97 protein-coding genes and 1 riboswitch (1 of these 98 cut by a window edge) are annotated in these 114,587 nt (G+C 72.2%); of the genes, 50 read left to right on the top strand and 47 right to left on the bottom strand.

Annotated features, from left to right (window positions below):
• Positions 1–354 precede the first annotated feature (354 nt).
• The 3 genes from ABT053_RS19580 (at position 355) to ABT053_RS19570 (ending at position 2,713) form a co-directional block, all read left to right on the top strand.
• Positions 355–1,143: a DUF1707 SHOCT-like domain-containing protein gene (locus ABT053_RS19580; protein WP_350970503.1), complete on the top strand. Its 789-nt coding sequence runs from the start codon at positions 355–357 to the stop codon at positions 1,141–1,143.
• 275 nt (positions 1,144–1,418) lie between these two features.
• On the top strand, positions 1,419–1,922 hold the full coding sequence (locus tag ABT053_RS19575; RefSeq protein ID WP_350970502.1) for a SigE family RNA polymerase sigma factor: 504 nt from the start codon (positions 1,419–1,421) through the stop codon (positions 1,920–1,922).
• Positions 1,919–2,713, top strand: a complete 795-nt coding sequence (locus tag ABT053_RS19570; RefSeq protein WP_350970501.1) for a hypothetical protein — start codon at positions 1,919–1,921, stop codon at positions 2,711–2,713. Before ABT053_RS19575 ends, ABT053_RS19570 begins: the two co-directional genes overlap by 4 nt.
• 22 nt (positions 2,714–2,735) lie before the next feature.
• Here ABT053_RS19570 and ABT053_RS19565 read toward each other — a convergent pair whose 3' ends face one another.
• The 5 genes from ABT053_RS19565 to ABT053_RS19545 all read right to left on the bottom strand — a co-directional run bounded on the left by ABT053_RS19565 (position 2,736) and on the right by ABT053_RS19545 (position 6,499).
• Positions 2,736–3,497, bottom strand: a complete 762-nt coding sequence (locus tag ABT053_RS19565; RefSeq protein WP_350970500.1) for a sirohydrochlorin chelatase — start codon at positions 3,495–3,497, stop codon at positions 2,736–2,738.
• The gene (locus tag ABT053_RS19560; RefSeq protein WP_350970499.1) at positions 3,494–4,222 is read right to left on the bottom strand and encodes a phosphoadenylyl-sulfate reductase; all 729 of its coding nucleotides are present in this window, start codon (positions 4,220–4,222) and stop codon (positions 3,494–3,496) included. The genes ABT053_RS19565 and ABT053_RS19560 overlap by 4 nt, the downstream gene beginning before the upstream one ends.
• 169 nt (positions 4,223–4,391) lie before the next feature.
• Complete coding sequence (locus ABT053_RS19555; RefSeq protein ID WP_012893136.1) at positions 4,392–4,535, bottom strand: hypothetical protein; 144 nt, start codon at positions 4,533–4,535, stop codon at positions 4,392–4,394.
• Positions 4,536–4,584: 49 nt separating this feature from the next.
• A complete protein-coding gene (locus ABT053_RS19550; protein WP_350970498.1) occupies positions 4,585–6,267 on the bottom strand; it encodes a nitrite/sulfite reductase in 1,683 nt (560 codons plus the stop codon).
• 148 nt (positions 6,268–6,415) lie between these two features.
• On the bottom strand, positions 6,416–6,499 hold the full coding sequence (locus ABT053_RS19545; protein ID WP_350917820.1) for a putative leader peptide: 84 nt from the start codon (positions 6,497–6,499) through the stop codon (positions 6,416–6,418).
• Between the two features lie 243 nt (positions 6,500–6,742).
• Here ABT053_RS19545 and ABT053_RS19540 point away from each other — a divergent pair, with 243 nt between their 5' ends.
• The 8 genes from ABT053_RS19540 to rsgA all read left to right on the top strand — a co-directional run bounded on the left by ABT053_RS19540 (position 6,743) and on the right by rsgA (position 14,904).
• Positions 6,743–6,934 (top strand): hypothetical protein, encoded by a 192-nt coding sequence (locus ABT053_RS19540; protein ID WP_502991803.1) that lies wholly within the window; start codon positions 6,743–6,745, stop codon positions 6,932–6,934.
• A 180-nt stretch (positions 6,935–7,114) separates the two neighbouring features.
• Positions 7,115–7,618: a hypothetical protein gene (locus ABT053_RS19535; RefSeq protein WP_350970497.1), complete on the top strand. Its 504-nt coding sequence runs from the start codon at positions 7,115–7,117 to the stop codon at positions 7,616–7,618.
• Between the two features lie 249 nt (positions 7,619–7,867).
• Entirely contained in the window at positions 7,868–8,854 is a 987-nt protein-coding gene (locus tag ABT053_RS19530; protein ID WP_350970496.1) for a hypothetical protein, read from the top strand.
• A 440-nt stretch (positions 8,855–9,294) separates the two neighbouring features.
• Positions 9,295–10,086, top strand: a complete 792-nt coding sequence (locus tag ABT053_RS19525) for a TIGR03084 family metal-binding protein (RefSeq protein WP_350970495.1) — start codon at positions 9,295–9,297, stop codon at positions 10,084–10,086.
• A gap of 202 nt (positions 10,087–10,288) precedes the next feature.
• A complete protein-coding gene (locus ABT053_RS19520; RefSeq protein WP_350970494.1) occupies positions 10,289–10,684 on the top strand; it encodes a YccF domain-containing protein in 396 nt (131 codons plus the stop codon).
• 93 nt (positions 10,685–10,777) lie between these two features.
• Positions 10,778–11,806 (top strand): YihY/virulence factor BrkB family protein, encoded by a 1,029-nt coding sequence (locus ABT053_RS19515; protein ID WP_350970493.1) that lies wholly within the window; start codon positions 10,778–10,780, stop codon positions 11,804–11,806.
• A riboswitch (ZMP/ZTP riboswitch) is annotated at positions 11,800–11,883 on the top strand. It overlaps the preceding gene by 7 nt.
• A gap of 32 nt (positions 11,884–11,915) precedes the next feature.
• The gene (gene glyA, locus ABT053_RS19510) at positions 11,916–13,172 is read left to right on the top strand and encodes a serine hydroxymethyltransferase (protein WP_350970492.1); all 1,257 of its coding nucleotides are present in this window, start codon (positions 11,916–11,918) and stop codon (positions 13,170–13,172) included.
• A gap of 613 nt (positions 13,173–13,785) precedes the next feature.
• Positions 13,786–14,904 carry a ribosome small subunit-dependent GTPase A gene (gene rsgA, locus ABT053_RS19505; RefSeq protein WP_350970491.1) on the top strand — a complete coding sequence of 373 codons (1,119 nt, stop codon included), beginning with the start codon at positions 13,786–13,788 and terminating at the stop codon, positions 14,902–14,904.
• A 131-nt stretch (positions 14,905–15,035) separates the two neighbouring features.
• On the opposite strand, the gene ABT053_RS19500 is transcribed toward rsgA, so the two are convergent.
• From ABT053_RS19500 to ABT053_RS19485, 4 genes are all read right to left on the bottom strand, one after another.
• Positions 15,036–15,350 (bottom strand): WhiB family transcriptional regulator, encoded by a 315-nt coding sequence (locus ABT053_RS19500; protein ID WP_012893126.1) that lies wholly within the window; start codon positions 15,348–15,350, stop codon positions 15,036–15,038.
• 104 nt (positions 15,351–15,454) lie between these two features.
• A complete protein-coding gene (locus ABT053_RS19495) occupies positions 15,455–16,402 on the bottom strand; it encodes a sucrase ferredoxin (protein ID WP_350970490.1) in 948 nt (315 codons plus the stop codon).
• Positions 16,403–16,816: 414 nt separating this feature from the next.
• Positions 16,817–18,394 (bottom strand): glycerol-3-phosphate dehydrogenase/oxidase, encoded by a 1,578-nt coding sequence (locus ABT053_RS19490; protein ID WP_350970489.1) that lies wholly within the window; start codon positions 18,392–18,394, stop codon positions 16,817–16,819.
• On the bottom strand, positions 18,391–19,110 hold the full coding sequence (locus ABT053_RS19485) for a TetR/AcrR family transcriptional regulator (protein ID WP_350970488.1): 720 nt from the start codon (positions 19,108–19,110) through the stop codon (positions 18,391–18,393). Before ABT053_RS19485 ends, ABT053_RS19490 begins: the two co-directional genes overlap by 4 nt.
• 46 nt (positions 19,111–19,156) lie before the next feature.
• Here ABT053_RS19485 and ABT053_RS19480 point away from each other — a divergent pair, with 46 nt between their 5' ends.
• Positions 19,157–20,731, top strand: a complete 1,575-nt coding sequence (locus ABT053_RS19480; RefSeq protein WP_350970578.1) for an FAD-binding oxidoreductase — start codon at positions 19,157–19,159, stop codon at positions 20,729–20,731.
• 38 nt (positions 20,732–20,769) lie between these two features.
• On the opposite strand, the gene ABT053_RS19475 is transcribed toward ABT053_RS19480, so the two are convergent.
• The gene (locus ABT053_RS19475; RefSeq protein WP_350970487.1) at positions 20,770–21,180 is read right to left on the bottom strand and encodes an acyl-CoA thioesterase; all 411 of its coding nucleotides are present in this window, start codon (positions 21,178–21,180) and stop codon (positions 20,770–20,772) included.
• A gap of 105 nt (positions 21,181–21,285) precedes the next feature.
• Between ABT053_RS19475 and ABT053_RS19470 the strand changes: the two genes are divergently transcribed.
• Positions 21,286–22,794 carry a metallophosphoesterase family protein gene (locus tag ABT053_RS19470; RefSeq protein WP_350970486.1) on the top strand — a complete coding sequence of 503 codons (1,509 nt, stop codon included), beginning with the start codon at positions 21,286–21,288 and terminating at the stop codon, positions 22,792–22,794.
• Between the two features lie 35 nt (positions 22,795–22,829).
• Positions 22,830–24,431: a bifunctional 3'-5' exonuclease/DNA polymerase gene (locus ABT053_RS19465; RefSeq protein WP_350970485.1), complete on the top strand. Its 1,602-nt coding sequence runs from the start codon at positions 22,830–22,832 to the stop codon at positions 24,429–24,431.
• A gap of 184 nt (positions 24,432–24,615) precedes the next feature.
• Here the strand turns inward: ABT053_RS19465 and ABT053_RS19460 are convergent, their stop codons facing one another.
• The 5 genes from ABT053_RS19460 to ABT053_RS19440 all read right to left on the bottom strand — a co-directional run bounded on the left by ABT053_RS19460 (position 24,616) and on the right by ABT053_RS19440 (position 32,580).
• Positions 24,616–26,070, bottom strand: a complete 1,455-nt coding sequence (locus ABT053_RS19460) for an MFS transporter (RefSeq protein WP_350970484.1) — start codon at positions 26,068–26,070, stop codon at positions 24,616–24,618.
• A gap of 309 nt (positions 26,071–26,379) precedes the next feature.
• The gene (locus ABT053_RS19455) at positions 26,380–28,509 is read right to left on the bottom strand and encodes a serine/threonine-protein kinase (protein ID WP_350970483.1); all 2,130 of its coding nucleotides are present in this window, start codon (positions 28,507–28,509) and stop codon (positions 26,380–26,382) included.
• Between the two features lie 217 nt (positions 28,510–28,726).
• A complete protein-coding gene (locus tag ABT053_RS19450; RefSeq protein WP_350970482.1) occupies positions 28,727–30,136 on the bottom strand; it encodes a YlbE family protein in 1,410 nt (469 codons plus the stop codon).
• 106 nt (positions 30,137–30,242) lie between these two features.
• Positions 30,243–31,700 carry an AllF/FdrA family protein gene (locus tag ABT053_RS19445; RefSeq protein ID WP_350970481.1) on the bottom strand — a complete coding sequence of 486 codons (1,458 nt, stop codon included), beginning with the start codon at positions 31,698–31,700 and terminating at the stop codon, positions 30,243–30,245.
• A complete protein-coding gene (locus ABT053_RS19440) occupies positions 31,687–32,580 on the bottom strand; it encodes an oxamate carbamoyltransferase subunit AllH family protein (RefSeq protein WP_350970480.1) in 894 nt (297 codons plus the stop codon). Before ABT053_RS19440 ends, ABT053_RS19445 begins: the two co-directional genes overlap by 14 nt.
• 189 nt (positions 32,581–32,769) lie before the next feature.
• Between ABT053_RS19440 and ABT053_RS19435 the strand changes: the two genes are divergently transcribed.
• From ABT053_RS19435 to cutA, 6 genes are all read left to right on the top strand, one after another.
• Positions 32,770–34,332, top strand: a complete 1,563-nt coding sequence (locus ABT053_RS19435) for a PucR family transcriptional regulator (protein WP_350970479.1) — start codon at positions 32,770–32,772, stop codon at positions 34,330–34,332.
• A gap of 94 nt (positions 34,333–34,426) precedes the next feature.
• Entirely contained in the window at positions 34,427–34,642 is a 216-nt protein-coding gene (locus tag ABT053_RS19430) for an RNA-binding S4 domain-containing protein (RefSeq protein WP_350970478.1), read from the top strand.
• Positions 34,643–34,981: 339 nt separating this feature from the next.
• Positions 34,982–36,388: a uracil-xanthine permease family protein gene (locus tag ABT053_RS19425; protein WP_350970477.1), complete on the top strand. Its 1,407-nt coding sequence runs from the start codon at positions 34,982–34,984 to the stop codon at positions 36,386–36,388.
• Positions 36,385–37,254 carry an FAD binding domain-containing protein gene (locus ABT053_RS19420; protein ID WP_350970476.1) on the top strand — a complete coding sequence of 290 codons (870 nt, stop codon included), beginning with the start codon at positions 36,385–36,387 and terminating at the stop codon, positions 37,252–37,254. The genes ABT053_RS19425 and ABT053_RS19420 overlap by 4 nt, the downstream gene beginning before the upstream one ends.
• Positions 37,247–37,723 (top strand): (2Fe-2S)-binding protein, encoded by a 477-nt coding sequence (locus tag ABT053_RS19415; protein ID WP_350970475.1) that lies wholly within the window; start codon positions 37,247–37,249, stop codon positions 37,721–37,723. The genes ABT053_RS19420 and ABT053_RS19415 overlap by 8 nt, the downstream gene beginning before the upstream one ends.
• 67 nt (positions 37,724–37,790) lie before the next feature.
• The gene (gene cutA / locus ABT053_RS19410; RefSeq protein WP_350970474.1) at positions 37,791–40,181 is read left to right on the top strand and encodes an aerobic carbon-monoxide dehydrogenase large subunit; all 2,391 of its coding nucleotides are present in this window, start codon (positions 37,791–37,793) and stop codon (positions 40,179–40,181) included.
• A 27-nt stretch (positions 40,182–40,208) separates the two neighbouring features.
• Here the strand turns inward: cutA and ABT053_RS19405 are convergent, their stop codons facing one another.
• From ABT053_RS19405 to ABT053_RS19395, 3 genes are all read right to left on the bottom strand, one after another.
• Entirely contained in the window at positions 40,209–40,778 is a 570-nt protein-coding gene (locus tag ABT053_RS19405; RefSeq protein WP_350970473.1) for a PIN-like domain-containing protein, read from the bottom strand.
• Positions 40,711–41,376, bottom strand: a complete 666-nt coding sequence (locus tag ABT053_RS19400; RefSeq protein ID WP_350970472.1) for a DUF433 domain-containing protein — start codon at positions 41,374–41,376, stop codon at positions 40,711–40,713. The genes ABT053_RS19405 and ABT053_RS19400 overlap by 68 nt, the downstream gene beginning before the upstream one ends.
• Before the next feature lie 483 nt (positions 41,377–41,859).
• Positions 41,860–45,279: a PQQ-dependent sugar dehydrogenase gene (locus tag ABT053_RS19395; protein ID WP_350970471.1), complete on the bottom strand. Its 3,420-nt coding sequence runs from the start codon at positions 45,277–45,279 to the stop codon at positions 41,860–41,862.
• Positions 45,280–45,441: 162 nt separating this feature from the next.
• Here ABT053_RS19395 and ABT053_RS19390 point away from each other — a divergent pair, with 162 nt between their 5' ends.
• The 3 genes from ABT053_RS19390 to ABT053_RS19380 are packed head-to-tail and all read left to right on the top strand — an operon-like array spanning position 45,442 to position 47,361.
• Complete coding sequence (locus tag ABT053_RS19390; RefSeq protein ID WP_350970470.1) at positions 45,442–45,567, top strand: ABC transporter ATP-binding protein C-terminal domain-containing protein; 126 nt, start codon at positions 45,442–45,444, stop codon at positions 45,565–45,567.
• 28 nt (positions 45,568–45,595) lie between these two features.
• Positions 45,596–46,159 (top strand): hypothetical protein, encoded by a 564-nt coding sequence (locus ABT053_RS19385; RefSeq protein WP_350970469.1) that lies wholly within the window; start codon positions 45,596–45,598, stop codon positions 46,157–46,159.
• Positions 46,156–47,361: a purine-cytosine permease family protein gene (locus ABT053_RS19380; protein ID WP_350970468.1), complete on the top strand. Its 1,206-nt coding sequence runs from the start codon at positions 46,156–46,158 to the stop codon at positions 47,359–47,361. Before ABT053_RS19385 ends, ABT053_RS19380 begins: the two co-directional genes overlap by 4 nt.
• A 22-nt stretch (positions 47,362–47,383) precedes the next feature.
• Here ABT053_RS19380 and ABT053_RS19375 read toward each other — a convergent pair whose 3' ends face one another.
• The gene (locus tag ABT053_RS19375; RefSeq protein ID WP_350970467.1) at positions 47,384–48,172 is read right to left on the bottom strand and encodes a hypothetical protein; all 789 of its coding nucleotides are present in this window, start codon (positions 48,170–48,172) and stop codon (positions 47,384–47,386) included.
• Entirely contained in the window at positions 48,169–48,483 is a 315-nt protein-coding gene (locus ABT053_RS19370; protein WP_350970466.1) for a PadR family transcriptional regulator, read from the bottom strand. Before ABT053_RS19370 ends, ABT053_RS19375 begins: the two co-directional genes overlap by 4 nt.
• Before the next feature lie 343 nt (positions 48,484–48,826).
• Here ABT053_RS19370 and ABT053_RS19365 point away from each other — a divergent pair, with 343 nt between their 5' ends.
• Entirely contained in the window at positions 48,827–49,246 is a 420-nt protein-coding gene (locus tag ABT053_RS19365) for a PPOX class F420-dependent oxidoreductase (RefSeq protein WP_350970465.1), read from the top strand.
• Positions 49,247–49,422: 176 nt separating this feature from the next.
• On the opposite strand, the gene ABT053_RS19360 is transcribed toward ABT053_RS19365, so the two are convergent.
• The 3 genes from ABT053_RS19360 to ABT053_RS19350 all read right to left on the bottom strand — a co-directional run bounded on the left by ABT053_RS19360 (position 49,423) and on the right by ABT053_RS19350 (position 51,922).
• Positions 49,423–50,142: a spermidine synthase gene (locus ABT053_RS19360; protein ID WP_350970464.1), complete on the bottom strand. Its 720-nt coding sequence runs from the start codon at positions 50,140–50,142 to the stop codon at positions 49,423–49,425.
• A 101-nt stretch (positions 50,143–50,243) separates the two neighbouring features.
• On the bottom strand, positions 50,244–51,131 hold the full coding sequence (locus ABT053_RS19355) for an LLM class flavin-dependent oxidoreductase (RefSeq protein ID WP_350970463.1): 888 nt from the start codon (positions 51,129–51,131) through the stop codon (positions 50,244–50,246).
• A 71-nt stretch (positions 51,132–51,202) separates the two neighbouring features.
• On the bottom strand, positions 51,203–51,922 hold the full coding sequence (locus tag ABT053_RS19350) for an SDR family oxidoreductase (protein ID WP_350970462.1): 720 nt from the start codon (positions 51,920–51,922) through the stop codon (positions 51,203–51,205).
• 86 nt (positions 51,923–52,008) lie between these two features.
• Between ABT053_RS19350 and ABT053_RS19345 the strand changes: the two genes are divergently transcribed.
• The gene (locus ABT053_RS19345) at positions 52,009–52,587 is read left to right on the top strand and encodes a TetR/AcrR family transcriptional regulator (RefSeq protein WP_350970461.1); all 579 of its coding nucleotides are present in this window, start codon (positions 52,009–52,011) and stop codon (positions 52,585–52,587) included.
• Positions 52,588–52,846: 259 nt separating this feature from the next.
• On the opposite strand, the gene ABT053_RS19340 is transcribed toward ABT053_RS19345, so the two are convergent.
• Positions 52,847–53,392, bottom strand: coding sequence for a MarR family winged helix-turn-helix transcriptional regulator (locus ABT053_RS19340; protein ID WP_350970460.1), 546 nt, complete (start codon positions 53,390–53,392; stop codon positions 52,847–52,849).
• Between the two features lie 211 nt (positions 53,393–53,603).
• Between ABT053_RS19340 and ABT053_RS19335 the strand changes: the two genes are divergently transcribed.
• Positions 53,604–55,331: an LLM class flavin-dependent oxidoreductase gene (locus ABT053_RS19335; protein WP_350970459.1), complete on the top strand. Its 1,728-nt coding sequence runs from the start codon at positions 53,604–53,606 to the stop codon at positions 55,329–55,331.
• Between the two features lie 238 nt (positions 55,332–55,569).
• Here ABT053_RS19335 and cydB read toward each other — a convergent pair whose 3' ends face one another.
• Positions 55,570–56,511, bottom strand: a complete 942-nt coding sequence (gene cydB, locus ABT053_RS19330; protein WP_350970458.1) for a cytochrome d ubiquinol oxidase subunit II — start codon at positions 56,509–56,511, stop codon at positions 55,570–55,572.
• An 11-nt stretch (positions 56,512–56,522) separates the two neighbouring features.
• On the bottom strand, positions 56,523–57,983 hold the full coding sequence (locus tag ABT053_RS19325) for a cytochrome ubiquinol oxidase subunit I (RefSeq protein ID WP_350970457.1): 1,461 nt from the start codon (positions 57,981–57,983) through the stop codon (positions 56,523–56,525).
• 601 nt (positions 57,984–58,584) lie between these two features.
• Between ABT053_RS19325 and ABT053_RS19320 the strand changes: the two genes are divergently transcribed.
• Positions 58,585–59,115, top strand: a complete 531-nt coding sequence (locus ABT053_RS19320; protein ID WP_350970456.1) for a hypothetical protein — start codon at positions 58,585–58,587, stop codon at positions 59,113–59,115.
• A 187-nt stretch (positions 59,116–59,302) separates the two neighbouring features.
• Here ABT053_RS19320 and ABT053_RS19315 read toward each other — a convergent pair whose 3' ends face one another.
• Together ABT053_RS19315 and ABT053_RS19310 are read right to left on the bottom strand one after the other, a co-directional pair.
• A complete protein-coding gene (locus ABT053_RS19315; protein ID WP_350970455.1) occupies positions 59,303–61,582 on the bottom strand; it encodes a P-loop NTPase fold protein in 2,280 nt (759 codons plus the stop codon).
• A 109-nt stretch (positions 61,583–61,691) separates the two neighbouring features.
• Positions 61,692–62,570, bottom strand: coding sequence for a polysaccharide deacetylase family protein (locus tag ABT053_RS19310; protein WP_350970454.1), 879 nt, complete (start codon positions 62,568–62,570; stop codon positions 61,692–61,694).
• 271 nt (positions 62,571–62,841) lie between these two features.
• On the opposite strand from ABT053_RS19310, the gene ABT053_RS19305 reads away from it, so the two are divergent.
• The 9 genes from ABT053_RS19305 (at position 62,842) to ABT053_RS19265 (ending at position 73,373) form a co-directional block, all read left to right on the top strand.
• Positions 62,842–63,924 carry a fatty acid desaturase family protein gene (locus ABT053_RS19305; RefSeq protein WP_350970453.1) on the top strand — a complete coding sequence of 361 codons (1,083 nt, stop codon included), beginning with the start codon at positions 62,842–62,844 and terminating at the stop codon, positions 63,922–63,924.
• 212 nt (positions 63,925–64,136) lie between these two features.
• Positions 64,137–64,859, top strand: a complete 723-nt coding sequence (locus tag ABT053_RS19300; protein WP_350970452.1) for an SRPBCC family protein — start codon at positions 64,137–64,139, stop codon at positions 64,857–64,859.
• Positions 64,860–65,284: 425 nt separating this feature from the next.
• Complete coding sequence (locus ABT053_RS19295) at positions 65,285–68,146, top strand: Na+/H+ antiporter subunit A (RefSeq protein WP_350970451.1); 2,862 nt, start codon at positions 65,285–65,287, stop codon at positions 68,144–68,146.
• The gene (locus ABT053_RS19290) at positions 68,143–68,964 is read left to right on the top strand and encodes a Na(+)/H(+) antiporter subunit C (protein WP_350970450.1); all 822 of its coding nucleotides are present in this window, start codon (positions 68,143–68,145) and stop codon (positions 68,962–68,964) included. Before ABT053_RS19295 ends, ABT053_RS19290 begins: the two co-directional genes overlap by 4 nt.
• A gap of 364 nt (positions 68,965–69,328) precedes the next feature.
• Entirely contained in the window at positions 69,329–70,936 is a 1,608-nt protein-coding gene (locus ABT053_RS19285) for a Na+/H+ antiporter subunit D (RefSeq protein ID WP_350970449.1), read from the top strand.
• A 14-nt stretch (positions 70,937–70,950) separates the two neighbouring features.
• Positions 70,951–71,493, top strand: coding sequence for a Na+/H+ antiporter subunit E (locus ABT053_RS19280; RefSeq protein ID WP_350970448.1), 543 nt, complete (start codon positions 70,951–70,953; stop codon positions 71,491–71,493).
• Between the two features lie 231 nt (positions 71,494–71,724).
• Entirely contained in the window at positions 71,725–71,979 is a 255-nt protein-coding gene (locus ABT053_RS19275) for an MrpF/PhaF family protein (protein WP_350970447.1), read from the top strand.
• 139 nt (positions 71,980–72,118) lie between these two features.
• On the top strand, positions 72,119–72,448 hold the full coding sequence (gene mnhG / locus ABT053_RS19270) for a monovalent cation/H(+) antiporter subunit G (RefSeq protein WP_350970446.1): 330 nt from the start codon (positions 72,119–72,121) through the stop codon (positions 72,446–72,448).
• Between the two features lie 25 nt (positions 72,449–72,473).
• On the top strand, positions 72,474–73,373 hold the full coding sequence (locus tag ABT053_RS19265; protein WP_350970445.1) for a hypothetical protein: 900 nt from the start codon (positions 72,474–72,476) through the stop codon (positions 73,371–73,373).
• Between the two features lie 100 nt (positions 73,374–73,473).
• Here ABT053_RS19265 and ABT053_RS19260 read toward each other — a convergent pair whose 3' ends face one another.
• Both ABT053_RS19260 and ABT053_RS19255 read right to left on the bottom strand, forming a co-directional pair.
• The gene (locus ABT053_RS19260; RefSeq protein ID WP_350970444.1) at positions 73,474–74,454 is read right to left on the bottom strand and encodes an MBL fold metallo-hydrolase; all 981 of its coding nucleotides are present in this window, start codon (positions 74,452–74,454) and stop codon (positions 73,474–73,476) included.
• A gap of 348 nt (positions 74,455–74,802) precedes the next feature.
• Positions 74,803–75,684 carry a serine hydrolase gene (locus ABT053_RS19255; protein ID WP_350970443.1) on the bottom strand — a complete coding sequence of 294 codons (882 nt, stop codon included), beginning with the start codon at positions 75,682–75,684 and terminating at the stop codon, positions 74,803–74,805.
• A 341-nt stretch (positions 75,685–76,025) separates the two neighbouring features.
• On the opposite strand from ABT053_RS19255, the gene ABT053_RS19250 reads away from it, so the two are divergent.
• The 4 genes from ABT053_RS19250 (at position 76,026) to ABT053_RS19235 (ending at position 79,410) form a co-directional block, all read left to right on the top strand.
• Positions 76,026–77,072 (top strand): LysR family transcriptional regulator, encoded by a 1,047-nt coding sequence (locus ABT053_RS19250; RefSeq protein WP_350970442.1) that lies wholly within the window; start codon positions 76,026–76,028, stop codon positions 77,070–77,072.
• A 538-nt stretch (positions 77,073–77,610) separates the two neighbouring features.
• Positions 77,611–77,805, top strand: a complete 195-nt coding sequence (locus ABT053_RS19245; RefSeq protein WP_350970441.1) for a DUF5999 family protein — start codon at positions 77,611–77,613, stop codon at positions 77,803–77,805.
• Positions 77,802–78,254 carry an ATP-binding protein gene (locus ABT053_RS19240; RefSeq protein ID WP_350970440.1) on the top strand — a complete coding sequence of 151 codons (453 nt, stop codon included), beginning with the start codon at positions 77,802–77,804 and terminating at the stop codon, positions 78,252–78,254. Before ABT053_RS19245 ends, ABT053_RS19240 begins: the two co-directional genes overlap by 4 nt.
• A gap of 457 nt (positions 78,255–78,711) precedes the next feature.
• Positions 78,712–79,410 carry a DsbA family oxidoreductase gene (locus ABT053_RS19235; protein ID WP_350970439.1) on the top strand — a complete coding sequence of 233 codons (699 nt, stop codon included), beginning with the start codon at positions 78,712–78,714 and terminating at the stop codon, positions 79,408–79,410.
• Between the two features lie 235 nt (positions 79,411–79,645).
• On the opposite strand, the gene ABT053_RS19230 is transcribed toward ABT053_RS19235, so the two are convergent.
• Both ABT053_RS19230 and ABT053_RS19225 read right to left on the bottom strand, forming a co-directional pair.
• Positions 79,646–80,278 carry a thymidine kinase gene (locus ABT053_RS19230; protein ID WP_350970438.1) on the bottom strand — a complete coding sequence of 211 codons (633 nt, stop codon included), beginning with the start codon at positions 80,276–80,278 and terminating at the stop codon, positions 79,646–79,648.
• A gap of 347 nt (positions 80,279–80,625) precedes the next feature.
• Entirely contained in the window at positions 80,626–81,264 is a 639-nt protein-coding gene (locus ABT053_RS19225) for an SRPBCC family protein (protein ID WP_350970437.1), read from the bottom strand.
• Positions 81,265–81,577: 313 nt separating this feature from the next.
• Here ABT053_RS19225 and ABT053_RS19220 point away from each other — a divergent pair, with 313 nt between their 5' ends.
• The 3 genes from ABT053_RS19220 to ABT053_RS19210 all read left to right on the top strand — a co-directional run bounded on the left by ABT053_RS19220 (position 81,578) and on the right by ABT053_RS19210 (position 86,695).
• Entirely contained in the window at positions 81,578–82,042 is a 465-nt protein-coding gene (locus ABT053_RS19220; protein WP_350970436.1) for a hypothetical protein, read from the top strand.
• Positions 82,043–82,273: 231 nt separating this feature from the next.
• Entirely contained in the window at positions 82,274–84,544 is a 2,271-nt protein-coding gene (locus ABT053_RS19215; protein WP_350970435.1) for a hydantoinase/oxoprolinase family protein, read from the top strand.
• Positions 84,545–84,682: 138 nt separating this feature from the next.
• Positions 84,683–86,695: a hydantoinase B/oxoprolinase family protein gene (locus tag ABT053_RS19210; RefSeq protein ID WP_350970434.1), complete on the top strand. Its 2,013-nt coding sequence runs from the start codon at positions 84,683–84,685 to the stop codon at positions 86,693–86,695.
• A gap of 231 nt (positions 86,696–86,926) precedes the next feature.
• On the opposite strand, the gene ABT053_RS19205 is transcribed toward ABT053_RS19210, so the two are convergent.
• Positions 86,927–87,796 (bottom strand): TetR/AcrR family transcriptional regulator, encoded by an 870-nt coding sequence (locus tag ABT053_RS19205; RefSeq protein ID WP_350970433.1) that lies wholly within the window; start codon positions 87,794–87,796, stop codon positions 86,927–86,929.
• A 123-nt stretch (positions 87,797–87,919) separates the two neighbouring features.
• Between ABT053_RS19205 and ABT053_RS19200 the strand changes: the two genes are divergently transcribed.
• Together ABT053_RS19200 and ABT053_RS19195 are read left to right on the top strand one after the other, a co-directional pair.
• Positions 87,920–88,171, top strand: coding sequence for a hypothetical protein (locus ABT053_RS19200; RefSeq protein ID WP_350970432.1), 252 nt, complete (start codon positions 87,920–87,922; stop codon positions 88,169–88,171).
• Positions 88,172–88,402: 231 nt separating this feature from the next.
• Positions 88,403–88,606, top strand: coding sequence for a cold-shock protein (locus ABT053_RS19195; RefSeq protein WP_049562746.1), 204 nt, complete (start codon positions 88,403–88,405; stop codon positions 88,604–88,606).
• A 308-nt stretch (positions 88,607–88,914) separates the two neighbouring features.
• Here the strand turns inward: ABT053_RS19195 and ABT053_RS19190 are convergent, their stop codons facing one another.
• From ABT053_RS19190 to ABT053_RS19165, 6 genes are all read right to left on the bottom strand, one after another.
• Positions 88,915–89,475: a GNAT family N-acetyltransferase gene (locus tag ABT053_RS19190; RefSeq protein WP_350970431.1), complete on the bottom strand. Its 561-nt coding sequence runs from the start codon at positions 89,473–89,475 to the stop codon at positions 88,915–88,917.
• A 329-nt stretch (positions 89,476–89,804) separates the two neighbouring features.
• Positions 89,805–90,953, bottom strand: coding sequence for an RNA polymerase sigma factor (locus tag ABT053_RS19185; RefSeq protein ID WP_350970430.1), 1,149 nt, complete (start codon positions 90,951–90,953; stop codon positions 89,805–89,807).
• The gene (locus ABT053_RS19180; RefSeq protein WP_350970429.1) at positions 90,950–91,357 is read right to left on the bottom strand and encodes a YciI family protein; all 408 of its coding nucleotides are present in this window, start codon (positions 91,355–91,357) and stop codon (positions 90,950–90,952) included. The genes ABT053_RS19185 and ABT053_RS19180 overlap by 4 nt, the downstream gene beginning before the upstream one ends.
• Positions 91,358–91,539: 182 nt before the next feature.
• Positions 91,540–91,914: an STAS domain-containing protein gene (locus ABT053_RS19175; RefSeq protein ID WP_350970428.1), complete on the bottom strand. Its 375-nt coding sequence runs from the start codon at positions 91,912–91,914 to the stop codon at positions 91,540–91,542.
• Positions 91,915–92,272: 358 nt separating this feature from the next.
• Positions 92,273–92,626, bottom strand: a complete 354-nt coding sequence (locus ABT053_RS19170; protein ID WP_350970427.1) for a PRC-barrel domain-containing protein — start codon at positions 92,624–92,626, stop codon at positions 92,273–92,275.
• 168 nt (positions 92,627–92,794) lie between these two features.
• Positions 92,795–94,132, bottom strand: a complete 1,338-nt coding sequence (locus ABT053_RS19165) for an FUSC family protein (RefSeq protein ID WP_350970426.1) — start codon at positions 94,130–94,132, stop codon at positions 92,795–92,797.
• A gap of 513 nt (positions 94,133–94,645) precedes the next feature.
• Between ABT053_RS19165 and ABT053_RS19160 the strand changes: the two genes are divergently transcribed.
• From ABT053_RS19160 to ABT053_RS19150, 3 genes are all read left to right on the top strand, one after another.
• Positions 94,646–95,809 (top strand): CaiB/BaiF CoA transferase family protein, encoded by a 1,164-nt coding sequence (locus tag ABT053_RS19160; protein ID WP_350970425.1) that lies wholly within the window; start codon positions 94,646–94,648, stop codon positions 95,807–95,809.
• A gap of 49 nt (positions 95,810–95,858) precedes the next feature.
• A complete protein-coding gene (locus tag ABT053_RS19155; RefSeq protein ID WP_350970424.1) occupies positions 95,859–97,355 on the top strand; it encodes a carboxyl transferase domain-containing protein in 1,497 nt (498 codons plus the stop codon).
• A gap of 292 nt (positions 97,356–97,647) precedes the next feature.
• A complete protein-coding gene (locus tag ABT053_RS19150; RefSeq protein WP_502991799.1) occupies positions 97,648–99,153 on the top strand; it encodes an MFS transporter in 1,506 nt (501 codons plus the stop codon).
• A 208-nt stretch (positions 99,154–99,361) separates the two neighbouring features.
• Here ABT053_RS19150 and ABT053_RS19145 read toward each other — a convergent pair whose 3' ends face one another.
• The 4 genes from ABT053_RS19145 to ABT053_RS19130 are packed head-to-tail and all read right to left on the bottom strand — an operon-like array spanning position 99,362 to position 101,943.
• A complete protein-coding gene (locus ABT053_RS19145; RefSeq protein WP_344749111.1) occupies positions 99,362–99,793 on the bottom strand; it encodes a hypothetical protein in 432 nt (143 codons plus the stop codon).
• The gene (locus tag ABT053_RS19140) at positions 99,790–100,251 is read right to left on the bottom strand and encodes a hypothetical protein (protein ID WP_350970422.1); all 462 of its coding nucleotides are present in this window, start codon (positions 100,249–100,251) and stop codon (positions 99,790–99,792) included. Before ABT053_RS19140 ends, ABT053_RS19145 begins: the two co-directional genes overlap by 4 nt.
• Positions 100,252–100,261: 10 nt before the next feature.
• The gene (locus ABT053_RS19135) at positions 100,262–101,056 is read right to left on the bottom strand and encodes a carbon-nitrogen hydrolase family protein (RefSeq protein WP_350970421.1); all 795 of its coding nucleotides are present in this window, start codon (positions 101,054–101,056) and stop codon (positions 100,262–100,264) included.
• Positions 101,053–101,943 carry a DUF418 domain-containing protein gene (locus tag ABT053_RS19130; protein ID WP_350970420.1) on the bottom strand — a complete coding sequence of 297 codons (891 nt, stop codon included), beginning with the start codon at positions 101,941–101,943 and terminating at the stop codon, positions 101,053–101,055. The genes ABT053_RS19135 and ABT053_RS19130 overlap by 4 nt, the downstream gene beginning before the upstream one ends.
• 1,163 nt (positions 101,944–103,106) lie before the next feature.
• Between ABT053_RS19130 and ABT053_RS19125 the strand changes: the two genes are divergently transcribed.
• Positions 103,107–104,711: a GDSL-type esterase/lipase family protein gene (locus tag ABT053_RS19125; RefSeq protein WP_350970419.1), complete on the top strand. Its 1,605-nt coding sequence runs from the start codon at positions 103,107–103,109 to the stop codon at positions 104,709–104,711.
• A 113-nt stretch (positions 104,712–104,824) separates the two neighbouring features.
• Here the strand turns inward: ABT053_RS19125 and ABT053_RS19120 are convergent, their stop codons facing one another.
• The 4 genes from ABT053_RS19120 to ABT053_RS19105 all read right to left on the bottom strand — a co-directional run bounded on the left by ABT053_RS19120 (position 104,825) and on the right by ABT053_RS19105 (position 113,142).
• Complete coding sequence (locus ABT053_RS19120; RefSeq protein WP_350970418.1) at positions 104,825–105,793, bottom strand: SWIM zinc finger family protein; 969 nt, start codon at positions 105,791–105,793, stop codon at positions 104,825–104,827.
• Positions 105,794–105,911: 118 nt separating this feature from the next.
• Entirely contained in the window at positions 105,912–109,322 is a 3,411-nt protein-coding gene (locus ABT053_RS19115; RefSeq protein WP_350970417.1) for a DEAD/DEAH box helicase, read from the bottom strand.
• A 76-nt stretch (positions 109,323–109,398) separates the two neighbouring features.
• Positions 109,399–110,907, bottom strand: a complete 1,509-nt coding sequence (locus tag ABT053_RS19110; protein ID WP_350970416.1) for an extracellular solute-binding protein — start codon at positions 110,905–110,907, stop codon at positions 109,399–109,401.
• A 189-nt stretch (positions 110,908–111,096) separates the two neighbouring features.
• Complete coding sequence (locus ABT053_RS19105; protein WP_350970415.1) at positions 111,097–113,142, bottom strand: vWA domain-containing protein; 2,046 nt, start codon at positions 113,140–113,142, stop codon at positions 111,097–111,099.
• A gap of 679 nt (positions 113,143–113,821) precedes the next feature.
• Here ABT053_RS19105 and ABT053_RS19100 point away from each other — a divergent pair.
• Positions 113,822–114,587, top strand: the 5' portion of a protein-coding gene (locus tag ABT053_RS19100; RefSeq protein ID WP_350970414.1) for a pyridoxal phosphate-dependent aminotransferase. It continues 419 nt past the right edge of the window; only the first 766 of its 1,185 coding nucleotides appear in the window; the start codon lies at positions 113,822–113,824; the stop codon falls past the right edge of the window.

Genomic DNA, 114,587 nt, shown 5'->3' with positions numbered 1-114,587 from the left:
GCCCGGTCGGGGAGCCGTCCTCCGATCTCGGCCGCACGCCGCTCGCGTGCGGCGATGAGCCGTCATCCGCTCTCGGTCCTACGCTGTCCGCGCCCGGTCGGGGAGCCGTCGGCCGCACGCCGCCCGCGTGCGGCGGTGAGCCGTCGTCCGCTCTCGGTCCTACGCTGTCCGCGCCCGGTCGGGGAGCCGTCCTTCGATCTCGGCCGTACGCCGCCCGCGCCCGGCGGTGAGCCGTCGTCCGCCCTCGGTCCTACGCCGCCCGTGCCCGGCGGGAAGCCGTCATCCGAGGTGTTTGTCGGGTTTCCTTCTGCTGAGGGATCCTCTATCGGGGCAACTCGCGATATGTTGTGAGTCATGAATGATCCCGGGGAAATACGGGTCTCGGACGCGGAGCGGGAAGCCATCGTCGAGCGGTTGCGGGTCGCCTCCGTCGAAGGCCGCCTCACCCTCGGGGAGCTGACCGAGCGCACCGAGGCGGCCTACAACGCCCGCACCCAGGCGGAGCTGGCGGTGATCACCTCGGACCTGCCCGGCGGGCATCCGGCACCCGTGCCGGCCTACCGTCCGCCCCCGCCGGAGCGCGGCCAGGTGCGGCGCTGGTTCGTGGCGGTGATGAGCAGCTCCAAGCGGCGCGGCTCGTGGCGGATCGACAAGCCGCTCGGCGCCGTCGCCGTGATGGGCGACGTCCTGCTGGACCTGCGCCAGGCCGAGGTCCGCACCGGGGGAGTGGTCGACATCATGGCCACCGCGGTCATGGGCAACGTGAAGATCATCGTCCCGGACGGGGTGGACGTCGAGCTCGACGGCATCGCCGTCATGGGGGACAAGAAGGTCCAGGTCATCGAGGCGCCTCCGGGCACGAACGCGCCGCTCGTCCGCGTCACCGCCTACGTCCTCATGGGAGACGTCAAGGTGGTCGGGGACTCCAAGACCAAGCCCCTCAAGAAGGCCATAGCCGCCTGGCGCAAGCAGTGGGACGAGCTGCGGGAGCTCACCGGCGAGTACGGCCACCAGACCGGGCCGGGTTACCACCACCTCCACCCGCAGCACCCGCAGCACCCACAGCATTCGCACCCGCACACACCCCAGTGGCCCCCGGCGCCGCCCCAGCCTCCCCACCCCCCGCAGCCACCCCGCTACTGACGGCGGCCCCGCCCTCCCCTCCCGCCCTCCCGTGCGGAGAACTCGCAGGCCGAACCACGCGCGTGTCATCGCGCCCGGAGCGGTCTTCCCTCCCCGCGCGGGGAACTCGCGGGCTTGATCAGGGCCCGACCACCCTCCCTCCCGCGTGGAGGACTCCTGCCGCGCCTGCCGTGCCTGCCGTGCCTTCCACGACCGAAGCCCGGGACGCGTGCAACGTCCCGGGCTCTCCGGGGCGTAGTGATCGGTGACATACACCGAGCAGTGAGGATCCCCCGATGCGAGATCGGGCCGACTTCGAGCACTACGTGGAGCAACGCTCGGCCCGTCTGTTACGGGCCGCGTACCTGCTGTGCCGCGACTGGGGCACGGCGGAGGACCTGTTGCAGACGGCCCTGGCCAAGGCGTGGCTCGCCTGGCGGAGGGTGGGCGACGATCCGGACCCGTACGTCTACCGCATCCTGGTCAACACCCACGCCACCTGGTGGCGGCGCAGGTGGCGCGGAGAGACGCCGAGCGAGGTCCTCCCCGAGGTGCCGGACGGCGACGCGATGGACGCGCTGGCCACGCGGGAGGCGGTCCGCCAGGCCCTGGCCGGGCTTCCCGGCAGGCAGCGGGCCGTGATCGTCCTGCGCTACTTCGCCGACCTGCCCGACCAGCGGATCGCCGAGATCCTCGGCTGCTCGGTGGCGACCGTACGCAGCCAGGCCAGCCGGGCACTGCGCAAACTGCGCGTCGATCCCGCGGCCGTCGCCGCGATCACCACGGGGGAACCGAGATGACGATCACCGAGTCCGAGCTGCGCGAGATCCTGAACGGGGACGGGGACGGGGACGGGAGGGAGGGGCACAACAGGGGCGTGACCGTCGCCGACGTCCACCGGCGCGTCCGCGCGATCCGGCGCCGCCGCTGGACGACGGCCGGAGCGGTCGCGGCCGTCCTCGTCGCCGCGGTGGCCCTCAACACGTCCGCGGGCGGCGTCGCCGACGACCTGGACATCTGGACCGGCGTCATGGCCCGGCCGTCCCCCACCATCCCGACGACGTCACGGCCTCTGGGAGAGCCGCACCCCCTGCGTGAGATCGCGAGCGGCAACTACAGGACGGGCGGGACACGCGAGGAGCTGCAGATCGGATCCGGGAACAACTCGTTGGGGGTGAACGTCTACTGCTCCGGGCCACTGCGGCGGGTGATCGTCTGGGTCGGCGACGGTCCTCCCCGCAGGCAGCTCTGCGGAACCGGTCCCGACGGATACCCCATGGTCATCAGGGAGACCCAGGGCGCGGATCACCTGACCGGGGGGCGAACCGTGTCCGCGGCCGTACTGCCCGGCGAGATCGACGCTGCGGGCAGGACGGGCGGTGAGCTGGCCGAGGGAATGGCCGGTTTCTTCGAGGGCTGGGAAGAGCGACTCGCCGAAGCGGAGCCCTTCCCTCTCAAGTGGTCGGTCGTGGTGCGGGAAGTGATCTACCCGGTCTGCCGGGACAACATACGCCAGCTGGATCCGCGCACCGGGGAGATGGTCCGCCTGAGCTGCGGGGGCCAGGGCGCCACCCCTCCGGGCAACCCCTGAGCGGCTCCGTCCCCGCCGGGGCTCAGGCGGTGGCCAGGACCCTGTGCCGGGACGCGGCCCGCTCGTAGCGTTCGAGCAGCACCGCCGCCACCTCGGGGGCGGCGCCCAGCACGTCGGCGACGGCGTCGGCGCCCGCGGCCAGGGTCTCGCGGCGGATCTTGTCCGCGAAGTGGCCGGGGGCGAGCAGGTAGGGGGCGACCACGACCCGCGAGGCTCCCGAGCGGCGCAGGCGCAGCACGGCCTCCTCGGGGGTGGGGCCGGCGGCCGAGGCGTAGGCGGCGGTCACCGACCGCCAGCCGCGCAGCCTCGCCCAGTCCCCGGCGATCCCGGCGACCGTCGCGTTGGCCCGCCGGTCGCTGGAACCGGCCGAGACCAGCACCACGGCGGTGCCGGACTCGCCGGGCTCCACGCCCGCCTCGGCCAGGCGCCGCTCCAGCGCGCCGACCAGCAGCGGGTGCGGGCCCAGGGTGGCACCCGCGCGCACCCGCAGCAGGGGCCTGCGGGCCGTCGCCTCGGCCAGCGCGCCGGGGATGTCGACCCGGCTGTGGTAGGCCTCGGTGAGCAGCAGCGGCAGCACCGCCGCCTCGGCCAGCCCCGACAGCGCCATGGGGAGCGTCGGGGAGGCGTGGTCGAGGTAGGCGGTGCGGACGAGGAGCCCGGGCCGCGCGTCCCGTACCAGGTCGAGCAGGTCCTCCACCGTCGCGGCGGCGCGCGGGTCACGGGACCCGTGTGCCACCGCGACCAGCGGCATCGCGGGAGCCGTGCCGGTGGCACGCCACGTCATATGTGGAGCCCGCACTCGGTCTTGCCCATGCCGGCCCAGCGGCCGCTGCGCGGGTCCTCTCCCGGGGCGACCTGGCGGGTGCAGGGGGCGCAGCCGATCGAGGGGTAGTTGTCGTAGTGCAGCGGGTTGATCAGCACCCCGTTGTCGGCCATGTAGTTGTCGACGTCCTCCTGCGTCCACCTGGCGATCGGGTTGATCTTGACCATCTGGCGCTTGGCGTCCCACTCGACGACCTTGATCCCGGCGCGGGTGACGGCCTCGTCGCGGCGGATGCCGGAGACCCAGGCGAGGTACGGCTCCAGGGCGCGGTTGAGCGGCTCGACCTTGCGCAGGTAGCAGCACAGGTCGGGGTTGCGCCCGAACAGGCGCGGCCCCAGGTCGCGCTCCTGCTCGGCCACCGTGCGGGACGGCTTCACGTCGATCACGTTCACGTCGTAGACCTGCTGGACGGCGTCGCGGGTGCCCATCGTCTCGGCGAAGTGGTACCCGGTGTCGATGAACAGCACGTCCACGCCCGGCTTGACCCGGCTGACCAGGTCGATCAGCAGGGCGTCGCTCATCGAGGCGGTCAGGCAGAGCCGGTCGCCGAAGGTCGCCGCCGCCCAGCGGATGATCTCCAGGGCCGAGGCGTCCTCCAGGAACCGCGCGGCGGACTCGACGATCTCCTGCAGATCGAGCGTCCCCCGCTGCTGACGTAACCCGACTTCGATGTCCACCAGTGTCATCGCTCGTTCACCCAATCCTCATTCGCCGCGCGGGCAGGTCGTGCCGCGCGGACATCTGCGCTCGTCGTCGTGCCGGGACCCGCCGGGCGGGCCGTGCGGGCCGCGGTGACCTCTCCGGCCGGAGAGGTCATCGCGGCCGTCACGTTCGCCGCGCCGGGCTCGCCGCGCGTCACGAGCGCACCCCGATTCCGAGAAACTTCAGCTTGAAGGCGCGCACGCACGACCGGCAGTACCAGCCGCCGTCGCCCTCGTAGGGCTCCAGGTCTTCCTCACCGCAGTACGGGCAGTGGAAGGGAACGGCTCGCTCGCTCATCCGTTCCTCCCCGTCCCGCTCGTCCGCGGCCGACCGGCGGACCGGCCGTTCACTTCAGGTCCGCGTCGTCGGCGCGCTGCACCCAGTCGGAGAAGGTCTCGTTCTCGTCCTTCTGCTTCTCGAAGTTGCGGAGCACGCGCTCCACGTAGTCGGGAAGATCCTCCGAGGTGGTCTTCAGGCCGCGGACCTTGCGGCCGAAGCCGGGGTTGACGCCCAGCGAGCCGCCCAGGTGGATCTGGAACCCCTCGACCTGCTCACCCTCGTCGTTGACGACGAGCTGGCCCTTGAGGCCGATGTCGGCGACCTGGATGCGGGCACAGGAGTTGGGGCAGCCGTTGACGTTGATCGTGAGCGGCTCCTTGAAGTCGGGCAGCCGCTGCTCCAGCTCGTCGATCAGGCTGGCCGCGGTGACCTTGGTCTCGACGATGGCGAGCTTGCAGAACTCGATCCCGGTGCACGCCATGGTCTGGCGGCGGAAGGTGGAGGGGTTGACCCGCAGGTCGCCGGCCTCCAGCTCGGCGACGAGGCTGTCGACCCTGTCGGGCGCCACGTCGAGGATGACCATCTTCTGCTCGACCGTGGTGTGCACCCGGTCGGAGCCGTGCCGCTCGGCGATGTCGGCGATCAGGTGCAGCTTGTCGCCGTCGAGGCGGCCGACCTTCGGGGCGAAGCCGACGTAGAAGTTGCCGTCCTTCTGCGGGAAGACGCCCACGTGGTCCCGGCGCCCGCCGCGCGGCCGCTCGGGCGCGGGGCCGTCGGGCAGGGCGTACCCCAGGTACTCCTTCTCCAGGACGTCGCGGAACTTCTCGGGACCCCAGTCGTTGATCAGGAACTTGATCCTGGCCCGGTGGCGCAGGCGGCGGTAGCCGTAGTCGCGGAAGATGCCGATCACGCCGCCGTAGGCGGGGGCGACCTGGTCCGGGGTGAGGAAGACGCCCAGCCGCTTGCCCAGCATCGGGTTGGTCGACAGGCCGCCGCCCACCCACAGGTCGAAGCCGCGCTCGCCGCTCTCGTTCACGACGCCCACGAACGCCACGTCGTTGATCTCGTGCACGGTGCAGTGCGCCGGGCACCCGCTCACCGCGGACTTGAACTTGCGCGGCAGGTTGGAGAAGGCCGGGTCGCCGATGTAGGTGTCGTAGATCTCCCGGATCTGCTCGGAGCCGTCGATGACCTCGTCGGTGTCGATCCCGGCCAGCGGGCAGCCCAGGATGACGCGCGGGGTGTCGCCGCAGGCCTCGGTGGTGGACAGGCCCACCGACCCCAGGCGCTCCCAGATGTCGGGGACGGCCTCGATCTCGATCCAGTGCAGCTGGATGTTCTGCCGGTCGGTGACGTCGGCGGTGCCCCGGCCGTAGAGGTTGGAGATGTCGGCGATGACGCGCAGCTGGGCCAGGTTGAGCTTGCCGCCGTCGATCCTGACGCGGAGCATGAAGTAGCGGTCGTCGAGCTCCTCCGGCTCCAGGATCGCGGTCTTGCCGCCGTCGATCCCGGGCTTGCGCTGGGTGTAGAGCCCGAACCAGCGCATCCGGCCGCGCAGGTCGGCGGGGTCGATGGAGTCGAAGCCCCGCTTGGAGTAGACGTCGATGATCCGCTGACGGACGTTGAGGCCGTCGTCGTTCTTCTTGTTCTCCTCGTTCTTGTTCAGCGGCTCGCGGTAACCGAGAGCCCACTGACCTTCGCCGCGCGGGCGCTTGTGATGTCGATTCGCCGACCGGGCAGGGGTCGTCATGCGCGCGTCCTTATTGTGGCTCGATGGAATGATTTCCGGACGCGCACGGGCGGCACCTCCCGCCTCATCGTCGAGTGCGGGGGTCGATTACTCAGAAGAGGACGCCTGTTACGCGGCCGAGCTGGGTGAAATCAGCAGGGGGCGACGGTTAACGGACGTCACAACAGATGGCACTGCGGACACGCAGGAGGTCGACGTGGCGTCGCACGACGAGCAATGGGTCCGCTGGCATGTCTACGACGATACCCCGGCCCTCGTGGATGTCCAACGTCAGGTCCACTATCTGGGACTCAGACGTGGACCAGGGGGTGGATCGGGGGGTGCATCAGGGGGTGGATTAGGGGGTGGGCGGGGGAGGCGCGGGCGCGGGGAACCGGGCCCGCTCCGGGGCGCCGAAGGGGCAGGAGTGGCAGGAGTGGCAAGAGAGTCAGGAGCCGCAGTCCATCTCGGTCGGACCACAGGCACCAAGGCGTTCATGCGCACGGTGGGCCGCTGGGACGGCGGCTCGGTGCCCTTCGGCCACCTGTACATCAAGACGTACATACGCTGGCGCAACGCCGATCTCCGCCACCCCGACCTCCTGGCCGCCCAACGCCAAGAACACGCCCGCGTTCGCAGCGAAAAGGGCGTCTGCTTCGGCGGACGCCTCCTTCCACTCGCCGCGTGATCATTCGACCCGGCAAACGTTTCCGGTGACAGCACTGGCGGCAGCCTGCTCGGCTGACCGCTTGCTGTGGCAGGCCCGGCATCGGTGGGAAACCGTGGTCTTCTCCGGGGTGCCGCAGTCGATGCAGTCTGTTCGCATCGGGCACCCCTTCAGTGTTCAAGACGCTACGATCTGAAATTTGTGACGGAGGTATCGGTTCGTGGCTCCCTGACCGGGAAGCACCTTGAAGTTGTCATCAAGTTCGCGGTGGAAGGGCACAAGCCGACGCTGGGTGAAGTGGACGAACTGATCCAGGCCCTCATGGAAGCAATTGACCGCATCGGCAGAGCCGTGCAGCTTAAAAGCTTCAGGGACACCCTGCCGGACGCCCTGACGAGATCCCTGCTCGAGACCGCGCTGCGTACTTTTCTGCGAGCAGTCGGAACGTTCGTCGGCCCCAGCGTCCAAGTTCACAGGATCTCGATGAACTCGCCGCTCACGCTGGAGTTAATCTTGGGCGGTGCCGGGGGAGCCGGGACGGTCTCTGCTTTGGTTTACCTGTTCAAGCACCCCGACAAGCTGGGCGAGTGGTTCCCCAAGGTGCAAACCTCCTGGTACAACGGCCGAGCCGAAGCCGAGAAAGCCAGGAAGGCTTACGAGAAGCTGCACAGGGCCCGCACCGAGGTGCGCCAGATCGAGCGTTGACCAAACGCCACCGAGCTGCCGGTACAGCTCGAAGTCGGCGACGCTATGGCCGCCGGTGGCCGCCGGTGTAGGGCTCCCTTCGCGGCCGGTACTCCGCTGCCTTGCCCGAAACTCCGGGTTTTCTGCGGACCGTTTTCGTTCTCGCGCTCATGAGCGGGAACGGGAGGTCGCGCGGTCCGGCCGGCCGTCACGGCACGCTCGAAGACGCTTGCTGAGCGCTAGAGTCAATGCAGTAGAACGGAGGCCGAGATGCCTGACGAGGAAAACGCCACCAGGAAAGGCAAACTGCGTAGGGTGCTCCTCGATGTCCTTGGAGCGGTAGGGGGGCTTGTCGCCCTGTTCCAGTTCGTCGTCTCGGACAATGTGTCGTCGCAGTGGTTCAGGCCGGCAAGGAATTGGCTGGCTGAGGCTATGGACCTGTCCGAGGAGCTGGGGGCGTTCAGCGGTTGGTGGAGTGAATTCACGGCGCCCTTTGCTCCGGGCCGGCTTCAATTCCACGAGTGGCCGATAGTCTCACGTATCGTACTACTGTTGATCGCGCTTTTCTCTTTACTCCTCCTGGGGACGCTCTTCGTCACCTTCATTGAAGAGGTGGCAAAATTCAGGACGGGCTTCGGGTGGTCGACGGCTGCCCTTCTGTCGGTCTCCGTGGTTGTAAGTGTGTATACCCTCTGGGTATTGTCTGCGGCGACTGCGCCCCTATGGGTTTGGATCTTGCTGGCAATTCCATTCTTCGGGGGCGTCGGCTGGTTTGTTTGGGATAACACTCCGGCTTCGAGGCGAGTGACGCAATCGGCGCATTGGGCCCAAAAACCGTTATCTGGTGCCAAATATGGTGGTTCTTCTGATTCTGGCTATGGGCAGTCCAGCTATGGGCAAGCCCCCTACGGGCAGTCTGGCTACGGAGATTGGCTGAATTTAAACCAAAATCCGCTCCATGTAGAACAAAAATGGGGCAACTCGGCGCCGCCGCCTATGCAAAATCCCTACAGTTACGAGCCACCGCAAGAACGGGACATCTCGCCGCCGCTGAGTGGAATGCGTGACTCTGCGCCGCCGTCAAGACCAGTGCAGGCACAGGACGATTCACCAGTGCAGGCACAGGACGATTCTGCGTGGCCGTCAGGACTGGACCTCCCGCCGCCACCGTCGTCGGTACGGATTTTTCGGTCGTCGTCAGGGCTGGACTTTCCGCCGCCGCGGGGATGGGGTGAGAAGTCGCCGAGTGAAGAGTGACGTCCAGACCAAATATGAGGTGGTCACGCGCCCCCGGCAGGCCCTCGGCCGGTCATGCCGTCGCCTGCCGTCGCCTGCCGTTCCAAAGGAAGCGGAAAGAAGTGACGTGGCGCTCGGAACCCGCCCTCACGTGCGCCTTGCCGGCCGTCGCGGGCCTTGTGGGTACGGTGGCTGATCATCGTCGCGGAGGTGTCCGCAGGTCACCCCTCTCCCAGCCAGTTCACGCGTGGTTCGGAGGGCTTTCGCCCAGATTGCCCGGAACCACGGTGATCATTCTCTTGGCGGGTTTTTGTCTGGTGCTGGCAGTCGCACCACGAGCCTCCCCGGCACTTCTCGTGCCGTCGCTCCTTGCAGTCCTCGCAGATCATGGGTCCATTCTGCGCTGTTCCTTCTAGAACATCACTCGGTTACCCTGGTCTGGGCCGCGACAGGGAGGCGTCATGGGCTTGATGGACGAGCTGCTGGCGGACCTGCGCGCCGAGACGGCCGAGTTCGACGCCATGATCGAGGGGCTCGGTCCCGAGGAGTGGGAGCTGCCCACCCCGGCCGAGGGCTGGGCGGTCCGGGACCAGGTCGGCCACCTCGCCTGGTTCGACGACGCCGCCACCGTCTCCGCCGACGACCCCGGGGCCTTCCGCGCGGCCCTGCCCGCGTTCCTCGCCCGCGGGGACTCCGCGGTGGACGAGCTCGCCGCCGCCTCGCGCGGCCTGACCGCCGCCCAGCTCCACGAGTGGTTCCGCGAGGCGAGGGCCCGGGGCCTGGAGTCCTTCGCCCGGCTGGACGCCGGTGCCAGGCTGCCCTGGTACGGGCCCGAGATGTCGGCCGCGTCCTTCGTCACCGCGCGCCTGATGGAGACCTGGGCCCACGGGCAGGACGTGGCGGACGCGCTCGGCGTCACGCGTGTGCCGACCGCCAGGCTCAGGCACGTGGCGACGCTCGGGGTGCGCGCCCTGCCGTACGGCTTCGCGGTGCGCGGCCTGGAGCCGCCGTCGCGCCCGGTACGGGTGGAGCTGACCATGCCCGACGGCTCGCCCTGGGAGGCCGGTCCCCCGGGCGCCGCCGACGTGGTCCGCGGCTCCATGATTGACTTTTGCCTTCTGGTGGTCCGGCGCCGCCACCTCGCCGACACGTCCCTGCTGGTGCGCGGCGAGACCGCCCGTACATGGACCGCGATCGCCCAGGCCTTCGCCGGGCCCCCGGGCAAGGGCCGGGCCCCGCTCGGGCCGGGGTGAGAGAACGGGAGTAAGGGCCGGGCCACACGCGGGCCTGGGAGCAAGGGGACGGGCCCCACGTGGGCCGTGGGAGTAAGGGACGGGCCCCACGCGGGCCTGGGGGTAAGGGACCCGGCCCCACGTGGGCCGGGGGTTCGATAGGGGACGTCTCAAGGACACACCGGATGGAACCGGTCACGCCCCGCCTGACATGCTCGTATACATGCGGACGCTGTTGAACGTCATCTGGCTGGTCTTCGCGGGAATCTGGCTGGCGATCGGCTACGTCCTCGCGGGAATCGTGTGCTGTGTGCTGATCATCACGATCCCGTTCGGCATCGCGTCGTTCCGGATCGCCGCCTACGCGCTGTGGCCCTTCGGCCGGACCGTGGTGCGCGACCCCGAGGCGGGGGCGCTGTCGGCCATCGGCAACGTGATCTGGTTCGTCGTGGCCGGGATCTGGCTCGCGATCGGGCACCTGCTCACCTCGATCCCGCTCTTCCTGTCGATCATCGGCATCCCGCTGGGCCTGGCCAACCTCAAGCTGATCCCGGTCTCCCTGCTGCCGCTGGGCGCGCGCATCGTCGACGCCGACGAGGCCGGGGCGTTCCCCCGGTAGGTTTCGCCACCGGGGGCACGGGCAGGTGGGCGAGATTCGATCGTTGCCCGCCCGACTCGTGATCAAGCGCGGCTAGGAATACCGTTGTGTGGCATGACGTCCACTGATGCCCCGGCCCATCGGCCCGGGCCCGAGCGGCGCCCGCCGCGCGGGCCCCGGGTGCGGCTGCGCTCCGGTCTCGCGTGGATCCGCGGCACGGACGTCTGGGCCAGGCTGCGGGCGCTGCTCTCGTGGATCCGCGGCACCGACACGTGGACCCTGATCGTCGCCACCACGAACGCGGGCGTCACCTACCGCGTCACCGGCCTGGCGGGTGAGGCGGCCTTCTTCGCGCTGCTGTCGCTGCCGCCGTTCATGCTCGGCCTGATCGGCGTGCTCGGCCAGCTGACCCGGGTGTTCGGCCCGGAGACGGTCAAGAACGTCAGCGTCTGGATCGACCAGCAGGCCCACCTGCTGTTCACCGACAACGCCGTCGACACCGTCGTCACCCCTCTTCTCCAGGACGTCCTGAAACCCGAGAACCAGGTCTCGCTGATCTCCCTGGGCTTCCTGCTCGCGCTCTGGTCGGGCTCGCGGGCGCTGTTCGTCTACGTCGACCTGATCTCGGTCTCCTACGGCCTCGGCGAGGAGCGCGGCATCATCCGCACCCGCCTGATGTCCTTCGGGTTCTACCTCGCGGGCCTGCTGATCGGGCTGGTGGTGATGCCGGTGCTCGTCCTCGGGCCGGGCGCGCTGCGCGGGGCCCTGCCGGCCGACTACGCCGTGCTGGTCGAGATCCTCTACTGGCCGGTGGTCGTCATCGGCTCGGTGATCTTCCTCACCCTGCTCTACCACGTGAGCGTGCCCGTACGAACCCGCTGGTGGCGCGAGCTGCCGGGGGCGCTGCTCGCGCTCGTCATCTGGATCGTCTGCGCCGCCGTGCTGCGCGCGGTCCTCGCCGCCTGGTTCTCGCCGGTCTCCATCTACGGCTCGCTCGCCGCCCCCATCGCCGTGCTGCTGTGGCTCTACATCACCGCGCTGGCCGTGCTCATCGGGGCCACCCTCAACGCCGAGGTCGACCGGCTCTGGCCCGTCGCGGGCGCAGGTCGCGCCGGGCGCGGGGCCCAGTCCGCTATCGTCTAAGCCGTGACTGGCGCATAAGGTGGGAGAGACCACCGGGGAGCGGAAGGGCGAGGAGGCCGAGCGCCTGGGTCTTCGCGCGATGTCGACGATGACAGGGGAGTGAAGGCGCATGAGCGCTCTTTCCAGCGTGGATCCGCAGATCGCCGAGCTCATCAAGGCCGAGGAGCGGCGGCAGTCCGACACCGTCAAGCTGATCGCCTCGGAGAACTACGTCTCCAAGGCCGTCCTCGAGGCCACGGGCACCGTCCTCACCAACAAATACTCCGAGGGCTACGCCGGCAAGCGTTACTACGAGGGCCAGCAGGTCATCGACCAGGTCGAGACCCTCGCCATCGACAGGGCCAAGGCCCTGTTCGGAGTGAACCACGCCAACGTGCAGCCCTACTCGGGATCGCCCGCCAACCTCGCCGTCTACCTGGCCTTCCTGAAGCCGGGCGAGACCGTGATGGGCATGGGCCTGCCGTTCGGCGGCCACCTGACCCACGGCTGGTCGGTCTCGGCCACCGGCAAGTGGTTCAACCCGGTCCGTTACGGCGTACGGCAGGACACCGGCCGCGTCGACATGGACGAGGTGCGCGAGATCGCCCTCCGCGAGCGTCCCAAGCTGATCTTCTGCGGCGGCACCGCGGTCCCGCGCACGATCGACTTCCCGGCCTTCGCCGAGATCGCCCGCGAGGTCGGGGCCGTGCTCGCCGCCGACATCGCGCACATCGCCGGCCTGGTGGCCGGTGGCGCCCACCCGTCGCCGGTCGGCCACGCGGACGTCATCTCCACCACCACCCACAAGACCCTGCGCGGCCCCCGGGGCGCGATGCTCATGGCCACCTCCGACGAGCACGCCACCGCCCTCAACAAGGCCGTCTTCCCCGGCCTGCAGGGCGGGCCGCACAACCACACCACCGCGGCCATCGCGGTGGCGCTCAAGGAGGCGTCGACCGACGACTTCAAGGACTACGCCCGCCAGGTCGTCCTGAACGCGCAGGCGCTGGCCGAGGAGCTCCTGGGCCGGGGCTTCGACCTGGTCTCCGGCGGCACCGACAACCACCTCATCCTGTTCGACCTCACCCCCAAGGGCATCGGCGGCAAGCCCGCCGCCCAGGCCCTCGACAAGGCCGGGCTGGAGACCAACTACAACAGCGTGCCCTTCGACACCCGCAAGCCGTTCGACCCCTCGGGCATCCGCATCGGCACCGCGGGCGTGACCAGCAGGGGCATGGGCGTCGCGGAGATGCGGCAGATCGGCGCCTGGATCGACCAGGTCGTCACCGCCCTGGCCAAGGACGAGGAAGAGGCCAAGCACGTGATCACCCGGGTCCACGGCGAGGTCAGGGAGCTCACCTCCCACTTCCCGGCCCCCGGCCTGTGACCGTGCCCCTCGCGGCGGGGTCTCCGTCCGTACGGCCCGCGCGGGGCCGTGAGGTCCGTGGGGTGCGTGGGTTCCGAGGTCCGTGACCGTCGCGGTCCGTGGGGTCCGCGGGGCCTGTGGTTCGTGACGTCGCCGGGTCCGGGGGTCTGCGGGGCGCGGTGACGCGCTGACCGACAGCCGATCGGTCACATCGAGCGGGACGAGAACGCCCGGCCGGGATCTTCCCGGCCGGGCGTTCTCGCGTTAGCCGGGCGTCGCGGGGATCCGCCGTGGGGCCGGAACCCGCCGCGCGGGACGAGGGTCCGGGCGCGCCGGGCGACGGCGGTGTCCGGGCCGGACCCTTCGGTGGCTCGGGGGTGGCCGCGGACCTTTCGGAGGCGACCCCGGACCTTTCGGGGGCGGTCGCGGGAAACACCGTAAATGGGTTTGCGCCGGACGGGAGACGCTGCGCTAAAGTTCTCCCGGAGACGCCGTTCGAGAGACGCGCGGCCACGAGGCGACAGGAGGTGGGGAGCATGCGGGTTGTTCTGGTGAGCCTGCCGTCCATCAACCTTCGGGTGCCCGCCTAGCCGATTCGCGACAGGGCACCCGGCCTTCCACAAGGGTGCTTACGTTGTCTTCGTCAATCGTCTCTTCCTCATCCGTTCTCACCGCGCTCGGCTGGAACGACTCCTTCGCCGCCGAGCTTCCCGCGGGCCTGACCCCCGCCCGCGTGTCCCGCGTCGATCGCGGTGCCGCCGAGGTGCTCACCGCCTCCGGCCATCTCCGGGCCGACTACGGCGCCAGGGTGCGCCGCGAGGCCGCCGCCGACCCCGTGGCGCTGCCCTGCGTCGGCGACTGGGCCGGCCTCCGCCGCCTGGCCGAGGGCCGTTTCGAGCTGGAGGCGCTGCTGCCCCGGCGCACCGCGTTCGTGCGCGGCGGCGTCGCCAGGGTCTCCAGGGGCGGGCTCTCCGGAGACTCCAGGGGGCAGGTGCTCGCCGCCAACGTCGACGTCGTCTTCGTCGCCGAACCCGCCCTGCACGCCACCGACACCGCCGACCTGGGCAGGATCGAGCGGCTGCTCGCGCTCGCCTGGGAGAGCGGGGGCCGTCCCGTGGTGCTCGTCACCAAGTCCGACCTGATCGGCGACGGCCTCGGTTTCCTGATGGACGAGGTCGCCGCGGCGGCGCCGGGGGTGGACGTGCACCCGGTCTGCTCCGTCACGGGCGAGGGCGTCGACATCGTCCGCGGATACCTCGACGGCACGCGCACTGCGGTGGTGCTCGGCGCCTCGGGCGCGGGCAAGTCGACGCTCGTCAACGCCCTGGCGGGACAGGGGGTCATGGAGACCCAGCAGGTCAGGGCCGGAGACGGCCGGGGGCGTCACACCACCGTGCACCGCGAGCTCATCCCGCTGGCGGGAGGCGGCCTCGTCATCGACACGCCGGGCATCCGCCGTATCGGCCTGTACGACATGGGCGAGGGCGTGGACCTGGTCTTCTCGGACCTGGAGGAGCTCGCCGAGCGGTGCCGGTTCGGTGACTGCCGCCACGACAGCGAGCCCGGCTGCGCCGTGATCGCCGCGATCGAGGACGGCACGCTTCCCGAACGGCGGCTGGAAAGCTGGAACAAGCTCCAGAGGGAGGCCGCGTGGATGGCGTCCAGGAGTGACGCGCGGCTTCGCAAGGAGCTTCAGGGCAAGTGGAAGAGCATCACCAAGGAGATGCGGAAGCAGGGCCGCAACAGGCCCTGACCTTCGGGGAAAGCCCGTCGTGCGGTCGCCCGCCCCGGGCGCCGCACGAACGGGGCCCGACACGACAACGTGTGATCTCGCAGGGGGTGCGCGAGATCACACGTGCGGGGGAAGCCGGGTGGAGGTACTGCTCAGGCGACGGCACTGATGCCGGCGCTGGCGGCGCGGCGCATACGACGACGACGCTCGGAGGCGCGCTCGTCCTCGTTCAGACCGCCCCAGGTGCCGTACTTCTCCGGACGGGAAAGCGCGTAGTCCAGGCACTCTGCGCGAACAGGGCACTGGGCGCAGATCGCCTTGGCCTTACGCTCGCGGATGTCACGCTCGGGCTGGCGCTCGCCGTCGGGGCCGAAGAAGAGCACGAGGTCCTCGCCCCGGCACGCGGCGTCATCCTGCCAGCCCCAGCTGGGCCGAGGCCGGGCGGTCTGCCGACGTACCTGAGACATGAGAAAACCACCTTATAGTGAGAGGTATTTCTGGTTAATGCCGCATTAGACGCTTGTGACGTCCCTGGGTCCAACGCCTGGATTGGCCGTGATGTTCCCTCAGGTCAGGTCAGGGCGGACGTGGCGTACCGCACAGGGGTGAGCCTGTCCAGCGTGACCAGCCGGTAGGTAGTGATCGTATCGGCGCAAGCCGTACCACATGGCGTTGTTAGCGTCATGGGTTCAACCACTACCCGAAAACGAGCGCCACTACCGCGCACAAATGCCTCGGTGACGGCGCCGTCCAACCTGGAGGACTCCACGGCCACTCCGCCAACCGAGAGATCACCCGTATGAATGCGGATGAAATGCTCAGCGGCCTGCAGTGGCTCAGGGATGCCTGCGCGTCCCCGGAAACGGTCGAGGATGACCTCGCCGGACCGGTACGCGTCGGCTGCCGCGATCGCAGCAGCCTGAGACATGCTGCCGTAGTAAAGCCCGTGTGGCAAGCACACGAGGTTGGCGGCGTATCGATCGCCGCCAACATGTGATGTTTCCCATACTGTGTCCGGCAATGTTTTTGCCAAGGACCGAGCTAGGGGTAGTCCAATGCGGGCGCAGCACGCGTTGCGCTTGGCATGCGTGCAGACCAGAAAAACCGGCTCACTCACAAGTATGCAGGACTCCGGGACCACTCCGGCCACCACGCTGTCAAGGTTAAGATCGTCCGGACCTGCGATGACGCCTTCGGCGATCCACGGCTCCGCCGAGCCGGAGTCGGCGACCATGACGTGAATGCCGGTTTCCTCGGGGTTCCGGCGTCCGGGACGACGGATCAGCTGGGGCCGGATGCCGAGCCGCGTGGCTCGTTTGATAAGGATGTGAACATCCTCGGGGAGGTTGCAGTCCTCCAGGTGGGAGGCCCAGGGGCCGGAGTGCTCGATGAGCAGCCAGAAGCGGGCTCCGACGGTCGCGCTGGCGTAGACCGGCAGCTCGCCGGTGTGGCAGCCCGGTGGGTGCGCGCACCCCTTGGGTGCCCTGTCCGCCCCGCTCACGACACGTCCCGCGCTCACGCTCTCTCCTCGCTCTGACTTAGGTAAGACTAACCTAACAGGCGAATCGAAGTGGCGAGAGTGAAACGATCATAGGCGTGTGAAAACGATGCGCCCGCGCGGGGCGCCCTCGGGGATCCGGTGACCGGGCCTCCCCGGCTCACGGCTCATGGTTCACCGCTCCCGGCGGGCGCGGGGCCGGTTATGCCGGTGTGGCCGGTATGGCGACGCATCGGAAGGGTCCGGCAGTCCAGAGATTTCCGGCGTACGGGCGCGGGGCCGGTACGGCGCATGCAATGGGGTCCGGTGTCCTGACGTTCTCTCCGGGTCGCGGCTTCCGGTGTACGGGCGCGGGGCCGGTGCGGCGCATGCCAATGGGGTCCGGTGTCCTGACGTTCTCTCCGGTTCAACGGCTTTCGGCGTACGGGCGCGGGGTCAGTAGGCCAGGGCGGCGCGTGCCAGGGGGAGGGCCGCGTCGCGGTCCTGCGGGACGAGGCCGATCCGGGTCCGCCGGTCGAGGAGGTCGTCCACGTCCAGGGCGCCCTCGTGCCTGACCGCCCAGACGAGTTCGGCCCCGGTGACCCCGGTCGGCCCGGGTTCGGCCAGCCAGGGGTCCTCCGCCATCAGGGCCCGTACGGCGCCCGCCTCGCTCCCGTACCGCTCCAGCAGCCGGCCCGCCTCCCGGTCGCCCTCGCCGTCCGCGCCCTTCCCGCCGTTCGTGCCGTTCGTGCCGTTCGCGATGCGCGCGCCGTCGGGGTCTTCGGGGCCGCTCGCCGGGACGGCCCCGATGAGGGGGAGCTCCGCGGTGCGGCTCCGTCCCGCGTCGAGCCGGCCCAGTGACACGGCACGGTCGACGGCGTCCTCGGCCATCCGCCGGTACGTGGTCAGCTTGCCGCCCACGATCGTCACCATCCCGTCCGGCGTGGTCAGCAGCGCGTGCCTCCTGGACAGGTCGGCGGTGTGGCCCTCGGCGGCGAGCAGCGGCCTCAGCCCCGCGTACGTCCCGGCGACGTCCTCGCGCCGGACCGGCTCCTCCAGCACGGAGTTCAGGATGGCGAGCAGGAAGGTCACGTCCTCCTCGGGCACCGGCGGGACGTCCGGGACGGGGCCGTCCACCGGTTCGTCGGTGAGGCCGACGTGGACCCGCCCGTCGGGCTGGGGGAGGACCAGGGCGAAGCGGTTGCTCTCCCCGGGGATCGGTATGTGCAGCCCCGCGTCCAGGCCCGGCAGCGTCTCGGGCCGCAGCACCAGGTGGGTGCCGCGCGAGGGACGCAGCCGGATGCCCGGGTGCAGCCCGGCGGCCCAGACGCCGGTGGCGTTGACCACCGTCCTGGCCCGGATCGTGAAGGTGTCCCCGCCGAGCTCGTCGCGGACCAGCGCGCCGTCGCCGGACAGCTCCAGCGCCCGGCAGCGCGTCAGGATCCTCGCCCCCAGGGCGGCGGCCGTCCTGGCCACGGTGACCACCAGGCGGGCGTCGTCGGCCAGCCGCCCGTCCCACGACAGCAGGGCGCCGCGCAGCCCTCGCGAGGTCAGCGGCGAGGCGAGGGCGAGGGCCTGCGCGGCGGTGATCCGCGAGGGGCCGGGCAGGAGGTGGCGAGGCGTGCGCGCGGCGATGCGCAGCCCCTCGCCGACGCGGTAGCCGGTCATCACCAGCGCCGCGTGACGTCGGGAGACCTCGGGGACCAGCGGCAGCAGGTAGGGGTGGGCCCTGACCAGGTGCGGCGCGGTGCGCCCGAGCAGGCGTCCGCGCTCCACCGCGCTCTCGTACGCCACCCCGACCTGCCCCCTGGCCAGGTAGCGGAGCCCGCCGTGGATCATCTTGGAACTCCACCGGGAGGTCCCGAAGGCCATGTCGTAGGCGTCGATCGCGGCCACGGAGAGGCCCCGGGAGGCCGCGTCGAGCGCGGCCCCGGCGCCGGTGGCGCCCAGGCCCACCACCAGCACGTCCACCACGAGGCCGCGCACCTCGGCCAGCTCGCGTTCGCGGCGGGCGGCGTTGAGAGAGGAGTTCACGGTCGCAGGTACCTTTCCAGGAGCGTGGCGAGCTCGGCGTCCAGGTCGTCCAGATCGTTCACACCGGCAGGGGCGTTCGCCCTGGCAGGGTCGTTCGCACCGGCCGGGTCTGCCGGGTCGCCTGGGTCGTTCGCACCGGCAGGGGTGTCGGGGCCGTCTGGGGTGTTCGCACCGGCAGGGTCGTCTGGGCCGTCTGGGTCGTTCGCGCCGGCAGGGCCGAGCATGGTCGGGCCGGAGAGCAGGAACGACTGGGCGGTGAGCAGCACGGCCCTGGACAGCCTCGCCGGGTCACCGGGGCGCACGGTGCCCTCCTCCTGGCCCCGGACGATCGCGGCCTCGACGAGCGCGAGCATGGCCTCGTGGCTCGCGCCCCTGCGGTCCAGCAGGTAGGGCAGGAGCAGCTCCGGGTCGACCTCGACGATCTTCCGCCAGAGCGGGTGGCCGCGCAGTGCCCGTACCACCGCCACCGCCGAGGTGACCGGGTCGCCGGTCGCGAACCGGTCCGCGACGCGCACCCACTCGCGGGTCATCAGGTCGGCGACGAGGGTGCGCACGTCGGGCCAGTGGCGGTAGATCGTCATGCGGGAGAGCCCGGCCCTGCGCGCCACGTCGGTGAGCGTGGTGCGTCGCACCCCCACCGCGAGGACCACCTCGCGGGCGGCGTCCAAGACCCGGTTGTCGCTCTCTACGTCCACATTGTGACGAATAGACGTCATGTGTCACAGTGTAAGGGTGGAAAATCCGACAAGTGCCGCAGGCCCCATGCTCTGGTCCGGCTGGGGCGACCCCGGCAAGGCCGCCGACCTGCCGGAACCGGTCAGGAAACTTCTCCAGGACGTGCTGGGCGTGCGCCCGCGGCGGGACCGGGCCGCCGGGCTCGGCGAGGTGCGGCTGCCCGCCGTGGCTCTTCCCCCCTCCGTCCTGGCGGAGCTGCACGGTGTCGTCGGCGCCGGCCACGTACGTTCCGACGACGAGACGCGCGTCCGGCACACCCGGGGCAAGTCCACCCCCGACCTGATGCGCATGCGCGCGGGTGACGGCTCGGACGCCCCCGACGCCGTGGTCCTGCCCGGCTCGCACGACGAGGTGCTGGAGGTGCTGGCGGCCTGCGCCGCGCACCGGGTCGCGGTCGTGCCGTTCGGTGGCGGGACCTCCGTGGTCGGCGGCCTGGTCGCGACCCGGGAGGGCTTCGCCGGGGTCGTCGCGCTGGACCTGGCCAGGCTGGACCGGCTGGTCGCCGTCGACGCGGAGTCGATGGTCGCCGAGATGGAGCCGGGACTGCGGGCCCCGGAGGCCGAGCGGCTTCTGGCCGGGCACGGGTTCACCCTAGGTCACTTTCCGCAGTCGTTCGAGTACGCCACGCTGGGGGGTTTCGCCGCGGCCCGGTCCAGCGGCCAGGCCTCGGCCGGGTACGGGCGCTTCGACGACATGGTGGTCGGCATGACCGTGGCCACCCCGCGCGGCACCCTGGAACTCGGCCGCGCGCCCAAGTCGGCGGCCGGGCCCGACCTGCGCCAGGTGATCCTCGGCTCCGAGGGCGCCTTCGGGGTGATCACCTCCCTGCGGCTCCGCGTCCGGCGCGCGCCCGCCGAGCGGGTCTACGAGGGGTGGCGGTTCGCGTCGTTCGCGGAGGGATCGGCCGCGCTGCGCCACCTCGTCCAGGAGGGCGTCGTGCCCACCGTGCTGCGCCTGTCCGACGAGACCGAGACGATGGTCGGCCTGGCCCGTCCCGGCGAGATCGGCGCCTCGCCGACCGGCGCGGGCTGCCTGGCGATCGCCGGGTACGAGGGCTTCTCCGAGGTGCCCGCCCTGCGGGAGCGGGTCGCCGCCGTGCTGTCCGGCCTCGGCGGCGTCCCCCTCGGCACGGAGCCGGGGGAGTCGTGGGCCCACGGGCGCTATTCCGCGCCCTACCTGCGCGACTCGCTGCTCGCCGCCGGGGCGACCGTCGAGACGCTGGAGACGGCCGGGTTCTGGTCCAACCTGCCCCGCCTCTACGACGCCGTACGGCTCTCGCTGCACGCCTCGCTCGGATCGCCGCTGGTCATGTGCCACATCTCCCACGTGTACGGCACCGGCGCCTCCCTGTACTTCACGGTCGTCACGGCGCAGGGCGAGGACCCGGTCGGGCAGTGGGAGGCGGCCAAACGGTCGGTGAACGAGGCGATCGTCGCCGCCGGGGGCACCGTCTCGCACCACCACGGCGTCGGACGCGACCACCGGGAGGCGTACGCGACCGAGATCGGCGACCTGGGCGTGGAGATCCTGCGCGGGATCAAGGACCGGCTCGACCCCGGGGGCATCCTCAATCCCGGTGTTCTCGTTCCTCCGGGGAGGTGACGGGCGCGGGGAGGCCGGGCCGGGTCCGGCTGGGGTGGTCAGCCGGTGACCACGAGTTTCTCCATGGCCTCGCGGAGCGGTCCGGGGATCCCCGCGGGCCTGCGTGTCTCCCGGTCGACGAACACGTGGACGAAGTGGCCCTCCGCCACGGCCGTCTCGCCGTCCTCGCGGAACAGGCCCAGCTCGTACCGGACGCTGGAGCGGCCCAGGTGGCCGACCCGCAGCCCGACCCTGACGGCCTCGGGGAAGGACACCGAGGCCCGGTAGACGCAGTGCGACTCGACGCACAGGCCGATGGCGTCGCCGCCGTGGATGTCCAGGCCCGCGGTCCTGATCAGCCAGGTGTTGATCACCGTGTCCATCATCGAGTAGTGGACGGCGTTGTTGACGTGGCCGTAGACGTCGTTGTCCTTCCACCTGGTCGGAACCGTCTCCCAGTAGGCGTACACGGTAGAACCATATTCCAGAGAGTGGCCTGGCGAGTTCCGGACGGGCGGGTCCCGATACCGGAAGAGGGTGTGCGGCCTCGTAAGATCATTGCCAAGATATGGGGCATGGTTGACATAGGACAGGCGGCGGAACGCGGGCGCGGGGCCTCCTCCCGGGTGTCGAAGGAGGGCGCGGGCTGGTCCTGCGCCCAGACGGGCACCTTCACGGAGCTGCTTCCCAGCAAGGAGACCTTCTCCTGGCTGAACCCGCGCACCATCTGGCGGTCGCGGAACGAGGTCCTCGCGATCCTGTTCGGAGACCCCTCGGGCCAGGTGCGGGCGCGCTGGGTGGGCTCCCAGCGGGACCGGGGTGTCGATCCCTCCTTCCGCATCCCGCTGGACGTCGGCCCCGAGTTCTCCTTCCTGGTCCTCGGCGACACCGGGGAGGGCGACGCCTCGCAGTACGCCGTGGTGCCGGGCATGCTCAAGATCGGCGAGGACACCTCCTTCGCGATCGTCGCCAGTGACGTGATCTACCCCACCGGCTCGGGCAACGAGTACGAGGACAAGTTCTTCCGCCCGTACCAGGACTACCGGGCGCCGATCTACGCGATCCCCGGAAACCACGACTGGTACGACGGGCTCGGCGGCTTCATGCGCGTCTTCTGCGACGCCCCGGCGCTGGCGGCCGAGAACGAGGGGTTCAAGCTGTCGCCCTCGGGGCTGCGCGGCCTGCTCTGGCGCAAGCCGGAGAAGATCGACGAGGCCCGGCTGGCCAAGGCGCGCGAGCGGCGGGCGAGGCCCGAGCAGCGGGTCGTGCAGCCCGCCCCCTACTGGGCGATGGAGACCCCGGGGCTGCTCATCGTCGGCGTGGACACCGGGATCCGCGGCGACATCGACAGGGAGCAGGCCGACTGGCTGCGCACGGTCTCCCGCGACCCCCGGCCCAAGCTGCTGATCACCGGCAAGCCCATCTACACCCGCAACGACCACAAGCCGTCGAAGCTGGCCGGGGGCGGCACCATCGACGACATCGTCACCGATCCCGCGCACAACTACGTCGCGGCGATCGGCGGCGACGTGCACAACTACCAGCGCTTCCCGATCAAGGCCGGGGAGCGGACCATCCAGTACGTCGTGGCGGGCGGCTCCGGGGCCTTCATGCACGCCACCCACACCATCCCGAGGGTCACCGTCGGCGGCCTGGACGAGGACGACTACCGCTGCTACCCGCTGCGTGGCGACTCGCTGTCGTTCTACAGCAGGCTCTACAGCGACCGGCTGCGCATGCGCTGGCTCTACCTCACCCCCGACGAGAGCGCGGCGCTGATGTCCCGCCAGATCGGCAACACCCCGGTGCGGGACACCCCGCAGGTGCCGATCACCCGGCGGATGAGGTGGGCGGCCCGGATCCTCGGCGGCTGGCCGATGCCGCTGCGGCTGCCCGTGGGCAGGACCTTCCACCGCTACCTGTCGGAGCTGTCCGACTGGGACACCCCGCCGTTCTTCAAGAGCTTCCTGCACGTCTCGGTGACCCCCGAGACGCTGAGGATCCGCTGCTTCGCCGCCACCGGCTGCCTGCCGCAGGAGATCGACCCCCCGCTGGAGGACGAGATCGCCATCCCGCTCGTCTGATCCGGAATGTCGTACCGGCGTGGCAGGGTTGGGGCATGCACGTGTCGGTCGCGGCGGCTCCCGGGGGCGGGGGCGTGCTGCGTGTGGACGGCGAGCCCGCCGGGGCCGTCGCCGATCTGGCCTCGGCCGTCCGCGAGCTGGAGGCCCGCGGCCCGCGCTGGGTCTGGGCCGACACGCGGGAGGTCTACCCCGCGCTGCTCGCGGCGGGGGTGCGGCTGGCGCGCTGCCACGACCTGGTCCTCACCGAGGGCCTGCTCCTGGCCCACGAGGGGCGGTTCGGCGAGCCGAGGTCCGTCCCCGCCGCCTACGCCCGGCTGCACGGCCTCCCCGTGCCCGACGACCACCACGGCTCCGCCGGGCAGGTGCGGCAGGCCACCCTCTTCGAGGAGGAGGCGCCCCCGCCGGACGCGAACCTGATCGCCGAGGTGTACGCCGACCAGCTGCGCCGGGTCGAGGCCACCGCCGACCCCCGGCGGTTCCGGCTGCTGGTCGCCGCCGAGTCGGCGGGGGCGCTGATCGCCGCGGAGATGGCCCAGGAGGGCATGCCCTGGCGGGAGGACGTGCACGACGAGCTGCTGACCGGCCTGCTCGGCCCGCGCCCGGTGCACGGCATGCGGCCGGTCAAGCTCCAGGCCCTCGCCGACCAGGTGGCCGCCGCCTTCGGCACGCCGTTCAACCCCGACTCCCCGCAGCAGATCGTCAGGGCCTTCAAGGCGGCGGGCGTGCCGGTCGCCTCCACCCGGGCCCACGACATCAAGCAGGTCGAGCACCCGGGGGTCGCGCCCCTGCTCGCCTACAAGGAGATGGCCCGGTTCTACAGCTTCCACGGCTGGGCCTGGGCCGACCAGTGGGTGCGCGACCACCGCTTCCGGCCCGAGTACGTGGTGGGCGGCGTGGTGACGGGCCGCTGGGCCACCAACGGCGGCGGCGCCCTGCAGATCCACAAGCTGATGCGCAAGGTCGTCGTGGCCGACGAGGGCTGGACGCTCGTCGTCGCCGACGCGGCCCAGCTGGAGCCGCGCGTGCTGGCCGCCATGGCGGGAGACGGCGGCCTGGCCAGGGCCGCCGGGCAGGTCGATCTGTACCAGGCGCTGGCGAAGGCGTTCGGCGGCGAGCGCGAAAACGCCAAGCTCGCCATGCTGTCGGCGATGTACGGGGGCACCAGCGGGGACGCGTCCAGGCTGCTGGCCGTGATGCGACAGCGCTTCCCCCTCGCCCACCGGTTCGTGGAGGACGCCGCCCGCGCCGGGGAGGAGGGCAAGGTGGTCCGCTCCTGGCTGGGCCGCACCTCGCCGCCGCCCTCCGCCAGGTGGCGGGAGCTGGTCTCCGGCCCCGAGGGAGCCCGCGCGGCCCGCGACCGCGGCCGGTTCACCCGCAACTTCGTCGTCCAGGCGACCGCGGCCGAGTGGGCGCTCGCGCTGATGGCCGTGCTGCGCGGCCTGCTGCCCGACCCGGCCAGGCTGGTGTTCTTCCAGCACGACGAGGTGATGGTGCACTGCCCGGCCGGGCAGGCCGACGAGGTCGTCGCGGCGGTCGGCAGGGCCGCGGAGGAGGCGACCCGGCTGCTGTTCGGGTCGACCCCGGTGCGCTTCCCCATGCAGGCCGTCCCGGTCAGGTGCTACGCCGACGCCAAGTGACACCCGGCGGCCCCCGGTCACGCTCCCGGTTCCGGTTCCGGTTCCGGTTCCGGCCTCGTTCCCGGCCCCGGCGGCCCCGCCACGCTCTCGGGTTCGGTCCCGGTGAGAACCGGGCGTGGACCGGGTGCGGCCGGTGAGGGCGGTCGCGGCTCAGGTTCGAGCGCGGCTCAGGTTCGGGCGTGGGTCAGGTTCGGGCGTGGGTCAAGGCGAGCCAGGCGCCGGTGACCGTCACCACGACCGCGACGAACGCGCCGAGCATGCCGTACGACAGGCTGCCGACGATCACTCCGGCGATCACGGTGCCGGTCGCGCCGCAGATGTTCATCAGCAGGTCCGAGAGGCCCTGCACGGGGGCGCGGTGTTCCAGCGGCACGGCCTCGCTGAGCATCGCCGAGCCGGAGATCAGCCCGCACGACCAGCCGAGGCCGAGCAGGACCAGGCCGATGGTCACCCGCACGACGTCATGTGCCCCGGCGCCGCCCGCGAGGACGACGGCGGCGAGCAGCAGGCCCATCCCCAGCACCAGCACCGGGATCCTGCCGACCCGGTCGGCGAGCCAGCCGATCACGGGCGACAGGACGTACATCCCCGCGATGTGCAGGCTGATCACGACGCCGATGACCGCGTACGTCGAGCCGCCGTGGTCGAGGTGGACCGGCGTCATGGACATGACCGAGACCATCACGGTGTGGCTGATCGCGATCGCGACCAGGGCGCGGCCCGCCACGGGCGTCCCGCGCAGCACCCGCCAGGCGGTACGGAACGTGCCCGGGCTCTTCCCCGGGGAGCCGGCCGCGTTCGAGGCCGGGCCGGGTGCGGGGGTGCCGGATGTGGGAGTACCGGACGCGGCAGTGCCGGGCGCGGGGGTGCTGGACGTGGGAGACGCGTCCGGGGCCGGGGCCGGGAGCGTGGCGCGGGCCAGGAGCAGCGGGTCGGGGCGCAGGGCGACCACGATGATGCCGAGGGAGATCGCGAAGCCCAGCAGGGCGAGGGCGAACGGGCCGCTGCCGGGTGACAGCCCCAGCCCGGCGCCGAACCGTTCGGCCGGTCCCGCGAGGTTCGGCCCGGCGACCGATCCGACGGTGGTGGCCCACACCACCAGTGACAGGTGGCGGGCCGCGTGCCCCGGCGGGGACAGGTCGGTCGCGGCGTAGCGTGAGGCCAGGCCGCCCGCGCTGGCCGCGCCGAACAGCAGCAGCCCGGCCAGCAGCAGCGCCCACGATCTCAGGCCGATCGCGAGCAGTGAGATCAGGCAGCCGAGCAGGGCGCATCCGTAGGCCAGGGTGAGCCCGGCCCGCCGGCCGCCCCTGCCGGACGATTTCGCGGTGGGCAGCGCCAGCAGCGCGGCGCCCAGCACGACCGCGGTCCCGGCCAGCCCGCTGAGCGTGGTGGAGCCGGAGAGCTCCTCCATGGTCACCGAGCTGAAGGTGAGTCCCGCGGCGACCCCGATCCCGCCGCTGACCTGGGCCGCGGACAGGACGGTGAGCGTCCGCCGCCGCACGGCGGCGACCCGTTCCTCGCCGGGTGGGCCGCCGGGCTGACCGCCGGGAGAGCCGCTGAGGGAATCGCCGGGAGAGCCGCCGGGGGAGTCGTCAGGGGAACCGCCGGGGTTCGCGGTGTTCGTGGGATTCGCGGTCACGAGCGAAGTCTGCCATCACTCATGACCGCCCCACGGGGTCATAGCTCACGACCGCATCACGAGGTAGTCGCCCATGACCGCACTACGAGATTATGGCTCACGACCGCACCACGAGGTCGCCGCTCACGACCGCGTCACGAGGTCGTCGTCCACGATCGCGCCACGAGGTCGTCGCTCGTGACCGCACTACGAGGTCATGGCTCGCGACCGCATCAAGCGGTCGCCGCCTGTGACCGCGCCACGCGGTCACCGCCCACGACCGCGCCGCGCGGTCGTCCCACCGGCGGGGTGTAGGGACGACCGGCGGGGTCAGTCGACCGGTACGAAGGTGGCGAAGAACGTCTGGAGGGTCTCCGCGTTCTTCTCCCAGTCCAGATCCTGGACCCTGAACGTGATCTGGTAGGCGGTCAGGCCGTTGACGGCGACGTAGCGCGTCAGCCCGTGCATCGGGACGCCGTTGGGCTGGACGTAGGTGTACTCCCAGTCCGCGGCCTTCCACGCGCGGTAGCTCACCGTCGTCACGCCGACCTCGGTGTACTCGTCCAGGCCCTTCTTGCTCGCCCTGCTCAGCGCCAGCACCGGCTCCGCGACCGGCACCTTGGCGACGACGATGTTCTGCCCGCCGCCCTTCGGCCCGGAGAAGGTGGCGACCCCGCCGGAGCCCTCCTTCACCGTCCAGCCGTCGGGCACCGCCCCGGAGACACCGGCGGCGTCCAGCAGCCTGAAGCCCTCGGGGACCTCGCTCGGTCCCGCGGGGGTCAGCGGCTCGGCCGCCGTGGAGATCGCCGTGGACGGGGCCGCGGGGTCCGCGGGATCGGAGTTCCCGCCGGGCAGGAAGACGAGCAGCCCGGCGACCACGATGGCCAGCACGCCGCCCCCGCCGAGCATCAGCAGGCGGAGGTCGGGGCCGCCGCCGTCGTTCCCCGGCGCGCGGCGCGCGGTCCCGCGCGATCCGGTCCGGCTGGGGGAGGTCAGCTGCGAGTCCCGTACGGCGGCGCGGGAGGACGCCTCCTGCGAGGAGGGCGTGGGCCAGAGCGCCGCCTCGCGGGCCCGGGACGCCTCGCTCTGCCCGCCGCGCCGGGGCGCGGCCGGTGGTGCGGACGGCGGCGCGGACGGTGCGACGGGCAGGTCGCCCGAGAAGCTGGTCAGCGGGTCGAACGGGCCGCCGTCGGGTCCGGTCGCCGGGATGCGCAGCGCGTCGTAGCCGCGCTGGTGCCCGCCCGCCAGGCCGGTGGCCGCGTCGGCCTGCGGCCCGCCCGGCCGGGGGAACCCGCCGGAGGCGGTGGCCGGGGAGTGGCCGGGGAAGGACAGCAGGTCCGCGCGGTGGGACCCCGACGGTCCGGCGAGCGCGTCGTAGGGGAGCGGGTGGCCGCCGGAGGAGTCGTTCGCCGAGCCGTACGGCACCCGGATCGGCCCGGAGGGCGTCTCGATGATCCGGGAGGGCATCGGCCCCGACGGCATGTCCAGCGGGGGCATCAGGTGGATCGGCATGGAGTCGCCGGGGACCGGCATCGACGAGGGCGCCGGGGTGGGCGCGCGGTTCGGGGTGCTGGAGCCGTGGCTGCGCAGCACCCTGTCGAGCAGGTCGGACACCTGCGAGGCGCTCATCCGGTCGGCCGGGTTCTTGCGGAGCAGGCCCTCGATGACGGTGATCAGGGCACCGGCCCGCTGGGGGCGGCTGGGCTCCTGGGTGAGGATCGCGCCGAGCACGGCCACCGCGTCCGGCCCCTCGTAGGGGGGCCGTCCCTCGACCGCCGCGTACAGGGTGGCGCCGAAGGACCACAGGTCGGAGGACTGCGTGACCGGCTGGCCCGACAGCCGCTCCGGCGGGATGTAGGCGGGCGAGCCCATCAGCAGGCCGGTCTGGGTGATCGCGACGTCGCCCTCGATGGCGGCGATGCCGAAGTCGGTGAGGACCACCCGGTCGGAGGTGAGCAGCACGTTGCCCGGCTTGACGTCGCGGTGCATGATCCCGGCGGCGTGGGCGTGGCGGAGCGCGTCGAGCACCCGGACGCCGATCTCGGCGGCCTGGACCACCGGCAGCGGCCCGCTCTGCCGCACGGCCTGCTCCAGCGACCAGGCGCGGACCAGCTCCATCACGATCCAGGGGCGGCCGTCCTCCTCGACGACGTCGTGGACGGTGACGATGCCGGGGTGGCTGAGCCGGGCCGCCGAGCGGGCCTCGCGCAGCATCCGCCGGTGGGCTCCCTGGGTGCCCGCGTGGTCGAGCCCGTAGGGGAGGATCAGCTCCTTGACCGCGACGTCCCGGTCGAGCAGGACGTCGTGCGCGTGCCACACCATGCCCATCCCGCCACGACCTACCGGTGACACCAGGCGGTAGCGCCTGCCCACCAGCCTGCCCTGGCCCTCCGGTGTTCCGCCCGCGGAATCGCCGCCCTCAGGCCCCTGGGGGTTTCTCCCGAGCAAGCGATCGGTCATCGTTCCCCGTTCCCCATAACCAGCGCTTTTGTGCGGTGGACACGATAGCGAGATGGCATTTGGTTATGGAAGTTTGCATGCTGAGAAAGCACGTGACGGTATTTGTCAGGATCGGTGTTCTTCAGATCACTGAGCCTGCGTCCGCGCTCTGACGTCGCCGAATGCTACCGGCGGACGGACAAATTGTCAGCTTTACCCAATCTTAATAGATGAATGATCATTCAGTCGTCCGATGTTCATGATCGGCCGCCTCGGCCAGCGCGGCCAGGGCCGACGTGAAGGCCGACGCGGGCGGGCTGACCAGGCCCGCGCCGACCTGTCCGGTCCCCGCGACCCGTCCGGCGATGCCGGTGTTCACGGTGGGCAGCAGGCCCGTCCTGGCGACCAGCGTGACGTCGACGCCGACCGGCGTCCCCCGGAAGTCCAGCCCCGGGATCTGGTACGCGGGGTGCTCGGCCAGGGTGATCTCGTACATGGACCGGGTGGCCGCCGTCGCGTCCGACACGTCGCCGCCGACGAACCGCACGATCGCCGGGGCCGCGGCCATCGCGAAGCCGCCCAGCCCCGCCGTCTCGGTGATCGTCGAGTCGCCGATGTCGGGGTTGGCGTCGTCCGGGCCGTACGCGCCCAGGTAGAGGCCGTCCGGCACGCCCGCGGGGCCGGTGAACCACCGGTCGCCCAGCCCGGACACCTGGACCCCGAAGTCGGTGCCGTTGCGGGCCATCGCGACGACCATCGTGGAGCCGGGGACGTCCCGCGCGGCGTCCGTGCTGACCTTGCACGCGGCCATGCCCGCGTTGAGGAAGAAGTGGTCGTTGCCGTTGACGAAGCGCAGGACCTCGGCGGCGTGGCCGGGGGCGGCCTCCACCACGTCGGGGGCGAGCTCGCGCACCAGCAGCGAGGTGGCGGCGCGGTTGCGGTTGTGCAGCTCGTCGCCCATCTGCAGGGCCTGCGCGGCCAGCGACCTGAGGTCGAGCGGCCCGCTCCGCTCCAGGGTGGCCTGGAGCACCGGGCCGAGCACCTCGGCCATCCAGCGCAGCCGCTCCAGCACCTCGGGCCCGTACGCGCCGTACCGCAACACCTTGCCCAGGCCCTCGTTGAGCGAGCAGTAGGCGGTGCCGCCGTGCTCGGCGTCGCGGACCTCAAACATCCACATCGACGGGGTGACGACGCCCGCCATCGGCCCGACGGTCCGGTGGTGGTGGCAGGAGTCCAGCCGGGCCCGCCCGGCGGCGAGCAGTTCCTCGGCCTCCCCGGCGTCGGCGGCCAGCCCCTCCAGCAGCATCGCCCCGATGAGCGCGCCGCGCATCGGGCCCGACGCCCGTTCCCACTCGATCGGCGGCCCCGCGTGCAGGAACGTCCCCTTCGGCAGGTCGAGCACCTCGTGCGCGGGCCGTACCCCGACGAGCTGCGGGCGCGCCGAGACCAGGCGGCCCACGGCCGTCTCGTTGGCGCGGACCCTGCGCGGGTCGGCCAGCACCCTGGCCAGGTCCGCCTCGGTGCCGGGCATCGGCGGGCGCCAGTCCACCCGGACCCGCGGGACGGCCTGCGCGTCCAGCGCCTCGCCGAGCACGTCGGCCCCCACCGTGATCACTTCCGGCTCGCCGGAAAGCATGGACAGCGTCATCACTTCTCCCTGAACCTGAGACCCGGGCCCGGGACCCGGGCCCGGAGACCTCCGCCTTCCGGCGATCGGTCTTCCGGCGAGCGGCCGACGAGCGGCCGGCGAGCCGTCAACGGGCGTTCGCGGCGGTCCCGGCGGCCACTCGCGCGGCGTACCCGGCGGCCCCGGCGTTGGACGTGAACACCGCGGCCCCCGCCGCGTTCAGGGCCCCGGCCTGCGCGGTCAGCCCCTGCGGGTCGCCCTCGGAGCCGACCAGCGCGACCACCGCCGTGACGCCTCTCGCGACGGCCCCGGCGATCGCGGGCGCGAGCCTGGCGGAGGGGTCGGGGTCGGCGCCGTGGCCGAGCACCACGTCGAGCAGGACGACGTCGCCGGGCGGCACCTCGGCCAGGGCCTCCAGGCGGAGCGTCGGGTCGATCATCGGGTGGGCCCTGCCGACCGTGTAGGCGTCGTCGCCGAAGTCGGTGAACTCGCCGGTCCCGGCGATGAGCCGCGCCTCCACGCACAGCGTCCCGCCCGAGTAGATCCCCCGCACGTTCCTCCCGGTCTCCCCGGCCTCCCCGGCTTTCGTGTCACTCGTTCCGGGGGATACATCGGTCGTTTCGGAGGGCGTTCCGGGGGCGGGCCAGGAGGGCCAGGCGGGGACCGGGACGCCGAGGGCGCGCAGGGCGGCCTCGGTCACCGAGGTCAGGTCCTCCTGGCCGGGGCCGAGCAGCGCGGTCACGACCGGGGTGCCGAGTTTCGCGACGGCCGCCTCGACGGCCCGCGCGACCTCGGGGGCCGGGGGCTTGGAGATCAGGACGATCAGCTCGGTGGCGGGGTCGGCGTCGAGGGCCTCCAGGGCGCGCAGGGTGGACAGCCCGCCCACGTCCGCGGACAGGTCGCGGCCGCCCACGCCCAGCACGTGCGACACCCCCACCCCCGCCAGGTCGAGCAGGCAGGTCACCTGCTGCGCGCCGGTCCCCGAGGCGGCCACCAGCCCGACCGGGCCCGGCCGCAGGACGTTCGCGAAGCCGAGACCCGCCCCGCCGACCACCGCGGTGCCGCAGTCGGGGCCCATGACCAGCACGCCGCGCTCGGCGGCGCGCCTCTTGAGCAGCACCTCCTGCTCGACCGGCACGTTGTCACTGAAGATCATCACGGACAGGCCCGCCTCGACCGCGTCCAGCGCCTCGGCGAACGCGTGCGGGCCCGGCACCGAGACCAGGGCCAGGGTGGCGGCGCGCTCGCGGGCCGCGGCGCGGACGGTGCGCGGGGGACGCTCGGCACCGCCGCCGCCACCGCCCGCGGACGGGGCCGAGAGCGCGGCGAGCAGCCCGTCGAGTTCCGCGGACGCGGCCTCCAGCGCGTCCGCCTCGCCGCGCAGCGCGATCAGCAGGTCGGCCGGACCCGCCTGGGGAAGGCCGAACCCCAGCTCGGCGGCGATCCCGAGGTTGAGCTCGGTGGCCATCGCCACCACCGCGACCTCCACGCCGGGCAGCGCGGACGCCGCGCGGCTGACCCGCATCAGGCTCACGGAGTCGTGGTAGACCCCGGTACGCGTCCGGACCGCATCAGTACTCGCCATTGCCCCCGCCTTCCAGATCGATCACCGCCGCGAGCCCGATCCGCAGCCCCCACGCCAGGTCCGCCCCGGAGGTGTGGCCCAGCTGCAGGAGGCGGTGCAGCGCCGGCTCCAGGGACTGCCGTCCCGCCATGCCCCGCAGCACGGCCAGCACCTCGCCGCTGGCCTCGCCCCGGGCGGCGCACTGTAGCAGCGCCGCCGAGATGGGGGTGGTCCTGCCGCGTACGTCGAAGGTGACCGCCGCGGCCAGCCAGTCGGCCAGCCAGACGGCCCGGCCCGCGCCCGTCGCCCCGCCCAGGTGGCGCAGCGCGACCAGCAGCCCCGCGAGCACGTCGTCGCCGCTCGGCGTGAGCCCGGGACCCAGGCCGACCAGCTGCTCGGCGGCCATCACGCTCTTCAGCAGCGAGCCCTCGGCGCAGCCCTGGGCCAGCAGCCCGGCCGCGCCGTTGCCCTCCAGCCCCGGACGCCTCGGCGACCGCTCGCACAGCTCCGCCATCGCGGGCAGCGAGCGGGCCAGCCGCGCCGCGTCCACGGCGCCGAGCGGCGGGGCCGGGTTCCACCAGCGGTGGGCCCGCAGGCTGAGCCGCCCGATGTCGATCGAGCCGTCGCCGACCGACGCCTCGTCGCCCACCGCGACCCGGGGCATCGGGCCGGTGACCACCATGGCGTTGGGCAGGCGGGTGGCCTCGCCGGTCACCAGCGCGATGACCTGCGGTTCCAGCTCGGTGCGTACCTCAAGGTAGACGCCGGCGGGGAAGGCCGCCAGCACCCGCGCCGGGCGGCGGGGCGCCTCCAGCATCTGGCGCAGGGCCGTGCTGGCCGCGCCGGTCCGGTGCGTCCGTACGTGCACGCGCTGCGCCCTCGGGCGCGTCTTGATGCTCATGAGCGCTCCTCGGCCGGTCCGGTGGGTGTGAAGGTGCTCTCTCCAGCGGTTCGCTCGCTCACGGACTCCCCCATCCATTGAGCCGACGGTAGAACGGGCGTGGACACAGGCCGTACGGAGAAAGCTGCCAACAGTCTGCCCAAAGGTTGGCTCTTCCTGACAGACGGGTCCATCAGTCACAATCGCCTCATGGAACCCCCCGTGCGCCCGGCGAGCACCGGAACGATCATCCATGGCGTCGCCGTCGGCGAGGTCCTCGGCGTCTCGACACTCGCGGGGGCCCGGCTGATCGCGGGGGAACGGGGCCTGGACCGCGTCGTGCAGCGCCTCAACGTGATGGAGGTGCCCGACGTCCTGGCCTGGGTCAAGCCGCACGAGCTGCTGCTCACCACCGGATACCCGCTGCGCAACACCCCCCAGTCGCTCGGCAGGCTGGTGGCCGACCTCGACGAGCGCGGCCTGGCCGCGCTCGCCATCAAGCTCGGCCGCTATCTCGACGAGCTGCCCGAGGAGATGGTCGAGCAGGCCGACCGGCTGGGCTTCCCGCTGATCCAGCTTCCCGACAACGTCGGCTTCGACGACATCCTCAACCAGGTCCTCACCGACATCCTCAACCGCCAGGCCGCCGTGCTGGCCAGGGCCGAGGAGGCGCACCGGGCGCTGGTCCAGGTCGTGCTCGCCGGGGGCGGGCTGCGCGAGGTGACGGCCGAGGTCGCCGGGCTGCTGGGCGTGGGGGTGGCCGTGCTGGACGGTACGGGCCACGTGCTCGCCGCCGCCGGGTCCGTCGAGCACGTGGCCACGCTGCGTGACGCTCCGGACGGACATCACACCTCGGTGCCGGTCGTGGCGGGCGGCCACCACCACGGCAGGATCGTCGCCTGCGGCCCGGTCGGGTCCATCGGCGACGGCGACGTCGGCATTCTGGAACGTGCCGCCACGGTCGCCGCGCTGGTGGTGACCCGGCAGGAGGCCGTCAACGCCGTCGAGAGCAAGTACCGCGCCGACTTCCTGCGCGACGTGCTCACCGGCAGGGCCGGGTCCTCCGAGCGGGTCGCCTCCCGGGCCAGGGCCTTCGGCTGGGACCTGCAGCGCCCGGTCACCGTGCTGGTGGCCGAGCTCGACCCCGAGGGCGACGAGCGCGCCGCCCAGGACCGCCTGGTCACCTGCTGGACCGGGGCGATGCGCCGCCACGACGCGCGCGGCGCGGTGGCCGGGTTCTCCCACGAGGTGGTCACCGTCGTGGACGCGTCCGTCGACGCGGGCCGCCTCGCGAAGGACGCCGCCGCGGCCTTCGCCGAGTCCCTGCCCGCCACCTTCTCCACCGGCGCCAGCCGCGTCGCCATCGGGGCCGAGGCGCTGCCCGAGGCGTACGGCCAGGCGCTCAAGGCCGCGCGGGTGGGCCGCCAGCTGCACGGCAACGGCGCGGTCGCGCACTTCGACCAGCTCGGCGTCTACCGGCTGCTCTCCCTGGTCAACGACACCGCCGAGCTGCACGCCTTCGTCCGCGAGACCCTCGGGCCGCTCGCCTCCGACGACGACGTGGAGAACGCCGACCTGCGCCGTACGCTGCAGGTGCTGCTGGAGACCAACCTCAACGTGGCCGAGACGGCGCGCAGGCTGCACTTCCACTACAACACGCTGCGCTACCGGATCGGCAAGCTGGAACGCATGCTCGGCGGCTTCACCGAGGACGCCCATCTGCGCCTGAACCTCACCCTCGCCCTGCACGTCCTGCGAATGCGCGGGATCTGACGCCTGCGTCCTGCGGATGCGCGGGATCCGACGGCGGCTCACACCGGGAGGCGACGGGGGGTCCGGCGCGTACGCGGGATCTAAGCTGTTCGGCGTGAACGAGACCTTCGAGCTGGACACCGAGTACATCCCGCTGTGCGACCTGCTCAAATACTGCGGCGTCGCCGACACGGGCGGCCAGGCCAAGCTTTTCATCGCCGACGGCAACGTGCTGGTGGACGGCGAGGTCGAGCTCCGCAAGACCTGCAAGATCCGCGACGGCCAGGTGGTGACCGGCGACGGCTTCGAGATCCACGTGGTCGCGAAGTAGCGCGCTGTGCGCGACTCCCGCTCCCGCCGGGCCCGCGGGCGCACCGTGCGTGATCCTCGCCGGGCCGCCGGGGGCGCCCGCGTGACTCCCGCCGGTGCCGGCGGACGCGCCGTGCGTGATCTTCACCGGGTCCGCGGGGCGGCGTACGAGATCCTCACCGGGCGGGCAGGTGGGCCGTGCGCGAGGTGTCCACTGGTCGGCCGCTCAGATTTGGCAGATCATGACGGTGTAAGGGCATGCTTTCAGTCCTAACGTGCCCGCAACAGCTGTAAGGGGATTCGCCGGAGGGAAGCCCGCGGGGTGGTCACCGACCGACGGCCCGGTGAAAGGTGGGGCTCGATGGTTGCAGGTTGGACGAAACACGGCGACGGCAAGACGCTCGCTCCGGGAGAGGTGGTCAAACCCGGCGAGCGGCTGTCGTGGCCGCGGATGGTCGGGTTCGGGGCGCAGCACGTCGTGGCGATGTTCGGCGCGACCTTCGTCTTCCCCCTGGTGATGGGACTCGACCCCAACGTCGCCATCATGTTCTCGGGCGTCGGGACGATCATGTTCCTGCTCATCGTGAAGGGGAAGGTCCCCAGCTACCTCGGGACCAGCGCCTCGTTCGTGGGCGGCGTGCTCGCGATCCGGGCGCTCATGGGCGGCGACACGCCCGCCACCGACGCGATCGTCACCGGCGCCATCCTCGTCGCCGGGCTCGTCCTCGCGCTCGTGGGCGTGGCCATCCACTTCCTCGGCGTGCAGATCATCAACCGCGTCTTCCCGCCGGTCGTCACCGGCGCCGTCGTGATGCTGATCGGCTTCGGCCTGGCGTACGTCGTCGCCGACATCTACTGGCCGCAGGACCAGTGGATCGCCCTGATCACGATGACCGTCACCTTCGTCATCATCGTGCTCTTCAAGGGCTTCGTCGGCAGGATCGGCATCCTGCTCGGCCTGATCATCGGCTTCGTGCTCTCCTGGGTGGCCGACAAGGTCTTCGGGAACATCACCGCCTTCAACGCGGGCACCGGAGCGGTCGACACGCACCCCAGGGTGAACTTCGACGCGGTGGCGTCGGCCGACTGGATCGGCCTGCCGAGCATGCACCTGCCCGACTTCAGGTTCTCCGCCGTGCTGCTGGTGCTCCCGGCCGTGATCGCGCTGGTCGCCGAGAACGTCGGCCACGTCAAGGCCGTCGGCGAGATGACCAGGACCGACGTCGACCCGTACATGGGCCGGGCGGTCGCCGCCGACGGTGCCGCCACCGTCGTCGCCAGCGCCTTCGGCGGCTCCCCGACCACCACCTACGCCGAGAACATCGGCGTGATGGCCGCCACCCGCGTCTACTCGACGGCCGCCTACTACATCGCCGCCGTCATCGCGATCCTGTTCGGCCTCTGCCCCAAGTTCGGCGCGCTGGTCGCGGCCACGCCGGGCGGCGTGCTCGGCGGCATCACCGTCATCCTGTACGGCATGATCGGCCTGCTCGGCGCGAAGATCTGGGTCGAGAACCGGGTCGACTTCGCCGACCCCGTCAACCTCGTCCCGATCGGGGCCGGGATCATCCTCGCCATCGGCCCGGTCAAGCATATGATCGGTTCGGACTTCACGCTGGAGGGCATCGCCCTCGGCACCATCGTGGTGGTGGCCGGATACCACCTGCTCCGGGTCATCGCGGGCCGGGGCCGCGGGGGTGGCGTCGGTCCGGATCCGGTCGCTCCTGATCCGAAGGTGCCCCAGTCGCAACGAGAGGCCACCGGGTGAAACCACCCCCGTTCGAATACCACGCTCCCCGCTCCCTCGGCGAGGCGCTGGACGCCCTCGCCGGGGCAGGGGAGCACGGCAAGGTGCTCGCCGGGGGGCAGAGCCTGATCCCGCTGCTGAACATGCGGCTTGCCGCCCCCGCCCACCTGGTCGACATCAACCGGCTGCCGGAGCTGGCGTTCGTCGACGTCGCGCCGGAGGGCGTCCGGGTCGGCGCCCTGGCCAGGCACGCCCAGGTGGAGCGGCACGAACCGGCCGCCGCCGCTCAGCCGCTGCTGCGCCAGGCGCTCCGGCTGGTGGCCCACCCGGTGATCCGCAACCGGGGGACCGTCGTCGGCAGCCTGGCCCACGCCGACCCCGCCGCCGAGCTGCCCGCCGTCCTCACCCTGCTGAGGGGTTCGGTACGGCTGGAGCGGTCCGGCGCGGTCAGGGACGTCCCGGCCGGTGAGTTCTTCACCGGCCCGCTGGAGTCGGCGGTCGCCCCGGGCGAGCTGGCCGTCTCCGCGTTCTTCCCCGCGCCGCCCCCGCGCTCGGGCACCGCGTTCCGCGAGGTCGCCCGGCGGCACGGCGACTACGCCCTGGCCGGGATCGCGGCGCTGGTCGTGCTGGACGACGACCTGAGGATCACCTCGGCCACGGTGGCGTGCGTGAGCCTCGCCCTCGTCCCGCTGCTCGTCGACGTCACCGAGGCCGTCGGCCACCGCCCGGCCGCCTCGGCCGACTGGGCCTCGGCCGCCCAGGCCGTACGGGAACGGGTCGACCCCGAGACCGACATCCACGCGACCGCCGCCTACCGGCGGCACCTCGCCGGAGTCCTCACCGAGCAGGCACTCCGTGACGCCGCCAGGGAGGCCGCGGATGCATGAGATCACGCTGACCGTCAACGGGGTGCTCCGGCAGGCCGAGGTCCCGGCGCGGCGGCTGCTGTCCGACTGCCTGCGGCACGACCTCGGGCTGACCGGCACGCACGTCGGGTGCGAGCACGGGGTCTGCGGGTGCTGCACGGTGCTGCTGGACGGCGAGCCCGTCCGCTCCTGCCTGACGTTCGCGGTCACCGTGGACGGGCGCGACATCACCACCGTCGAGGGGCTCGCCGACGGCGACGGCACGCTCTCGCCGGTGCAGCGGGCCTTCGCCGAGTGCCACGGCCTGCAGTGCGGCTTCTGCACCCCCGGTTTCCTGTGCACGGTGACCGCGCTGCTGCGCGACAACCCGGCGCCGACCGACGAGGAGGTGCTGGAGGGCATCTCCGGCAACCTGTGCCGGTGCACGGGCTACCAGAACATCGTCAAGTCCGTCCACCGCGCGGCCGAGATCATGGCGGAGGAGCCGTGAGCGGGCGCTTCACGGGCGGGGGATGCGGCGAGAGACGTGTCCCAGCGGGCGGGCAGGTGAGGCGATCATGACCACGAAACTGTTCGGCGAGCCGGTCGTCCGGCGCGAGGACCCCCGGCTGCTGACCGGCCAGGGCCGCTACGTCGACGACCTGGGGGCCGGGGCGCTGGAGGCGGCGTTCGTCCGGTCCCCGCACGCCCACGCCAGGATCCGCGACATCGACGTCTCGGCCGCCATCGAGGTCGACGGGCTGGTGGCGATCTACACCTGGGAGGACCTGCCCGGCGCGCTCGCCCAGCCGCTGCCGCTGCTCATCCCGCACCCGGCGCTCACCCACGGCCGCACCGCGTACCCGCTGGCCCGCGAGATCGTCAGGCACGTCGGCGAGCCCGTCGTGATGGTCGTCGCCCGCGACCGCTACCTCGCCGAGGACGCCTGCGCGCTCATCCAGGTCGACTACGAGATCCTCAAGCCGGTGGTCGGGGTGGAGGAGGCCGCGCAGTCGGCCCAGCTCGTCCACGAGGGCGTGCCGGGCAACGTCGGCGCGCACCTCGTCCAGGAGGTGCCCTCGGCCGCCGGGCTCGGCGCGCGCGAGGCGATCGACGCCGCGCCGCACACGCTGTCCTTCCGGCTCGACATCGAGCGCAGCGCGTCCATGCCGCTGGAGGGACGCGGCGTGCACGCCCGCTGGGACGCCGACGACCACTCCCTGCGCGTCCACTCCAGCACCCAGACCTCCACCAGCGTCCGCATGGCGATCGCGGCCAAGCTCGGCCTGCCGCTGCCGAAGGTCGAGGTGATCGCCCCCGACGTGGGCGGCGGCTTCGGCGTGAAGATCGTCCACCCGTGGCCGGAGGAGATCCTCGTCCCGTGGGCGGCGATGACGCTCGGCCACGAGGTCAAGTGGACCGAGGACCGGCGCGAGCACTTCATTTCCTCCGCGCACGAGCGGGCCCAGGTGCAGGCGGTCCGGGTCGGCTTCGACGACGAGGGCCGGGTGCTCGGCCTGGACGTCGAGATCCTGCACGACCACGGCGCCTACACGCCGTACGGGATCATCGTGCCGATCATCACCTCCACCCAGCTGCTCGGCCCGTACCGGATCGGCGCCTACCGGGTCGAGTTCTCCTCGATCTACACCAACACCGTGCAGGTCACCCCGTACCGGGGCGCGGGCCGCCCCCAGGGGGTGTTCTGCATGGAGCGGACCATGGACCACATCGCCGAGTATCTCGGGGCCGACCGCACGGCGGTGCGCGCGGTCAACTTCATCCAGCCCGACGAGTTCCCCTACGACCAGGGCCTGATCTTCCAGGACGGCCGCCCGCTGATCTACGACAGCGGCGACTACCCCGAGTCGCTGCGGATGCTCAAGGAGATGATCGGCTGGGACGACTTCCCCGCGCTGAAGGCCCGCGCCGCCGAGGAGGGCCGCACGATCGGGATCGGCGTCGGCTGCTACGTCGAGGGCACCGGCGTCGGCCCGTACGAGGGCGGGCACGTCCAGATCACCTCCGACGGCCGGGTGCACGTCTCCACCGGCCTCACCTCGCAGGGGCAGGGCCACGAGACGGTGTTCGCGCAGATCGCCGCGTCCGAGCTGGGCGTGCCGATGGAACGGGTCTCGGTCGTCACCGGCGACACTCGCAGGTTCGGCTACGCGGTCGGCACGTTCGCCTCGCGCGCCGCGGTGATGAGCGGCAACGCGATCGCGCTCGCCTGCAGGAAGGTGAGGGAGAAGGCCCTGCGGATCGCCGCCGACGCGCTGGAGGCCGACCCCCGCGACCTGGAGATCGTCGACGGGGAGGTGCGGGTGGCGGGCACCCCCGGCGCCTCGATCCCGCTGGCGACCGTGGCGGTGCTGTCCAACCCGCTGCGCTACGCCTTCGACGAGGAGGCGGCCAGGGCCACCCAGTTCGCGGGCGTCGCGTCCTACGACCGGCCGCCGGTGGAGGAGGGGGAGGAGCCGGGGCTGGAGGGCCGCGACTACTACTCGCCGATCCGCTCGACCTTCGCCTCCGGCATGCACGCGGCCGTCGTCGAGACCGACCCGCTCACCGCCGAGATCCGCATCCTGCGCTACGCCGTCGTCCACGACTGCGGCAAGCTCATCAACCCGATGATCGTCGAGGGCCAGATCCACGGCGGGGTCGCCCAGGGCGTCGGCGGGGCCCTCTACGAGAAGATGGTCTACGACGGCCACGGCCAGCTGCTGAACGCCTCCTTCATGGACTTCCTGATGCCGTACGCCACCGAGGTGCCCCACATCGAGACCGCCCACCTGGAGACCCCGTCCCCGCTGAACCCGCTGGGCATCAAGGGAGCGGGCGAGGCGGGGGTCATCCCGGGCTCGGCGGTGCTCGCCTCGGCGATCGAGGACGCGGAGGGGATCCGGATCGACAAGATGCCGATCTCCCCGTCGGAGCTGTTCGACCTCCGCCGCGCGGCCGCCGGTTGAACCGTTACCCTGGGCGGAGGCCCGCTCCTACGTCCGGCATCCGTCGGCTTTCGGTGTCCGGATACTGTCGACCGTCAAGCTGATCACATCATCGGAGGGCCCGCAATCGATGCTTCTCGGGCGCCGTACGCGTTTCCTCCTGGCGGCCGGAGGCTCGTAGGCCTCCAGGCCGTGCGGGGTCAATCGCCACACACCGGCCCGGAGCTGGCTGGCCTCGCTGCACATCGCCGAAAGATTGTGAGTGATCAGCTCCTTGCGCTCCTCGATCTTCGACTCTCCCGGCAGCAGGAACACCGCGACCTTGGCCATGAGGTAGGCGCGGTATTCGTGCGGACGCTCGAAGATACGGATGTCACATGCGACCACCAGCCAGCCACGCTGCCCCACCAGGGGCAGCCATCGCTCGTCGGGGACGCCGAGTGCCTCGTCTCTCGAACCGAACAGTTCCGCGGGAGTGTGCACCTGGTAGCCCAGGCCGCCCAGTAGTTTTCGGACGCTGCGGCTGACGCTGTTCTCGTCGAGGTAGAACTCAGGCGGCGTGGCCCAGGAGGATGCGGGTAGCGGTTCTGACGTCGTCGAGGGTGACTCCGAGCTCATCGGCGATCACCTCGGGCGCCTCTCCGGCCTTCATCATGGCCGCGACCTCGGCCACCCGGGTGCGTGTCTGCGCGAAGATCGGCTGCCCGAACGCCCGGAGCGGATCGATCACCACCGTGGACGGTAGACAGGTGCGTAGTTTCAGGCTCGCGGGAAACCCGTCCTCGGCGCGGATCACGTAGTCCAGGTAGTCGGTGACGATCTCCCTGATGACGTGCTGGCCCGTGCTGCCCTCGATGAGCCCCGCACCGGCCTCCGTCCGGGAGAAGTCCCAGAGCACGTCGATGCCGTCCGTCGCCAGCTCGGGCGCGAGCAGAACGTACTCGTGACCGAATTCCTGCTGAAGCCGCTGGAGTGCGGGCCGGATCCTGCCCGGTTTCACCCCGGCCCGCTTGAGGGCGTCGAGCACGTACGCCTCGGCCATGGCGACGAACGGCACTGTCGCCTGCCTGGTCCCGGTGGAGGGAAGAACGTGCAGTAGCGGACGTTCCCGTTCGTGGCCCCTGGCCCAGCGGTTGAAGGTCTGCTGCCGGATGTCGAGGAAGCGCGCGGCGTCGCTCTGACTCAGCAGACCCGTCCGAGTCCGGATATCGTCCACGTCGCTCGCCTCCTCCCATCGTCGTACTTACTGTCATCATCGCCGATCGGCCTATCGCCGGACAGGGTGCCTCGCCGCATCCGTGGCCATCACGGCCTGCGGCGGGAAGATCATGATGGGGTGACCCCGGGTGACGGACTTCCTCGCCGCCTCTTGCCCTCGTAGGGCTCAGCCACGGCCGTTCTCCTCAGGTGATCGAGTGACGACCCATTGTGATGTTCGAGGGCCCTCGGTCGCCGCCCTTTGAGAAAACATCCGGTCAACGCTCATCTCGGAACGTGACGTGACCGGCCGGCGGCCGGTGGGCGGCGTCGACGTCCACCTCTCCGGTGCACAGCCGCGACAGTGAACGGAGCGTGTTCCTACGGCCGGCCGGCGATAGCCGCCGGGTGATCGACATCGCTCGGCCGGAAGTCCTGCCCTCGAGGAAGCGCGGCACGGGGGTGCCGTGCCGCGCTCCCGGTTACCTCGTTCGGGGTCTGGTCACGGCCCGGAGGTCAGGGCGGTGCCGGTGGCGGAGAAGTTCCGGGTGCGGCCGAAGTTGTCGAAGGAGCCGAAGCCGGTGCGGCCGGAGGAGAAGGTGGTGTCGGTGGCCGTCATCAGCGGGGTCGGCGAGCCGTCCACGTAGACCGCGATCTCGCCCGTGCCGGCGCAGTGCCGGACGCGGACCCGGTGCCAATCGGCGTCGGTCACCGCCGGGGGAGCGCCGACCGCGCCGGTCCACTGGTCGTCGACGCGGAGCCGGTCGGCGTTGTTCACCACGAAGATGCCGTTGTGCGGGTAGATGGTGTTGTCCTGCGACAGGTGGACGTAGTAGTACCGCGTGTCGGAGCGGTGGCCGAAGACGACGATCACGTCCCGGTTGCTCACGCTCACGCTCTCGTCCAGCCTGACCTCGGCGTCGATCTGCACCGATCCGAAGACCGGGCCCTTGGTGAGCACGGCGTGCTCGAACGGGCGGCGCGGGCCGGTGGGGGCCGTCCCGGCCTCGGCCAGGATCACCTCGGTGCCGGGGAAGCGCCACTTGGCGGGGGTGCGCGGGGCCCAGCTCGACTGGGCCGCGGTGCCGGTGACCGTCGCGGTGCCCACGGCGCAGTCGGCGTGCTGCGGGGGCCGGGTGACCCGCCAGATCTTGCCGTTCGCCTTGGACAGGACGAGCAGCTCGCCGTCGCCGTCGACGCCCAGGCGGAAGTCGACCCGGTCGTTCCCGGCCAGCTGCCGCATCGTCACCCGCCGCTCGGCCGCGTCGAACAGCGTCAGCTCCTTGACCGTGGCGAGCCGCGCGCCGCGGACCATCTCCCCGACCTCGGAGTAGAAGATCCGGCCGCTGACGATGTCGCCGTAGACGTACTTGCCGGTGAGCTCCGGTACGGCCGCGCCCCGGTAGACGAAGCCGCCGACCAGGGCGTTGCCGGTGTCGTGGTCGTAGCTGATCACCGGGTAGGTGTAGCCGTACCTCGCGTCGTCGGCGGGGAGCGGGTAGACGTTGGTCGGGTCGGACTTCTTGAACAGGAAGCCGCCCTCGCGCTCGTTCCAGCCGAAGTTGTCGCCCGGCCGCACCTCGTAGACCGAGTCGATGTTGACCTCGCCGATCATGCCGACGTACATCTTCCCGGTGGCCGGGTCCCAGCTGAAGCGGTGCGGGTTGCGCAGGCCGTAGGCGTAGATCTCGCCGAGCGCGCCCGCGCGGTTCACGAAGGGGTTGCCGGGCGGCACGCCGTACCCGCCGCCGGATCCGCCGGTGCCCGCCGGGTCGATGCGCAGGATCTTGCCCTGCGGCACGCCCAGGTTCTGCGGCCCGGTGGTGAAGTTCGGCGTCTCCTCGCCGTCGCCCAGGGCGAGGTAGAGGAGGGTACGGTCGGCGCTCCCGGCCCCGGCCGTCGGGTTGAAGCCGATCTCCTGCACGCCGTGCAGGAAGGTGTCGAAGCCGAGCCTGAGGACCTCGCGCCTGGTGCCGGAGAAGGTGTTCGCGGCCGGATCGGTCGCGGTCCACTCGGTGATCACGTTGTGCACGGAGGTGCCCGCCGGGTACGGCAGGTCGGGCGTCTGAGTGGTCAGGGCCGGGCCCGCCTCGGAGTGCGCGGTGTAGAACCTGCCGTTGGTCCGGTAGTCGGGGTGGAAGGTGACGAAGCCGAAGCCGGTCCCGAGGTTGGGGTTGAGCCGGAAGTCGGGGAAGGCGGCGGCGACGTCGAGGAACTGCCTCGGGGCGCCGTTCACGACGAGGTACATCTTGCCGTTCAGGTCGGGCACGTAGAGCCGCCCGGAGCCGTCGGGGATCTCCCCGGCGTAGTTGATCCGGGCCCGGGGCGCGGTGGCGTTGCTGGCGGGGATGGTGACGAACTCCCGCAGGGTGACGCCGAGGCCGGTGACGACGGGGTCGCCGGGCAGCGGGTCGGGCAGTGGCAGGTCGCTCGCGCCGGTCAAGCCGCAGGAGCCGGCGGAGCCGCCCGGCACCCGCAGGTTCACCCCGCCGGTGTCGACCGCGATGTCGTCGAAGTACAGGGCGGAGGCGCTGTTCGCGCCGTTGATCGCGGCGAACCGGTCCAGCGCCTCGGCGGTGCCGTTGCGGAAGCTGAACCGCCTCTCGGTGCCCGCGGGCAGCCGGGTGGTCACCGCGTACGGGCCGCCCCTGCTGTACATCGCGAAGGTGTCGGTCGTGTTGTCGGCGACCAGCCACACGCACTGCCAGGTGCCGGCCGCCCAGGTGCCCGCGGCGGCGAAGGCGCCCCGGTCGCGGGCGTTCAGCGTCGCGGAGTTCTGGTTGTTGGCCTGGACCTCGAAGTCGCCGAACGCGGCGGGCGCGTCCGCGTCGGTGAGCCCGGCGCTGGTGTCGACGTTGCCGGTCCGCTGGAAGCGGAAGAACAGGGTGCCGCTCGCGCCCGGCGCGATGGCGGGGACCGCCCGGTGCGCCCGCAGGTTCGGGCCGGTCATCCGGATCGCCTGGTTCCCGGCCTGCCTCGGGTCGGCGGCGACGACGACGGCCGCGCCCGAGGTGGTCCAGCCGTCCTGGCCGTTAAGCGCGCCCGCGGTGTAGCCCTCCAGGTCCAGGACCTGGTCGAACGCGGGGGTCGGGTCGGCCAGGGTGGCGGCGTCGGGGTCGAGGTGGATGTTGTCGACGTACGACACCCCGCTCGGCGGGTCCTCCGGGTCGTTCAGGTGCAGGAAGGTGACCAGCGGGGCCGAGCCGCCGGTCCGGAAGGCGAAGGTGTCGTCGCCGCCCGCGGCGGCCCGCACCGGCTGCCCGCCCGGCGCGGCGACGTGCACGCGGTAGCTGTCGGCCGCGGTGTCGACCACGGCCCAGATCCGGTGGACCGCGCCGGGGGTGAGGGTGACGTTGTCGACGACGCGGTCCTGGCCTCCGTCCCTGATGACGAGCCCCCGCTCGTCGACGCGCACCTGGACGGCGTAGTCGTCGAGGTCGAGCTCGTCGCCGGTGGTGTCGAAGCCCAGGCCGGGGGACGCGTCGGCGCTCAGGCCCAGGCTGACGTCGGTCCTGGTCAGGTCGTCGGCGGCGAACTCCAGGAAGAGGGTGCCGGTGGCGCCCTCCGCGACGGCGAGGTCGCCCAGGGTGGCGTAGGCGTTGCCTCGGTAGCGGACCGGCTGGGCGCTGGTGTCCAGCTTGTCGACGAGGGTCTTGCCGGAGAACCCCGCGGGCACCGCGTCGCCCGCGAGGGCTCCGTCGGCGGCGCCGGGGGTGTTGACGTGCCAGGTTCCCTGCGAGCGCAGGCTGCCGTTGTCGTAGTCGTCGAAGGTGGCCAGGGCGCAGAGGGCGGGGCAGGGGGGTGCCGCCGCGGCGGCCGGGGCCGGGGTCGTGACCGTGGCGACCAGCGCGAACGCCAGGCCGGTGACCAGGGCGAGCGCCGGTGACAGCGACCGGCGGAGGGGGGTGGGCAGGGCGGGCATCCGGATCCTTTCGAGGGGTGTGAGGGATCCGTAAGCGCTTACGTGCGGGCCTGCGCCAGATGTTAATCCCGAAGATCAGGATGTCAACAGTCGTGTTCGCCGGACTGTGCGGAACGGGCTCCCTGCCGGGAGGGATGGACGTTCCTCGTCGTCGAGCACAACATGGACATGGTCATGGGGATGTGCGACCACGTGATCGTCTTCGACCGCGGCGCCCCCATCGTCGCGGGCCCGCCGACGGTCGTGCAGAACGACCCCCGAGTGCTGGAGGCCTACCTCGGTGTCTGAGATGTCTGAGATGTCTGAGGTGTCTGGCGTGTCTGGGACGCCCGCTCCACGGGAGACCGTACTCGAACTGCGCGATGTCGAGGCCGGGTACGGCAGGGTGGCGCCGGTGCCGCGCGGGCCCTCGGTCACGGTCCGCGCGGGCGAGGTGGTCTGCCTGGTTGGGCGGAACGCCCGCCGCGCCCTGGAGATGGCCGACATCGGCCGCGTACTGGACCTGGGCCGGGTGCACATCTCGGGACCGGTGCGGGAACCGGTCGAGGACCCCCGCCTGGGATCCCTCTACCTCGGTGACAGCGCCGCCGGGAACCCGGCCGCCGCCCCAGGCGGACCCTCCGAGACGCCGGAGGGCCTTCCCGGAACTCCGAAAAGTCCTCCCGAGACGCCGGAGGGCCCGCCGGGAGCGCTGAAGGGTCTTTCCGGAACGCCGGAAAACGCGGCAAGGACGCCGGTGAGCCCGCCAGGGACGCCGAAGGGCCCGCCCGAGGCGCCGGAGGGCCCGCGCGGAACGCCGGAGGATCTTTCCGGAACGCCGAAAGGCCCGCCGGGAGCGCCGGGAGACGCGCCGGTCAAGGCCCACACCACACCGGCGTGACGTCGTCATCCCCGCCGGTCCCGTCCTCCCCGGGCAGGGCGGGCCGCCGGTGGACCGGGGCGGCCGGGGCGTGGCTCGGGCTGGGCGCCGCACCGGCGACGCTCACCATGGGGGCGGCGATGGCCGACCGCCACGGCGGGGCGGTGCCGATCGTCGCCGTCCTGCTCGGCGCCGCGCTCATGGCCGCGCTCCTGTACGGGCAGGGCATGCTGGGCCTGGGCTCGTCCCGCACCGGGGGCGGCACACTGACGGACGTCGCGCCCACCTACCTCTCCCCGGCCGCCCGCGCCGCGGTGGGCGTCCTGCTCACCCTGGCCATGATCGGCTGGAACGGCTTCAACGTCGGGCTGGGCGGCGCCTCGCTCGGCACCGTGACCTCCCTGCCGGGACCGGTGGGCGCGGTGCTGCTGGCCGCCGCCGTCCTGGCCGCCTCCTACGCCTCCGGCCGGGCAGGCAACCGGATCGCGGTCGTCACCACGCTGGCGGCGCTCGCGCTGGTCGCCGTGTGCGTGGTCAGGCTGAGCCCGCCCGTGCTGCCGGTCACCGCCGACGTCCGCGGCATCCTGCCGGACGTGGCGGTCCTGGTCGGGTACGTCGCCGTCTTCGCGCTGCGGGCACCGGACTTCAGCCACGGCCTCGCCGGGCGGCGGGACCTGCTGGTGTGCGTGGCGCTGCTCGTGGTCCCCGCGTCGCTGGCGACCCTGGCCGGTGCCGGGGTGTGGCTGCGCACCGGCTCGCCCGACGTGGTCGCGACGCTGGCGGGCACCGGCGACATCGCTGCGTTCGGCAACCTCTTCGTCACCGCGGCGGTCTTCGCCCCCAGCCTGACCACCACCTACTCCGGCGCCCTGGCGATCAGGTCGGTCATGCCGGGGCTCTCCAGGACCGCGGCCATGCTGGCCGTCGCCGTGCCCGGCACGTTGCTGGCCGTCCTCCGTTTCGACCTCTATCTCCTGCCCTGGCTCTCGGCGCTGGCCGCGGCCCTGCCCCCGCTCGTCGTCCCGATGGCCACCGAGGCCTGGCGCCGCCGCCGGGGCGGCACACCCCGGGTGATCCCCGTCTGGACGTGGGTCCCGGCCGGGGTCACGGCGACCGTCCTCGCCCTCCTCGGCGTCCCCGCCGCTCCCGTCGCGGGTCTCGCCCTCGCCCTCGCCGCCACCGCGCTCAACGCCTTCGGGCGCGGGCCGCGGGCGTTCTCCTGACGCGGTGCGCGTCCCGGGAGGTTCACGCGTGGAGGCCGTGGCCCTCCGGCGGCGGGACGGGGCGTCTCCGGGGCGCCACGCAGGCGAGGAGCATGAAGGCGCAGCAGGTGTAGAGGACCGGGTAGTAGACGAGCGCGCCGTCGACCCCGGGCGGGGCGTACGAGGACATCACCAGCCAGTACGACTGCCAGGGATGGGCGAGGTGTCCCAGGGCGGCGAGCAGCGTGGTCGCCAGCGACGGCAGCGCGAGCACCGCGATAACCCCCGCGGCCATGGCCGTCCGGCGTCCGGGACGGCGACGCAGCAGCGGGGCGGCCAGGGCGAGGGCGACGCCGAACGCGACCGTGCTGACGAGTTCGGGCGCGCGGCCCGCCTCGCCGCTCACCGCCTCCCACAGGTGCGGCAGCAGGTAGACGAACAGCAGGCCCGAGGTCACGAAGAGGGTGAGCCGCAGCTTGGCCGTGCACCGGTGGGTGAGCGTGAGGCCGACGACCGCCCCGACCACCGGGACGGCCCACGGCACCGTACCGGACAGGGCCAGCGGCGCCCCCTCCGCCGCGATCACGACCGCCGAGGTCGTCATCCACCGCAGGGTCCGCCGCGAGGAATGCCGGGACGAGTGCCGCGCCAGCGCCGACGTGGCGCGCTCCCGCACGCCGGAGCGCGCCACGTCGGCCAGATCGCGGACCGGGGTGGACGAGGTCTCCAGGAGTTCGAGGATCTCGGGCCCGTAGCGGTGCCGGAGGTCGTGCGGGTACAGCCGGAGGACGAGGGCGTGCAGCCGGCCGGTCCGGCGCTCCGGGGCGTTCATGCCGTGGCCAGGCGGCGCAGGCCGGTGTGGGCCACGGTCCGCAGGCGTTCCAGCTCCGCCCGCAGTTGCCGGCGTCCCAGGGAGGTGAGCTCGTAGGGCCGGCGGCGGGCGTCGTCGGTCTCGTGAGGTGTGATCAGCCCGAGCTCCTCCAGCCGCCGCACGGCGCCGTAGAGGGTGCCGGGTCCGGGGCGGCCGCCGGTCAGCTCGGCGATGTCGTGCTGCATGGCGTAACCGTGCTTCGGACCGTCCGCGAGGCTGATCAGCACCAGCAACGCCGGTTCGGAGAACCGGCCCAGCTCGGACAGACCCATGGCGACCTCCTGATGACTAGTACGTTTCACGTAGTATCGCAGAACGTAGTAGTCGAGACAATCGCCGCGACCGCCGGTCTTCACCGGATTCTCCGCGCCCCGACCGCCGGGCTCGCGGTCCGTGCCGGGGCTCTCGCCTCCGGTCTCCGCCGCCGGGCCGATCCAGGTGGACGCGAAAAGTGCTGATCTGGGGGACGCGGAAAGTGCGGCGGGGCTCCTTTGCGGGCACTTACGGAGGGTCGCCGGGTCGTCACCATTCGGGATGTGACACCGTGGACGTATATCTCGTGAACCGCGTGCGCCGCCTTCACCGCAGGGGACGCCGAGGCGAAGAGGAGTGATCATGTCAAAGCCGCCGCTTCCCGAGGAAGCGATCGCCATGCTGAGGAAGCCCAACCACGCCGTGATCACCACGCTCCGGCCCGACGGCCAGCCCGTGTCCACGGCCACCTGGTATCTCTGGGACGACGGCCGGATCCTGGTCAACATGGACGAGGGCCGCAAGCGGCTGGAGCACCTGCGCGACGATCCCAGGGTCTCCATCACCGTGCTCGACGAGAAGGACTGGTACACCCACGTCAGCATCGTCGGGCGCGTCGTCGAGATGCGCGAGGACAGGGACCTGGCCGACATCGACCGGCTGGCCCGCCAGTACCTCGGCAAGGAGTATCCGGATCGGAACCGCGCCCGGGTCAGCGCCTGGATCGAGATCGAGTGCTGGCACGGCTGGGGCGCGCACAAGGACAACAGCCAGCCCGGCTGACGCTCACGCCCGCCTTCTGCCCGGCCGTCGCCGGTTCGCCGGTCGCGTCTCGTCACGACCCGTGCTTGAGACCGGATCCCGACCGGCCGGGCAGGCCGTCCTCGAACCGGACGCGACCGGGGGCCGAGGAGGCGGGCTGTGCCAGGGCTGCCGGGGCTGCCGGGGCTGCCGAGGTGTCAGGTGGCGTTCGTCGCGACGTAGACGGTGTTGGCCGACTCCCCGCCCCGCAGCGGGTTGGGGAAGGTGACGACGTGCGCCCGCGAGGTCGCGAAGACCTCGGTGAGCACGGCGGTGAAGTCCGGGTCCGGCGGGTCGTCCGACCACAGCGCGAAGACGCCGCCCGGACGGAGGCGCCCGGCGAGCCCGCGCAGGCCCTCGGGGGTGTAGAGGGCGGCGTGGCTGGGGTGCAGCACGTGGCGCGGAGTGTGGTCGATGTCCACCAGGACGGCGTGGAAACGCCGGTCCGGGATCTCGGGGTCGAGGCCCGGACCGGCGGCGACCATCGCGAAGAAGTCACCGTGGACCAGGCGGCAGCGGGGGTCCGACATCAGCCGGGCGCCGACCGGCAGCAGCTCCCGCTCGTGCCACTCGATCACCTCGCCGAGCGCGTCGATCACGACGAGCGAGCGCACGCGGGAGTCTTCGAGCACGGCCTGGGCGGTGTACCCGAGCCCGAGCCCGCCCACGGCGACGTCGAGGTCCGTGCCCGGCAGCGCCGCCAGCCCGAGCCGGGCGAGCTCGATCTCGGCCACCGTGAACAGGCTCGACATGAGGAAGTCGTCGTCGAGCTTGATCTCGTAGACGTCGACGCCGAGCGAGGGCTCCCGCCGGCGCCGCAGGCTGATGGCGCCGATCGGCGTCGGACGCCAGTCGAGCTCCTCGAAACGCGCGCTCATCGCGGCCGTCCGTCCATGGCGAGGGAGGCGGCCGGGCCGATGCCCGGGTCGGCCCCGGTGGTACCGGGCCTGAATCTACCCTGGCGCAGGTGCTCCGATGGTCAGGCCAGGAGCGCGCGGGTCTCGGCGAGCAGATCGCACTGCTCGCGCCAGGCGCCTCCGGCGAAGCCCAGGACCACGTGACGGGCCCCGGCCTCGCGGTAGGCGGCCAGCCGCTCGGCCGCCCGCGCGGGACTCCCGGTGACGGGGAGCCTCGTCGCCTCCTCCAGCGGGATGCCGTACCCGGTGATGCCCGAGGCGATGGCGGCGCGGGTGGGCAGGCCGGGGGACGAGCCGAGGACGCCGGTGGCGCCGACGGCGACGACCGGCTCCGGGCGTCCGTGGGCGGCGGCGAGTTCGGCGAGCACGGTCCTTCCCGAGGCCACCGCCGCAGGGGGGACCATCGAGGGGAACCAGCCGTTCCCGTGGCGGGCCGCCCGCCGCACGGCCACCGCCGACGCGTTGCCGACCCAGATCGGCGGGGGCGTCACGGCCGGTTGGAGCCGTACCTCCGCCGGCTCGTCCACCAGCGTGACGTTCTCCCCGGCCAGCAGGCGCGGGAGGAGCTCCAGGGCGGTGTCGGTGCGCCTGCCGCGCTCTTCGTACGGCACCCCGGCCGCCGCCCACTGCCCGGCGCCGCCGCCGGACCCGACGCCCAGCACCAGCCGCCCGCCCGAGACGTGCTGCAGGCTCGCGATCTGCTTGGCCGACCACGCCAGGGCCCGGATCGCCGGGACGAACACGCTCGCCCCGATCCGGATCCGCGTCGTCGCCCCGGCCGCGACGGCCAGCGCCACGGCGCAGTCCAGCGAGGCCGCCCCGGTGGCCAGGTGGTCGCCGTGCCAGACGCCGTCCAGCCCGGCCTCCTCCGCGTGCCGGGCGGCGGTGCCCAGGTCGAGCCGCTGCTCCCGCTGTACGGCGACGGAAGGCAGGATCACTCCGATGCGCATGGAGGCCATCCTTCAACCTCAAGTCTTCTTGAGGTCAATTCGCGGCGGACGGCCGGGCGCGGGGTAACGCCTCAGGCGGCGGCGGTCTGCGGGAAGATCTGGGCGGGGTCCAGGGCGGCAGCCGCCTTGACCTGCACGCTGACCTCGTCCGCGAGGATCTCCGCCGCCCCGGCCTCGATGCCGTCGAGCGCCTTCCGCGCGATCTCGGGGGCCGGGCTCTTCCGCACGGTCGGGTCCCGCAGGAGGCCGGTGTCGGTGAAGCCCATGTGGAGGCTGGACAGCTCCACACCCTGGGCGGGAAGCGTGTCGCGCAGGCCGTTGGTCACCATCAGCAGCGCGGCCTTCGTCGACGCGTACGCGGTGTACGGCCCGTAACCGGGCGCGACGAAGAGGCCCAGGGCCGAGTTGACGTTCTGGACGTGGCCGCCGCCGTTGCCGACGATGACCGGGACGAAGGCGCGCATGAGCCGCAGCGGGCCGAAGAAGTTCACCTCGAACTCGCGGCGGACGTCGTCGAGCTCGTGGGTGAGGATGTCGTCGACGGCGAGGTCCACCCCGGCGTTGTTGATCAGGATGGTCACGTCGGAGGCCCGCCCGGCGGCCGCGGTGATCGTCTCGGGGTCGGTGACGTCCAGTCTCAGGGGCACGGCGTCCGGGGTGGAGACGGTCTCCGGGTCCCGGGCGGCGGCGTACACCTTGCGCGCGCCGCGGGCCAGGGCCTCCTCGACCAGGGCCCTGCCGACTCCGCGGTTGCCGCCGGTGACGAGCACGACGGCGTCTTGGATCTTCATGTGAGCCTCCAGGTTGGAAACCGATCGGTTTCCACGATGGTAAACCGATCGGTTTCCAACGCCAAATCGGGAGGTACCCTTCAAAGATGAGCACGTCCCTGAAGGCCACCCCCCGCGAGCGGCTGCTGCGCGCCGCGGCGGACCTCTTCTACCGGGAGGGCATCACCGCGACCGGTGTCGAGCGGCTCTGCCGGGCGGCCGGGGTCTCGAAGCGGTCGATGTACCAGCTCTTCGAGACCAAGGACGAACTGGTCACGGAGAGCCTCGCGCTGGCCGGGACGGACGCCCTCACGGACTACTTCCCCGGTGAGGCGACCGGGATGGCCCCGCGCGAGCAGATCATGTACGTCTTCGAACGGCTGGAGGCGATGGCCGGGGATCCGGCCTTCCGCGGCTGCCCGTTCGTCGGCACCGCCACCGAACTCAAGGATCCGGCCCACCCGGCGGCCCTGGTGGCCCGCGCCCACAAGCAGGAGCTGACCGACTTCTTCGCGCGGCAGGCCGCGCTCGGCGGCGCGGACGACCCGGAGACGCTGGCGGACCAGCTGACGGTGGTGTTCGACGGGCTGGCCGCCCGCGCGGTGGTGCGGGGGACCGGGGTGGGGAAGCTGGCCGTCACGACCGCGTCGGTGGTGCTGGAGGCCGGCGGGCTGCGCGCCGGTTAGGCCCGTTCGGCACCGGAAGCCGTTCGGCTACGAAGGTCGGCCGGTTACGAGGGTCGGTCGGCCACGGAGGTCGGTCGGTTACGAAGGTCGGCCGGCCACGGAGGTCGGCCGGTTACGAAGGTCGGCCGGTTACGAAGGTCGGTCGGCTGCCGAAAGCGGGGCCGGTGGTCGGTTTCCCGAACCTTCCGGATCTTTCCGGCCTCTGTGAGCCGGAGGGCAGGGCGGTTGCCGGGCGAGGGGCGCTCGCGGCGGCCGGTGGTCAGCCGCGTGCCGAGCGGCGCGGTTTGGCGGGGACGCCGTCGGGGTCGAGCTCCTCGACGAGACGGCAGGTGTCGTGCTCCGGGTCCAGGCTGTTGGCCCGGACGGCCAGTTTCCGCAGCAGCTCCCGGAACACCGCGCGGTCGGCCGGGTCCAGGGGCGCCAGCACGTGGTCCTCGGCGTGCTCCAGCCTGGCCTGCGTGTCGGTCCAGGTCGCCCTGCCCCGCTCGGTGGCGACGACGCGCTTGTTGCGCCGGTCGGCGGGATCGGGGCGGCGCTCGACCAGGCCGGCCTTCTCCAGGTCGTCGAGCAGGTAGGTCATCACCGTCTTGTCGACGCCGAGACGCTGTGCCAGCGCGCCCTGGCCGCTCGGCAGCCCCTCGACCGCGGCGACCAACACCTGGTAGCCGCGCGGGCCACCGGGAAGGTGGCTGACCAACGTGTTCGCGGTCCTGACGTAGGAGCGGAAGACCACTCCGAGCGTCCAGCCCAGGTCGGTGTCCAGGGCGTCCGGGGTCTCGGCGCCGGAACGTGAGGTTGCGGGCATACCACGAGATTACCAGGATCAACGGTCATCAAGACCTTCTGTTTGACAATTCATCTGCTTTGCATACGATCTGTCGTGCCGCACCATCGCGGTGTCGCGCGTCCAGGCACCTCGGGTGTCCCCGGGCACCCGGGGGCCGGAGCCGGGATCCGGAGTCCGGGATCCGGGGGGACGCGTGCCGCGCGGCCGAGATGACGCACCGAGGAGAGACATGGCCGACTACGGGCACGAGCTGCTGTTCGGGACCTTCCTGACCCCAAGGGCCGACCAGGCCGAGAGGGTCGTCGCGCTCGCCCGGCTCTCCGAGCAGGCCGGTCTGGACCTGGTGACCGTGCAGGACCATCCGTACCAGGCACGGTTCCTGGACACGTGGACGCTGCTGTCGGTCATCGCGGGCGTCACCTCGACGGTGCGGGTGTCGCCGAACGTGGCGAACCTGCCCCTGCGCCCGCCCGCGGTGCTCGCCCGCAGCGTCGCGACCCTCGACATCCTCAGCGGGGGCCGCGTCGAGCTCGGGCTCGGCGCGGGCGCCTTCCGGGACGGCATCGCCGCCGTCGGCGGCCCCCGGCTGACCGCCGCCGAGGGGGTCGACGCGCTGGAGGAGGGCATCCAGGTCATCCGGGCGATGTGGGCGGAGGACGGCGGAACCGTACGGGTGGACGGGCGTCACCACCGCGTCTGGGGGGCGCACGCGGGCCCGGCGCCCGCCCACGACGTCGGCATCTGGCTGGGGGCCTACAAGAGGCGCATGCTCGACATGACCGGCAGGCTCGCGGACGGCTGGCTGCCCAGCCACGCCTACGCCGCGCTGGACGCCCTCCCGGCCATGAACGCGGTCATCGACGAGGCCGCCCTCAGTGCGGGGCGCTCACCCGCCGACGTCCGGCGCCTGTACAACATCGGCGGCACCTTCACCGGTTCCGGCCGGGGCTTCCTGCAGGGGCCTGCGGGCGTCTGGGCCGAGCAGCTCGCCGAGCTCACTTTGGAACAGGGGATGAGCGCCTACATCCTCGCGAGCGACGACCCCGACGACATCCGGCGTTTCGCGGCCGAGGTCGTCCCCGGCGTACGCGAGCTCGTGGACGCCGCGCGCGCCGCTTCGAACGCGACCGCCGTGGAGGACCGGTCCCGGGCGGTCGAGGTGGGCGCGGGGGAGCGAAACACGTCACCGGCCACCACGCCGACCGCTTCATCGGTCACCTCACCGGCTGACTCATCGGCCACCCCGTCGGCCACCCCGTCGGCCACCCCGTCGGCCACTGCGCCGACCGGCTCACCGGCGGCCTCGTCGGCCACCGCTCCGGTCACCGGCGCGCCCGTCCGTGCCGGGGGCGGGGTCCCGGCACTGGGGTTCCTGCCGACCCCGGACGACGGCACCCGGCTCGCCGACGTCCAGGTCTGGGACGAGAGCACCCGTCCCACCGGCCCGGCCCCCGACCCGGCCCGCACCTACAGCCCCAGGGAGCGGGCGGCCGGACGTCATCTCGTCGACGTCCACGACCACCTCCGCCAGGAGTTGGCCGAGGTACGGCGGCTCGTCGAGGAGGTCACCTCCGGAGCCATGGACCCCGGCCTCGCGCGCTCGCACATCAACACGATGACGATGCGCCAGAACAACTGGACGGTCGGCGTGTACTGCGAGTCCTACTGCCGGGTCGTCACGACCCACCACACCATCGAGGACCAGACCCTCTTCCCGCATCTGCGCCGCGCGGACCCCAGGCTGGCGCCCGTCGTCGACCGCCTGGAGCAGGAGCACCACGCCATCCACGAGGTCCTCGAGGGCGTCGACCGGGCGCTGGTCGCCTTCGTCGCGGAACCCGACGGCCACAAGGCCCTGCGGGCCGCGATGGACCTGCTCACCGACACGCTCCTGTCGCACCTGTCCTACGAGGAGAGGGAACTCGTCGAGCCGCTCGCCCGGCTCGGTCTCCACTGAGCCGTCCGGCCGGGGTGTCCGGTGAGGGAGGGCCGATACCGAGGCGTCCGGTCGGGACGACCGGATCGAGGCGTCCCGGCCGGGGCGGCCGGTGCCGAGGACTCCGGCCGGGGATTCCGGTCGGGACCCGACCGAAGTGTCAGGCCGGGGCCTTCCTGACCGGCCTCCGGTCGAGGCGGCGCCGACCGTGGTCCCGGTCCCGGCTCCGGCTTCGGCTCCGGTCAGGAAGGCGACGTTCTCAGGAGACCTCGGCGACCAGGCGCCTGCGGAAGACCCAGTACGACCAGGCCTGGTAGCCGAGCACGAACGGCAGGGCGATCAGGCCGATCCAGGTCAGCACCCCCAGGGTGTACGGGCCCGAGGCGGCCTCGGTGACGGTGAGGCCGGGGAACGGGGCGGGCCACAGGGCGCCGAACAGGGCGGCGGAGCCCAGCGCGATGGACGAGGCCGTGGCGGCGAACGCCCAGCCGTCCCGGCCGCGCCAGGTCAGCGCGACCCCGGCGGCCAGGGCGGCCATCGCGGCGAGCGCGCCCGCCCACAGCCACGGGGCCGCCGACCAGGCGCCGGCCACCGTACCCGCGACGGGGATGTGCGACAGGGCCGCCACCGCGGCGGGCAGTGCCACCGCGGAGGCGATCAGCGCGGCGCGCCGGGCGCGGGAGCGCACCGGGCCGGTGGTCTTGAGGGCGACGAACACCGCCCCGTGCAGCACGCACACCGAGAGCGAGAACACCCCGCCGACCAGGGCGGCCGTCGCGCTGTTCCGCAGCAGGTCGGCGAAGACGGCGCCCCACAGGAACGCGGGCAGGGCGCTGCCGACCAGCACGCCCAGGTCGCACCAGGCGCGGTCGGAGGCGTGCCGGACCTTGCCGCGCCACTCCAGGCCGACGCCGCGCACTATCAGCCCGACGAGGACCAGCACGATCGGCAGGTAGAACTCGCTGAGCAGCCCGGCGTACCAGGCGGGGAAGGCGGCGAACATGGCGCCGACCGCGGTGATCAGCCAGACCTCGTTGCCGTCCCAGACCGGGCCGATCGTGCCCAGGACCTGCTTGCGTTCGGCCTCGTTCCCGGCCAGTGCCGGTGCCAGCATGCCCACGCCGAAGTCGAAGCCCTCCAGCACGAAGTAGCCGGTCCACAGGAACGCGATGACCGCGAACCAGAAGGTGGTGAGTTCCATCGTCGTCGCCTTCAGTACATGAGGGTCGGCTGGAGCCGGGCGTCCGCGCTCTCGTCGTCGCGGGAGGGCGGCGTGCGGGGAGCGGCGGGGGCGGCGGGCTCGGGGCCCGCCTTGACGTGGCGGGTGAGCAGGATCGCCTCGGCCAGCGCGAGCGCGCCGTACAGCGCTGTGAAGACCGCGAGCGAGACGGCCACCTCGGCCAGGCTGACGCCCGGGGAGACGCTCGCGGCCGTGAGCAGCTCGCCTTGGACGGTCCACGGCTGGCGGCCGATCTCGCTGAGCAGCCAGCCCGAGATGATCGCGATGGTCGGCAGCGGCAGCGCGAGCACGCAGATCCTGGCGAACCAGGCGGGGACCTCACGCGGGGTACGAGGGACGCCGCGGCGGCGGCGGGTCAGCCAGAGGCCGAGCATCGCCAGGCCCACCGTGGACAGGCCGAAGACGATCATCACGCGGAAGGACCAGAAGACCACCGGGAGGTTGGGGAGGTAGTCACCGGGGCCGAAGCGCTCCGCGTACCGCGCCTGAAGGTCCTCGGTGCCCTGGACGACGGCGTTCGGGTCGTGGGTGGACAGGAGACTGAGCAGCTTGGGCACCTCCAGCCCGGGGACGGGGGAGAACGGCGCTCCTGCGGTGTCGTGCCGGAGCCCCTCGGCCGCGGCGAGCTTCATGGGCTGCTGCTCGTACAGCAGCCTGGCCGACATGTCGCCGCTGCCCGCGACCAGGGCCCCGGCGATCGCCGTCATCAGCAGCGCGGCCCGCATCGGGGTCCGCCAGATGCTCGCCGCGCCGGTGCCGCCGGTCCTGCCGGTCCTGCCGGTCCCGCCGGCACCGGCGCGGCGTTCACGCAGTTCGCGCAGGAGGTGGTAGCCGCAGACCGCCAGCACGAAGCCGCCCGCCACGACGAAGGCTCCCGCGATCACGTGGGGCACCTGGGCGAGCGCGGTGGAGTTGGTGAGCACCGCCCACAGGTCCGTCATCCTCGCCTTGCCGTCGACCACCTCGTACCCGACCGGGTGCTTCATCCAGGCGTTGGCGGCGAGGATGAAGTACGCCGACAGGTTGGACCCGATGACCGCGGCCCAGATGGTGGCGAGGTGGACGCGCTTGGGAAGCCTGTCCCAGCCGAAGATCCACAGGCCGATGAAGGTCGACTCCAGGAAGAACGCGAGCAGTGCCTCCAGCGCCAGCGGGGCGCCGAAGACGTCACCCACGAAGATCGAGTATTCGCTCCAGTTCATGCCGAACTGGAACTCCTGCACGATGCCGGTCACCACGCCCATCGCGAAGTTGATCAGGAAGAGCTTCCCGAAGAACTTCGTGAGCCGCAGGTAGTGCTCCTTTCCCGTACGGTGCCACGCGGTCTGCAGCCCGGCGACGAAGACGCCGAGCCCGATCGTCAGGGGTACGAACAGGAAGTGGTACACGGTGGTCACCCCGAACTGCCACCGGGCCAGGTCTAGCGCGTCCATCGTCCCCTCGCGTTCCCTTCGCGGGCCTTGGGCCGCCGGGCTTCGGGCTCGGGAGCCGGTGGCTCGCGAGCCCTGAGCTCTACGGCTTGTAGTTCTACTTCTAGTAGTACTACGGCTTGTAGAGCAATGGGCGGGAGAGGCGCCGCGAGCTACTGCGATCTTCGTCACATGGCCCGGTGGAGACCGCACTTCTCCGCCGGACCGAGATCGGCTTCGTTGGCCCGCGGCGCCGGCTCTCCCGTGCGCCACCGGGGTTTCCCTCCCCGGACGCCCCTCTCCGCAGGGATGTCCGGGAAGGGGCGTCCGGGGAAGGGATGTCCGCCCTGTCGTGCGGGACGACCCCCGTGCCCGCCTCCCCCGGGGCGTGACTCCATGGTGGGCCGGGCGCCCCGGGGTAGGCGTCCGCCTCCGGGGTGATTTCCGGGTACGCCGGGCGGCGGACCCGCCTCCCTCCCGTGATCGGCCGGGTCAAGCCAGTGCAAACGGCTCGCAAGCGCTCGGTAAGGAGCGATACGGGAACCTGCAAGCCCCTCCCCATACAAATGAGTCACTCCAGGGGGAAATCGGCACAGGCCGGTTCGGGGAGACAAGGGGAGAAATCATGATCAAGAAAATCGCCACCGGCCTGCTGGCCACGGCCGCCCTCGGCGCGATCGCGCTCGCCGCGCCCGCCACCGCGTACGCCGCGACCGCCGCGACCACGGCGGCCCCGGCGGCGGCCACCGCCGCGACCGGCTACGACTACGACTACAGCGAGAACTGGGGCCCGTACCTCTCCTCCAACCACCGGGCCAAGAGCCACGGCTGGATCGGGGTCGAGTGGGACGACCAGCAGAAGTGGAACCGGGTCGACGTCAAGGGCAAGCTCTACGACCTCGACCACCGCACGTACAAGCAGGGCGGCAAGTGCGCCTATGTGAAGTTCGCGGTCCACCACTTCGGCGACGGCGGCAACCAGTGGTACGACGGCAAGTCCTACACGTACTGCGGTGCCGGGGGCGCCAAGCACTTCGCCTTCAGCAAGCACAAGGTCGACAGCGTCCGCGTCAAGGTCTGCCAGATCGGCCAGCACAGCTCCTACCCCACCCGGTGCGGCGACTGGGAGTACCTCTACACCGCCGAGAGTGAGTGATCACATATATCCCGGACGGCCCGCCCCCCGCGCAGGGAGCGGGCCGTCCGCCGTTCCGGCCCGGGGCCTCCGCGGCGGCCGGGCGAGCGGTCCACCGCGCCGGTACGACGGGCGGGCAGCGGTCCACCGCGCCGGTGCGGCGGGCGGGCGGTGGTTCACCGCGCCGGTACGACGGGCGGGCAGCGGTTCACCGCGCCGGTGCGGCGGGCGGCAGAGGCGGGAACGGTGGAAGCGGCGGAATCGGCGGGAGCGGCGGGAGGGCCCACGCCTGCCTGATCTGCTGCAGGGTCGATCTGGTCAGCGTGCCGGTCGCGCCGATCTCGCGCTGTGCCCGGGCCAGGGCCGAGAAGGAGCCGGGGAACCCGGGGTCGGACGCCTCGACGACCATCTCCCTGGACAGGTCCGCCGAGAAGATCCTCGACAGGGTGTCCATGTGGTAGGCGCGGTTGGCGAGCGTCGTCCCCAGCCTCGCGCCGTCCGCGGTCACGGCGGCGTGCCGGGTGACGCGGTCGCCGAGCTCGCTCAGCCCGCCGTGCGCGTGGACCAGGTCCGCGTGGAACAACCGGAGGAGCTCTTCCGGCGCCTCCGCGCCGGTGCCGGCGCTGCCGGCGATCCGGGCCAGTTCGCGGTCGATCAGGGCCGCGGTTATCTCGGCCAGCGAAAGAGGCCGGTCCGGCGTGACGAGCGCGACCGCCGCCCGCGCCGTACGGAGCAGATCGCGCGGGATGCCGCCGGACAGGCAGTAGAACAGCGCCGAGAACGGCGCGGGCAGGCCGATGACCCTGGTGTCGAGCAGTTTCACGGCGGTGGGGTGGTCCAGCGGCTCGACCCGGACGACCTCGTCGATGGCGCTGTCGAAGGCGTCGCGCCGGCCCGCCGGCGCGAGATCCGCCTCCCTGAGCGCCTCGTCGGAGACCGACAGCACGAACAGGCAGTGCGGCACGTCGAAGACGGCCTTGAGCTCGTTGAGGAAGTCGCGCGCGCCGGTCGCGGGCACGATCCGGTCGAGTTCGTCGATGCCGACCACCAGGCGGCGTCCGGGCCTGGCGCCGTCGAGCTCCTTCGCCACCAGTTCGAGGAAGTCCGTCAGCGCCTGGACGATCTCCGGGTAGGTGAGCGGCTGGCGCGAGTGACCCGTCCCGCGCTTGACCGACAGCCCCCAGCCGCCCCAGCCCGCGTTCGCGGTCGCCTCGGCCGACCGCGTCTGCAGGTAGCGGATCTGCCGCAGGTTCCTCGCGGCCTCGTTCGACGCCTTGAGGCCGGCGTCCATCACGCGCACGCAGAGTTTGGCGAACAGGTGCAGCATGAACTCGCGCCGGTCGTAGAGGACCGGCGCCGTCACCTCGACACTCAGCTTGGTCGCCGCGCCCCGGGCGGCTCCGTCGCCCTCCGCGCAGAACGTCCTCAGCAGCTCGGTCTTGCCCACCCCGCGTGGTCCGGACAGCGCGATGCTCCCGCCGTCCATTCCGTCGCTGATCATGATCAGCCTGGTTTCCGCGGAGGTCGGCACGTGGTAGTCCAGCGCCCGTATCCGGCGCAGGCCCGGAGCGGTTCCGATGTCGAGCGTCGTGGCGTACCGGCGCGCGACCCGCGTGCCGATCCGGGTGCTGATCTGCGCGCGCATGAAGCCCAGCAGGCTCTCGTGGAGCGCCTCCCGCCACGCGCTCTCCAGCCGGGCGGCCTGCTCCCTGTCCCCGCCGGGAACGGCGTACCCGGGCACGAGCTCCACGAACCGGGGGAACCGCTCCCTCCTCAACGCCAGGAGTGCCGCGGCGTAGACGGCCAGGACACCGAGGAACACCCACCCCGCCCAGCCGTAGGAGTCACCCGGCCCCTGCAGACGCTGGTAGGTGAGCTGCCAGGCGAGTGCCTGGGAGGAGAAAGCGAGGTCCAGGGCCACGATCACCGCCAGGGTCCAGCCCGTCACCGTCACCGTCACCGTCGTGCGCCGCTCCTCGGCCGACGGGTTCCCCACGCGTACGGCGGGTGACAGGAGCCAGAACAGCGATCGGGTGACGAAGGCCACGAACGCGCCGAGGACGACGAGTCCCAGGACGAGGACGAACCCGGTGCTCACGACGGAGCTCAGGGAAAGGGGGCGGCGTTCGGTGAGGGCCGTCGTGAGCTCGGCGCTCCAGCCGCCCAGAACGCACGTCGCCAGTGTGACGAGCACGGCCGCTCCCCACGCGACGCGGTGCAGGATCCAGGTCAGGCGCGGGGTGCCCCGCCCGGCCCGCTCCCGGGTGGTGGCCCCGGGGTGGTCCTCCTCCGCGGCGATGGCCCGGCGGTACTCCTCCTCCGCGCTCCTGACCTGCCCCAGGATGGACGCCCGCTCGTCCATCGCGGCCTCACGCAGTTCGCCGGCCGACGGCACGTCGGCGTCGTTCGTGCTCGCGGTCAGCTCCGGCTCGTCCAGAACGCCGGCCAGAACCTCCGTGAAGACCTTTTCCCGCTCGTTGTCCGTCAATCTCCAGCGCCTTCCGTGCCGGGGCTTCGCCACAGAATGGCCCGGTATCGCGCCGGCCGCCAGGGAGATCCACGAAAACGCGCGAGAACCGGACGGGCCGGTCATCGCGTCAGCGGGCCGCCGCCTTCAGGTACGCGTCGAGGTTGCCGATCTCGAACCCCCGGCGCTTGATCTTCGCGACGAGGATCCTGAAGTCGCGGGCGAGGTTCGGGCGGAAGTGCAGCAGCAGGATGTCGCCGGGGCGGAGCTTCTTGTCGGGCACCTGGTAGGCGATCTTCCCGCCCGGCTGCACGGTCGCGGTCCAGAGCAGGAGCGCGTCGATGCCGCAGGCCTTGGCGGCCCTGCGGGTCAGGGTGTTGTGGTTGCCGAACGGCGGGCGGAACAGGGTGGGCGCGGTGCCGGTGTGCCTGCGGATCAGCCTGGAGACGCCGCAGATCTCGGTCTTCTGCCCCTCGTAGCCGAGCATCGGCAGGTTGGGGTGGGTGAGCGTGTGGTTCTCGATCGTCGCCCCCGCGTCGCGCAGGTCGCGCACGTACCTCCACTTGCCCGCGCCCAGGAACCTGCCGCCCTGGGCGGTCGGGTCGGCCGTGCCCCTGGCCTCCACGGCGTCGCGGGTGACGAAGGCCGCCACCGGGATCCGCCGGTCGCGGACCTGGGCCACGAAGCCGGGGTCCTGCTCCCAGCCGTCGTCGATGGTGAGGAAGACAACCTTCCGTTCGGTGGGAATGGAACTGATCACCGGAGGCAGGCCGTCGCCGGGCCGGGGGAACCTGCCCACCTCGCCCGGCCTGGGCGTCGCCCCGGGAGGCCCGGACGGTCCCGCCGCCCGGTCGCCCGCGCCGGAGGGGGCCTTCGACGCCCGGGAGGCGCCCGGCGCGGGGGTGGCGCCGTCACCGGTTCCGCTGTCGAGGCTTGTGGCACACCCGGCGCTCACCGCCAGAGCCGTCGCCGCCGCCGTCCTGATCGTCCAATATGTCCCCGATGCCATGGGCGACCATCCTGCCAGCAGCCGGGACCCCGACATAGCGGGCCTGGAAGGGGGCTGGAGGCCGGCTCCAGCGGCTATCTCGTGATCGTCCAGGAATCGTGGTGTCTGCAGGGGTAGGGCCAGCACTACTACAAGCTGGGGTGTGAGCGGGGGTTTGGGATTACGGCGGTCACGGAATCCTGGGATGGTCGGCTTGCTTGGTTGACGTCGATCTGTGGCGCTACCGGCTGACGAGATCATGTCGAGTGATCCGGCCCATCTGAGGAGAACCGTGACCAACTCCACCGCGATCGATGACGCGGATCGCTCCGCCGTCCCAGAAAACACCGTTCAGGGAGACGGGCAGCGGGGCAGTGATTTCGCCCGCCTGTCGCGCCGGATCGCCCAGGCGGGGCTGCTCGACCGGCGCCCCGGCTACTACGCCGCGCGGCTCGGCCTGGTCGCGGCGGCCTTCGTCGGTGGCTGGGCCGCCTTCTTCGCCCTCGGCGACTCGTGGTACCAGCTGCTGGTGGCGGTCTTCCTCGCGGTGGTGTTCGCCCAGATCGGGCTGGTCGCCCACGACCTGGCCCATCGCCAGGTCTTCCGCTCCCGCCGCTCCAGCGAGATCGCCGGGCTGGTGGCCGGAAACGTCGCCATCGGGATGAGCTACGGCTGGTGGATGGACAAGCACACCCGCCACCACGCCAATCCCAACCACGAGGACCACGACCCCGACGTCAACCCCGACTTCCTGCTCTGGTCGCGCGAGCAGGCCGCGGAGAGCAAGGGGCTGCCCAGGTTCGTGGGCCGCTGGCAGGCGTTCCTGTTCTTCCCGCTGCTCACGTTCGAGGGGTTCAACCTCCACGTGTCCAGCGTCCGGGCCCTGATGCGCCCGACGATGAAGAACCGGGCCGTGGAGGCGTCGCTGCTGGTCGTGCACGCCGTCCTGTACGTGGGCGCGCTGTTCGCGGTGCTGTCGCCGGGCAAGGCCGTGGTCTTCCTCCTCGTGCACCAGGCGATCTTCGGCGTCTACCTGGGCTGCACCTTCGCCCCCAACCACAAGGGCATGCCGATGCTCAGGGGCGAGGACAAGCTCGACTTCCTCCGGCGCCAGGTGCTGACCTCGCGCAACGTGCGCGGCGGGGTGTTCCTGGACGTCGTGCTCGGCGGGCTCAACTACCAGATCGAGCACCACCTCTTCCCGAGCATGCCGATGCCCAACCTGCGCCGCGCCCAGCCGATCGTCCGGGCGTACTGCGAGGAGATCGGGGTCGACTACCTGGAGTCCGGGGTCGTCAGCTCGTACGCGCAGGCGTTGCGTCACCTGCACGACGTGGGCGCGCCGCTGCGGTCCGGAAGCGCCGTGGCCGGCTGATCCGTGCCGGTCTCTCGCGCCGGGTCTCTCGCGCCGGGCCGGTTCCTCACGCCGGGCCGTGTCTCTTGCGCCGGGCCGGTCTCTCGCGCCGGGGCTCTTGCGCCGGACCGGTCCGGTGCGAGGTGCCGGGGCAGCACTGACAAGGGTGGGTCCGGGCGGCGGGCAGATGTTGCTGTTATCCGTCCGCCCGGCGATTGCCTAGGGTGCTTGGTGTGAAGCTCGCAGGCAGTGCCGTGCTCGGCATCGACAGAGATCGTGTGTGGTCAGCGCTCCAGAACCCGGCCGTGCTCGTACGCACGATCCCCGGGTGCGAGCGCCTGGAGGAGACGGGGCCGGACACCTACCGGATGACCGTCACCGCCGGGGTGGCCTCCATCAAGGGCGTCTACCAGGGCGAGGTCGCCCTGTCGGAGCCCGAGGCGCCGGAACGGTTCGTGCTCAGAGCGCGAGGCCAGGGCGCCCCCGGCACCGTGGACGCCACCGTGGAGATCCGCCTCAGCGAGGTCGAGGGCGGCACCCGGATCGACTACGACGCCGAGGCCGTGATCGGCGGCATGATCGGCGGGGTCGGCCAGCGCATGCTGGGCTCGGTCGCGAGGAAGACCGCGGGGGAGTTCTTCTCCGCCGTGGAGAGCCACCTCGCCTCCGGGGAGGTCCCCGTTTCTTCGGTTTCTCCCGTTTCTCCGGTTCCGGTGCCCGTGCCCGCTGCCACTTCCGCCGTGGTCGCCTCGGCGGGAGCTCCGGTCGCGGCCGGTCAGGCCGGTTCCGCCCAGGCCGGGTCCGCGCACGTCTTCGAGCGCCCGGCCGGGCGGCCCAGGTCCGGGGTCCCCGCCTGGTCGCTGCTCGCCGCGTTCGGGATGGGCGCGGGCGTCGCGCTCGGCAGCGCGGTGATCGGCTGGCTGCTCGGCCGTACCGGCAGGGGCGGGAGGCACTGACCGCGCTTCCCGGCGGGACGGTGCTCTCCGACGGGGCGGCGCTCTCCAACGAGACGGCGCTCTCCGGCAGGGACGGTGCTCTCCGACGGGACGGGGCTCTCTGACGAGACAGTGCTCTCCGGCAGGGACGGTGCTCTCTGACAGGAAGATGCTCTCTGAACAGTGCGGTGCTCTCCGGCAGGGACGGTGGGAATTCGGCAGGGGGCGCCGACCGCGTTCCGTGGCGGGCCAGTGATGGGACCGTGACGGGCCTGTGGCGGGTTCGAGGTGGGGAGCGGTGGCCGTGACCGCCGGTTCGGGGGGCTGATCACGCCTCGGTGAAGAACCGGCGGTGTTCGGGTCAAGCGGCCCGCGTGCTTGACCGGTGAAAAGTGTGCCTCCCGGCATTTTGGGATACGTCGGCCACGACGGGTGCCCGGGGGGACATGGAGCCGCTGCTGATCCTGCACGCCGTGGCGGCGGTGCTCGCCCCGGCTCTGGTGCGCCGCTTCGGCCGGGACGCGTTCTTCGTGCTCGCCGTACCGCCCGCCTGCGGGTTCGCCTACACGGTCCGGATCGCCCTGGCCGGTGTCCCCGTCGAGTCGCACCACGACTGGGCGCCCGCCCTCGGCCTGGGGCTGTCCTTCCGCGCCGACGCGCCGGCCGTGCTCATGATGGCGCTGGTCACCGGTGTGGGCGCGCTGGTCGTGCTGTACTGCTCGCGCTACTTCGCCGCCACCGCCGAGGGGCTCGGCCGGTTCGCCGGGGTGCTCGTGGCCTTCGCCGGGGCGATGCTCGGCCTGGTGGTCGCCGACGACCTCCTGCTGCTGTACGTGTTCTGGGAGCTGACCACGGTCTTCTCCTACCTGCTGATCGGCCACGATCCCGCGAGCAGGACCGGCCGCAGGGCCGCGATGCAGGCGCTGACCGTCACCGCCTTCGGCGGGCTGGCGATGCTGGGCGGCATGGTCGTGCTCGGCGAGGCCGCCGGGACGTACCGTGTCTCGCGGATCGTCGCTGACCCGCCGTCCGGGGGCCTGGTCCCGGTGGCGGTGGCGCTGGTCCTGGCCGGCGCGCTGTCGAAGTCGGCGATCTTCCCGTTCAGCATGTGGCTGCCCGCCGCGATGGCCGCGCCGACGCCGGTCTCGGCCTACCTGCACGCCGCGGCGATGGTGAAGGCGGGCGTCTACCTGCTCGCCCGCCTGGGCCCGGCCTTCGGGGACCTCGCCGCGTGGCGCTGGACGGCCGTACCCCTCGGCCTGCTCACCATGCTGCTCGGCGCCTGGCGGGCACTGCGCGAGCACGACCTCAAGAGGCTGCTCGCCTACGGCACGGTGAGCCAGCTGGGGTTCCTGACCGTGCTGTTCGGCGCGGCCACCCGCGACACCGCGCTCGCCGGGGCCGGGATGCTGCTCGCGCACGCGCTGTTCAAGGCGTCGCTCTTCCTGGTCGTCGGCGTCGTCGACCGCTCCACCGGGACCCGCGACCTGCGCGAGCTGAGCGGCCTGCGGCGCTCGGCGCCGTGGTTGTGCGCGACCGCCGCCGGGGCCGCCGCCTCGATGGCGGGCCTCCCGCCGTTCCTGGGGTTCGCCGGCAAGGAGGCCGCCTTCGAGTCGCTGCTGACCGGGCGGCCCGCCGACACGGTGGTCCTCGCGGGCGTCGTCCTCGGCTCCGCGCTCACCGCCGCGTACAGCGCGCGTTTCCTGTGGGGCGCCTTCGGCGACAAGCTCGGAAAGGAGCCGGGGCCGGGGCTGGAGAGGGTGCCGGTGCCGGAGCCGGTGTCGGTGCTGGAGAGGGTGTCGATGCCGGAGCCGGTGCCGGTGCGCCGTACCGGCGCCGCGACGTTCCTGCCGCCCGCGCTGCTGTCGGCGTTCGGGCTCGCCGCGGCCCCGCTCGCCGGGCGGTACGGCGCGGCGATGGAGGGCTACACCGGCACCTTCCCCGGTCCCGGCCACGGCACCCACCTCGCGCTGTGGAGCGGCGCACCGGTGCCGCTGCTGCTGTCGGCCGTCGCGCTGGCGGGGGGCGCGCTGCTCTTCTGGGTCGGGGAACCGCTGGCACGGGCGGGGACGGCGCTGCACGTGGCCGACTCCGGCCGGGTCTACTGGGCGCTGGTACGCGGGCTGGGCCGTTTCTCCCTGCAGCTCACCGGCGTCGTCCAGCGCGGCTCGCTGCCCGACTACCTCATGATCGCGTTCGTGTCCCTGGCGGGGGTCGCGGCCTTCTCGCTGCTGTACGGGCCCCCGCCCGGCCTCCGCCCGGACGTGGTGCTCTGGGAACGCGTCGAGCAGCCCGTCATCGGCGTGCTCCTGATGGCCACGGCCGCCGTCGCGCTCAGGGTGCGCTCGCACGTCGTGCTGGTGCTGGTGGCGGGTCTGACCGGGTACGGCACGGCGCTGCTGTTCCTCGTGCACGGCTCTCCCGACCTGGCCCTGACCCAGTTCCTGGTCGAGACGCTGAGCATGGTCGTGTTCGTGCTGGTGCTGCGCAGGCTTCCCCTCGGTCCCCGGGAGGACCGGCCCCGGGTGCCGTTCGGCGCGCGGCTCGTCCTCGGTGTCGTGAGCGGCGCGGTGGCGGCCGGGGCGGGGGTGCTCGCGATGAACGCGCGGCAGGCGACGCCGGTCGGCACGCTGATGGCCCCGGCCGCGAGGGAGGCCGGGGCCGCCAACGTCGTCAGCGCGATCCTGGTCGACATCAGGGCCTGGGACACCATGGGGGAGACCTCCGTGCTCGTCGTCCTCACCCTCGGCATGACCGGCCTGGTCTTCCTGCGCAGCCGGTCGTACGCGCTGCGGGTCCCCCGGGGCGGGACCCGCGACGACTCCCGGACGTACTGGCTCGCGGCCACCCTGCCCCCCGGGCAGCGGGCGGTCGTCTTCGAGCTCGTGGCCCGGCTGACCTTCCACACGGTGATGGTGGTCTCGGTCTTCCTGCTGTTCACCGGGCACGGCGCGGTGGGCGGGGGGTTCGCCGGGGGCATGGTCGCCGGTCTCGCGCTGGTCATGCGCTATCTCGCCGGAGGCCGGTACGAGCTGGCCGCCGCGGCGCCGGTCACCGCCGGGGTGCTGATCGGCCTGGGGTTGCTGCTGTGCACGGTCACCGCGTTCTGGGGGCTGCTGGCCGGTGCCGGGCCGCTGGACATGCTCGCCTTCGGCCCGCGCCTCCCGCTGGTCGGGGACCTGCACCTGTCGACCGTGCTGCTGTTCGACGTCGGGGTCTACGTCACGGTGGTCGGCATGGTGCAGGACGTCCTGCGCGGCCTGGGCGCCGAGCTGGACCGGCGGATCGACGAGGGGGAGGACCGGTGACCGCCCCGCTGCTGCCCCTGCTGGTGGCCGGCACGCTCGTGGCCACCGGGGTCACGCTGCTGCTGGAGAGGAGCCTGGTCCGGTTGCTCGCCGGGGTCATCCTGCTCGGCAACGGGGTGAACCTGCTGATCCTCACCGCGGGCGGGCCGCCGGGAAGGCCGCCGATCCTGGGCACGGCCGACCCGGAGCGGATGGCCGACCCGCTGCCGCAGGCCATGGTGCTCACCGCCATCGTCATCACACTGGGCGTCACCGCCTTCCTGCTCGCCATGGTCCACCGTTCCTGGCAGCTCACCGGGGCCGACGAGGTGCAGGACGACACCGAGGACCGCTGGGTGCGGCTGCGGGCCAGGCGCGGCGAGCTCGGCCAGGACGTGCTCGAACGCCGGGAGGCGTACCGGCGGCTGGTCGGGGAGCAGCGCGCCGAGCTCGCCCGCCTGCAGGAGGCCCGCCACGAGCGGGAGCGCCGGGAGGCCGCCGAACTGGAGCGGCGGATCCTCGACGTCAACGTCGACCTGGGCCGCTGGCTGCAGGAGCACAAGGACGAGGGACTGTCCGCCGAACAGCTCGCCGAGCGGTTCGCCGAGGCACGGCGCGCGGAGGAGGTCTCCAAGGAGGAGCGGCGGGAGCGCGTACGGGAGATACGCGCCGAGTTCGCCCGCAGGGAGCGAGAGCAGGCCGCGCGGGAGCGCGAGATCCGCGGGCGGCTGCACGCCCGCCGCCGCGACGCCCTCCGGCAGATGCGCGCCGCGATCCGCGCCGACCGGGCCCGGCAGGCGAGGGCGCAGGGCGACACCGACCTGGAGGGGGAGGACTGATGCGGGTGCGGGATCGCGTCCCGCGCGGAGCGGGTGCGGGAGGGGGGTCCGTGCGGGGCTGTGAGGGGCCGGGGGGAGGGACGACCGTGGGAAAAGGCGAGGTTCCGGGGGGCGTGCGGTTCTTGAAAGGTGCGCGGGTTTCGAGGGGTGGGCGGTTCGCGAAGGGCGCGCGGGTTCCGGGGAGCGGGGGGTTCGCGAGAGGTGGGCAGGCTTCGGGGGGCGGCCGGTTCGTGAGGAGCGCGCAGGTTTCGGGGAGCGGGGTGTTCGCGAGGTTCGCGCAGGTTTCGGGGTTCGCGGGGTTTGCGGGGGGCCTGCAGGTTTCGAGGGGCGGGCAGGTCGTGGGCGGCCGGGGGAGGGGGTGACGGTGGAGGCGCTGATTCCGGTGCCCGTGGTGCTGCCGCTGCTGGCCGCCGGGCTCAAGCTGGCCATCGGCCGGAGGCTGGTGCGGCTCCAGGCGCTCATCAGCGTGGGCACGCTCGCGGTGGTACTGCTCGTGTCGCTGCTCCTGCTGCCCGCCGCCGACCGGGAGGGACCGCTGGTGGCCCACGCCGGAGGCTGGGGCGCGCCGATCGGCATCGCCCTCGTCGCCGACAGGCTCTCCACGCTGATGCTGGCGGTCTCCTCCGCGGTGACGCTCTGCGTGATGGTCTACTCGCTGGCCCAGTCCCGTGCCGACCAGGAGCACAGGGCGCCGCTGTCGATCTTCCATCCGGCTTATCTGATCATGGTCGCCGGGGTGTCGGACGCCTTCCTCTCCGGCGACCTGTTCAACCTCTTCGTCGGGTTCGAGATGCTGCTCGGCGGCTCGTACGTGCTGCTGACCTTCGGCGGGACCGAGGCCCGCATCCGGGCGGGCGCCACCTACACTGTGGTGGGACTGGCGTCGTCGCTGCTGTTCCTCGTCGCGATCGCGGTCGCCTACGCCGCGACCGGCACCGTGTCGATGGCGCAGCTGGCCGAGCGGTTCTCGGTGCTGCCCCAGCACATCAGGCTGCTGGTCGAGCTGACGCTGCTGCTGGTCTTCGTGGTCAAGGCCGCGATCTTCCCGATGTCGGCGTGGCTGCCCGACTCGTACCCGACCGCGCCCGCCCCCGCGACGGCGCTCTTCGCGGGGCTGCTCACCAAGGTCGGCATCTACTCGATCATCCGGCTGGAGGCGCTGCTGTTCCCCGGCGGCCCGGTGAGCGGCCTGCTGATGTGGGCGGCGCTGCTGACCATGCTGATCGGGGTGTTCGGGGCGGTGGCGCAGACCGACATCAAGCGCATGCTCTCCTTCACCCTGGTCAGCCACATCGGCTACATGGTGTTCGGGGTCGCGCTGTTCACCGTCGCGGGCATGGCGGGGGCCGTCTTCTACGTCGCCCACCACATCACCGTGCAGACGAGCCTGTTCCTGGTGACCGGCATGATCGAGCGCCGTACCGGCACCACCTCCCTGAACCGGCTCGGCGGCCTCGCGGGGGCCGCCCCCGCGATCGCGGTGCTCTTCTTCGTGCCCGCGATGAACCTGGCGGGGATACCGCCGATGTCCGGTTTCCTGGGCAAGCTCGGGCTGATCCAGGCGGGGGTCGCGGACGGCCGTCCGATGGCCCTCACTCTGGTCGCGGGAGGGCTGCTGACCAGCCTGCTCACCCTGTACGCGGTGGCCACGACCTGGAGCAGGGCCTTCTGGGGGGCACCGGCCTCGCCTTCCCCGGAAACGGCCGCGGAGGGGGGAGTCGCGCGGGTGAGGAGCGGGGACGACGAGGTGAGTACGGGAGGGGTGGGGGGCACCGGGAGGATCACCGGCGGGGCCGTCGTCACCGCGGTCGCCATGCCGGCGCCGATGCTCGCCGCCACGGCGGCGCTGGTGGTGCTGGCCCTGTCGTACACCGTGCTGGCCGGGCCGCTGTCCGCCCTGGCCGAACGGGCCGCGGGCGAACTGCTGGCCCGCGAGCCGTACGTCTCCGCGGTGCTCGGCGGTGAGCGGTGAGGGGGCCGGGCCCGGTGATCCCGGTGCCCCGGGTGCTGGGCAGGCCCGTACCCCTGCCGCTGGTGGCCTGGCTGACGGTGGTCTGGCTGCTGCTCTGGGGAGACCTCAGCGTGGGCAACGTGCTCGGCGGCCTGCTGGCCGGGCTGGTCGTCGTGTGGCTGCTGCCGCTGCCGGTCCAGGATTCCGGCATCCGGCTCCACCCCGTCGGGATCCTGCTGTTCGTCGTCCGCTTCGCCGGGGATCTGGTGGTCTCCAGCTTCCGGGTCGCCTTCTGGGCGCTGCGCCCGGGGGCGCCGCCCCCGGTCCAGATCGTCGAGGTCGGGCTGCGCTCCTCGTCGGAGACGGTGGCCGTGCTGATGACGGTGGCGCTGTCGGCGCTGCCGGGAAGCCTGGTGCTTGAGGCGAACGTCCGGCGGAGGCTGCTGGTGCTCCACGTACTCGGCGTCCCGGGCGACGCACAGGCCGTCACCCGGGTCACCCGCGAGGACGTGACACGGCTGGAGAGCCGCATCGTGGCCGCCTTCGGCACCCGCGCCGACCAGGAGGAGCTGCGATGACGGTGCCGTACGGGGTGGGGTGCGGTGGCGACGCCGTATCGGGCGCCGTGCCGGAAGGAACGGGGGGCAGGGGAATGACGGTGACCTGTGAAGGGACGCGATGGGCGCGACCTCACGCGAGGGGGCGTGATGACGTTGACGGTGGTCTGGGAGGGGGAGGCGCTGTGACAAGGGCATTTGAGGGGGTGTGGGGACTGTGACGGTGGTCTGGGAGGGGGAGGAGCGGTGACGGTGACGTACCTGACCGTGCTGGCGCTGCTCGCCGCCGCTGCGGTGATGACGCTCTACCGCCTGGTCCGCGGCCCTACGATGCTGGACCGGGCCGTCGCTCTGGACGTGCTCACCGCCGTCGTCATGTGCGCGGTCGGGGCGGAGGCGGCGACGTACCGGGAGTACTCGGCGCTGCCCGTGCTGCTGGTGCTGTCCCTGCTGGGGTTCGTCGGCTCGGTCTCGCTGGTGAGGTTCTTCGCGGGACGTGCCCGTTGACCGCGCGGGCCGGGTCGCGTGCGGGCCGTTCCGTACGGCGGCCCCGGTGGGGGGACCGTTCCGGGAGACCGGCCTCGGAGGACCGTCACCCCACGCGTCGCGGTCCCGCGGACCGGGAGCCGCGCGTGAGGCGCGTCCGGTGACCGGGCTGGACGTGGCCGCGGGCGCGTGCCTGCTGCTGGGGGCGGGGCTGGCGTTCGCGGCGGGGGTGGGGCTGGTCCGGTTTCCCGGCACCCTCGCCCGCATGCACGCGGCGACCAAGCCCCAGGTGCTCGGCCTCCACCTCGTCCTGCTCGCCATGTGGCTGCGCCACCCCCGCTGGACGGTCGCGGGGACCCTACTGCTCGTCGCCGTCTACCAGGTGGTGACGGCGGCGGTGGCCGCCTACATGGTGGGAAGGGCGGCGCATCTCGCCGAGTCGCCACGGGACGACGGCACGGCCGTACCGCCCGGTGACGCTCGCGCCTAAGGATCTCCCGGCGTACCGTGTCGGTATGCGTGATGCACGTGCGGAGGACGCGAGGACCGAGGCCAGACGACTGATCCGCGAGCTGCTGGGCGAGGAGCGGCCGGACGTCGCCCTGCTGCTGGGCGAGGCGGAGGCCGCCCTGGGCGCCGACCGCGTCGCGCGTTCCGTCGAGCTCGCGCGCGGCGCCCCCCTCACCCGCAGGTCCACCGAGCTCGCCGCGCTGGCCGGTCTGCTGGTCGGCACCCGCGAGCTCGGGAGGGAGTGGTGGCGGCAGGAGCGCGGTGACAAGCTGCCCGCGCCCGAGGAGGTGCTCCAGACCGCCACGGCGATCGAACCGTGGACCGACCTGACCGTCCTGGAGATGCTCGCCGCCTGGATCGCCGACGACGCGGCCGACGAGACCTGGGGCCGCCCGGCCGCGGTCACCGACCTCAACTCCTGGCAGGCCGAGGACCGGGTCGAGCTGCCCAAGGACGCGCACCCCGGCCAGCGGATCGTGGTCTCCTTCGACGCGGGCGGCCGTCTCGACGCGGTGGTCCTGCGCCGTTCCGACGAGGGGCTCGGCTCCAACCTCGACTTCGACTCCCTGCGCTACTCCCGCCCCGCCGAGGCCCAGTGGAGCTGGGGCGTCGCCGCCGGGCTCGGCCCCCACCGGCTGGACGAGCACCCCGACCCGTACGAGCAACCGGTCGACGCCGAGGCCGCCGCGACCCTGCACGCCTGGGCGTTGCGCCACGGCGCCTCCGCCGAGCAGGCCGGTGAGGCGTGGCGCGTCAAGGGCGACGTCGTCGCCTCCATCGAGCGGATCGACTGGATGTGGCGCAGCGGCGAGTGGTTCGCCTGGTGGCGCGGGGTGTCCGCCCTGATCGACGGCGAGCCCGAGCAACTGGCCGCCCGCCTTGAGGAGATCGCCTCCGTTCCCTGACACGGACCGCCGACACGGACCGCTGACGCGAACCGTGAGCACGGACCTGTGAGCGAGGACCGTGACCGGGGGGCGTAACCAAGGGCCGTGGGGGCGGGCGTCAGTCGAAGGTGTGCGGTGTCAGATAGTCCGGGATCACGACCTTCGTCCCGGGGCTGACCTTGCGCACCGTCGCGACGAATTCGGCGAGGCTCCTCCTCGACTTCTCGTCCGCCTGCGGCGGGTTCGCCAGCGCCACCTCGAAGTTGTCCCAGTGCACCGGTACGACCACGCGGGGCATGTCCAGGGCCCGCAGGAGGCGCGGCACGTAGTCGTACGTGGACGACGAGGAGGTGGTGGGGATCATCGCGACGTCCGGGGCGAGACCGGTGAGGTTGCGCTCGACGAAGTCACTGCCGCCCATGAGGAAAACCGACGGGCCGCCCTTGACCGTCACCTGGAACGCCAGGGTGTCGCCCTCGGGCAGCTCGGAGATGGTCTCCGGCCTGCGTTCCGGCCTGGTCGTCCGGACGCCGGGGAAGAGCATGGAGTAGTCGGCGTTGCGGCTGTGCAGCGACGCCACCACCTCGACGACGTACTCACCGAAGTCCAGGACCTCCCCGCCCTTCACCGGGCTGAGCAGGTTGCTCCTCACGTCGAACGCCAGCGCCAGGTTGCACGTGGTGGCGGTGCCGACCACCCGTGCCCCGGTCGACGTCGCGATGTGCGGGACGTCGTTGAAGTGGTCCCAGTGCGCGTGCGTCACCAGCACCACCTTCGGCGTTCCCGTGTGCTTGCCGACCGCCTCGGCGTCGACCTTGAGCGGGGTCGCGGGATCGAAGGCGCCCGCCGCCAGGCCGGTGTCGAACCGCGTCACGTACGGGTCGACGAGGAACGTCGACGACCCCACGTCCACGCGCCAGCCCGACGTGCCGAGCCAGCGGAACGTCGCGGCGTTCTTCCGCCCGCCCGGCCGCGCCGTCGCCGCCCCGGTGGGGGACGGGGACAGGAGGTCTCCGGCCGCCGGTGTCAGCGCGGCCCCCGCCAGCGCCGCCCCCGCCGTCGCGGTGCGCAGGAAACCTCTTCGATCGAATCGGGACATCTCTCCCCCTTGGTACGGACCCTCGGCAGGCCCTTGCTACGGGCCCTCGGTATGGATCCTCGGTGCGGACGAACGCGCGGCCGTCACCTGGGCTGTCCGGGTGACTACCGCCGGCCGTGTGCGGCCCGCTGAGGACCCAACCACCACCGGACCGCCCACGTCCAAGATCCGTGACCGTCGTCTCCCATAGGCGAACACGTATCAGAGCAGGTGAGGCGGGGTCTCAGTCGGCGTTCGGGGAGGCGGAACTCACCCCGCGAGTGGGGAAGGAGGACTCGTCCGGCCCGTGGCGCGTCGACGGCCGGACCCGTGTGACCTGGTCGGGTTCCAGGGGGAGAGGGGCGGGGCTCACTCGCCCCGCAGCGCGTCGACGGCGGTTCGCGCAGCCTGGCCGATCGCCAGGTCGACGTCGACGCGCCGGGTGGGCAGCTCACCGGTCCGGGCGAAGACCGCCACCGCGTAGCTCTCGCCGGAGGGGTACTCGACGACCCCGGCCTCCATGTGCAGGCCGGGCAGCGTCCCCGTCTTGGCGGCCACCCGCGTCCCCGGCGGGAAGCCCGAGGCGATCCGCGTCCAGAAGATCTGCCGTGTCATGTAGTCGCGGACGGCCGCGCACGCCTCCGGTGGCCCGGCCTCGTCCCGCCAGACCAGCCCGAGCATCCGGGTCATGTCGCGTGCCGTGCTGGAGGTCGTGTGATCGGGATCGAGGACCCGCAGCGCCCGTACCCGCTCGGGGGGCAGCGCCGGGAAGATCCGCGCGAACTCGGCGTCGTCGCGCGCCCCCACGTCCGCGAGCATCGACTCCAGCACCTGCCTGGGCCCGCCGATCACGCGCGTGCGCGCCAGTCCCAGCTCCGCCGCGAGCATCCGCACGGTGTCCAGGCCGACCCTCCGCATCAGCAGGTCGGCGGCGGTGTTGTCGCTGACCTGCATGGCGAAGTGGGCGAGATCGCGCAGCGACATCTCCACGTCGTCCGCGCATCCGGCGGTCCCCCATCCGCCGAGCCTGTCCCGCGCCGTCACGAGAACGCGCTCGGCCGGGTCGAGCTGTCCGGCCGCCGCCTGGCGGGCGAACTCCAGGACCAGGAGCACCTTGAAGATCGAGGCGATCACGACCTGCTCGTCGGCGCGTACGGCGATCTCGCGGCCTCCGGTGACGTCCAGCGCGTGCAGGCGCCCCTCCACCCCGGCGGCCGTGAAGATTTTCGCTATCCGTTCCTCTGCCGACATGCCCGCAACGCTATCCAGGCCCATCACCCGACCGCGAAGCGCCACAGGTCCACAGGTCGCCGGGGCCGTGGGTCCCCGGGGCCGTGGGTCCTCGGGGCTGTGGGGCTTTGGGGCTGCGAGGCCGTGACGCGCCGCAGGCCCGCCGCCCGATCGCGACCCGCCGTGGATCCGTGGGTCCGCAGGTCCCCGAGTCCACAGGTCCCCGAATCCGCAGGGCCGCGAGTCCACGGGGCCGCGAGTCCACGGGGCCGCGAGTCCCCGAGTCCGCAGGGCCGCAGGGCCGCAGGTCTGTAGGGCCTTGGCGTGCCGCGTGGCCGTGGGCGATCGCTTATCGTGACGCCGTGGACCTTTCCCGGCATCTGCGGCATTTCATCGTCGTCGCCGAAGAGCTGCACTTCGGCCGCGCCGCTGAAGTACTGGGCATCGCGCAGCCGCCGCTCAGCCAGTCGATCCAGCGGCTGGAACGTGAGCTCGGTGCCGAGCTGTTCGACCGCTCGCGCCGGCAGGTCGAGCTCACGATGGCGGGCAGGCTCCTCGTCGGGGAGGCCAGGCGGTTCCTCGCCGGTGAGGAGCGCCTGCGGGCGACGATGCGCCAGGCCGGTGACGGTGAGCTGGGGACGCTCCGGGTCGGGGTGCCCCCGGAGATCCCGGCCGTGACGCTGCACGCCCTGCTGCGGCACGTCGCCGAGGAGACCCCGGGGCTGCGGCTGGAGCTCCACGAGCTGACCACCCCGGAACAGCTGCGCCGCCTGACCTCCGCCCAGCTCGACGCGGGCCTCGTGCACCACCCCGTCGACGTTCCCGGTCTGCGGTCCGGGCCCGTCGTGGAGATCCCGCTGGGCGTGGTGCTGCCACGCACCTCCCCCCTGGTACTGGCCCGGCCGGACTCGGTCCCGGCAGGGCCGGAGCCGGGGACGCGGTCAGGGACGGAGTCGCGGCGGCCGGGGTCGCGGCCCTGGGAGATCGCGCTGGCCGACCTCGCCGGGCACGACCTCGTCGTCTTCCCCCGCGAGACCTCCCCGGCCTGGTACGACCGCGTGCTCGACGTCTGCCGCGCGGGGGGATTCTCGCCCGTACGCCTTCAGCACGCCCGCAACCCGGAGTTCCTGCTCGGGCTCGTGCTGGCGGGGCACGGGGTGGCGTTCGAGCAGGAGGCGGTGGCCCGCAGGGAGCCTCGGCTGGTCTGGCGCCCGCTGGCCGGAACTCCTCTGCGGCGAGGGATCTGCGTCGCCTGGCCGGAGCGGCCGGCCCACCCGGCCGCCGCCGGGTTCGCCGCCCTGGCGGCCGGGATCCTCGCCCAGGACGTCACAGCCGGGACGCCGGGGACAACACCCTTGGCATCCCCGGCGCCCACGCCCCGCCCCTGGTCCGTCGTCTACACCCCGTAGATCCCCGCTCCGAGCCGATGCCTCGGTCCCCAAGCCAACCTGGGCCCCCTCGGCCTCCCCGGCCTTTACCTGGCCGAGGGAGAACCCGTACCGCAAAGAATGCTCTACCAGGACAAGGCGCTGGCTCTATCGACCTTCAACACACACGGGTGTAAACACAGATGAATCAACATATATATGGCGATAAATCAACACCGTATTCGTGTCGGGGATGTGGCAGAAGATTTTGTGCCACGTGCGGGTCATCGAACGGGTGAACGCGGGCGCCGACGACGGGTTTCCGGTTAATACCGGAACCGTTCGCCGTGAACCGGCCGCGCCGCGTCAAGCCGTACAGCCGAGCCATACAGCCCTACACAGGACCGCACGTGTGCGCGTGCGCGCGTAGGACCGGCAGCGGAGGCGAGACGGGTCCCTCGCGTTCGGAAGGGGAGCCGGTCTCGTCGGCGACGGGCCGGAGGCGAACCGGTGAGGTTGATCGCCCGCTCGGGGGTTCCGTGAGGTCCCCTCCGCAGCCAATCAAGATCGGAGTAGGACCGTGTGTCAGCACATGCCCGCCTGTCCGTCCGCGGACGCCCTCGACCACGAGGCGGCCCGTCTCGTGGTCTCTCATCCCGAACAGGGATGGGGGCTGCTCTGCAACGGTGTGGTGGTCTTCGACGACACTGGAGAACTCCTGCCCGACGGGCGTTGCGTTCCCGCCCACCGCGCTCCCTGGGGGAGGGCGGCATGAGAACGTTCGCCCTCGCCCTCTGCGCGGTCGCCGTTTCGCTCCCCCGCCCCCACGCCAGGAAGGCGTCCTGGCAGCTCGTGCCCAGTGCGGCCTCGGTGCCCAGGGCCCGGCGGCTGGTCTGCGGGCAGCTGGCCGAGTGGGGGATCGACGAGCAGGGCGAGACCGCCCGGCTGCTCGTCAGCGAGCTCGTCACCAACGCGCTGCGCCACGCGTGGGGACCGATCCGGCTCGCCGTCTCCTGCGGGGAGGAAACGCTGCGCTGCGAGGTGAACGACGCCAATCCCGTCCTGCCCCGCGTACGCGACATCGACGAGGACGAGGAGGGAGGGCGCGGGATGTACCTGCTCGACGTGCTTTCCGACCGCTGGGGCAGTGAACGCACGCTCCTGGGGAAGGTCAGCTGGTTCGAGCTGTCCGTCCCCGCGCGTCTCGACGGCACCGCGGCCTGAGAGGGGCGACCTCCCCGCGACCCGGCCCACCGGCCACGACAGGAACGCCTCTCCTCGACGAGGGGCGGAGAGGATACGGGGGACGTAGACGCCATGGATCACCTGCGCCGCCCGGACGGCGGCACACCACGAGAATCGGCGGGCCAGGCCCGTACACGCATACGACAGGAGTCCCGGAGGACGCGCCGGATACGAATCCGCAGGCGTGCGCGACGTCCCGCCCGGGACGTGCCGGACCTGCGGAGCCCGTCCGGTAGGCCACTGCCGTATTGATCCGGGATCGGCCCCGGATCCGGAAGGCAGCCTCCGTACCGACCTCGGGCGCCCGGCGACGCACGTCGCTCCCGGCGGTCGGGCGGCTCGCGCCGGGGTGTCACGTGCTCATGCCCCCGGACGGTGGGACGAGCGCGTGGAATCAGGTGGAATCAGCGGGTCCCCGTGCCGGTTGCAGCGTGGTGTGAAGGTTGAAATCTACTCAGACGTTGTCTGTCCGTGGTGCTACATCGGCCACACCCGCTTCGCCCGCGCCGTGGAGCGCTACCGGGCCAAGGGCGGTGAGGTGGAGGTCGAGTTCAGGCCGTTCCAGCTCGCGCCGGACGCGAAGTCCAACGGCGAGCTCACGCTCACCTGGGCCGCGGAGAAGTTCGGCGGGGCCGAGCAGGCCGCCCAGATGTTCGGGAGGGTGACCGGGGTCGCCGCCGAGGACGGGCTGGTGCTGGACTTCGATCACTCGATCCAGGCCAACACCTTCGACGCGCACCGCCTCATCCGGCTCGCCGGGGAGCAGGGCAAGGGGGAGGAGGCGCTCTACGCCCTCTTCCGCGCCCACTTCACCGACGGCCTCGACGTCGGCTCCCGCGAGGTCCTCGCCGGACTGGCACGCGAGCTCGGCGTACGGGCCGATCTGGACGGGGAGGACGGCACGGCGGCGGTGAAGGAGGAGCTGGCCCAGGCCCGCGCCATCGGTGTCAGCTCGGTGCCGCTCTTCCTCTTCGAGGGCCAGTTCGCCGTCTCCGGCGCCCAGCCCGAGGACACCCTGCTCGCCGCCCTCGAAGAGGTCGCCGAGCGCACCGGCCAGTCGCCCGCGGCCAGGGCCGTCAAGGCCGCCGCGAACGGCGGCGACGCCTGCGACGACGAGGGCCACTGCGCGGTCTGAACACCGCCCGGACATCAGCCGGACATCACCCGGGCGGGGACGTCCCCCGCCCGGCCGTTCCTCCGCCCGCCTGTTCCCTCAACCGGCCGTTCCCTCGCTCGGCCGTTTCCCCAACAAGCCGTTCCCTCAGCCAGCCGTCCCCCGCGAGCTGTTTCCCCGCACGGCTGTTTCCCCGCACGGCTGTTTCCCCGCACGGCTGTTTCCCCGCGCGGTCGTTTCCCGCGCCCGCGAGGGGTCAGCCGGGCAGGCCGAGTTCGCCGGAGCGGTGGTGGCGACGGCACAGCACCTGGTAGCGGATCGGGTCTGCGCCCGTGTCGCCGATGACGACCTGCTCGCCGGTACGGACCATCCTGCCGCCGACCACCCGGGCGTTCAGGCGCCCGGGGCGCCCGCACCAGCACAGGACCTCGACCTGCAGGCGGCTGATCTCGTCGGCCAGCTCGAACAGCCGCTGGGCGGCGGGGAACATCTGCGAGCGGAAGTCCGAGGCCAGGCCGAAGGCGTAGACGTCGACGCCGAAGTCGTCGGTGAGGTCGGCGAGCTGCTCGATCTGGGCGACCGTGTAGAAGCACGCCTCGTCGCAGATGACGTAGTCGATGGGCTCGTGCGCGCGGACCAGGGCCACCAGGTCGAGGTCGTCGACGACCTCGACGGCCTCGCTGCCCAGGCCGATCCGGCTGGTGACCTGCGGGGTGCCCGAGCGGTCGTGCTTGGTGAGCACCAGACCGCGCCTGCCCTGGCGGCCGTGGTTGTAGTTCATCTGCAGGGCCAGCGTGGACTTGCCGCAGTCCATCGGGCCGAAGTAGAAGCGCAGCACTCCGTCCCGGGAACCGGCGGGAACGGCGGAGAGAGCAGACAATTCGGTCACGGGGGGCCAGCCTAGTACTCCGGACGTGTTCCGCGATCTCCACCCCGGGTGATCGTCCCGTCGCGCTCACCTGCCGCCGGGCCGTACGAGAGCGGCCCGTCCGAGCCCGTCAGGTCCGCCGGTGAGGACCGGAAAGAACCATCGACGACCCATGTAAACCGGGACGAGGGGGCCGCGCCCGATGAAGGGCGAGCACGGCCCCCTCGGCCGAGAACCGGCCGAGAACCGGCCGAGAACCGGCCGAGAACCGGCCGAGAACCGGTCGACCGGCCAGCCGACCGGTCAGCCGACGAGCCGGCCTGTGAGTCAGCCGATGAACCGGCCGACGAGCCGGCCGAAGAGTTGGCTCAGAGCTCGCCGCTCTCGATCGCCGCCTTGAGGCCCGCCTGCGTCGCCTGGTGGGAGGAGACGCCGTTCGTCACGGTGAAGTCGATGAGCAGGATGCTCGCCTCGAAGGTGAGATGCTCGGTGACCCGCGTCCGCCCGTCGCCCAGGTCCTCGAAGACGATCTTTTGGTGCGTCACGACGTTCGGCAGCGTCCAGGAGTCGGTCTCGTAGTAGAGCTCGTCGCGGTGGATGCGCTGCTGCGCGTGCGTGTTGGAGGTGACGGGCAGCCCGGCGACCGGGATGTCCTCCACGGCCGTGAAGTCGACGTAGCGCGTCCCGGCCTCGGTCCGGTCCGCGTGGGTGACGACCCGCTTCAGGAACGAGTGCATGCCGAGGTGGTTGTTGATGTTCGAGTAGGCGTCGAACACGTGCTCCACCGGTGCGTTGATCTCGATGGAGATGTCGCGCTTGACCTGGCTCCGTCCCGTTATCGGGAGGGGAGCGGTCAGGCACTCGTAGAACCGGTAGGTGTCCCACGCGAGCTGCCACTGGGCGGCGAGCACGGGGTCGGTGTCGGCGCGGGCGGGCGTCGAGAACACGGTAAGGAGGAGGGCGGCGGCGGACAGTGGCGCCACGAGAAGCCGGAGGAGCTTTGTCACTGATACCTCGTGAAAAACGAATGAGAGTAGTGATTGTCTTCTATCTCATCTGAGTCCGGTTTTACCCGGCCGATCACGGATCGTGATCTTCATGTTTCGCGGACGACTCGCCCTCGCGTGCCCGCTCGAAAGATAACGATCTACAACTGGTGGTGAGCCGTGGGACGGATGAGGACCTCTGGGCGTGAGATGCCCTGGTAGAAGGGGTGGTCTCCAATTGACAAGCCGCGACACGTCATGACATGGCCTGACTTGGCTTGCTGGTGAAAACCGTGGGAGATTCCTTTTGGTCCATCGAAAAGTGGGAGAACCTGTGACGACCACCAACAACTCCGCTCCACCCCTCGGCAAGACCCCGGCCATCGTGACCCCCGGCGCCTCCGGTCCCTCCGGTTCCTCCGGCACGGAGGCCACGGAGATGCCCACGGCGCTCGCGGCGATGATGACCGAGGACGAGGCCGTCGCCGCCCAGGCCGAGGCGGCTCGCTGGCGGTACGGGTTCTACGTCGTCGTCATGGGGCTCGTGGTCATCCTGATCGGCTTCGTGGTGATCGCGCTGCGCGAGGGCGACACGGCCGCGCCGTTCGCCGGGCTCGTCGGGGTCTCGGGCGCGGTCATCGGCGCCTACTTCGGCGTGCAGGTCGGCCAGTCCGGCAAAGACCGGGTCGAGGCCGAACTGCGCCGCACGAACGAGATGGCGATCCGCCTCGCCGCCAAGATCCACGCGCACGACGCCGACGCGGTGATCAACACCACCATGGGCCCCCGCCGCCGCTGAGGTCCGTTCCCGCCGCCTCCAGGTTCCCGCCGCCTCCCGGTCCTCCCGCCGCCTCCCGGTTCCCCGGTCCTCCCGGTCGGTGACCCGGGGCGGCGGGATCGTTCCCGGCGAGGTCCTTTCCGGCGAGGTCGTTTCCCGGCCGTTTCCCGCCAACACTGCCCAAGGACCGGGCACAGCTTCGGCAGGGTCCGCCGATTTGCGGACTCGCCGGGACTGGGTAGACACGGGGGCATGCGCAGCGTCCGTATCGGGGTCGACACCGGAGGCACGTTCACCGACGTGGTCACGGTGGACGAGCAGACCGGTGAGATCACCACGACCAAGACTCCCTCCACCCCCGCCAACCCGGCCGACGGGTTCATGGAGGGGGTGCGGAAGGTCCTGCGCAAGGCGGCCAGGGCGGAGGACACGGGCAACGCGGGCGGCGCGGACGACGTGGGCATGGAGGTCGTGTCGGCCGTCGTGCACGGCACCACGGTCGCCACGAACCAGCTCCTCGAGGACCGCATCGCCGACCTGGGCTTCGTCACCACCGAGGGCTTCGAGTTCATCCTGGAGATCGCCCGCCAGAGCGTGCCGGACGGCTACGGCAACTCCTACTTCTGGGTGAAACCGCCCCGCATCGTCCCGGTGCACCGGGTCAGGACCGTCGGCGGGCGCCTGGACCACACCGGGGCCGAGGTACGGCCGTTCGACGAGGAACAGGCCGTCGCGGCGGCCCGGTGGTTCCGCGAGCGCGGCATCACCGCGATCGGCGTGTGCTTCCTGCACTCGTACGCCAACCCCGCCCACGAGCTGCGCATGCGGGAGGTCCTCGAACGGGAGCACCCGGACGCCGTCGTCTCGATCTCGTGCGACGTGCTGCGCGAGTACCGCGAGTACGAGCGGTCGGTCACCACCCTGGTCGACGCCGCGGTCAAGCCGACCATGCGCCGCTACATCGCCAACCTGGCCGAACGCCTGGAGGCCGCGAGCCACGCCCAGGACGCGGCCGGACGGACGTACCGGAGGGCCGTCGCGGGCACGGAGCACCCGGAACATACGGAGCGCACGGATCACCCAGATCACCCTGATCACCCTGATCACCCGGAGCGCACGGAGCCGTCCGCGCCGGGCGGTACAACGGACGGCACACCGGACGTCGCGCGGGCGGGACGGGGGAGCGGCATGCCGTTCTCCGTGATGAAGAGCAACGGCGGCGTGCTGTCCGCGGCCGAGGTCGTGCACCAGCCGATCACCACCGTGCTCTCGGGACCGGCCGCGGGCGCGCTCGGCGCCGCGCTGATCGCCGCCACCGCCGGGCACCCCTCGGTGATCACCCTGGACGGCGGCGGCACCTCGACCGACGTCGCGGTGGTCGTCGACGGGGAGCCGTCCCTGACCACCGAGGGCAGCATCGGCCGCTACCCCTGCAAGATCCCGATGATCGACATCGTGACCGTCGGCGCGGGCGGCGGCTCCGTCGCGTGGATCTCCCCCGAGGGCACGCCGAAGGTCGGGCCCAGATCGGCCGGGGCCGACCCCGGCCCGCTCTGCTACGGCCGGGGCGGCACCGAGGTCACCGTCACCGACGCGCACGTCTTCCTCGGCCGGGTCCCACCGCACCTGCTCGGCGGGGAGATCCCGCTCGACGCCGACGCCGCCCGCGAGGGGATCGAGGCGCTCGCGGGCAAGATCGGGCTGTCCCCGGAACGGACCGCGGCGGGCATCCTGGAGATCAGCGCGTTCAACCAGTCGAACGCCATCCGCCAGATCACCGTCAAACGCGGCCTGGACGTGCGGGACTTCCCCATGGTCGCCTTCGGCGGCTCGGGGCCGCTGCTGGTCTGCCGGTTGATCGACATCCTCGGCCTGCCGTCGGTGATCGTCCCGCCCGACCCGGGCAACGTCTCGGCCTTCGGGCTGCTCACCGTGGACGTCAAGAACGACTACGTGCGCACCTTCGTCACCCGCGACCTCTCCCCGGAGACCGCCGGGGAGATCTTCGGCGACCTGGAGGGACAGGCCGCCGCGGCCCTGGACCGCGAGGGCTTCGCCACCGGCGCGCACGTCTACGCGCGCAGCGCCGACCTGCGCTACTACGGCCAGGCCTACGAGGTCAGGGTGCCCGCGCCGTCCGGCCCGCCGGACGAGGCCTGGCGGGCCGAGGTGCTGGAGCGCTTCCACACCGAGCACCACAAGCTCTACGGGTACGGCTACCGCGACGACCCCCGGCACGGCGTCGAGTGGGTCAACCTCCGCGTCTCCGGCATCGGCCCGATCACCCGCCCCGTCATCGGCCGCAGGCCCCACGGCGACCCGCGCCCCGAGCCGGTCGCCTCCCGCGAGGTCTTCTACGACGAGTGGGGCGCCACCCCCGTCCACCGCCGCCCCGACCTGACCGCCGGGGCGACGATCACCGGCCCGGCGGTCATCGAGGAGTACGGCTCCACGCTGCCGCTCCACCCCGGCTTCACCGCGACCATGGACGAGTTCGGAAACCTGGAGGTACGCCGTGCGTGACGCGCAGCGACCGGCGAGCGACGGGCGGGCCCGGACCGGCTCGCGGAGTGAGCGAGAAGCGGTGAGCGGTGAGTGGCCGATGAGCGCGCGACGAGCCCGGCGCGACGAGCCGAGTGGACGAGAAGCGGTGAGCGGCCGATGAGCACGGAGCGAGCCCGGCGCGACGAGCGACCGGCGGCCACAGACGGGCGACCGGCGGCGACGGATGAGCGGCCGGTGACCATGGACGGGCGACCGGCGGCCACGGACGGGCGGCCGGTGACCATGGACGGGCGGCCGGTGGGCGGGGCCGACCCTGTGCTGGTGGAGATCGTCGAGGGGACGCTCGCGTCGGTGGAGATGGAGGTGGAGACGGCCATCGCCCGTACCGCCCGCTCGCCCATGATCCGCGACGCGCACGACTTCCGCGCCGGAATCCACGACGTACGGCTGCGCAAACTGACCGGCAGGTCCTACTCGGCGCTGGTCCAGCCGATCGTGAGGGACTTCCCGGTCGGCGAGATGCGGCCCGGCGACGTGTTCTTCCACAACGACGTCTACCTGTCCGAGGGTGGCATCGGGCACCTGCCCGACCTGTGCGTGACGGTCCCGGTCTTCCACGACGGGCAGGTCGTCGCCTTCGTGCAGGCGTTCGGGCACCACGACGACATCGGCGGGGCCGTGCCGGGTTCCATGCCGAGCAACGCGCGCAGCGTGTTCGAGGAGGGACTGATGGTCCCGCCGATCAAGCTGTGGGACGAGGGCGTGCCCAACCGGGCGGCACTCACGATCATGACGCGCAACTCCCGGATGCCCGACTCCCTCGCCGGGGACCTGGACGCCGAGTGCTCGGCCTGCCTGATGGGCGCGCGGCGGCTGGGCGAGCTGTTCGACCGGTACGGGCGCGAGGCGGTCGAGGCGTGCTTCGACGCGATCATCTCCAACACCACCGAGACGTTCCGCAGGGAACTGCTGGCCAAGATCCCCGAGGGCACGCACGTGTGGGAGGACTACGCCGAGCACGACGGCGTCGACGAGCCCCGCCTGCACACGCAGCGGATGACCCTCACCGTCGACCACTCGGCCGCCTCTCCGCTGGTCATCGACTTCACCGGCACCTCCCCGCAGGCGAAGGGCCCGATCAACCACGCGGGCGACTACGCCGACGGGGTGTTCCTGAAGAAGTGGCTGGCGCCGATCCTGCGCAACCTGGCCGACACCCCCGAACGGATGGCCGAGCTCGACGTCAACGAGGGCGTCGTCCCCCTCATCGAGATGCGGTTCCCCGGGAAGGGCACCCTGCTCACCCCGATCTTCCCCGCCCCCACCAACGCCCGTACGTTCGTGATCCTGCGCCTGCTGGGCGTGCTGGCTGGGGTACTGGCCAAGGCGACCGGCGGCCGGATGCCCGCCGACCAGGAGACCATCCGCTACACCGGCGTCTACGGCGACGGCCTCGACGGCACCCCGTACCTGATGAGGGAGGTCCTCGGCGGAGGCTCCGGCGGCCGGTGGTACGCCGACGGGGAGGACACCATCCACGTGGTGCCCGACTCGCGCAACATCCCGGTCGAGTTCGCCGAGTCCCGCTGGCCGTTCCGGGTCGAGCGGCTCGGCCTGGCCCGCGACTCCGGCGGCCCCGGCCTCTACCGGGGCGGGCTCGGCTACGACAAGCACCTGCGGATGCTCCGCGACGCCTCGTTCATGTCCATCGCCGACCGCTCGATCCTGTCGTGCTGGGGCGTGAACGGCGGCCGGGCCGGACGGCCCTTCGTCGTGGAGATCGAGGGCAGGGAGATGGAGGGCCTGGTGGACGACTCGCCGGTCCGGGCCGGTGAGATCATCCGGGTGCGCACCACGGGCGGGGGCGGCTGGGGCTCCCCGCTGGACCGCGATCCCGCCCTGGTGGCCGCCGACGTCCGCGACGGCAAGGTCTCCGCCGACGGCGCCCGCGACGACTACGGGGTCATCCTGTCCGGCGACCCCGGCGACCCCGGCGACCCCAGCGACCCCGGCGATCTCCAGGTGGACGCCGAGGCCACCGAGGCTCGCCGAGCCGGTCTCCGCGCCCTCCTCCCGGCGGATCCGGCCGCAACCCCCTTCTTCGACCGGGGGCCGGGCTTCCCCAGCCTGTCGGGGGGCCTGCCCTACGCGGAGGTGGACCTCATCTGACGCTCCTGGAGCGGCCCGGGCCGAGATCCTCGCGCGCGGGCCGTCGAGTTTCGCCGTGATGGACCCAGAGGGCCGGTCCGCGGGATCCTCGCGTGCGCGGACTGTCGAGTCTCGCCGTGACGGACCCGAAGGGCCTCTCTGCGAGATCCTCGCGTGCGCGGACCGTCGAGTCTCGCCGTGACGGACTCGGAGAGCCTCTCCGCGAGATGCCCGCGTGCGCGGGCCGCCGGATCAGGGCGGCCCGGCCGCGCCTGAAGCGCCCCTCCCCGGGCCCGTGTGGTCTCCCGGGCCCGTGGTGCCTCCCGGGCCCGTGTGGTCTCCCGGGCCCGTGGTGCCTCCCGGACCCGTGGGGTCTTCCTGGCCCATGGGGAAGACGCGGCCGAGGTGGTAGTCGACGACGCGCCGGACCTCGGCCATCGTGCGCCGTCCGTGGAGGACGTCCATGCCCAGCCCGGTGATCCCGGCCACCAGGAGGTCGGCCTCGTGGCACGGGTCGAGCCCCGGCGCGGCCGTCCCGTCGCGCCGGGCCCGCTCGATGACACCGGCGACCAGCTGTTCGAGGGGCTGGGCGTCGTGCAGGAAGACCGAGGCCAGCGCGGGATCGGTGAGGCTGCGGGCGTAGTAGGCGGCGAGCACCCGGAGGGCCGTCCGGCGCTGGTCGTCCAGCGGCAGGAACTCGCCCAGGATCGCCCGCAGCAGGGCCCGGGAGTCCGAGGGGTCGACCGAGGCCATCCGCACCCGGGCGTGCCGCTCGTTGTCCTCGTACAGCAGCTGGAGCGCGGAGACGAGGAGCCGGTGCTTGCCGTCGAAGTGGTACTGGACCACGCGCGGCGAGACCCCGGCCTCGGCGGCGACCTCCCGGATGCTCGCCGCGTCCAGCCCGCGCCCGGCGGCGACGCGCCAGAGCGCCTCGCTGATCTCCCGGCGCCTGGACGACCGCGTGCCCGGCTCGGGGGCCGCGGGCGCGGGAGGCGGGTTCTTCCGCCGCCGGTACGCCCTGGCCTGGCAACCACGCGAGCAGTACGCCGGGGGCCGCCCCCGCGTCACCGAGGGCAGCGGGGCACGGCAGACCTGGCACGCCGCCTTGTTTTCGTCACGCACGCTCACAGGATATTCCCAATAATCTGTGACGGAAGTCGAGGATTCTCCAGATCATAGGCCCTTTATTTCATGATCGTTTGATACGTTCGTATCATTCTTGAGATCACACGAAGGAGGTACGCGATGAACGAGGCCTGGTACCGGCTCGGAATGCTGCTGGTGCTCGCCGCGGGTGTCTGGGAGGGGCCGCTGGCGATCGTCTTCCGCGTGTTCACCGACAAGGCGCCCAACGTCCTGACTGCGGCCAACTACCTGCCCGCCCCCTGGTGCTATGTCGCGGCGGTGGGCGCGACGATCGTGGCCTTCGCCGTGATCGTGCTCCTGGATGCCGCGCACAAGCGGGCGACGGCGCGCGAGGGGCGGTCGAGCGGGTGATCGTCACAGACTCCCGGTGTCCGGACCGGGGTGGGCTCGTATGTTGGTCCGGACAGGTGCTAGCCTGAACGTAGTTGCGGTTGTGGTACCCATGAAACTTTGTGTGCACCTGACGGATAACCCTTCAGGTGCATTTTGTTTTCCCGGTCATCTCCGGATGGGCTCATCGCGGCGACGCGAGATCCACGTGGTGTGGATCTCGGCTCTGCCCCCTATCGAAGGAGAATGATCATGGCGACTGGAACCGTTAAGTGGTTCAACGCTGAAAAGGGCTTCGGCTTCATCGAGCAGGACGGCGGCGGCGCCGACGTCTTCGCCCACTACTCCAACATCGCCGCCCAGGGCTACCGTGAGCTGCAGGAGGGCCAGAAGGTCTCCTTCGACGTCACGCAGGGCCAGAAGGGCCCGCAGGCGGAGAACATCGTTCCCGCCTAGTAGCAGGCGCATCACGGGCCGGGGCCCGCACCTCTCTGAGGTGCGGGCCCCGGCTCGTTTCGCGTCCCCGTCCGCCCGCCGGGACCCGTTCCGTACGCCGGGACCCAGGGGGTGCCGGGGGAGGGGGACCCCGCTGGAACGGCTCCCCGAGGCCACCGAGGCACCGCCCGAGCCGCGAAAGCCGCAGAGCGCGTCTTCTACGCCGCCCGAGCCGTGAAAAGCCGCCGAGCGTCTCCTGCCGACGGACCGTCGACCGGCATCCGGCACGCGGACAGGATCGACCAGATCCGGAACGTGAACAGGGTCGATCAGATTCCGAACGCGGACAGGGGGGCCGTGCAGAGGGTCTGCTCGGCGCCGTACTCCTCGAACGTGCCGATGGGGCGGAAGCCAAGCCGGGCGGCGAGTCTCAGAGATCGTTCGTTCGCGGTCTGGGTCACGAGCAGGACCGGCTGGTCGGGGAGTTCGGAGGCCGCGGCGCGCAACGCGGCCGTCGCGGCCTCGAACGCGAACCCCGAGCCCCACGCGCCACGCCGCAGCACGTAGCCCAGTTCCAGCTCCCCGCCCTCCTCGGTGACATGCCCGGGGGCGTCGGCCGACCGGCGGGTGAGCGTCAGGTTCCCGATGAACCGGTTCGTCGTGTTGTCCGCGATGACGTAACCACCGGGCCTGGAGGTCGCGGCGGCGATCGCCGCGTCGAAGCGCCGCTCGACGTCACCGCGGGCCTGGGGACCACCGATGTACGCCTGGACCTCGGGGTCGGTATGGAGCTCGACGAACCCTTCCCGGTCGGCGTCGAGCAACGCGATGCGAAGCAGGAGTCGTTCCGAACGGATTTCCGTGGCGGACAGCGTGCGCGATCGGCTCATAAGCCCGTGATCATAGAAGACTAGGCTCGTGATCATAGAAGACGGGCCCCTGTCCTGGCCGCCGGTATCCGGGTCTTCCCCGCCCACCGCGAGGTGAGCTCGCGGTGGGACGGCGACGTTCGAGGATGATCGGATCGAGGGTCGGCGACCTGCCGGGCGCCGCATCGGATCGAGGGTCGGCGGCCCGCCCGGCACCGCGTCAGATCGAGGGGTTGGCGGCCTGCCGGGCGCCGCGCGGGAGGCGGGCGGGCCGGTCACGGGGCGGACCGGTCACGGGGGCGCCGCTTCTGGCCGCGGTCCGGGCGGGGGACTCGCCTTCAGCCCCGCCTTCAACCCCGCTTCAGCGCCGCGTTGAGCCGCGCGGCCTGCCGCGTGAGGTGGTCGCGTTCGGGGAGGCTGGACGCCGACCGGGCGGCTTCGGCGTAGAGCCGCGCCGCGGCCACCGGGTCACCGTCACGCTCGCGCAGGTACGCCGCGGCGGCGGTGTGGCGGGGCAGGGCGGGGTCGAGCTCCGCCAGGGCGGCCAGTCCGGCCCGCGGGCCGTCGGCCTCGCCGACCGCGACGGCCCGGTTGAGGCGGGCCACCGGGCTGCCGGTGAGGCGCACCAGTTCGTCGTACCACTCGACGATCTGCACCCAGTCGGTCTCCTCGGTCGTACGGGCGTCGGCGTGCAGCGCGGCGACGGCGGCCTGGGCCTGGAACTCGCCCAGGCGGTCGCGGGCGAGGGCCGCCTGGAGCACGTCGACGCCCTCGGCGATCAGGCGGGTGTCCCATAGGCCGCGGTCCTGCTCGGCGAGGGGCACGAGCCTGCCGCCGGGTCCGGTCCGCGCCGGGCGCCGGGCGTGGTGCAGCAGCATGAGCGCGAGCAGGCCCGCGACCTCCTCGTGGTCGATCCCGGCCGCCAGCTGGCGGGTGAGCCGGATCGCCTCGGCGGCGAGGTCGACGTCGCCGGAGTAGCCCTCGTTGAAGACCAGGTAGAGCACGCGCAGCACGGTGGCGACGTCCCCGGGCCGGTCGAACCGGACGCCGGAGACGGCCCGCTTGGCCCTGCTGATCCGCTGGGCCATGGTCGCCTCCGGCACGAGGTAGGCCCGCGCGATCTGCCGCGTGGTCAGGCCGCCGACCGCGCGCAGCGTGAGCGCGACGGCCGAGGCCGGTGTCAGGGACGGGTGCGCGCACAGGAAGTACAGCCGGAGCGTGTCGTCCACCGCCTCGCCCGGTTCGGGCACGGGCTCGGTCTCGACGCGTACCTCGCGGTGCCGCCGGGAGGTGTCGGCGCGGGCGGCGTCGAGGAACTTACGCCAGGCCACGGTGACCAGCCAGCCCTTGGGGTCGCGCGGCGGGTCGTCCGGCCACACGCGCACGGCCTCGACCAGGGCGTCCTGCGCGGCGTCCTCGGCCGCCGCGAAGTCTGCTCCGCGGCGGACGAGGACACCGATCACCGCGGGCACCAGCTCCCGCAGCAACGGCTCGTTCACTCGGTGGCCGTGGGCTGCTCGGCGTAGAACGGGCGCAGCTCAAGCCACTCGTGGATCGGCTTGCCGCCCGCGCCCGGAGCCGCGGACAGCTCGCCGGCCAGTTCGAGGGCCCGCTCGTAGGTCTCGACGTCGATCACCATCCAGCCGGCGATCAGGTCCTTGGTCTCCGCGAACGGGCCGTCGGTGACCGGCGGCCGTCCCTCGCCGTCGTAGCGGACGAACGTGCCCTCCGGGGAGAGCGCCTGGCCGTCGACGAACTCGCCGGTGCCCTCGAGCCGGGTGGCGAAGTCACGCATGTACTGCACGTGGGCCGAGACCTCCTCCGGCTCCCACTGGTCCATCGGCACGTCGTTGACCGCCGCCGGCGCGCCGCGGTAGTGCTTGAGCAGCAGGTACTTGGCCATCGTGTTTCTCCTTGGTGCGATACGGCCATTGTGGCCGTGTTCGCCCCTGGGACGGAGCCGTGTGCGGGTTCTCGACATCCCTTCACGAGATTTTTCCGGCGGACTTCGGCGGGGGCTCCTGTGCGGATTCTGGCGGGGGCTCCTACGAGGAAGTGGGGGCTCCTACGAGGAAGCGGGGGCTCCTACGAGGAAGAGGCGTGGGCGCGGACCAGTTCCAGGGCCTCGGCGCGGGTGGGCCGGAGGGTGAAGAACCGCGTCAGCCCGGTCATCTCGAAAATCCGCTCCAGGTGGGGGCTCAGGTCGCTGAGGACGATGAGGCCGCCACGGTCGGCGATCAGGGTGCGCAGGGCCAGGAAGATCTTGATGCCGGTGGAGTCGCAGAACGTCAGGCCCCCCACGTCCAGCACCAGATGGCGGTGGCCGCCCTCCAGCAGCAGGAGGATCCGCTGGTGGGTGTGGTCGGTGTTGGTGTAGTCCAGCTCGCCGGCCAGCGCCACGATCACGGCGTCGGGCAGGGTGGGGTCGGGGTGGGGGTCGAGCTGGACGGCAGAGGTCATCAGGGTGCCTTCACGATGGAGGTGAGGGTGGGGCAGGAGGTCCGGGGGCCCGGACGGATCCGGATCCGGCCGGGATCGCGATGATGGCACGGGTCGTGCCCCCGCCGTCGGCACCGGCCGGAGCCACGGTCGGGACCGGCGCGGTCACCTCGCGTTTCTCCCGACGAGAAGCCGCCTGCCGCCGGTGACGGGGCGAATCCTCCATCAGGTGATCGCCGTTATCGTATCGCCACGGTCCGAAGTCTCGGCGACCGGTGGCGTCCGCCGCTTTCGGCTGCCGTACGCCGGACATCCACCCTCGTAACGCGCTTCGAGCCCCTTCCCTGGGTGGGAAGGGGCTCGAAGCGGCGGTCGATATTTACAGGGTGCCGCTTCCGGGGCCGTAGTAGCCGCCGAGCTTGTCGCGGTAGTCGGGCTCCCTGTAGGTCGCCTCGTCGAACTCGGGGGCGTCCTTGATCTCTTCCTTGGTGCGTGAGACGTAGATCTTGCGCTCCTGTGGATCGACCCGGGTCACGGTGCCGGCCGGCAGCACGACCTTCTTGCCGAAGATCCAGAATCCGGTGTCGACGACGATGTAGCTGTCGCCGACGGCGTCGCTCTCCTCGTCCACTGAGCCGATCTTGCCGTCGGTGGCCTCCACGTCGAAGCCGACCAGGTCCAGGACCTGCTCGTCACGGGCTCCGGGGCGGTAGTTCCACACGTTCTCGGTCACGGCGTTTCTCCTCGTCAGCGAAGGTGTGACACTCACAGCTTTACCCTCACTACTCTCGGTAAACAGCGGTCGGGGGTGCCGGAGGGGTGAGGTTTGGCTTTCCGGCGCGGCCGGTGAGGGTGCGAGAGCCGGGCGGGCATCCGGCGGGGGCCCGGCCCCGGCGGGGACTCACCGGGCGCTGTCGGCCTGCGCCATGGTGTCACCGGTGCCAACGGTGTCGTCGGTGCCGCCGACGGCAGGCGCGCCGCTGACAGCGTGATCGGCATGATTGACGGGATCGGCGGGATTGACGGGATCGGCGGGATCGGCGGGGTCGAAGGGGGCGGCGGCGTCGGCGGTCTCGGTGACGGCGTGCAGGGTGTTCAGGATGGCCAGGATCCGCTCGGCGTCGGTGAGCAGGCTTCCGGTCACCGCCCAGCCGCGCGGCTGGTCCAATTGGCCGGTACGAACCTCTTCGGTCATCTGTTCCTGGATCGCGCCGGCCCGCTCCAGGGCGGCGGAGATCACCGCGCTCAGCTTCGCGGGCTCGTCGGCGGTGCGCATCTGGGCCTGGAGCGCCTCGGCGAGCAGGTCCAGCAGCGCGGCGTAGTCGCGGGCGAACTCGTCGCTGATCCACGGCGGGTCGTCGCCGCGCCCGCGCCGGCGCTGGGCGGCATAGGCCAGCGCCCGCACCAGGGCGTGGATGTGCACGCCGATCTCGCTCATCGCCGCGAGCAGCCCCTCGTGGTCCTCGTACGTCTGCGGGACGCGGGTGCGGCGCAGGTTGTAGCGGCGGCTTTCCGCGCCGTCGGCGATGGCCGAACTCGCCCGGGCCAGGTGGGCGTCCAGCCGGTCGGCGTGGCGCTGCCAGTCGGGCAGGTCCGACAGGTCGCAGCGCTCGCGCAACCCGGCGGCCACGGCCTCCAGCAGCGCGGCGGCCTCCTTGCTCAGCCGGAGCACCGCCTCGTAGGGGCGGCGCTGGTACAGCGGCGGGAACACCATCGCGTTGACCAGCCCGCCGGACAGCGCGCCGATCCCGGTGGCCACCACGTACGCCAGCAGGTAGCGCTCCTGGGAGCCCGCGCCGAACGACAGCATCAACACGGCGGTGGTCGCCACGTCCGTGCCGTGCCGTCCCATCCGCCGCCAGCGCGCGGCCACCAGCGCCGGCGGCACGACCAGCACCAGGCTGAGCGCGTTGAGCCCGAGCAGGTTGCCGACGCTGCCGGCCAGGATGACACCGGCGGCCACCGCGCACACCCGCCGTACCCCGTTGGTCAGCGTCCGGTACACCGTCGCGTGCACCATGATCACAGCGGTGGCGGGAGCGATCCACACCGTCTCGCGCGGCAGCAGCCGATCGGCGAGGAACCAGGCCAGCGCCGCGGCCAGGGTCGCCTTGGCGATCTGGCGCATCTCGAAGCGCTGCTCGGAACCTCGCGTCCCCAGCCCGGCCATCTGGCCGCGCACGTACCGCACCTCACGCCGGATCGCGGTACGCACCCAGTCAATGCCCCGATTAGTCACCGTTTGACCTTTACCTAACGATCATCGTTTGGCAAACGGTGAGCGGCGCGCCGTCCCGCCGCCGCGCGAGAGGGGACGCTCTCGCCGGTCACGCGGCCGTACCGCCACGCCGCTCTCAGGTCCGCTCTGGTGGTGGGGGGGAGGGTGGGTGCCCGTACGGAGAGCGCGGTTCTGGCGGGCGGCGGTGGCCGGTCCGTGGTGACCGGTTCGCGGTGATCGGTCCGTGGTGAGTGGTCCGCGGTGGCCGGTTCGCGGTGAGCGGTCGGCGGTGGCCGGTTCGGGTGGGCCCGCCGGTACGGGGGTGACCCCGGTTCTTCCCGGCCGGGGCCGGGAGGGAGATCGTGACGAACACGTCCTCATGATCTCGCCCCCTCCCGTCCCGCTCGATGATGGTATGGGAGATCATGGGTGTTCCCCCGTCCGGTCGTCGGGCCGGGTGGTCCCATGGCGAACGGGCCGGGACCGGGGGAGCCCTCGCCGGCCGGGCCGGCCGCCACGCACCGGAGGTTGATCTTGCAGGGAGCACTCGGCGACATCGTCGTCCTCGATCTCTCTCGCGCGCTCGCGGGCCCGCACGCCGCGCAGATGCTCGGTGACCTGGGGGCCCGGGTGATCAAGGTGGAGCATCCCGCGGGGGGTGACGAGTCGCGGGGCTGGGGGCCGCCGTTCGTGGGTCCCGGCCATGACATCTCCACGTACTTCCTGGCGGCCAACCGCAACAAGCAGTCGATCGCCGTCGACCTCAAGTCCGCCGAGGGCAGGTCGCTCGTCGAGCGCCTGGTGCGGCAGAGCGACGTGCTGGTGGAGAACTTCCGCACCGGCGTCATGGACCGGCTGGGCTTCTCCGTCGAGCGGCTGCACGAGCTCAACCCCCGCCTGGTCATCCTGTCGATCACCGGGTTCGGCCACGACGGCCCGGAGGGCGGCAGGCCCGGGTACGACCAGATCGCGCAGGGCGAGGCCGGGCTGATGAGCCTGACCGGCCCGTCGCCCGAGGAGCCGTACCGGGTGGGCGCCTCGGTCGCGGACCTGCTCGGCGGCATCCACGGCGCGTACGGGGTGGTCGCCGCGCTCTACGAGCGGGAGCGGACCGGGCGGGGCAAGGTCGTGCGGACCTCGTTGCTGGCCGCGGTGACCGGGGTGCACTCCTACCACGGCACGGCCTGGACGGTCGGCGGCCAGGTGCCCCGGGCGGCCGGCAACCACCACGCCTCCATCGCCCCCTACGGCGCCTTCCGCTGCGCCGACGGCATGATCCAGATCGCGGCGGCGAACGACACGCAGTGGCGCAAGGTCGCCGCCCTGCTGGGGCTGGACGCCGACCCGTACACCGCCAGGTACGCGACCAACCGGGAGAGGTTCGCGCACCGGGACGAGCTGATCGCCGACATGGAGCGGACGCTCACCAAGCACGACAGGGCGCACTGGCTCGCCGCGCTCGGCGAGGCCGGGGTGCCCGCCGGGGCCATCAGGTCCCTCGACGAGGTCTACGCCTGGGACCAGACCCGTTCCCAGGGCCTGGTCGTCGAGGTGGACCACCCCGTGCTCGGCGCCATCGAGCTGCCGGGACCGCCGCTCCGCTTCGACGGCGACCCTCCCGTGCGCCATACCGCCCCGCCCGCGCTCGGCGAGCACGACGACGAGGTCCTCGCCTGGCTGGAGGCGCGCGAGCGATGACAGGCACACCCCCCTTCCGCGGCCGGACGCCGTCCCGGGGAGCGCGGGTATGACCCCGGCGCGGCCCGACGCGCGCACGCTGATCGACACCTTCCTCGACCCGGGAACGTGGCGCTCGTGGGACGAGCCGCCCGCCGACCCCGCCGCGCCCGGCTCGGGGTACGCCGAGGAGCTGGCCGCGGTCCGGGCCAAGACGGGATACGACGAGTCGGTGATCTCCGGGGAGGGCCTGCTCGACGGGCGCCGGGTGGCGATCGTCGTGTGCGAGTTCTCCTTCCTGGCCGGTTCGATCGGGGTGGCCGCCGCCGAGCGGCTCACCGCCGCGGTCGAGCGGGCCACCGCCGAGGGGCTCCCGCTGCTCGCGGCCCCCGCCTCGGGCGGGACCCGGATGCAGGAGGGCGCGGTGGCCTTCGTCCAGATGGTGAAGATCACCGCCGCCGTCGCCGCGCACCGCGCCGCGGGACTGCCGTACGTCGTCTACCTGCGCCATCCCACCACCGGCGGGGTGTTCGCCTCCTGGGGGTCGCTCGGGCACGTCACGGCCGCCGAGCCGGGCGCGCTGATCGGGTTCCTGGGGCCGAGGGTGTTCGAGTCGCTGCACGGCTACCCGTTCCCCGAGGGTGTCCAGGTCTCCGAGAACCTGTTCGCCCACGGCCTGGTCGACGCCGTCGTGTCGGCGCGGGACGCCCGGCGGGTCGCGATACGGGCGTTCGCCGTGCTGTGCGCCCCCCGCCGGGACCTGGATCCGGGGCCCGAGCCGGACGAGCGGGTCCCGACGGTCCAGGCGTGGGACGCGATCAGCCGTTCCCGCCGCGACGACCGCCCCGGGGTGCGGGCGCTGCTCAAGCTGGGCGCCTCCGACGTCACCCCGCTCAACGGCACCGGCGTGGGCGAGAACGACCCCGGGCTGGTCCTCGCGCTGGCCAGGTTCGGCGCGGCTCCCGCGATCGTGCTCGGCCAGGACCGGCGGCACCAGCGGATCGACGCCCCGCTCGGCCCGGCCGGGCTCAGGGTCGCCAGGCGCGGCATGCGCCTCGCCTCCGAGCTGGGGCTGCCGCTGGTCACCGTGATCGACACCGCCGGGGCCGCGCTGTCCAAGGCGGCCGAGGAGGGCGGCCTGGCCGCGGAGATCGCCCGTTCGGTGGCCGACCTGGTGATGCTCGACGCCCCGACCGTGTGCCTGCTGCTGGGAGAGGGCGCGGGCGGCGCCGCGCTCGCGCTGCTCCCCGCCGACCGGGTGCTGTGCGCCCAGCACGGCTGGCTGTCGCCGCTGTCTCCCGAGGGGGCCTCGGCGCTGCTGTACCGGAGCGTCGACTTCGCCCCGGAGATCGCCGCCGCGCAGGGGGTGAGATCCACCGACCTGCGCAGGGACGGTCTCGTCGACCGGATCATCCCGGAGTTCCCCGACGCCGCCTACGAGCCGGAGGCGTTCTGCGCCCGGGTCGCGCGCACCCTGGAGCACGAGATCGCGGGACTGCTGGGCCAGGCCCCCGCCGACCGCCTCGCCGCCCGGCTGGCCCGCTACCGGCGGCTCGGCGTGAACTGAAGGCGGGCCCTCTGCCGGAGGCTCGGCGTGAGCTGAAGGCCGGTTTGTCACCGGCGTCAGGCTCGGCGTGAGTCGAAGGCCGGTCCGTCACCGGCGTCTCGACGTGGCCCGGGGGTACGGGTGGTGTTCAGGGGTGCGGGCGGGCCTCCCCGGCCCGCCGGGAGCCGTCGGCATCACTCTCACGGCGCCGGTACCACTTGTACGAACGCCGGTCGCCACTCCCGTACGGACGCCGGAGGCCCCGGCGTGGCCGTCGGCGGTTGACCTGAACTTTGGTTGAGGTCTCATCCTGATGACCATGACCACACCGACCACACCGGCCATGGCGGGGAGACGGGAGTGGGCCGGCCTCGCCGTGCTGGCACTGCCCGCCCTCCTCGCCTCCCTCGAACTGACCGTCACGAACCTCGCGCTCCCCGCCATCGGCAGGGACCTGGCGGCGAGCGGCACCCAGCTCCTGTGGATCGTGGACGTCTACGCCTTCCTGCTGGCCGGGTCGCTCATCACCATGGGCGCGCTGGGCGACCGGATCGGCCGCCGCCGGTTGCTGCTGATCGGGGCGGTGGCGTACGGCCTGGCCTCGGTCCTGGCCGCCTACGCGCCCGACGCCGGGAGCCTGATCGTCGCCCGGGGGCTGATGGGGGTCGCCGGGTCGACGCTGATGCCCTCCACGCTCTCCCTGGCCACGTCCATGTTCGCCGACCCGCGGCAGCGGGCGACGGCCATCGGGATCATCGTCGCCAGCGTCTCGGGAGGCACGGCGATCGGCCCGCTGGTGGGGGGATGGCTGCTCGAACGCTTCTGGTGGGGGTCGGCGTTCCTGCTGGCCGTACCCTTCATGGCGGTGCTGCTGGTCGCGGGCCCGCCGCTGCTGCCGGAGCGCAGGGACGCCGCCGCGGGACGGCTGGACCTCGTCGGCGCGCTGCTGTCACTGGGCGCGGTGCTGCCGGTGGTCTACGGGCTCAAGCGGATCGCGGCCGACGGCCCGGAGGTGACGTCCGCGGTCGCGGTCGTGACCGGGCTCGCGCTGGCGGCGGTGTTCGTCCGCAGGCAGCGTACGCTGGCCGACCCCCTCGTGGACCTGCGGCTGTTCGCCGGACGGACGTTCGGCGCCGCGGCCGCCACGCTGGCGCTCGGCATCTTCGTGCTGTGGGGGTCCAACTACGCCGTCGCGCAGTATCTGCAGCTGGTGCACGGCCTGTCGCCCCTGGAGGCGGGGCTGTGGACGGCGCCCTCGGCGGCGGGGGTCATCGCCGGGTCCCTCCTGGCCCCCCGGATCGCGCGGAGGGTCCCGCCCTCCGTCGTGATCGCCACGGGACTGGCCGTGTCCGCGATCGGCTACCTCGTGCTCACCCGGACGCAGGGCACGGGCGGGCTCGCCGTCCTCGTGTCCGGGGCCGTCGTCGTCTCCGCGGGGCTGGGGCCGATGATGGCGCTCGCCACCGACCTGGTCGTCGGCTCCGCGCCGCCCCGCCGGGCCGGTGCCGCGGCGGCGATCGCCTCGGTGGCACCCCAGTTCGGCGGCGCGCTCGGCATCGCGGTCCTCGGCAGCGTCATCACCGCGGTCTACCGGAGCCGGATCTCACCGGCGGAGGTCCCCGAGGCCGCCCGCGACAACCTCAACGCCGCGGTGACGGTCGCGGGGAGCCTTCCCGGACGGCTCGCGTCCGGACTCCTCGACACGGCACGCGCCGCGTTCGTCCAGGGCTTCCACGTGACGGCGGCGATCAGCGCCGTCCTGATGGCGGGCGTCGCCCTGCTGGTGGTGCTCCTGCTCCGGGAGGACGCCGGGCGATGAGACGCTCCCGGCCGACCGGCCAGCGGGCTCACCGACCGGCAGGCTCACCGCCCGGCGGGCTCACTGACCAGCGGACTCACTGACCAGCGGACTCACCGACCGGCGGGTGAGCCCGCTGGCCGGGGCTCCCGGTCGACCGGCCGGTCGGTGGGGCCGTCCCGCGGCTTCCGGGCGGGCCCGAGGGCCCGCCGCGCGGGTGCCGGGAGCGCTACGGCTCCGCGCCCTCCGGGGCGAGGGGGACGGGCAGGCGCTCGATCCTGATGGAGAAGACCTCGTCGCGGGGGACGACGACCTCGTACGCCCCGTGGTCGACCATCCAGTAACCCAGCGCCTCGGCCTTCATCCCGCTGTGCCCGGTGTAGGCGATGTGCAGGCTCTCCTCGCCGTTCTCCTCGGAGACGTCGAGGACCAGGCACGGCTCCCCGCCGAACGCGCCGACCGTGCGGACCAGCACCAGCCAGTCGAGATCCTCGCGGGCGACGACGAGCCGCCAGTAGCCGGAGGCCGCCTCGAAGCCCTTCTGGGCCTCCTCGTTGAACAGCACCACCTCGGAGCCCCCGGGGCCGAGGGCCGCGGCGTACGTACGGCCCAGGTAGCGGGCGGCGAACCCCGAGGCCACCGGCTCGATCTCGGCGCTCATGAGGCGGGCCGCCAGCTCAGGCCGTCGTAGAGGCCGAAGAGGCGCTCCTCGCCGGGGACCACGTGGATGATCTCGGCGCCCGCCGGGATCGGCATGGGCGTGGTGTGGAACTGCGGCACGACGTGCTCCCGCGAGGTGGTGAAGCCGTTTCCGGTGAAGGGCGGTGAATCGTTCCAGTCACCACCCATGTGCGGGCCGTACGGCACGACGTAGGCGTCCATGTCGCGGGCGAACCAGCGCATCAGGTATATCTCCGGGACCGTCTCGGCCAGCTCCGACCCCTCGAACCCCAGGTCGAGACCGGCGAACAGCTGCGCGGGGGTGGTCAGCCGCGCGCAGTCCTGAACCCGGTAGACGTACCCGGAGATCACGGTGCGTCTGCCGGCCAGATAGGGCACGAGCAGCCGAGGCGGTATGACCTTCTGCATCTGCGTTCTACGCCCAGGTGGCTCACTCACGGTCGGCATTTTACGATCCGCCGACCTGGAGCCGCCGGTGTTCGAGGCATGGCAGGGCATTCCGGGTAGCAATCGTGATCTGCGAGTCGATTTCGCACATCTGTACGGCGGCTGTGGGCCCCATATCGGTGCGTACCACCCCCATCGGATCGACCAGCATGCTCCGCCCGATCCCGAAGCCGTCGCGGGCCTCCGGGTTCGGAGCCTGGCCGACGGCCGCGACCCAGGTGGTGTTCTCGATCGCGCGGGCCCTGACGAGAGTGGTCCAGTGTTCCTCCTTCATCGGCCCGGAACCCCACGCGGCGATCACCGCGAACATCTCGGCCCCCAGGTCCACCAGGGCCCGGGTGAGCTCGGGGAAGCGGATGTCGTAGCAGGTGACCAGGCCCACCCGGATCCCGGCCAGCTCCACGACGACCGGGGTGTCGCCCGGCGCGACCAGCTCGGACTCGCGGGCGCCGAAGGAGTCGAACAGGTGGATCTTCCGGTACGCCGCCTCGATCGAGCCCGAGGGGCCGATGGCGACCGCGGTGTTGTGGACCCGGCCCTCGCCGGGCTCGAACACCCCCACGATCACCGGCAGGCCGTGCTCCCGCGCCGCCGCGGCCAGCCCGGTGACGAACGGCCCGTCCAGCGGCTGGGCGAGGTCGGTGACGCGTTTGCCGTATCGGGTGAGGGTGGCCTCGGGGAAGACGGCCAGCTCGGCGCCGCCCGCGGCGGCCTCGGCGAGGGCGTCGAGGGCACGGCTGAGGTTGGCGGCGGGGTCTTCGGCCACCGGGATCTGGCAGAGGGCGATACGTGTCACGGGTGTGACCCTATCCGTCTGTTCGGCACTCGTTCCATCCACGTGAGGCTCCGCCACGCCCATTCCAGCGGCCCGTACCTGAACCTGGCGAGCCACGCGCGGCTGAACAGCACCTGGAGCACCAGGGTGACGGCGGAGAGCGCCACCCCGGCGAGCCGGGTCGTGTCCGCGACGAGCAGGGGTACGAAGAGCAGGATGACCGGGGTGCTCACCAGATAGTTCGTCAGCGCCATCCGGCCGAGCGGGGCCAGGACCGCCAGCAGCGGATCGCGCAGCCGGGTCCGCAGCAGGAGCAGCATCCCGGTGCCGTAGGCCGTGGCGGCGGCGAGCCCGGCGCCCGCGTAGACGGACGAGTGGAAGAGGTCGGGGTCCTTGGCGATACGGATCCAGAGCCAGGTGAGCGTCACGCCCAGCACCGCGCTCGCCACGAACGCCGGTGGCAGCAGCCACCCGGGCGGCGGGCGCTCCATCAGCAGCATGCCCAGCAGGAACAGGCCGGGCACGAGGATGATCCCGCCGCCCTGGTACACCGCCCACGCGGTGAGGGCGACGCCCATCACCGCCACCCCGGGCCGGGGGAAGAACCAGGCGGGCAGCAGGACCAGTGCCCCGAAGATCGCGTACGGCAGGAGCACCTCGCCCGGGTTGAAGAGCTGGTGGACCGCTCCCAGCGCCGCGAGCACCGCGAGCCTGCGCAGCAGCACGGCCCAGGGGTGCCCGGTCCGCGCGGCCGCCGACCTCAGGAAGAGGACGAAGCTCAGCCCGAACAGGAACGAGAAGATCGGATAGAACCTGCTCTGCAGCAGGTTGTCGATCGCCCAGTCGACCGTGTTGCGATCGGACTCCTTCAGGTGGTCACGCGTGTGCTGCCAGGTGTTGACCACCATGATCCCGCACACCGCGAAGCCGCGGAGCGCGTCGAGCGCGTGGAGCCGGGCCGCTCCCGCCGGCCGAGCCTGGTCGGCCGGATCAACCGGAATGGCGGGGTCGGCCGGAATGGCCGGGCCGGTAGGGTCGGCCGGTTGAACCGCTCCAGTCACCCCGGTCGGGCCGGTCGGCCTGGTCGGCCCGGTCGGGCCGACCGGCTGGGTCGCTCCGGTCGCTCCGGTCGTTTGGGCCGGCCCTGTTGGCCCGGTCGGCCCGGTGGGTCCGGTCGGATCGGTCGGATCGGTCGGCTGGGTCGGTCGGGTCACAGGAAATAGACGTACCACCCCATAATCACCTACGCATAGACGACCCCGTCGATAAGTCTGTCCACGTCCCCGAGGAGGGGGCGGCGCCGGTGTCCGGCACGCCTGTGACAATGATCCTTCGAGGGTGAGGGCCGCGGCGAACGCGCGACGGTCTCCGTCACCTTTGGCGGTACGCGGGAAGTGGTCAAGAAAGAAGATCTTCTCGGGGATCTCGAAAGCCGTGAACCGGGGTCCGGCGGTGCTGCCGAGGGTCGGCCCCGGCGGCGTGCCCGCCCGGCCGGAGGACGACGGCGGAGTCAACCTCTTCGCCATGTTTGTCATCGGGTACGGCAAACGCCGACGCGTCCTGGGCGGCGGGACGGAGAGGAATGCCGTCGTCGGTGACGACGAGGATCGGCGGATCGGCGGATCGGCGGATCGGCGGATCGGCGGATCAGCGGGCCAGTGGGCCGGTGGGCCGGGTGGGAAGGTCCGCGGGGGCGTCCTTCCGGGCGCCGTCGCGAGGCGGCGGGTCCGACGGCGTCCGGTCGGGGAGGGCGGCCGGTTCGTCCCGATCACCCGGTTCGCCGAGCTCCTCCGATAGGTCGGATCTATCAGAGGAATCCGGACGGGTGTGCCACGCCCTGTCGGGAGAGGGCATCTGGAGAACCGCGCGTTCGGGAACGTTGCAATGGAATGGCCGTGCGGTGTCTTCCGCGAAAAGGTCGGTGATACCTCCTATCTATCACTTGACGAGTTTTACCTACAGCTCTAACCTCGCGTTGGTTAATTCAAGTACTGAACTATGACGAGGGACGTCCGTAACCCGGCCGTCTCACGAGTTCGGTTCGCGGCAGCACCGGTTCGCAGGAGAATCCATGAGACGACGCGGTTTTTCCCGCCTGTTCGCCGTGGCCCTCGTGGCCGTCCTGGCGGCGAGCACGGCCGGTATGACCACCGGTTCGGCCGCCGCGGCGGCCGCCGCCTGGACCGGCACCTGGGCGGTCTCCCCACAGAGCAGCGGCACCACTTTCAACCAGCAGACCATCCGCCAGATCGTGCGTACCAGCATCGGCGGCACGGCGACGCGCGTCCAGCTGTCCAACGCGTTCGGCAACCAGCCGGTGACCATCGACAACGTGCACGTGGCCCGGCGCACCTCCGACTCCGGCGTCGACCTCGCCACCGACCGGGTGGTGACGTTCGGCGGCCAGCGTTCCGTCACCATCCCCGCCGGGGGGCTGGCGGTCAGCGACTCCGTCGCCTTCACGGTCGCCGCCCAGTCGGACATCGCGGTCAGCATCTACCTGCCGCAGCCGACCGGTCCCGCGACCTACCACCAGATGTCGTCGCAGACCAACTACGTCGCCGCGGGCAACGTCGCCGGGAACGCGAGCCTCGCGAACGCCCAGCAGGTCGGCAGCTACTACTTCCTGGCCAACCTGGACGTGCAGAACGCCGCCTCGCAGGGCTCCGTCGTCACGCTGGGCGCCTCGATCACCGACGGCGTCGGCTCCAGCTTCAACGCCAACCGGCGCTGGCCCAACCGGCTGGCCGCCCGCCTGGCCGACTCCGGCCGCGTGGTCGGTGTCCTCAACCAGGGCATCAGCGGCAACCGGCTGCTGGCCGACGGCGCCGGGCAGAGCGCGATCAACCGCTTCGAGCGCGACGTGCTCTCCCAGCCGGACGTCCGATGGGTGATCTTCTCCGACGACCCGATCAACGACCTGACGTCGACCTCGCCGCCCACCCGCGCGACGCAGCTCATCGACGGCCTCAAGCAGCTCATCGCCCGCGCCCACCAGCGAAACATCAAGTTCTTCTGCTCCACGCTGACCCCGTACCGCGGCTGGTCGGCCTGGTCGCAGGACGCGGAGAACCAGCGCGTCGCCTACAACACGTTCGTCCGCGGCGCGGGCAGCGGCTGCGACGGCGTGCTCGACCAGGACGCGGCGCTCAGGGACCCGGCCAACCCCACGATGTTCCTGCCCGCCTACGACACCGGCGACCACCTGCACCCCAACGACGCGGGCCTGCAGGCCGCCGCCAACGCGGTCAACCTCGCCTGGTTCGGGACGCCGGGCACGCCGGTTTCCTCGGTGATCGGCCTGCGGGCCAAGGCCAACGGCCGCTACGTCACCGCGGCCAACGGCTCACCGCTGATCGCGAACGCGACGTCCGTGGGGACCGCGCAGCAGTTCGAGCGCGTCGACCTGGGCAACGGCAACGTGGGGCTGCGCGCGAAACTCAACAACCAGTTCGTGTCCGCCGAAGGGGCCGGGGCGCAGGCGCTGATCGCCAACCGCCCCTCGGCCGGTGCCTGGGAGACCTTCCAGATCACCAGCAACCCGGACGGCTCGGTCAGTCTCCGGGCCCAGGTCAACGGCAAGTACGTGTGCGCGGAGGGCGGCGGCGCGCAGCCGCTCATCGCCAACCGTGACGCGGTCGGCCCCTGGGAGCAGTTCGAGATCGTCACCGGCTGACCGCCGGGATCTCGTACCGTCGCCGGCCGATCGCCGGCGACCCGGACCGGCGGGGCGACCCGCCGGTCCGGACGTTTCCGCCCTTCTTGGGGGCGTTGTCCTGGGTGAGGGGGTCACGGCTCTTCCGCGAGGATGTCGCCGTTCCGTGCGAGGGCCAGATAGGCGGGCCGGAGCAGGTCCGCGATCGGGACGCGGCGCGCTGTGAGCGGAGGCGGTTCGAGGGCGCGCAGCAGCAGGTCGGGCGGGCCGGTGGGCGGTGCGGCCCGGTCTCGCAGCCGGGCGGGGGAGGCGCCGGGCTCGTAGAAGTCCGCCAGCCGGTCGGCGAACGGCACGTCGGCCACATCGAGCAACCCCGCCTCCGGCTCCGACCCCGTCCTCGACCCCGACCCTGACCTCGATCCCGATCCCGATCCCGATCCCGATCCCGATCCCGACCCTGATCCCGATCCTGACCTCGATCCCGATCCCGCCGGGCCGTCCTCGGCCGCCGGGGCGCCGCCCGTCTGGCGGAGGGCGTCGAGCAGGGCGTCCCGCGCCATGCCCCGCCAGGCGAGGACCAGGAACGGGTCGTCGTCGAACGTCTCGGCCAGCACGTACAGGACGGCCGACAGGTGCTTGCAGGGAAAACCCCAGTCGGGACACGAGCAGTCCATGTCCAGGTCGCCCTGATCGGGGAAGAGCGGCAGCCCGCACTCGCGGAAGACGTCCTCGATCTCCGGCGGCATCTCCCCGGCGAGCAGCTTCGCGCGGTGGAGGGCCTGGACGGCCAGCGCTCCGGTGAGCGTCCGCCACCGGTCCGCGTCGTAGGCCGTGATCTGGATCCGGACCTGGTAGGGGCTCTTCCTCGACCCCTGGACCCGCGCCGCGACCCGCCCCGGTTCGAGCTCCAGGTCGAGGACCTGGCCCGAGCGCGCGTACGAGCGCCCCCGGCCGAGCCTGCCGCTGTCGCAGACGCGTTCGAGGATGTCGATGAACCGCCGCGACCACCACCGCTCGCCGATCGAACCCCGCTTGCTGCGCACCCGCATGCCACCCTCGACCCGGATCGGCCCGGTGGGGTCGTACCAGTTCCTCCTTCTCATCGAGCCTCCTCCGCCGCCGGTTCGCCCGGCGCCCGCGTTCACGAGACGACCTCCGCGTTCACGAGACGACCTCCAGGTTCACGAGACGGGCTCTGGGTTCATGAGACGAGCTTCGGATTCATGAGACGGCCTCCGAGCCGAGCCGGAACAGTTCGCGTAGCTGGTCGGTGGACAGGTCGGTGATCCAGTCCTCGCCGGTGCCGACCACGCTCTGGGCCAGGGCCTTCTTGCGTTCGATCATCTCGTCGATGCGCTCCTCCAGAGTGCCGAGGCAGATGAACTTTCTGACCTGGACGTTTCTGGTCTGGCCGATCCGGAAGGCCCGGTCGGTCGCCTGGTCCTCCACGGCCGGGTTCCACCAGCGGTCGACGTGGACGACGTGGGTGGCGGCGGTGAGGTTCAGGCCGACCCCGGCGGCCTTGAGCGAGAGCAGGAACAGCATAGGCTCCTTCTGGCCCTGGAAGCGTTCGACGAGTGCGTCGCGTTTGTGTTTGGGCAGCCCGCCGTGCAGCCACAGCACCGGCCGGTCCAGGTGGGCGGCCAGGTAGGGCTGCAACAGGGCGCCGAACGCGGCGTACTGGGTGAAGACCAGCGCCTTGTCGCCCTCCTCGACGATCTCCTCGGCCAGTTCCTCCAGCCGGGCCAGTTTCCCCGACCGGCCCGCCAGCCGCGAGCCGTCCTTGAGCAGCTGGGCCGGGTGGTTGCAGACCTGCTTGAGCTTTGTCATGGTCGCCAGCACGTTGCCACGCCGCTCGACGCCCTCGCTGTCCGCGATCTTGGCCATCATGTCCTCGACCACGGCCTGGTAGAGGGTGGCCTGCTCAGGGGTGAGGTTGCACCAGACCTTCATCTCCATCTTGTCCGGCAGGTCGGAGATGATCGAGCGGTCGGTCTTGAGTCGCCGCAGCACGAACGGGCCGGTGGCGCGTCTGAGCGCGGCCGTCGCCACGGTGTCGCCGTCGCGCTCGATCGGCTCCTGGTAGCGCTTCCTGAACCGCCTGGCCGGGCCGAGCAGGCCGGGGTTGCAGAACTCCATGATCGACCAGAGCTCCGCCAGGTGGTTCTCCACCGGCGTGCCCGTCAGCGCGAACCTGCTCCGCGCCGGGATCGACCGTACGGCCCGCGCCTGCCCGGAGGCACTGTTCTTGATGGCCTGCGCCTCGTCGCAGACGACCCTCGACCAGGTCAGCCCCGCCAGGGCCTCCCGGTCCCGCAGGGCGGTGCCGTACGTGGTGAGCACGAGGTCCGCCTCCTCCACCCGCCGGGCCAGCTCCTCCCCGCGCAGCCGGGCGGCGCCGTGGTGGGAGTAGAGGTCCAGGGACGGGGCGAACCTGGCGGCCTCCTTCTGCCAGTTGCCGAGCAGCGACATCGGGCAGACCAGCAGCGTCGCTTCCGGCCGCTCTCCCCGTTCTCCCCGTTTCGTCTCGCGCTCGTCGAGCAGCAGGGACAGGGTCTGCGGGGTCTTGCCCAGTCCCATGTCGTCCGCGAGGACGCCGCCGAGCCCCACGTCCGACATGAAGGCGAGCCAGGACAGCCCGCGCCGCTGGTACGGCCGGAGCTCGCCGTGGAAACCGGCCGGGGTCGGGATCGGTTCGAGGCGGCGATCGGCCTCGCCGGACAGCAGGTCGCCGAGCGGGCCGTCGGCGTCCACCTCGACGATCGGCAACTCGTCGTCACCGCCGTGGACGACCTCCTGGATCACCTCGCCGACCGTCATCTCGCCCGCCCCGCGCCTTTCGAACGCCTTCAGCGCCGCGCCAAGCTGCCGGTCGTCCAGCTCGACCCATCGCCCCCGTACGCGGACCAGCGGCACCTTGAGCCTGGCCAGCTCGGCCAGCTCCTCCTCGCCGATCGTCTCGTTGCCGATCGCCAGGTCCATCCGGAAGTCCACAAGCTGCCGCATCCCGAACCCCTGGTCGGAAGCCGCTCCTGGCCCCGTCTTCCGCGTCTTCTGCGAGCGGGCCGTGAGCTTGAGCCCCAGCCTCGTCCGTCCGGCCCAGGCGGGCAGCTGCACGCCGAACCCGGCCGACCGCAGGAGCGGGGCGGCGTGGCGCAGGAACGCGAAGGCGCCCGCCGTGTCGAGGACGAGCTCCGACGGACGGGGGCCGCGCAGCGCCTCCTCCACCTCCGGGTAGAGCCGCGCCGATCGTCCGAGCCCCGCGAGCAGCGTCTCCTCGGGCCGCGCGGGCAGGCCGGGAGCGGTCTCACCGGCCCAGATGAGCGGCGCGGGCAGGTAGAGGCTCGGGTCCTCCGCCGACTGGACGGCGAACTCCACCCGCCAGACGGAGTCGTCCTCCGGGGCGGGGGCCGATCCGGGACCGGGATCGGGATCGGGGCCGGTTTCCGGTGCGGCCTCGGTGCCGGTGTCGGTGTCGGTGAAGGCGTCGGGTTCGGGTTCGGGTTCGGGTTCGGTCAGACGGAAACAGACTCTCACCGGAGCGTCGAGCAGGTGCGCCGACCGGAACCACTCCTGGAGCGGCTCGGCCAGCTCGCGCGCCGTGGCTCGCGTCAGGCCGGGGAGGGTGGCGTCCTCTCCCGTGAGGGCGGCCAGCCAGCGGTCCGTGAGAGGGCCACGGGTCCCCGGCCGACGCCCGCCGAGCAGGGGACCGGGGAGCGTTCGCCGTACGGCGGCGTCGGCCAGGCAGGACAGGGCCTCGCCCAGCACCCGGGCGGAGGGCCGCTCCCCGGCGACCGACCGGCAGACGGGCGGCATCGCGGTGGCGAGATCGCGGAAGCGGGCGGCGTACGGGCCGGTCGGCACCGGACGCCACCGCGCCGCGTGACCGTCGCCCTCGGCGACGAGCTGGGGCAGCACCCGGCCACCGCGGGCCAGGTCGCGGGCGTACGTCGCGACGGCGGCGAGATACCGCAGCGAGGCTCCCGGGATCGGCACCCGCCGGGCGTTCTCGGGGAACTCCCCGGCGAGTTCACGTGACCGGCGCGTCTCCCCGGGTTCGTACACCTCCGCCGGAAACCCGTCGAGCCCGTACGTCCTCCCGAGCGACCCGACAGGTTCGTACGCCTCCGCCGGAAACCCGTCGAGCCCGTACGTCTTCCCGGGCGGCTCGCCGGATTCATGAGTCCCCGCGGGAAGCTCGTCGAGCCCGTACGTCTCCTCGGGCATCTCGTCGGGTTCGTACGCCTCCGCGGGGAGGCGTGTCATCTCGTCGACGCGGTCGAGCAAGTCCAGCGCCGCGCCCGGCTCGACCAGCAGGGCGGGCACCCGCCAGGAGGCGATCCTCGGCTGCCGCGCGGTGACCTCCGCCCCGGACTCGGGGGAGGGCAGCGGGCTCCGTGCCGAACTCGGCAGGAGCAGGACGAGCTCGTCCGCGACCGCCTTGCCCGCGGCCGACGCGGCGCCGTCCCCCCAGAGCGCCAGACCGTCGAGGACGACCGCGTCCCCGGCCGCGAACGGATGCGGTCGGACTCTCGCCCGCGAGGTGCTCGGAACGAGGCCGGACGGGTCCGCCGGGTCTTCCGCCCAGAGCGCCAGCCTGTCGTCCACCCAGGCCCCGTGAACCACCAGCACCCTTACGGCCCTCCTCGCGTTCAAAGAACCGTAACAGCCGGGGCACATCGGGCCGAGGGCCTCGCACCCGGCCGGGTCAGCCTCCGGCCAGCGCCTTCCTCAGCTTGGGAGCTAGCCCTGCCGTGAACGTCCTCGCGTCCTCGCACCCCTTCCGCCCGAGCGACCAGCAGCTCAGCAGCTCGTGGACCTCCGTGCGGAAGACCCGGCTGAACTGGCTGTAGTACGGGGAGGGCGGGCGCGTCCTGGCCTGGGTCAGCGCGCGCAGCAGCGTGTCGGGCCGCACCCCCTCGGACTCGGGCTCGGCGGTGGGGGAGGGGGTGGATCCGGGTCTGGGCTTGGCGGTGGGGGAGGGGCTGGACTCGGATTTGGGCTCGGCGGTGGGGGAGGGGGTGGACCCGGGTTCGGGCCTGGTGGTGGGGGAGGGCGGGGCCGCCGCGGGCGACGGGCCGTCGCAGCCGGGCTCCGCCTTCGCGTAGAGGGCGGAGACCCTGGCCGGGGCGAAGCCGCCGCAGTGGTAGAGCAGCCTGGCCGCCTCCTCGCCGGTCAGCGCCGCCACCAGCCGCTGCGCGGCGTCGCGCCGGACGGTGTGCCTGGAGACGGCGAGGTACTGGCCGCCGAGGACGCTCTGCCAGGGCAGCGGTGCCGCGCGGAAGGCGACCCCCTTCGACTTCGACTCCCCGGAGAGCACCTCGTGGGCGTAGGGCCAGTGCCGCAGGAAGAGCGCGCGCCTCTTGCGGAAGGCGGTCAGTGACTCCGCCTCCGTGCTGCCGAGGCTCTCCCCGGAGATCACCCCGGCCCGTACCGTCTCGATGAGCCGCCCGACGGCCTCCACGCTCCTCCTCTGGGTGATCACCACCTCGCCGTTCGCGTCGACCACGTCCCCGCCGTTGGCCCAGATCGCCTCCAGGGCGTTGACCGTGAGCCCCTCGTAGGAGGCGAACTGCCCGGCGAGCCCGAGGGCGGTGGGGTCGGGCCCGGCGCGGCGCGCCGTCGCGAGGCCGGTCATGTCCCGCCAGTCCTTCGGCTCCGGCAGGTCGTCGCGGTAGTAGAGGAGTCCCACGTCGGTGTTGAACGGCACCGCGTACTGGACGCCGTTCCAGGCGCCCGCGGACCAGATCTGGGAGAGGAAGTCGTTGGTCCCGCCGTGCGCGGCGGTGTCGACCGGGCGCAGGTAGCCGCCCTCGGCGAACTCGGGGATCCACTGGATGTCGAGGTTGTACACGTCGTAGTGCCCGGCCCTCGACTGGGCGGCGGAGATCATCGCGCTGCGCTGCTCGTCCGCGACCGAGGAGATCGCCACGAAGCACGCCCGGGGCCTGCCCCTGACGCCGTTCCAGACCGCTTCGAGCGCCCGTTCGCGGGCACCTCCCGAGACGTCGGCGCCGCTGGCGATGCGCAGGACGCAGTCGTCCCTGGGCGGCCCGGGGGGCGGGGTGGGCGTGGCGCTCGCCGTCAGGGAGGGAAGGCAGACCAGCAGCAGGAGGAGAAGGATCACCCCGTGGCCGACCGGCTCCGCCCCGGACGGCGTGCCCCGCCCGCCCGTCCCACCTGGGGTGGACGGGGTGGACGGGGCGGGGCGGCTCATCGGATACCTCCAGGGGGAGACCCCGGGCTTCGGGCTCTGCTCGGACTTCGGGCTTCGGGCTTCGGACTTCGGACTTGGGTTCGGGTTCGGGTTCGGCGTCGGGTTCTGGCTCGGGTTCGGCTTCGGGCTCGGGCTCTGCTTTGGGTTCGGCTTCGGGCTCTGTTTCGGGTTCGGGTTCGGGGGAGAACGTCAGTCGGTGACCGTCCGGAGTTCGGTGAACGCGTCGTCCAGCCTCTGGTCGGGGTCGGTGCTCGCGTCGTAGCAGGACATCAGGCCCTCGTCCCGAAGCTTCGGCAGCGGGGACGTGCCGCAGCCGTGCAGGTCGAAGGAGAGCATCAGCAGGCGGACGTCGCCGTGTTTCCTGAGGTCCTCGGCGGTCAGCCCGCGGGGGTTCCCTCCGTCGGTGAGCAGGAGCACGGCCTTGCGCCCTCCGGGGTCACCGATCCTCTTCATCTGGCGGAGTGCCTCCATGACGACGGGGCGCATCGGGGGATCGCGGCGCGAACCGTCCCGGTAGGCCTTCTGGATGGCGGTGAGCCTGTCGGCGAGGGCCTTTCCCTCGTCGCCGACGGGCCCGAGGGGGACGTCGCGGTCGTCGTCGGGGAAGAACGTCATGATTCCCGTGGTCCGCTCACCGCGCTTGGACGTGACGGCCACCTGCGCCACCTGGATCGCCGCCTCCAGCCGTGACCTGCCGTCGTTCACCTTGTTTCCCGCCATCGACCCGGAGACGTCGACCACGACGAGGACGTGGTCGGCGAGCGGGGTCGCCAGCTTGTACAGCAGCGCGGAGACGTCCGGTTTCCAGCTCGCCGCCACCGGCGCGGCGGCCCTCAGCCAGGGCGCCTTCGCAGGCAGTTTCCCGGTGTCCAGCCGGCCCTCGGCGTCGCGGAATCCGTAGCGGGGGAGGGCCTCCCGCAGGAAGCCGCAGAACTCCTCGACCGTCCGTTCGACGGCGGGGGGCCGCCTCAGGTCCGGCCACCGCTTGGAGACACAGGCGTACCGCATGGCGTGGCCTCCCCTCGGATAGACGGCGGTCAGCCGCGGGGGCCGCTCCCCGGCGCTCCTCCCGGCGCTCGCTCCGGGGTTCGCTTCGGGGTTCCCCGGCGCGGTGGCACCCGACGGGCCCGCACCGGGTACGGCGCAGCCGCCCGACGCGGGAAGCGCGGGGTCGGTGCCCGACAGGGAGACGTTGAGCTCGTGGAGCTGCTGCTCGGTCAGGACCATCGCGGACGTGTCGAGGGAGCCCGCGTACCGGCACATCACGTCGCGGACGCTGTCACCCGGCCGCACCTTCGCGGACAGCCCCTCCGCGGGGCCGGGGGCGGCGGCCGTGGCCATCAGGCCGACGTTGGAGGCGAGCGGGTGGGTGCGCACGACCTGCTGCCGGGCGCCCGGTCTGCCGCGCAGCAGGTCGGCCCACTCGCGGTCCCCCGGTTTCCGGTTGGCCTCGGTGAGCTCCTCGGCGAGCTTCTCCGGCGCGGCGATGACCAGGGGCGAGGTCGCGACGACCGTCCGCTCGCCGAACGCCGGCATGCCGTCCGCGCTCCTGTCCAGGTAGTCGATCTCCTGGAGGGAGTCGGCGATCCACCCGTCGGGCCGGGCGCCCGGGGGCCTGCCGGCCGTCCCCGCCGCCGTCCGCCCGGCCGACGGCTGGACGGGGAACGTCCAGTCGCCCAGCCGGTCGCGCACCTCGTCGGCGCGCAGGCCGCTGACGTTGATGTTCGTCTGCCGGCAGCCCCACCAGTCGGCCTTCCCCGCCATGAACTCCCCGGCCGCCCGCTGGATGGCCGGGGCGGTCTCGGCGGACGCCAGGAAGGTGATCTCGTCGGGGATCCGGCAGGTGCCCCACGGCTCGTCCTTGGGAACGACGGCCACGACGGCGACAACGGTGACCAGGACACCGGCGGAGAGCAGCCACCAGACGTCCTGGCGCACCCACTGGGAGAACATCCCGAGAAGGCCGTAGAACCGCTCCGGAACCGCGCGGCGCAGCCAGGCGGTGCTTTTCAGCAGGTGGCCGGGGAAAATGGTCAGCGCGGTCAGTGCGAGAATCCCGCAGACCAGCGCCACTTTCGAGACCGTGGAAATGGAGAGGGCGAGAAGCACCAGCAGCGTCTGGACGAGGGCGTTGGAGAAGGCGGTCACCATCTGCCACGCGCGTTCGGTCGAACCGGTGGCGTCCGCCGAAGGCGAGGTCTCCGAGGTCTCCGCGGTCTTCTCGCTGTTCGCCATCTGTCAGTCGTCTCCGCCGGTGGTTCCCGAGCTTCGTGTTCACCCTACGTCCGGCCATCACCACCGAGAGAGGGTTTCGGTGATCTACGGGACGGGGCCCCTCCGCCGGGGTATTTACGGTCGTCCGCATTCACCGAGGCGGAAGCGATTCGCCGAGGCGGGAGCCATTTTCCGGCCGGGAGTGATTCCTCAGCCGGGAGTGATTCGCCGGGCCGGGGACGATTCCCCGAGCCGGAGGTGATTCGCCGGGCCGGGGGCGATGCCCTGAGCCCGACGTGATTCCCCGAACCGGAGGCGATTCGCCGGGCCGGGGGCGATGCCCTGAGCCCGACGTGATTCCCCGAACCGGAGGCGATTCGCCGGGCCGGGGGCGATGCCCTGAGCCTGGCGTGATTCCCTGAGCCAGGGGGCGCTTCCCTGAGCCCGGGGCGATTCGCCGGACAAACGACCTCCCGGTTTTCCGCACAATGGCGCGGCGGCGCGAGCGGTGACCGGATGACGTCTCGCCGGTCGTTTCCGGCTCCCGATTCACCGGACGCGTTCCCGGTCGTTTCCCGGCCCCCTCCCGGACGCCTCTCCTCGTGGCCCCCCGGCCACCGCCGCGTCCGCGACGTGATCCCTGGAGGACGGATTCTCTCCGGAAGAGGCGCCGCAGGAGAGCGGGACTACGCTGGGGCGCGTGAGTGATCCTCTGGTGGCGCGGATGCGCGAGTTCGGCACGACCATCTTCGCCGAGATGTCGGCGCTGGCCCTGCGGACCGGCTCGATCAACCTCGGGCAGGGCTTCCCCGACACCGACGGGCCCGCCGCGATGCTGGAGCGCGCGGTGTCGGCGATCCGCGAGGGCTCCAACCAGTATCCGCCGGGGCCGGGGGTGCCCGAGCTGCGCCGGGCCGTCTCCGAGCACCGCAAGGACCACTACGGGCTCGACTACGACCCCGACGGCGAGATCCTCGTCACCGTCGGCGCGACCGAGGCGATCGCCGCGACGATCCTCGCGGTGTGCGAGCCAGGCGACGAGGTGATCGCCTTCGAGCCGTACTACGACTCCTACGCCGCGGCCGTCGCCCTCGCCGGGGCCGTGCTCCGGCCGGTCACCCTGCGCCCGGTCGAGGGCCGCTTCACCTTCGACCCCGCCGAGCTGCGCGCCGCCGCCGGGCCGCGCACCCGGGCCGTCCTGGTCAACTCCCCGCACAACCCCACCGGCACCGTCCTCACCCGCGCCGAGCTGGACGAGATCGCCCGGTTGTGCCTGGAACGCGATCTGGTGGCCGTCACCGACGAGGTCTACGAGCACCTCACCTTCGACGGCGTCGAGCACGTGCCGATGGCGACCCTGCCGGGCATGCGCGAGCGCACCGTGATGATCTCCTCCGCGGGCAAGACCTTCTCGGTCACCGGCTGGAAGACGGGCTGGATCTGCGCGCCGCCCGAGCTCGTCAGGG

Source organism: Streptosporangium sp. NPDC002524 (assembly GCF_040295985.1).
Classification (GTDB): Bacteria; Actinomycetota; Actinomycetes; order Streptosporangiales; family Streptosporangiaceae; genus Streptosporangium.
This window is presented reverse-complemented; position numbering and strand designations above follow the sequence as displayed.

Bases quoted from the DNA above. Each gene is read 5' to 3' on its own strand.
- ABT053_RS19370 (WP_350970466.1), bottom strand. From the start codon at position 48,483: ATGGGTCTGTCCGAGCTGGGCCGGTTCTCCGAACCGGCGTTGCTGGTG.
- ABT053_RS19565 (WP_350970500.1), bottom strand. From the start codon at position 3,497: ATGACGTGGCGTGCCACCGGCACGGCTCCCGCGATGCCGCTGGTCGCG.
- ABT053_RS19550 (WP_350970498.1), bottom strand. From the start codon at position 6,267: ATGACGACCCCTGCCCGGTCGGCGAATCGACATCACAAGCGCCCGCGC.
- ABT053_RS19110 (WP_350970416.1), bottom strand. From the start codon at position 110,907: ATGAGCCGCCCCGCCCCGTCCACCCCGTCCACCCCAGGTGGGACGGGC.
- ABT053_RS19295 (WP_350970451.1), top strand. From the start codon at position 65,285: ATGGAGCCGCTGCTGATCCTGCACGCCGTGGCGGCGGTGCTCGCCCCG.
- ABT053_RS19485 (WP_350970488.1), bottom strand. From the start codon at position 19,110: ATGACGTCTATTCGTCACAATGTGGACGTAGAGAGCGACAACCGGGTC.
- ABT053_RS19525 (WP_350970495.1), top strand. From the start codon at position 9,295: ATGGGCTTGATGGACGAGCTGCTGGCGGACCTGCGCGCCGAGACGGCC.
- ABT053_RS19260 (WP_350970444.1), bottom strand. From the start codon at position 74,454: ATGTCCCGATTCGATCGAAGAGGTTTCCTGCGCACCGCGACGGCGGGG.
- ABT053_RS19345 (WP_350970461.1), top strand. From the start codon at position 52,009: ATGAGCACGTCCCTGAAGGCCACCCCCCGCGAGCGGCTGCTGCGCGCC.
- ABT053_RS19340 (WP_350970460.1), bottom strand. From the start codon at position 53,392: ATGCCCGCAACCTCACGTTCCGGCGCCGAGACCCCGGACGCCCTGGAC.
- ABT053_RS19570 (WP_350970501.1), top strand. From the start codon at position 1,919: ATGACGATCACCGAGTCCGAGCTGCGCGAGATCCTGAACGGGGACGGG.
- ABT053_RS19310 (WP_350970454.1), bottom strand. From the start codon at position 62,570: ATGGCATCGGGGACATATTGGACGATCAGGACGGCGGCGGCGACGGCT.
- ABT053_RS19355 (WP_350970463.1), bottom strand. From the start codon at position 51,131: ATGCGCATCGGAGTGATCCTGCCTTCCGTCGCCGTACAGCGGGAGCAG.
- ABT053_RS19520 (WP_350970494.1), top strand. From the start codon at position 10,289: ATGCGGACGCTGTTGAACGTCATCTGGCTGGTCTTCGCGGGAATCTGG.
- ABT053_RS19360 (WP_350970464.1), bottom strand. From the start codon at position 50,142: ATGAGCGCGCGTTTCGAGGAGCTCGACTGGCGTCCGACGCCGATCGGC.
- ABT053_RS19465 (WP_350970485.1), top strand. From the start codon at position 22,830: ATGCACGTGTCGGTCGCGGCGGCTCCCGGGGGCGGGGGCGTGCTGCGT.
- ABT053_RS19150 (WP_502991799.1), top strand. From the start codon at position 97,648: ATGACCATGACCACACCGACCACACCGGCCATGGCGGGGAGACGGGAG.
- ABT053_RS19500 (WP_012893126.1), bottom strand. From the start codon at position 15,350: ATGTCTCAGGTACGTCGGCAGACCGCCCGGCCTCGGCCCAGCTGGGGC.
- ABT053_RS19145 (WP_344749111.1), bottom strand. From the start codon at position 99,793: ATGAGCGCCGAGATCGAGCCGGTGGCCTCGGGGTTCGCCGCCCGCTAC.
- ABT053_RS19440 (WP_350970480.1), bottom strand. From the start codon at position 32,580: ATGAGCATCAAGACGCGCCCGAGGGCGCAGCGCGTGCACGTACGGACG.
- ABT053_RS19395 (WP_350970471.1), bottom strand. From the start codon at position 45,279: ATGCCCGCCCTGCCCACCCCCCTCCGCCGGTCGCTGTCACCGGCGCTC.
- glyA (WP_350970492.1), top strand. From the start codon at position 11,916: ATGAGCGCTCTTTCCAGCGTGGATCCGCAGATCGCCGAGCTCATCAAG.
- ABT053_RS19540 (WP_502991803.1), top strand. From the start codon at position 6,743: ATGCGCACGGTGGGCCGCTGGGACGGCGGCTCGGTGCCCTTCGGCCAC.
- cydB (WP_350970458.1), bottom strand. From the start codon at position 56,511: ATGGAACTCACCACCTTCTGGTTCGCGGTCATCGCGTTCCTGTGGACC.
- ABT053_RS19450 (WP_350970482.1), bottom strand. From the start codon at position 30,136: ATGACGCTGTCCATGCTTTCCGGCGAGCCGGAAGTGATCACGGTGGGG.
- ABT053_RS19325 (WP_350970457.1), bottom strand. From the start codon at position 57,983: ATGGACGCGCTAGACCTGGCCCGGTGGCAGTTCGGGGTGACCACCGTG.
- ABT053_RS19190 (WP_350970431.1), bottom strand. From the start codon at position 89,475: ATGAGCCGATCGCGCACGCTGTCCGCCACGGAAATCCGTTCGGAACGA.
- ABT053_RS19560 (WP_350970499.1), bottom strand. From the start codon at position 4,222: ATGACACTGGTGGACATCGAAGTCGGGTTACGTCAGCAGCGGGGGACG.
- ABT053_RS19580 (WP_350970503.1), top strand. From the start codon at position 355: ATGAATGATCCCGGGGAAATACGGGTCTCGGACGCGGAGCGGGAAGCC.
- ABT053_RS19435 (WP_350970479.1), top strand. From the start codon at position 32,770: ATGGAACCCCCCGTGCGCCCGGCGAGCACCGGAACGATCATCCATGGC.
- ABT053_RS19320 (WP_350970456.1), top strand. From the start codon at position 58,585: ATGATCAAGAAAATCGCCACCGGCCTGCTGGCCACGGCCGCCCTCGGC.
- ABT053_RS19365 (WP_350970465.1), top strand. From the start codon at position 48,827: ATGTCAAAGCCGCCGCTTCCCGAGGAAGCGATCGCCATGCTGAGGAAG.
- ABT053_RS19215 (WP_350970435.1), top strand. From the start codon at position 82,274: ATGCGCAGCGTCCGTATCGGGGTCGACACCGGAGGCACGTTCACCGAC.
- ABT053_RS19120 (WP_350970418.1), bottom strand. From the start codon at position 105,793: ATGAGAAGGAGGAACTGGTACGACCCCACCGGGCCGATCCGGGTCGAG.
- ABT053_RS19265 (WP_350970445.1), top strand. From the start codon at position 72,474: ATGCGTGATGCACGTGCGGAGGACGCGAGGACCGAGGCCAGACGACTG.
- ABT053_RS19125 (WP_350970419.1), top strand. From the start codon at position 103,107: ATGAGACGACGCGGTTTTTCCCGCCTGTTCGCCGTGGCCCTCGTGGCC.
- ABT053_RS19455 (WP_350970483.1), bottom strand. From the start codon at position 28,509: ATGACCGATCGCTTGCTCGGGAGAAACCCCCAGGGGCCTGAGGGCGGC.
- ABT053_RS19175 (WP_350970428.1), bottom strand. From the start codon at position 91,914: ATGACCTCTGCCGTCCAGCTCGACCCCCACCCCGACCCCACCCTGCCC.
- ABT053_RS19335 (WP_350970459.1), top strand. From the start codon at position 53,604: ATGGCCGACTACGGGCACGAGCTGCTGTTCGGGACCTTCCTGACCCCA.
- ABT053_RS19210 (WP_350970434.1), top strand. From the start codon at position 84,683: ATGAGCACGGAGCGAGCCCGGCGCGACGAGCGACCGGCGGCCACAGAC.
- ABT053_RS19350 (WP_350970462.1), bottom strand. From the start codon at position 51,922: ATGAAGATCCAAGACGCCGTCGTGCTCGTCACCGGCGGCAACCGCGGA.
- ABT053_RS19515 (WP_350970493.1), top strand. From the start codon at position 10,778: ATGACGTCCACTGATGCCCCGGCCCATCGGCCCGGGCCCGAGCGGCGC.
- ABT053_RS19415 (WP_350970475.1), top strand. From the start codon at position 37,247: ATGCATGAGATCACGCTGACCGTCAACGGGGTGCTCCGGCAGGCCGAG.
- ABT053_RS19105 (WP_350970415.1), bottom strand. From the start codon at position 113,142: ATGGCGAACAGCGAGAAGACCGCGGAGACCTCGGAGACCTCGCCTTCG.
- ABT053_RS19445 (WP_350970481.1), bottom strand. From the start codon at position 31,700: ATGGCGAGTACTGATGCGGTCCGGACGCGTACCGGGGTCTACCACGAC.
- ABT053_RS19405 (WP_350970473.1), bottom strand. From the start codon at position 40,778: ATGAGCTCGGAGTCACCCTCGACGACGTCAGAACCGCTACCCGCATCC.
- ABT053_RS19555 (WP_012893136.1), bottom strand. From the start codon at position 4,535: ATGAGCGAGCGAGCCGTTCCCTTCCACTGCCCGTACTGCGGTGAGGAA.
- ABT053_RS19130 (WP_350970420.1), bottom strand. From the start codon at position 101,943: ATGGTGGTCAACACCTGGCAGCACACGCGTGACCACCTGAAGGAGTCC.
- ABT053_RS19425 (WP_350970477.1), top strand. From the start codon at position 34,982: ATGGTTGCAGGTTGGACGAAACACGGCGACGGCAAGACGCTCGCTCCG.
- ABT053_RS19530 (WP_350970496.1), top strand. From the start codon at position 7,868: ATGCCTGACGAGGAAAACGCCACCAGGAAAGGCAAACTGCGTAGGGTG.
- ABT053_RS19470 (WP_350970486.1), top strand. From the start codon at position 21,286: ATGGTTGACATAGGACAGGCGGCGGAACGCGGGCGCGGGGCCTCCTCC.
- ABT053_RS19155 (WP_350970424.1), top strand. From the start codon at position 95,859: ATGACCCCGGCGCGGCCCGACGCGCGCACGCTGATCGACACCTTCCTC.
- ABT053_RS19200 (WP_350970432.1), top strand. From the start codon at position 87,920: ATGAACGAGGCCTGGTACCGGCTCGGAATGCTGCTGGTGCTCGCCGCG.
- ABT053_RS19575 (WP_350970502.1), top strand. From the start codon at position 1,419: ATGCGAGATCGGGCCGACTTCGAGCACTACGTGGAGCAACGCTCGGCC.
- ABT053_RS19390 (WP_350970470.1), top strand. From the start codon at position 45,442: ATGGACATGGTCATGGGGATGTGCGACCACGTGATCGTCTTCGACCGC.
- ABT053_RS19375 (WP_350970467.1), bottom strand. From the start codon at position 48,172: ATGAACGCCCCGGAGCGCCGGACCGGCCGGCTGCACGCCCTCGTCCTC.
- ABT053_RS19195 (WP_049562746.1), top strand. From the start codon at position 88,403: ATGGCGACTGGAACCGTTAAGTGGTTCAACGCTGAAAAGGGCTTCGGC.
- cutA (WP_350970474.1), top strand. From the start codon at position 37,791: ATGACCACGAAACTGTTCGGCGAGCCGGTCGTCCGGCGCGAGGACCCC.
- ABT053_RS19480 (WP_350970578.1), top strand. From the start codon at position 19,157: ATGCTCTGGTCCGGCTGGGGCGACCCCGGCAAGGCCGCCGACCTGCCG.
- ABT053_RS19240 (WP_350970440.1), top strand. From the start codon at position 77,802: ATGAGAACGTTCGCCCTCGCCCTCTGCGCGGTCGCCGTTTCGCTCCCC.
- ABT053_RS19180 (WP_350970429.1), bottom strand. From the start codon at position 91,357: ATGGCCAAGTACCTGCTGCTCAAGCACTACCGCGGCGCGCCGGCGGCG.
- ABT053_RS19545 (WP_350917820.1), bottom strand. From the start codon at position 6,499: ATGCCAGCGGACCCATTGCTCGTCGTGCGACGCCACGTCGACCTCCTG.
- ABT053_RS19255 (WP_350970443.1), bottom strand. From the start codon at position 75,684: ATGTCGGCAGAGGAACGGATAGCGAAAATCTTCACGGCCGCCGGGGTG.